Below are 88,426 nucleotides of genomic sequence, written 5' to 3' on the forward strand. Positions count from 1 at the left end.
AGGGCTTCGATCCCGAGACCAACGAATGGCTCGAGGGTTCGGACAAGGTCCGGGAAGAGTGGGAAGGCCGGTACGCCGAGGCCGAGCGTCGCCACAAGATGCACACCGCTCAGATGGAGAAGATGGCCGCCGATGCCGCAGCTGAGGCTGCCAACGGTGGTTCGTCGAACTACTCCTCGGAGACCGGTGCGCAGGTCGCGACCGCCACGTCTTCGTCGTCCTCTTCGTCCTCTGCCGAGCCCGCCGGTGGCTCGCTGGCGAGCGATGCGCAGCTGGCCGCACTGCGTGAGAAGCTGTCGGGCAACGCCTGATTCGCTGCTCTCGCGATAAGCGATAGCTAGAAGAGCCCCCGGGTCCGTTATGGACCCGGGGGTTTTCTGTCCGCCGAATACTCAGCGAACATACGTTCGATTTCGTACAGTGGTTACATGAATCTCACGGAATGGGCCGGGTCGCAGGGGGATGCAATCCCGGACCGCTTACTGCTGGTCTGTGGGGCAACTGTGCCGGTCGCGGCGATGCGGATGAATCAGCGTTCGGTGCTGGTCGATCCGGACGCGGTGACTAGCATGGCGGGTGGGGTGAGCTTGTGTGCCGAGTGGCGTCAGGAATGGGATGCGGTGCGTATGTTCTTGACCGCGGATGGTGAAACCGGCAAAGCCGGGGGGAACGAAACCATCCGCGTCACACCGGCAACCGGGGCAACTGCAGATCAAAGTTCCCGCTGCCCTGGCTGATCGGTTCGGAACGCACCTGAGCATTGATGCCCCGGTGGCGTTCCATCATCGGCACCAGGAGTGGCGTGATCGGATTGGCAGCAACCGTGCCGTTCGGTACGACATCGTGTACGACCCGGCCTGCCGACGCTGGTACCTGGATGCCCCCCGGGGCCTCGCGCCTGCTCCGCCCATTCCGCTCGCCGCTATCCAAACCGGACGTGTACTGGGGGTCGATCTCAACGATGGGCATCTCGCCACGTGCGTCCTGGACAAGTCCGGCAACCCGATCGGCGAACCCGCCACGAGCGCCCTGGCCGGACAAGGCTTTTCAGCGTCCCGGCGAGACGGGCACCTGCGTGCCGGGATCACCGCACTCGTGAACAAGGCCGAACACTCGGGGTGTGCAGCGATCGTGATCGAGAACCTCGACTTCGGCGACGCCCGCAGCGCAGGCCGGGAAACGATGGGACGTGGCCGGCGCGGCAAGAGGTTTCGCCGCACCGTCGCGAGTATCCCCACCGCCAAATTCCGGGAACGCCTGCGCGGCATGGCTGGACAACGCGGTATCGTCGTGGTATCAGTCGATCCGACCTGCACCAGTAAAGCCCGGAACCGATACTGGCGCACACCTTTACAGGAACAAACACAAACTTCCGGTCACACGGTCACCACCCACCACGGTGCGGCCGTAGCGATCGGTCGACGCGGACTCGGTATGAAGCTGTCGCGTCACTCGAGCGGTCCCCGTTACGCACAGAGGAGCGTCACGGGCCAACCCTCGAGCCTGGCGATAACATCGAACCGGGCTCGTGCGGCGCGTGAGAAGCCCTGCCCAACCCCAGCCCCCACGGGAGTCCTGGACCATTGGGCCGGAACGGATTTCGCCGAACCGATGCGATCGGTTTACACCGCCGCGCTGGAGTCGATCCTGTCGGCGGTGGAGGCGGTGCTCGGCTGAGTCCGGCGCAGAGCAGGCAGCCACGAGTTGCAGCGGAAGTGTTGGTGCAGTGTCGAATACGCGGCCGCGTATTCGGCACAATCAGCAATAGTCGGACGCTCAGCACCGTGCGGCGAAGCCTGGCCACGAAGTTGGCCGCTCGACCGACGCGCCGATCCGCTCGCCAGAGTGGTGGGATCCGGTCGGGTGGGTGTCGCGGATCGTGTCGTCGTTCCCTCTGAACGCCGGATACCTGAGAGTCACTTTCAGGTATTGCCGTCGGCCCATGCGGACACGCGAGGTACCTGCGAGGCGCTGTCAGGAATTCTCAGTAGTGTGATGTCCGCCTCGGCGCGGCGTGGCGCCGGAAACCGGTCGGATACCGGGGGTTTGCTGTACGGACATCATCCGAAGGTTGGATGTAGGTCAAGCGCCCAACTGGAATGATTCGGCGCGTTCAGTTTTCACACCTAGCGGAAGGCGTTGTCGGAGTATGGGCTTGTTCGCCGGTATCAATCGACGAGATTTTCTGGCGAAGGCCATGGCTGCGGGCGGTGCCGCCGGTCTGGCATCGCTGGCCGGTCCGATCATCGAGCGGGCGTACGCCGCAGATCCGGCGGGGATGGGCGGGCTCGGCGATATCGAGCACGTTGTACTGCTCATGCAGGAGAACCGCTCGTTCGACCACTACTTCGGAACCCTCTCGGGTGTGCGGGGATTCGATGATCCCTCGCCGGCATGGAACCAGTACGGGTACGCACCGGGTGTCGGCCCGACCCCGGACGGGTTCATCAATCCGTTCCGCCTGGACACCGAGCGCGGTGCGAGCCTCGACGGCGAGTGCATCAACGACCCGGACCACTCCTGGGCAGCCATGCACAAGTCCTGGAACAACGGGAAGAACGACGCCTGGATGCCGATGTCCATCGCCTCGGTCGGCGCCGGGAACGGGCCTGCGGCCATGGGGTATTACACCCGCGCCGATATTCCGGTGCACCACGATCTCGCGGACGCCTTCACCATTTGCGATAGCTACCACTGCTCGGTGCTGGGCCCCACCGATCCCAATCGGCTGTACTGGATGTCGGGGACCATCGACCCCGATGGGCTCAACGGTGGTCCGCTGCTCCAGACCCCCACGCTCATCCCGCAGAATGCGTACAGCTGGCGGACCATGCCGGAGAACCTCTCCGATGCCGGCGTGAGCTGGAAGATCTACAACAATCGTGATGTCGGCCCGCTGTCCTCTGTGATTCTCGACGGCATGCTGGGTTGCTTCAAGCAGGCCGCCGATCCGGCGTCGGAGCTGGCGCGACGCGGTAAGGTGCCGGCTTATCCGAGCGATTTCGCCGCCGATGTGGCGGCGAATCAGCTGCCCGCCGTCTCCTGGGTGATTCCGTCGCTGCTGAACTGCGAACACCCCGCGCTCCCACCGGCTTTGGGCGCGGTCGGCATTATGCAGGTGCTCGATATCCTCACCTCGAATCCGGCGGTGTGGGAGAAGACCGCGCTCATTGTCAGCTATGACGAGAACGGTGGCTTCTTCGATCACGTCACGCCGCCGACCGCGCCACCCGGCACGCCGGGGGAGTACGTCACCGTGCCGCTGGAGAGCGCCGCGAAGTCGGAAGGCATCGCGGGCCCGATCGGGCTCGGCTATCGCGTGCCCTGCTTCGTGATCTCGCCGTACAGCCGGGGCGGATTGGTCGCCTCGGAGACCTTCGACCACACCTCGCAGTTGCGCTTGCTGGAGCGTCGTTTCGGTGTGGACGTGCCGAACCTGACGGCCTGGCGGCGTGGCGTCACCGGCGATATGACATCGGCATTCGATTTCGCCTCGGGTCGCGACGCGGTCAAGCCCGCCTTCGGACCCGCAGACCGGAAGGTGAATGCCGCACTGGCGCAGTGTGGTCCGAATGTCGCGCTCGGTTACGCGAATGCAGGTATCCCGTACCCGGTGCCGCCGAACTTCATGCCCACTCAGGAACCGGGTACTCGTCGGAAGCCCAGCGGCCTCGTCTGAGGGCACTCGGCTACAGCCGTCCGGAGCACGCACGAGTGTGGCCCAGTCCCTGGTGGGGCTGGGCCACAGTCGTATTCACAGTCACATGGCGGTGGCCGGAACCCATTGAACAGTGGCTGAGGTGGAGCGTTTTCGCATGGCGGCGAAACTGTGCCGTGCGGGACTGAGCAGTGCGCTGAACCATGCGCGACGATGCTCGGCGAGCGCTGCCGCGACCGCGGGAATTTCGATGCAATGCATCGTGCCCGGCAGTCCCAGACGGTGCCGACCCGTCTGGATGTTTCTGGTGCCCAATGGTGTTCCTTCTCCTACGTGTAACCGGCCCTGGATCGCCTGCGGCGAAACCTTAGCCGAACAAAAGTGTGCGACACCGGATTTTGCACGACTTTCTCCCCGGCGTGTCGGAATGTTGCCGACAAACGGTCGGGATTGGGCTAAAAAGTTGCAAATCGGTCTCGTAAATATCACGGAATGGGAAAACTGTCGGCGCGCCGGTGGAATTGCCTGCGTAAGTGGGTAATCCAATCTTTCGGCTGGTGAGGGGTAGTGCGCGCGGGCGGGGAGCCTAATGCGAGACTGGGGAAATGTTGCGAATCGGTCTCACCGGAGGCATGGGAGCGGGTAAATCCACCGTCGCCCGCATTCTTGTCGAACGCGGCGCGGTGCTGGTGGACAGTGACGTCATCGCGCGTGAAGTGGTCGCACCCGGCACCGCGGGGCTGACGGCCCTGGTCGATGCTTTCGGCAGCGATATTCTCGCCGCCGACGGCAGCCTGGATCGACCGGCATTGGCGGCCAAGGCATTCGCCACTGACGAGGCCCGCGGCATCCTCAATGCCATCGTGCATCCGCTGGTCGGTAAGCGCACCGCCGAGCTCATCGGCTCCGCACCCGCCGACGGCATTGTCGTACAAGACATTCCACTACTGGTCGAGAACGGCCTGGCGCCGTTCATGAATCTGGTGGTGATCGTCGACGCCGCCGAGGAGACTCGGCTGCACCGGCTGGTGGAGTTCCGCGGTATCGACGAAGCCGATGCCCGCGCGCGAATCGCGGCCCAGGCCACCGACACTCAGCGTCGCGCCGTTGCCGATGTGCTGCTCGACAACAATGGCGCGAACGGCGAGATCGACGCCGCAGTGCACCGGCTGTGGGACGAGCGGCTGATCCCCTTCGAACACAATCTGCGTACCCGCACGCCCGCGCCGCAGCCCGCCGAATCGCCGGTGGTGGAGGCGAATCCGGAGTGGCCGGCGGCTGCGCGGCGGATCATCGCCCGGCTCGCGGTCGCCTGCGGGGCCGATGCGCGCAGCATCGAACATGTCGGGCCGACCGCGGTGGCAGGCAAGCCTGCGGAGGATGTGCTCGACATTCGGATAACGGTCGCCGATGCGGGCGTGGCCGACGGGCTGCGGGATCGCTTGGCGGAGATAGGTTTTCCGCGCGTCGACAGCGCTGTGCACCGTGAGCTCGGTGCGGTGGAAGTCCGGCATGCCACGGCGGACCCGGGTCGTCTCGCGAATGTGATTGTCGCCGTCGAGGCGTGAACTCGACCGTCGGCTCCGGCGTGCGCGCCGGAGCCCGCGGGAACTACTTCCAGGTCAGGGTGATATCGCGGGCCTGTAGCCAGGCCTCGAAACTATGGCCGTGCGCGGCGATTCCGTCGATGACGGTGGTGGCGGTCTCGATGGCCTGCTGGGACTCGGGCAGATCCAGATAGCCGGCGGCGTGGGCGGCGAGCAGCTCGTCCACATCGAGCAGTTCGACATCGCGATTGGTGCGCACCACCAGATCCAGGTAGTGGTCCACCGATTTCCAGCGCTTCGGTCCGACCTGTGCGTATTCTCCGATATCGATGTAGTAGTCCTGGTCGCGCAGGTGCGCGGGGGTGAAGTGGAAGACCGTGGCGCGAATGGACAGGCTCGGCAGCAGCCAGGATTCGATGTAGTGGAACTCCGGATGATCGGAGGTCCGCGCCATGTAGAGGCCGAAGGGCTCGACCTGGTAGCGCTCGACCGCGCGCACAAAGCCCTTCGGGTCGATATTGGTGAGCTCATCGACGTTGAAGTACTCCACCTTGGGCCGGTGCAGATCTACCGCGGGCGCCTGAGTCATGCCAACAGCATCTCTTGTCGGGCCGCCATCGTCCAGAGGAGTGTGGCCGAGTCGTGGCCCGAACTGGGTAAATGGTGTTTTGCAGGACTATTTTGCGGAAAATTGCAATGTGAAACACCAGTGTTCGTTACGGTGCGGCTACCCACACCTGACGTGGGTGGTACATACCAAGAGGGAAGTACACAGTATGAACGCAATGAGCGCCCGCGCTCGCCGCGCCGGAATGGGTCTGACCGCCTTCGGTGCCGCTGCCGCGACCATGGTCCTGGTAGCACCGCAGGCCAGTGCCTGGGTCAGTGATATCTCGGTCGGCGGCTCGAACCAACAGGTGGGTTGCGCCTATACGGTCACGGCCACCGTCGCGGTCGACCGCCTGCTGTCGGTGAGCTTCACCGATAACGGCACCGCGATCACCGGCAGCCCCGTCACCCCGTCGCTGCTGAGCAATTCGGTCACCATCCAGTGGACCCCGACCACCGCCGGCGCCCACACCATTCAGGCGACGCAGGACTTCATCAGCAAGTCGACTGTCGTCCAGGTTGCTGCCTCCAGCGCCTTCGGCAGTGTCGGCTGCGGCCTGAACGGCTTGTTCCCCAGCCTGTCCGGCTAAATCGGAGCGGTACGAGCAAAACGAAAGCCACCCGGGCCGAACACAAGACGGACCGGGTGGCCTTTTCGTGCCTAGCCGACCGAAGCGCCTTTACAGCCAGCTGAGCGCGAGACCCTTGGTGGCGAGCCAGCGGTCGACATCATGACCGCACGCGGCAATGCCGTCCACGACCGCCGCCGCGCGTTCGATGGCTCGATGGGTGCGAGCGGTATCGAAGTGCCCGGCGGCGTGCGCCGACAGCAGCTCGTCGATGCCGAGAAGTTCGGGCATCTGGCCGGGACGGGCCACCACGTGTAGATAGTGTCCCTCCGCGCGCCACTTCTTGGGCTCGATCCGGGCGTAATCGCCGATGTCGAGGTAGTAGGTCTGCCCGCGATCATGGCCCGGCCGTAGGTGATACACGGTCACGCGGAGCGAAAGTTCTGGCAGCAACCAGGATTCGATGTAGTGGAAGCGCGGATTGTCCACGATCCGCTCCACATACAGACCCCACGGTTGCGCGATCAGCCGCTCGACCTGATGTAAGTAACCGTGATAATCGGTCCAGGACAGCGCCGCCAGATTGAAATACTCGAGTCTGGGTCGATGCGGCGATACTGGGGGAGTGGTGTTTCCCATCCGGCGCGGGTCAGCACCGTTGGTGGAATTCCGCTGTGGCATATGCAGACCGGTCATCGCCCTGCCTCTTCTCCGACTCGTGCAAACCAGCCAGATCAGGTTACACCTGGGCCCTGGGAATCGGACGGCTGTGAGCGGAGCGGAATTTCACCCTCGCTCACCTGGAATTTCTTTGAACTTCCTTGGGGGAAACTATAATTCGGACATTTGGTACAGCTGGCTCTGTTCCGGGTGGCGCCGCGCGAAAGTAAACACTTCGAAATATCCTCAGGTCCCGACCGCGCCGCGCCGAGGCGCTCGGTTCGTTCCCGATGTGGGGTCTGGGACGCACATCCGCGGGGAAATCGGGACGGATCGGCCGGCGCGGCGCAGGCGGCGGCGCGGTCATCGCCCGCAGATGTGCGCAGCGTCACCGGCTGCTCGGGCGGGTCGGCCCCGGGTCGCGGCGCTCCCGGCTGCGACTCGTACCGCTCGGCGTGAACCTGTCGGTGGGTCGTCCTAGGGTGTGAACATGGCTTTCGCAACCGAGATCCCGGACGACCTGCCGCTGGCGCATTCCGAGTTCCGGCCTATCGGCGATATCGAGCGGGTCGAGGGCCGGTTCCAGGTGGTCAGCGAGCATGTTCCCGCCGGTGACCAGCCCGCCGCCATTGCGGAGCTGGAGCGGCGGATCAATGCGGGCGAGCGGGATGTGGTGCTGCTCGGCGCGACCGGTACCGGCAAGTCGGCCACTACGGCCTGGTTGATCGAGAAGCTGCAGCGGCCGACCCTGCTCATGGCCCCCAACAAGACCCTGGCGGCCCAGCTGGCCAATGAGCTGCGCGAGATGCTGCCCAACAATGCGGTCGAGTACTTCGTCTCGTACTACGACTACTACCAGCCCGAGGCGTACATCGCGCAGACCGATACCTATATCGAGAAGGACAGCTCCGTCAATGACGACGTGGAGCGTCTGCGCCATTCGGCCACCTCCAGCCTGTTGTCGCGCCGTGATGTCGTGGTGGTGGCCTCGGTGTCCTGCATCTACGGCCTCGGTACGCCGCAGTCCTACCTCGACCGCTCGGTCATGCTGGAGGTCGGGGAAGAGGTCGATCGCGACAAGCTGCTGCGGCTGCTGGTCGATGTGCAGTACACCCGCAACGATATGTCCTTCACCCGCGGCAGTTTCCGGGTGCGCGGCGATACCGTCGAAATCATTCCCTCCTACGAGGAATTGGCGATCCGCATCGAATTCTTCGGTGACGAGATCGAGGCGCTCTATTACCTGCACCCGCTCACCGGTGATGTGGTGCGGCAGGTGGATATGGTTCGCATTTTCCCGGCGACCCATTATGTCGCCGGTCCCGATCGGATGGAACGGGCAGTCAAAGATATCGAGGCCGAACTCGAAACGCGTCTGGCCGAATTGGATAAGCAGGGCAAGCTTCTGGAGGCGCAACGATTGCGGATGCGCACCCAATACGACTTGGAGATGATTCGTCAGGTCGGCTTCTGCTCCGGCATCGAGAATTACTCGCGCCATATCGACGGCCGCGGTGCGGGTACCGCGCCCGCAACGCTCATCGATTATTTCCCCGAGGATTTCCTGCTCGTCATCGATGAATCGCATGCGACGGTCCCACAAATCGGCGCCATGTACGAGGGCGATATGTCGCGCAAGCGGAATCTGGTGGAGTTCGGCTTCCGCTTGCCGTCGGCAGTCGACAACCGGCCGCTCACCTGGGAGGAGTTCGCCGACCGCATCGGGCAGACGGTGTACCTCTCCGCCACCCCGGGAAAGTACGAATTGGGCCAGACCGGTGGCGAATTCGTCGAGCAGGTCATTCGTCCGACCGGCTTGATCGACCCGAAGGTGGTGGTGAAGCCGACCAAGGGGCAGATCGACGATCTGGTGCACGAGATCCGGCTGCGGGCCGAACGGGACGAGCGGGTGCTGGTCACCACCCTCACCAAGAAGATGTCCGAGGATCTCACCGACTATCTGCTCGGGCTCGGCGTGCGGGTGCGCTACCTGCACTCGGAGATCGACACGCTGCGGCGCGTGGAGTTGTTGCGGCAGTTGCGACTCGGCGAGTACGACGTTCTGGTCGGCATCAACCTGCTGCGCGAGGGCCTCGACCTGCCGGAGGTTTCGCTGGTCGCGATTCTGGATGCCGATAAGGAAGGCTTCCTGCGCAGCTCCACCAGCCTCATCCAGACCATCGGCCGTGCGGCGCGCAATGTCTCCGGTGAGGTCCACATGTATGCGGACAAGATCACCGACTCCATGCGGCACGCCATTGACGAGACCGATCGCCGCCGCGCCAAACAGGTCGCCTACAACGAAGAGCGCGGCCTCGATCCGCAACCCTTGCGCAAGAAGATCGCCGACATTCTCGACACGGTGTACCGCGAGGCCGAGGATACCGAGGTCGAGGTGGGCGGATCCGGCCGCAACTCCAGTCGTGGCCGCCGCGCCCAGGGTGAACCGGGTCGCGCCGTCAGCGCCGGTGTCTACGAGGGCCGCGATATCAAGTCCATGCCGCGCGCCGAGCTCGCCGACCTGGTCAAGGAGATGACCGCGCAGATGATGAACGCCGCGCGCGAACTCCAGTTCGAGCTGGCCGGTCGCCTGCGTGACGAAATCGCCGATCTGAAGAAGGAGTTGCGCGGTATGGACGCGGCCGGTCTGCAATGAGTGACGACAACTGTTCGCGGCGCGCCGGTTCGGATCCTGTAGGAAGGCGATAGCCGCATGGCCGGTGAGGATTCGGTGCACTCGGAGTCGTCCGACCTGCTCCCGGAGGCGTATGCCCCGCGCCCGGTGCCGCCGCCGGAGACGGCGAAAGGAATTCTGCGCCCGCGGGAGCAGATCGCCGTCAGCAACCACAGTCGTTTGCCGGCCGGCGAACAGGTCAGTCGCTATGTCGAGTTCTACTGGTCGGTGCGCTGGGACCGGCGGGGTCAGCCGCCCTACATCGCCGAGGTGCTGGGTTTTCCGGTGGTCAATATGACCTTCGAGCACACGCCCGATCAGCACGGCGGCTTCGTCACCGGCGTCTGGACCACCAAGTACGTGCGTGAATTGGCCGGTGTCGGTGAGACATTCGGCGTGAAGTTCCGCCCGGGTGGCTTCGGCGCGTTCACCGGATTAGACGTCGGCTCGCTGCGCGATACCGCGCTGCCGCTGACCGAGGTGCTTCCCGAGGCCGGAGATCTGGCCGACCGGATTCTGGCCGATCCGGACGACGAGAGTCGCCGCACTCTGGTCGAGACGTTCCTCGTCGAGGCCGCCGCCCGCCGCGCGGTCGCCGATGACACCGCCTACCGCCTGGTGCTGCGCATCATGGACGCCATGGAGACCGATCGCGAACTCACCCGCGTCGACCAGGTCACCGAGCGTTTCGACACGCCGATACGTACCCTGCAGCGGCTGTTCCGCCGCTATGTCGGGGTCAGCCCGAAGTGGGTGCTGCGCCGTTTCCGGCTGCAGGACGGCGCGCAGTTGCTGGCGGAGGGCCGCACCTCCGATCTGGCCGCCCTCGCGCTGGACCTCGGCTACTTCGATCAGGCCCATTTCTCCCGCGAGTTCGCGCAGGAGATCGGGATGGCTCCGCTGGAATACGCCCGACTCTCGCTACTGTCCTGATCAGGACAAAGATCGGAAATAAGCACGCCTCATCAACGGTTGGTTGCCATATCACCTTGCGGCAACCACGCAATCGATAAGGAGCGGGCCATGGATGTTCTGGTGCTGATCGGGCGAATCCTCTTCGTACTACTATTTCTGGCCTCGGGCGTCGGGCACCTCACCCAGACCGAGGCAATGGCACAGTATGCGCAGTTCAAGGGAATCCCGGCGGCCAAGCTGTCGGTATTCGGCTCGGGTGTCCTACTGGTCCTCGGCGGTCTGAGCGTGCTGCTCGGCGTCTGGGCCGATCTGGGCGCCCTGCTGCTGCTCATTTTCCTGCTGCCGACCGCCTTCCTGATGCATGCTTTCTGGAAGGAAACCGATCCGCAGGCCAAGCAGACCGAGATGATCTCCTTCAACAAGGACATCTCGCTGGCCGGTGCGGCGCTCATGCTGTTCGCCTTCTTCGCCTACGTCGGCGGCGATCTCGGATTGACGCTGACAGGACCGCTTTTCAGCCTCTGAACCGTACTGCTGCGGCGTTTCGTGCCCAAAAGGCGAAGCACGAGATAGGCTTTGACGGGTCTGGCTGGGGGCGAAAACCAAGCCGTCGGTCAGGTAGTCAGCCGCTTTTGTGAAGCCGTCCAGGCGAGTTGCGTCGGACGTGAAAAGCTCGATGGAAACCAGGTAAGACCTGCGATTCTGTAGGCGGTGGTACTGCCACGAGCAGACCTGGGGCTGCGGTTTCAGGTCAACCCTGGTGGAGTAATCGATCAGGTCTTGAGACGTGTGGAGGCTCGCATGTTTCACGAACGGAAGAGGAACGTATGAACGTTCTGAGCGTGATTCTCGGCTGGTTCTGGGCCGACTATCACGATCTGTGAGGTAGCGGATTTGCGGCCCATCCAGTGCGTGCAAACGCGCCGGATGGGCCGATCCGTATCCCGTAGAAATCCTGTGTTGTGACGAATGTCCCAGGGGCACAATGGTGTTGGCGATTTGTGGTGTTTCACACTGCCGGTGGGGAATTCGCTGGTAGCCGGTGCCGTATGCGCAGCGTGCGGGGAATGTGTGACAGCCCCGGTGCGGCACGCAACTGTGATGTGTTGCGATATCGAAAATTTCCGCCGGTTATGCCGCTATTGTCAGGCGCAGTTGCCGCGGCGGTAACTACGGAACGTAGACACCGCGGCCCCAACCTTTGTACTTGGAGGAGAGAATGACCGCCTACCGGACGATCGTCGTCGGTACCGATGGCTCGGACTCGTCGTACGTCGCCGTCGAGCGGGCCGCTGCTCTGGCCGGCGCCGCGGGCGCGACGCTGTACATCGCCTGCGCGTACTACCCGACCGACGACCGCGACGTCGCAGCCGCCGCGGACGTACTGAAGGACGAGGCCTACCAGGTGCGCGGCTCCGCGCCGACCAGCGAGATCCTGCGCGTGGCGCGCGACAAGGCAATTGCCGCGGGCGCTACCAATGTGGTGGAGAAGGCTGTTGTCGGCGAGCCCGTCGAATCGCTGCTCACCCTGCTCAAGGAGCTCGACGCCGACCTGCTCGTGGTCGGTAACCGTGGCCTCAACACCCTCGCGGGTCGTCTGCTCGGCTCCGTGCCGTCGGACGTGGCCCGCAAGTCCCGCAGCGACGTGCTCATCGTGCACACCGTGCGTTGATAAGTGGGGGCTTCGCCCCCACACCCCCGAAAGGGGATAGGAGGGCGTCGCCCCCGAGCCCATCGACAGCAAAGCGGCCGTGGCCAATTGGTCACGGCCGCTTTGCGTCCTGTGCGCTGAACCCGCGTGGGTTGGGGTTCGGGGGCCTTGCCCCCGAACCGCTTCTCACCGCAAGCGGTGCAGGACCTCCGGCAGGTCCTCGGTGTGCGCCACCGAGAGTCGCTGCGTGGAGCGGGTCAGCGCCACGTACAGGTCGTTCATCCCGCGGGGCGATTCGTCGAGGATCTGCTGCGGTTCGACGAGGATGACCGCGTCGAACTCCAGGCCTTTGACCTCGTGCACGGTCAGCACGCGGGCCGAATCATCGGTCAGGTGCGCCAGTTTCGCGGCCGCGTCGTGCGGGACGATGACCGCGGTGGTGCCCGGATGCTCGGCCTCGGCAGCCACCAGCCGGCCTACCTCGGCGGCGAGGCCGGCGGCCGCCACACGGTGTGCGGTGGGCTGGAAGCCGGAATCGCGGATCGACCGGGGGATGGAGGCGCCCGGATCGATCTCGGCCAGCACATCGGCGGCGACCGCCATGATTTCGGCGGGCGTGCGGTAGTTGACCGTCAGCTCGGTGAGCTTCCAGCGTTTGGCCACATAGGGTTCCAGCACCTGTTGCCAGGAGGACGCGCCGGCCGGATCGCCGGTCTGGGCGACATCTCCGACGGCGGTGATCCACCGATTCGGAATGCGGCGCATGACCATTCGCCACGCCATCTCCGAAAGCTCCTGCGCCTCATCGACGATGACGTGCCCGTAGGTCCAGGTGCGGTCCCCGGCGGCGCGCTCGGCGGTGGTCTGGCTGGTGCGCACCTGCTGGCGCTCGGCGAGCTGGCCGGCGTCGATGAGGTCGTAGGCCATGAGCAGTTCGGGATCGAGGTCGTCCTCGAGGTCCTGCGGCGCGGAGCCGGTGAGGATATCGAGGGCGTCCTGGGCCTCGGCGATCTGGGCGCGCCAGCGCCGGCGGGACCGTTCGCGCTCCTCGCTGTCGTCGATGCCGAGCAGTTCGGCCAGCTCGTCCAGCAGTGGGGCATCGGCATCGCTGAATTCGCCACTGTCGGTGCGCTGCAACTCGGCTCGGTCGGCCGGGCTGAGCTGACTTGCGGCATCGGCCAGGCGCTTGGGATCGGCCCACAGTCCGCCCAGCACATCCTGCGGGGTGAGCAGCGGCCACAGCGCCGCGATGGCGCGCTGGATATCGGCGTCGGCGCGCATTTCGTCGCGAATCTCGGTGAGATCGGCCTGGCTCAACAGGTTTCGCCCACCGAGCGGGTCGGCGCCGATGAGCGCGGCCAACTGATCGGTGAGCGCGTCCACCACCCCGGCGGCGAAAATAGGCCGGGCCAGGTTGTGCGGCCGCCGCGAGGAGCGGGCGCGGCCCCGCGCCTTGGTGACAACGCGGCGGTCCAGGCTTAGTTCGCGCCCGTCGAAGTGCAGCCGCACCGGATCCTTCGGGATCTCCTGCCAGTCCCGCACCGCTCGCTTGAGCACCTCGAGCATCTCCAGCGAACCCTTGAGCTGTCCGGCCCGCAGCGAATCCTCCAGTGTGGCTTGCACTCCGGGATACAGATTGCCGACGGTGGACAGCAGCACACCGGTCTCACCGAGCGAGGGCAGCACCTGCCCGATGTAGTCGAGGAAGGTGGAGTTGGGGCCGATGATGAGCACACCGGCCTTGTCCAGCTGTTTGCGGTAGGTGTACAGCAGATAGGCGGCACGGTGCAGCGCGACCGCGGTCTTACCGGTGCCGGGACCACCCTGCACCACGAGCACGCTCTTGTGCTCGGAGCGGATGATCGCATCCTGTTCGTGCTGAATGGTTTCGACGATGTCGTTCATATGCCCGGTGCGTGCGGCATTGAGCGCGGCCAGCAGTGCGCTCTCGCTGCCCACGCCGCCGTCGCTGCTGATCACACCGTCGCGACGGGCCGTCCCGAGATCGAGGTATTCGTCATTGACCGAGGTGACTTTGCGATTGCGGGTGCGAATGTGCCGCCGCCGCGTGATGCCGTCCGGTGCGGCGGTGGTGGCCAGATAGAACGGCCGCGCCATGGGCGCACGCCAGTCCAGTAGCAGCGTCTCGTAGTCGTCGGTCTCGTCGAGGATGCCGATGCGGCCGATATAGCGCTTCTCGCCTTCGCCGGAAGCGCCGTTCCCGTTCGACGAAGCGCTGCCGTTGGACGAGGCACTGCCATTGGACGAGGCCCCGTCCGCCGGCTCGTCGCTCTCGGCCAGGTCGATGCGTCCGAAGCACAGCCCGTGCTCGGCGGCGTCGTACTTGGATAGGTCTTCGGAGTAGAGCTGGGTGAACGATTCCCGTTCACTACGAGCCTGCGGCGTGCCGCCGGTCTCCAGCAGGACGGTGCGCAGTCGGCGTTGCGCGTATTCGCGCATCCCGTCGAGCCGCTCGTAGAGCAGTGTCAGGTGCTGTTGTTCGCGTTCCAGCTCCGCCGCCGTCTTGGTGGCTTCGGACGGTGACGCGGACACAGAACGCTCCTCGGTGAGGTCGGGCAAAACGGAACTCCTTGTCACCACGCGGTGCTGGGGCGCACGGCGCGCGAACCATCGAGAACAGAGTTGTCGAGTCTAGTTCGCGTTTCCCCGGCTCGCCGTATCGGCTGGTGAAGCGTGACGAGCGGCTCAGGCTGGGCAGGTCAGGCTGGGTACATTCAAGACGCGTGCGTGCTGTCGCTACGGCGAGTCAGTGTGTTGTCCCGGTGCCCCGGCGGTTTCGCCCGATACATGGCGATATCGGCGTCGTGCAGGACGGCTTCCGGTGTGCGTGCGTCGCCGGCGTGCAGCGGCGTGATGCCGATGCTGGCATTGACCTGTATGCGATGCCCGCGCGCGATGATCGGCTCGGCCATGGTCTGGCGCAGCCGGGCGACCAGGGCTTCCAGATCCTCACCGAGGGTGCGCCCGGACAGCAGCACCAGGAATTCGTCACCGCCGATGCGCCCCACGATGTCATCGGAGCGCAGGCCGCGCTGCAGCCGCTGCGCCACGATCTGCAGGACCGTATCGCCGATGGCATGCCCGAGCGTGTCATTGATGATCTTGAAACCGTCCAGGTCGATGAACAGCACCGTGGAGACCGGCAGATCCTCACTGGTGCCCAGCGCACCTGCCAAGCGGGACAAAACAAGCGCCCGATTGGCCAGCCCGGTCAGCGGATCATGGGTGGCCTGGTACTCCAATTGCCTTCGGCTGGCCCGGAATTCGGTGATGTCATTGAACGATGACACCGCGGGGGAGTTGGGGTCCTCCGGATTCAGCAGGCGGCTGCTGGCCGAGAGCCAGCGCCGCTGCCCGTCGGGACGATCCACCCCGAAGACGAAGCGCGTGACCGTTTCTCCGGTGGCGAGGGTGCGGATGACCGGCGTCCAGGTCGGCGGCATCGGCTGGGCATTGGCATCGAGTAGGCACAGCGGGAGATCGTCGAGGCGAGTGCCGATCAGATCGTCGGCGTCATAACCGAATATGCGGCGCGCCGCCGGATTCGCCGATTCGATATGCCCCTCCCGGTCGATGACCACCACGCCCTCCTCCAATTGCGAGACCACGGTGGTGAAGAACTGCTCGGCCCGCGCCTGCGCGGCCTCGGCGCGGCGCTGCGGGGTCAGATCGTGCACCACCACCTGATAGGCGAGCCGGTTCTGCCACGCGGTGAGCACCGATACGGTCTCCGCGTCCAAGGTGCTGCCGTCACAGCGCACCAGCGCCAATTCGGCGGGCTCGGAAGCGGTTCCGGCAATCGTGAGGCGCCGTATGCGCTCCAGCATGCCGGGAATGTCGCGTGCCTCCACAAAATCGGCGACGGGTGCTCCGACGACATCGTCGACGGAGGTGGCGCCGAGCAGCCGCAGCATGGCCGGATTGGCGTAAACGATGGTGCCGCGTTCGTGGACCACTACCCCGTCGGGGCTGTGCTCCACCAGCGTGCGGTACCGCTGGGCCAGCTGTTCGGCATCGGTCGGGGTATTTGCCCGATCGTTACCAACCACCTCAAGCACCCCCTGATCGTCGGTGAAACGCGTCGCTGGAGCTCGGCACTATTGTGTGATCGGCGAGGTTTGCTGGAGACCGCACCAACCGCTATTGGATCAATCACAGTTCCGCACAGCATCGGCCTGCTACTGGCGATCATTACAGGCACCGGCTCCGGGAAGGAACGATGCAATGCCTGGCACCACCCCCATCCCGCACACTGCGGAACAGCACCAAGATCATATGACTATTGCCGGAATCGGTGCCGTCACCGGGTACGGCTGGGGTCGAGAAACCCTCTGGGAGGGTTTGCTGAGTGGTAAGCCCGCAGCCCGGCTCCATTCAGGGTACGGCCCCGAACGCGATAGACACGGCTGGGTTGCCCGCGTGCCGGAAGGTGGCGATCCGAGTGTCGGCCCGAGCCGGTATGTCCGGGCTGTCCAGGAATCGGTGCGCGAGGCCGTCGCGGATGCGACCGCGCGCGGCTGGCGGCCCGGTCACACCGTGGGTCTGCTGCACGCCATCGTGCTCGGCAATGTGTACGAGTGGCGCGATTTCTATGTCGAGGATCACGGCCACCGGCGCGCCCGCGATTATCTGCGACTACTGCCGTCCACGCCGATTTCGAACCTGATGCAGGAGTTCGGCTTTCACGGTCCCGCGATGAACGTCACCGCGGCGTGCTCGTCGGCCAATGCCGGACTGCTCACCGCGCAGCTGTGGCTGGCACAGGGTTTTGCCGACGATGTAGTGGTCGTCGCGACCGATCTGTCCGGAACGCCCGATATGGTCGATCACTTCGAGGCCCTGGGCGCGGCCGTCACCGATGTCGAACCCTTGACGGCGTGCCGCCCGTTCCAGACCGGCAGCCGCGGCTTCAGCTGGGGTGAGGCCTCCACGGCCTTCGTGGTGACCCGCGAGGCGGACCGCCCGTACGCGGCGATCCTGGGCGGGGCCATGACCAATGACGGCTATCACGTGATCTCGGTGGATCCCTCGCACGAGCAGATTTTCGAATGCGTGCGCCGCGCGCTGGCCAGCGCCGATGTGCGGCCCGAGGAGATCGCCTACCTCAACTCGCACGGCTCCGGCACCCAGCAGTGCGACGATGCCGAAACCGCGCTGCTGTCCCAGCTTTTCGACAATCGCCCGCTGGTATGCGCGACCAAACCGCTGACCGGGCACTGCCAGGCGGCGTCGGCCGGTGTCGAGGTGGCATCGATCGCACTCGGCTACGAACGCGGGGTGGTGGTGTCGGCGCCGATTGTCGCGCCCGCGCATGCGCGCCTGGTGGACGGTGTGATGGCCGGCGGAGACGGGCTCACCGTGAAGACCGCGCTGGGCATGGGCGGCAACAACTCCGCACTGGTACTCGGTCCCGTCAATTGACAGCGCCCGTCGTCCCACCGAGCTGCTCCGTCATCCCGGCGAGCTTTTGGCCGGGATCCGCACATCTCCTCAGTGCAGGGGCACGGACCAGTGCAGTTTGGTGCCGGTTTCCTTGATCTCGGTATCGGACTCGTCGCGGCGCGGGTAGACGGCGAGCCGGCCACCGGATTGTTCGGCGCGGTGGGCGAGATTGGTGAGCCCGCTGGGTGTGATGCCCTCCGGAATGCCGCAGCCATTGTCGGCGACCACGATGGTGAGGTCGTCGGCCACCCCGATATCGATGGTGATGGTATCGGCTCCGGAATGCCGCACCGCATTGCTGACCGCTTCGCGCACAACGGCTTCGGCATGATCGGCGAGAGCGGGCTCGACCACCGACAGCGGCCCGGTGACATGCATGAGCGCCCGGATCTCGGTGGTCGCGGTCTGCTGTTTGATGGCGCGTTCGATGCGCTGCCGCAGCCGGGTGCTGTGCCCGTCGCCGCCGTGCAGATCGAAGATGGAGGTGCGGATCTCCTCCACCACGTCCTGCAGATCATTGATGGTGTCGTTGAGTCGTTGCCGCACTTCGGGAACGCGGGTGCGGGGCACCGTGCCCTGCAGTGACAGGCCGATGGCGAAGAGCCGCTGGATGACGTGGTCGTGCAGATCGCGGGCAATGCGATCGCGATCGGTGAGGATGTCCAGTTCACGCATGCGCCGCTGCGCGACCGCCAATTGCATTGCCAGCGCGGCCTGATCGGTGAAGGCGGCGATCAACTCCACCAATTCGTCCGTATACGGCGCGGATTCGGCGGAGCGCACCGTGATCAGCACGCCCAGTGTGGAATCGGGGGTGTGCAGCGGCAGCACCAGCGCCGGCCCGATATCGGCGATGGCGGCGCCCAGATCGACCTGGCGAGCATCGTCGAAACGCAGCGGGGTCCGGGTGGTCAGGGCCTGGCCGACGGCGGTGCCGATGGCGCGCACGGTCGCGGCCTCCGGATTGTCGCCTGGCCCGGACCACTGCGCCACCACCAGTTCGGCGACGTCCTCGGGCGGCGTATCCGGATCGGCCACCACCGCGAGCAGTGCGCGCTGGGAGGCGGTGAGCTCGCGGGCGTGCTCGACCACATGGGCCAGCACCTTGGTCGGATCGGTATCGGCCAGGAATTCGGTGGCGATATCGCGGGTGGCCTCGATCCACGCCTGCCGGGTGCGGGCCGATTCGTACAGGCGTGCATTGTCGACGGCGATACCGGCCGCGGCCGCGAGCGCCTGCATGAGCACCTCGTCATCCTCGGTGAAGGGGTGCCCGCCGGATTTCTCGGCCAGGTACAGGTTTCCGAACAGCTCACCGCGAATGCGTACCGGCACACCGAGGAAGGTGCGCATGGGCGGATGGTGCGGCGGGAATCCGACCGAAGCGGGATGGCGCGCAAGATCATCCAGCCGGATCGGCTCGGATTGCCCGAGCACCAGCCCGAGGACGCCGTGCCCCTCGGGCATGGCCCCGATGAGCACGCGGGTCTGGTCGTCGATGCCGTGGTGGATGAATTGGATGAGTTGCTGATCGTGTCCGCGCACGCCGAGCGCCCCGTAGCGGGCGTCCACCAGGCTGGCGGCGGCGCGCACGATGGTGCGCAGCGTCTGGTCCAGATCGAGGCCGGAGGTGACCGCGAGCATGGCCTCAACCAGCCCGTCGATCCGGTCGCGGGCGTCGATAATCTGCTCGACGCGGTCCTTGACCTCGGTGAGCAATTCGCGTAATCGCAACTGCGACAGCGTGTCGCGCACCGAGTAGGGCCCGGTGCGGGGTGCATCGTGCATGGTTTTCCTGGCTGTCCGTCGGATGCGACGCGGCACTCGGGATGTTACGCGCGCACTGGTTGCCGAAAGGTTGTTGCAGCGTATGCCAGTGTCACACAACCGATTTGGCCTGAGGCAACCATTCGCCAACTATTTAACGGAAAGATTTCCAAAAAATAGCCCGGCTTGGGACTTTCGACTCTGTCCGCAGCACTCTCTCGCGTGTTGACATAGGAGCGGGTTGCCGGGTTGGAAACGGGAAGTGGGTCGGTTATGGGCACGTACGACGTGTGGACGAGCGGGATCGATCCGGACTTCGTGGTGACCACACACGGACCGGTACCGCCGGCAGAGGTGACCCGCGTGGTGCGCGGCCTCGGCAGAATACTGCGCCGCCACGGGGTGGAAGGGCCGGTGCGGGCCCGCCTGCACTGGCCCGACTCCGATGAGGGGACCACCCTCGCCCAGATCTCGATCCGGACGCTGGGGAAGGCGTTCCGGGTGCAGGTCGCCGGGCCAGGTCGTTTTGCCACCACTTTCGCGCTCGAGCGCCTGGACCTGCGGCTGGGCTGCTCGCCGGAGGAGGTGTCGCGACCATGGCCGGACCCGGCTCGCCCGAGTCTGGCCATGGTCAGCGGCCCGCGGCCGATCGTGCGGCGCAAGGATTGCGGGCTGCGGGTGGCCACGGCGGGGGCCGCGGCCCGGACCCTGGACGCCATGGATTACGACGCGCATCTCTATATCGATGCCGAGACCGGTGCGGATGCGGTGGCCTGCTGGAGTGGTCAGTTCGGTGTGCGGCCGCTGCGCCAGCATCGTGATCCCGTCCCGGCGCTGCTCGAGGACGATGCCGCGGCGCGGCTGTGTATGGGCGGGGTGCCGTACCTGTTCTTCATCGATCCCGATACCCGTCGCGGGCGACTGCTCTACCGCCGCTTCGACGGCGATCTGACCCTGGTGACCGCCGCGGGCTCCGAGGATCGCCCGCGTGATCGCGGCCTGCAGCCGCGCGCCATGGTGGTGCCGTGTGTGCGCCGGCACGCACCGGAACAATCTGCCCGGGACGCGTCGTTGTCGTTCTCGGACCGACTTGTCCGGGATTGATGTAGCGCGCAATTTACCCAGTGTGACCAGCGTTTCAGTGTGCGTAGCCGAACTTGTCGGTGGGCAGGCTTAGCATGGCTTCGGGGGATTGACTTCTTGATGCCGAAACGTTGGAAGGATGGCCGGTGGCGGATCGCCTCGGGTTCACAAATATTGAAAGGGTGATCTAGTGGCGGATCGCCTGACGGTGCGCGGAGCGCGAGAGCACAACCTCAAAGGGGTCGATATCGACCTACCTCGCGACAGTCTCATCGTGTTCACCGGGTTGTCCGGGTCCGGTAAGTCGTCGCTGGCGTTCGATACCATTTTCGCCGAGGGACAGCGCCGCTATGTCGAGTCGCTGTCGGCGTATGCCCGGCAGTTCCTCGGGCAGATGGACAAGCCGGATGTGGACTTCATCGAGGGTTTGTCGCCCGCGGTCTCGATCGACCAGAAGTCGACCAACCGCAATCCGCGGTCCACAGTCGGCACGATCACTGAGGTCTACGACTACCTGCGCCTGCTCTTCGCACGCGCGGGCACGCCGCACTGCCCGACCTGTGGCCATCTCATCGAGAAGCAGTCGCCGCAGCAGATCGTGGACCAGGTGCTGGCCATGGAGGACGGCATCAAATTCCAGGTGCTCGCCCCCGTGGTGCGCACTCGCAAGGGTGAATTTGTCGATCTTTTCGAATCGCTGCACGGGCAGGGCTACTCGCGCGTGCGGGTCGACGGCGTGGTGTATCCGCTCACCGAGCCGCCGAAGCTGAAGAAGCAGGAGAAGCACGATGTCGAGGTGGTCGTCGACCGTCTCGCCGTGAAGTCCAGTTCCAAACAGCGCCTGACGGATTCGATCGAGACGGCGCTGCGGCTGGCCGACGGCATCGTGGTGCTCGATTTCGTGGATCGTGATGAGCACGCGCACGATCGGGAGCGGCGCTTCTCCGAGAAGCTGGCCTGCCCGAACGGCCATCCCCTCGATATCGAGGATCTGGAACCGCGCTCGTTCTCCTTCAACTCGCCCTACGGGGCGTGCCCGGACTGCACCGGCCTCGGTATCCGCAAGGAGGTCGACCCGGATCTTGTTGTGCCCGATACGGAGTTGAGCCTGGGCGACGGCGCCATCGCACCGTGGTCACGCGGGCAGACCGCCGAATACTTCACCCGGCTGCTGTCGGGTCTGGCCGAGGCGCTGGGCTTCTCCATGAAGACGCCCTGGGAGGACCTGCCGCTCAAGGCCCGCAAGGCCGTGCTGGAGGGCAGTTCCGAGCAGGTGCACGTCTCCTATACCAACCGGTATGGCCGGAAGCGTTCGTACTACGCCGATTTCGAGGGTGTGATGCCGTTCCTGCAGCGGCGTATGGAGAACACCGAATCGGAAACGATGAAGGACCACTACGACGGGTACATGCGCGATATTCCGTGCCCGGTGTGCAACGGTGCGCGGCTGCGGCCGGAGATTCTCGCGGTCACGCTGCGGGCGGGGGAGCAGGATCTGTCCATTGCGGACATCTCCGAGCTGTCCATCGGCGGCGCGGCCGACTTCCTGAACTCGCTGACCTTGGACGACCGGCAGGCAGCCATTGCCGCGCAGGTGGTCAAGGAGGTGCAGGCGCGACTGGGCTTCCTGCTCGATGTGGGTCTGGAATACCTGTCGCTCTCGCGCGCCGCGGCAACGCTTTCCGGTGGTGAGGCACAGCGCATCCGGCTCGCGACACAGATCGGCTCCGGTCTGGTCGGTGTGCTGTACGTGCTCGACGAACCGTCGATCGGCCTGCACCAGCGCGATAATCGCCGCCTGATCGAAACCCTCACCCGGCTCAAGAATCTCGGCAATACCCTGATCGTGGTGGAGCACGACGAGGACACCATCCACGCCTCGGACTGGGTGGTCGATATCGGCCCGCTGGCCGGTGAGCACGGTGGCCGCGTGGTGTACTCCGGGCCGTATCCGGGGCTGCTGGAGAACGAGGAATCCCTCACCGGCGCATACCTTTCCGGGCGGATGAATATCGAGATGCCGCTGCTGCGGCGGCCGGTGGACAAGAAGAAGCAGCTCACGGTGGTCGGCGCCACCGAGCACAATCTGCAGAACGTCGAGGTGAACTTCCCGCTGGGCGTGCTCACCGCGGTCACCGGTGTTTCCGGCTCGGGTAAGTCGACGCTGGTCAACGATATTCTCGCGACGGTGCTGGCCAATAAGCTGAACGGTGCGCGGCAGGTGCCGGGCCGGCACACCCGCATCAACGGTCTCGACCATCTGGACAAGCTGGTGCAGGTGGATCAGTCGCCCATCGGCCGGACCCCGCGCTCGAATGCCGCCACCTACACCGGCGTTTTCGACAAGATCCGGACGCTGTTCGCCGCGACCACCGAGGCCAAGGTGCGCGGCTATCAGCCGGGCCGGTTCTCCTTCAATGTGAAGGGCGGCCGCTGCGAAGCCTGCTCGGGCGACGGCACTTTGAAGATCGAGATGAACTTCCTGCCGGATGTGTACGTCCCGTGCGAGGTCTGCCACGGCGCGCGCTACAACCGGGAGACCCTCGAGGTTCATTACAAGGGCAAGACCATTGCCGAGGTCCTCGATATGCCCATCGAGGAGGCGTCGGAGTTCTTCGAGCCGATCTCCTCGATCCACCGCTATCTGGCAACCCTGGTCGATGTCGGCCTCGGTTATGTGCGGTTGGGCCAGCCCGCGCCGACCCTGTCGGGCGGTGAGGCGCAGCGCGTGAAACTGGCTGCGGAACTGCAGAAGCGCTCCACCGGCCGCACCATCTACATTCTCGATGAGCCGACCACCGGCCTGCACTTCGAGGACATCCGCAAACTGCTCAAGGTCATCAACGGCCTGGTCGACAAGGGCAACTCCGTCATCGTCATCGAGCACAACCTGGATGTCATCAAGACCTCCGACTGGGTGATCGATATGGGCCCCGAGGGCGGCTCCGGCGGTGGCACCGTCATTGCCGAGGGCACCCCGGAAGATATTGCGGCCGTACCGGAGAGCTACACCGGCCAGTTCCTGCAGACGGTCCTGGACGCTCAGCCCGCCACACCCGCCAAGGCGATCGCCGCCAAGAAGGCTCCGGCCAAGAAGGCGGCAGCCAAGGCCACCGCCGAGAAGACGACCGCGCAGAGCAATGGTGTGCCCGCGAAAAAGACTGCCGCCCAGAAGAAGCCCCCAGCAGATGCCGCCGCGAAGAAGGCGGCAGCAGCACGCCGCAAGGCAGCCGCCCTCCGCTGATCCACGCGCCCCGGGCCGGGATACCGGGTCCGGGGGAGGGATGCCCGGTCCGGGAGTGGAATGCCGAGCCGGGGCGAGGAGCCCAACCTGTCATCCCGGCATGCTCTTGGCCGGGATCGACGGCAACGGGGATCATCTCGCGTGTGGATTCCGGCCGAAACACGCCGGGCTTCTGTCCGAACGCTGTTGCGTCTACAGCATGGCGGAGGGTGGGACGGCAGCCAGTCCGCCGTCGATGAGCAGATCCTGCCCATTGATGTAGCTCGCCTCTTCGGAGGCGAGGAAGGCGACTGCGGCGGCGACGTCCTCGGCGGTGCCGATGCGGGCGGAGGCCACAGCCGCAATGATGTCGGCATGCGCTGTGGCCGCGACATTCTCGCGGAACATGGGTGTCTCGATATAGCCGGGGCTCACGGAATTGACCCGAATCCGCCTGGGCGCCAGGTCGGCAGCAAAGGTGTGCGCCAGATTGTGCACGGCCGCTTTGGTTGCCGAGTACACGGAGGCGCCAGGTATCCCGCGATGCAGCGTCACGGAGGCATTGATCACGATCGCGGAGCCGTCGGCCAGGAGCGGAAGTGCCTGCTGGATGGTGAAGTACACACCCTTGAAGTTGATGTCCACCACCCGGTCGAACTCGTCCGCGGTGACGCCGCCCACCGGCTGGAACGAGGCGGCGCCCGCATTGGCGAAGACCACGTCCAGCCGCCCGTAGCTGGTCCGGATCGTATCGGTCAGAACCTCCAGATCGGCAGGGTCGGCCACATCGCCGCACACCACCAGAATACGTTCCGTCGCAGCCGCTTTCCCGAGGCTCTGGCCGAGTTCTGCGGCAGCGGAGTCGAGCCGGGTCTTGTCGCGCCCGGTAATGATCACGTTCGCGCTCTCGGAAAGCAGCCGGTGCGCGGTGGCCAGCCCCATACCGCTGCTACCGCCGGTGATGAGTGCGATCTTGTCCTGGAATCGAGAACTGTTGTACGTCATGGAGTTCAGCATCCCGAGCGTGTGCGACGGCAAACAGTGCGTAGTAAACCCGGGTCTGTCACCACCAGGCTAGGAGGGAATGCCTGCCCGCAGCAGTTCTTCGAGTCGTTCCTGCGTTGTGGTCCCGGGCTGCGGGTTGTACAGCTCCAGATACCAGCACGGGTGGTCGATGACAGCGAGCGTGGTGGTGTCGAAGTACATCGCACCGGCCTCGGGATGGTTCACGGCCTTCACCGCTCGAGTGGGGGAGGCCACATCGTGGCGGGTCCACAGCTCCGCGAATTCCGTACTCACCGCACTGAGTTCGGCGATGACCCGATCGAATTCGGGGTCGCCGGGCAGGTGTGCCGCCTCGGCGCGGAAGGCGGCCACGACCGAAGGCGCGACCTGTGCCCACTGCGCATGGCAGCCGCGATATCGAGTATTGGTGAAGAAGGAGACCAGGCAATTGTGATCGTCGTCGTCATACCCGAACGCCGCCCGCGTCGCGCTATTGATGGCGAGGATATTCCAGTAGCGGTCCCGCAGTAGCGCCGGTCGGGGTGCCCACGCGTCGATCAGTCTGCGCAGTTCCGGGCTGACCTCCGTGGCCCGAACCGAGTGTGCCGGTGGCGGATTGAGACCGGCCAGCACGAACAGGTGCGCCCGCTCCGGTTCGCTGAGCTGCAGTGCCCGGCCGATGGCCTCCAATACCTCGGCGGACACATTGATATCCCGCCCCTGTTCGAGCCAGGTGTACCAGGACACGCCGACGCCGGCGAGCAGCGCGACCTCCTCCCGGCGCAATCCGGGGGTGCGTCGTGTACCGACCGACACCACCCCGACGGCGCCAGGCGTCAGTGACGCCCGGCGCGTGCGCAGAAAATCCCGGAGCTGTTCCCGTCGAAGCTGTTTCGTTGCCGGTTCGCTGATCATATGTCGGGCAACAACGACGGGTTCGCGCTTACTCCGTGCCGATACCAGTCCTGCCGTCACGCGGGCCGAGGTGAGGTGGCCGCCGCGGAGCGCTACCTGCTCAGCGGTACCGGGCAGACGGGACGGTGACGCGACAGCAGTTCGCCGGCGGTCAGTCGTGTAGGTCGAAATACGATTTCAGCGCCGACCGTACGGAAGCCAGTGAATCCGGCGGTAGGACACCCTGGCGGCGGGTGAACCATGCGGCCGGGAACGCCACCATGTTGTACACCGCCACCACATCTGATGTACCGGGTATCGCCACGGTGAGGAGCCGCCGTTTCTCCAGGATCTCTCGACCCGGTTTCACCATCGCGACCGTCACCGGCCCATCCTGGAGAATTACGGCGGCCGTGGTGAGCACGACCACGGTGTGTTCGCGCTCGATATTGGCGACTTTGGCTGTGACAGTCCAGATTTCGCCTTGGCCCGCGGGTCCTTCACTCACCGGCAGCCCACATTTCCGCAGCTGCGGCCGCCGCGTCCTCGAAGAATGCGACCTCTTCCGGAGTGCGCGGCGTCGCGGCGATCTCAGCAACTTCGTCCCGAAGCATCTGATTTCGCACGGCGCGGTCGATATAGCTCGAGGCACGGCCGTGGCCGAGGGACCTCACGTGCGCGCCGGTGTCGTCGGACAGGCTCACGGATAGCTTCATCGTCATACCACCAACGGTAGCACCGACAGTAGGACCGCAGCGGATATGCGCTCATATCCGCAGCTAGGAGACGCCGAACCGACTGCTCCGGGCGTCAATGACGCCCGGAGCAGTCGGTTCACGCTTATTCCGTGCGCGATGCCAGCCCTGCTGTCGCGGTGGCTTCGGTGAGTTTGCCGAAGTCGAGTTTGACGAGCTGGTCGGCCAGGTGGAAGTAGCGGTCGTCGTGGGTGATGACGATGACCGTCTTCCGGCGGGCCTTGAGGTCGGCGAGGATCTCGGTGTAGAACACGTCGCGGAACTTGGGTTCCTGATCCGCGGCCCATTCGTCGAACAGGTAGATCGACCGGTCTTCGAGCAGAGCGGTCAAGAGCGCCAGCCGCTTTCGCTGACCCTGGGACAGATCGATGGTGGACAGTCGCCCGTCCTGCACGGTCACCTTGTGCGCGATCTGCAACTCTTCGAGGTAGTGCTGCACCTCGGCGTCGATGCCGGGACGATCGAAGCCCAGATAGTCCTCGAAGAGATGGAAATCAGTGAAGATGGCCGACGCGTTCTGCCGGAACCACTCGACATTCTCGTGATCGATCCGCTCGCCATTGAGCGACAGCGCGCCGGTGCGCGGCACATACAGTCCGGTGATCAGCTTGGCCAGCGTCGATTTGCCGCTGCCGTTGCCGCCCACGATGAAGGTGATCTGCCCGGGCTCGAAGGTGAGATCGATAGGCCCGAGCGCGAATCCGGCCGCGGCTTCGCTCGCATCGTCCGGCAGTGCGCCCATCGGCACCGGCCGCCCGTCGTGCCCGCCATGATCGACCCAGCGATGACCGTTCACATCCGGACCGGTGGGATGCCCGCCCCGCCGTGGCGGCGGTGGCATACCGGGGCGGTGTGCGCCGACACCTCCGGGATGCGATCCCGGTCCGCCGGGACCCCCGGGTGGGGGACCGTCGGGGTGCGCCCCCGGCCGGCCTGATCGTGCGCCGGGCCGTCCGGGATGCGATCCCGGGCCGTCGGGATGCCCGTTCGGACCCGCCGGGGGAGCGCCCTCGGGGTGTTCGCCCGGCTGTCCGGGATGCGAACCCGGTGCCTCGGGTGGTCCGTTCGGACCGGTCGGGGAAGCACCCTCAGGGTGTGCCCCAGGCCGATTCGGCTGTGCGCCGGGCTTTCCCGCACGCGCGCCCGGCTTGCCCGGCCCCGGATGCGGACCGCTTCCCGGAGTGGGACTTCCGGGCCCCTCCGGGAACGGTGACGGCGCTTCGAACCGGTACGTGTAGCCGACATTCGTCAGTTCCAGCCGGGCTTCGGTCACCGCGGGCCGCTCTGTGAAAGGCAGGTCACTCTCGTTGTGCACGGCCTCCATGGACAGGTTCATGCCGCGAATCTTCGCCAGCGCCACATCACCGCGCAGCAGGTCCGGAATCCGGTTCATGAAGTTCTGCATGGGCATGGCCAGGAAGGTCGTCACCAGGACGTAGCCGAACATCACATCGCCGGGCAGCTTGAGCGCCTTGGCGATCACGAACAGGATGAGTGCCATGGTGGCGAGCTGCAGCACCTGCCCGAAGCCTTGTGCCACAGCGAATTTGGACCCGGCTTCAACATTCTGCGCCCGCAGTTTCTCGGCCGAGCCGAGCAGGTGCCGGTCCATGAAGTCCTGGCGCCGGCCGCGGTGCAGCTTGAGCTCCTTGATGCCGAGCGTCACGGCCGTGAAGGCGCGCAGCAGGGCGTCGTCGTTCTCCCGCGCCTCGCGGTACAACCCGCGCACCCGCTTGAGAATCGTTTCGACACAGGCGATTCCGAGCAGGGTGCCCGCCACGGTGATCATGAACAGCGGCCCGGACAGAATCGACAGGTACACCAGGCAGCCGAGGATGGTGGTCACATCGATGCAGATGCTCGGGATGGCCGTCACCGCCTGCGACAGCGACCGCACATCCTCGGTCAGCGTCGCCATCAGGCGGTGCATGCCGAGTCGTTCCAGGTGTTCCAGTGGCGCCGAGACGATTCCGGAACTCAGGTCCGCCCGCAGCCGGTAGATGGCTTCCTGCGCGAGCCGGATCAGCAGCACCTGCGAGATGACACCGCTGACCAGGATGACCACCGCCGTGAGGGCGAAGTGCCCGAGCGTGGCGTCCGGATGCGGTCCGGGCGAGACGACGCCGCGGATCAGGGTCACCAGGTAGGTATTGGCGACACCACAGACGAGGCCGGCTGCGATTACGGCCGCGATCCGCATCCAGGAGATCGAGATGAGGAATCTGATGAGTTGCATTGGCTGCTGATTTCTTTGAATAGGGCTGTGCGCGTGGACTACTGGCGAACGATGTCGAAGACGATGCCCTCGAGGGTCACCCCGGGCGCGAAGGAGAACGCCACACCGGTCGAGATGGGCTTGCCGCTGCCGGCCTGCCGGATCATCTCCTCCAGCACGAAGATCAGCGAGACGCTGAGCATATTGCCGTAGCGCGCCAGCACATCCCAGCTCACCGCGGCCTGCTCGACCGGAATGCCCAGTGACTGCGCCGACTGCTCGATGATCTTGGGTCCACCCGGGTGGATGGCCCACAGGTCGATATCGGATTTCTGCAATCCATTGCGGTGCAGTACCTCCGAGACGACGGGGTCGACGCCCCGCAGGATGTACTGCGGCAGATCCTCCGATAGCTCGCAGGTGATGCCGTTGTCGTTGACGCCGAGCACGATGCCGTCCTCCGCATCGTCGAACAGGTAGCTGAAACTGTCCCGAATGACGATCTTGCCCGGCGCCAGCGGCTGCTGCACCTGGCCCGCGCCGATGACGACCGCACCGCAGCCGTCGCCGAACAGGCTGTGGATAATGACGTCGTTGATATTGTCGTCGAAGACGGCGTTGACCGAGCTGAGCTCGAGGCAGATGACCATCGCCTTCTTATCCGGGTGTGCCCGAACGTAATCCACGGCGGTACGCATACCGTTCATGGCGGCCGCGCAGCCCATGAAGTTCACCACGACCCGGCCGACCGACTTGGCCAGTCCGAGCTGCTTGACCACGGCCACATCCACGCCGGGCGCGATGAATCCGGTGCTGGTCACGAAGACCAGCAGCCCGATCTGGGTGGCCGGATCCGCCAGCCCGGCGATGGCCCGCCCGGCCACGTCCACGGCCAGCGGCACCGCGTGGTCGTAGAACAGGTTCATGCGCTCCCGGATGGTGGCCGGGCGCGAGCTGAACGGCAGGAACTCGGGATCGAGCGGATCGATTGCGAGCCTGCGGGTCTGGATCCGGGTCTTCTGGTAGATCCGCGGAATCCGCACCTGCTGTGCAGGATCGGAGAACCGCTCGGCGACTCGCGCTGCGGCCTCGGCCTGATCATGGATCCCGAGTGGCGAACCCGTTGCGATGCTTTCGATTACGCCGACCGTGGTCGGCGGCGCCGGCGGCAGCATGCGCTCGCCCGATCCGTAACCTTGCTCGTCCCCCGACGTGCGCAGAGCGGTCACGGTGGGCTGGGCCCCCGCCTCGCCAATGGTGATAGTCACGAAATTACTCCCCTTCTTTCGGTAAAAATATGCGCGTCGATCAGCGGAATCGGTTCACACCGTGCCGATTCCGGTGAATCCCTGAATCGTGTAGACAGCACAGGTCTTCAAGGCCGACGGCGCGAAATGCTCGCGGAAGAAACCCCAGTTCTGTTCCTTCGCATCGTCCGAGCGCGCCAACAGGTACGTCTGGATCTGCTTCGGGAAGCGGTCGGTGAAGAAGCTCTTCGCGGGCAGCCATTCGACATCGAATTTGGCTGCCTCCTCGCGCAATACGTCCTCGGTGGCGATATTGGCGAAGCCACTGCGCTGGTACGGCAGTACGTGGTGCACCCGGTGCGAGCTGAGCCCGGCGGACAGGAAGCAGTCCACGTAGCGGTTGCCGACCACCTTCAGGTCGTATGCCTGTTCCAGCTGATTGATACCCCAGTCCTCGGTATTGCTCTCCAGTTCCTCGGTGTCCACCTCGAAGTCGTGGCTGGCCACCACCAGGAAGGTGCTGATCCACAGCGAGATCACGAATTGCAGTGCCCAGGCCCAGAAGTCGCCCATCACGGTGAAGGCGATGAACTCGCCGAGCAGCAGGAACCGCACGCCGAACGACCCGATGAAGTGCGGCAGCGCGCCACCCCAGGTCCCGTACATATCCTTGATGCCCACCTTGCGGGTGAGGCGGCAGACGTCGAGCAGTCGGATGGTCATGCCGGTGAGCGTGTGCCCGAACTTGTGGATGGTGTGGATCGGCACCCGGTAGAGCCGGGGGATGCGCGTCATCATGGTGAAGACGTTCTTCTTGATGTCGACTTCACTCTGCGTGTGCGGGTGGTGCAGTAGCGCGTGACCGTCCGCGGTGACGAAAGCCAGTGCGACGTAATTGAAGTCGAAGGCATTCGTATAGATCTTGTTCATGCCCTTCTGGGCACGGTGGATCGCATAGTGGCCGAAGCCGGCCAGCGAACTGCGCAGCAGCACCATGGCGATCACGAAGACCGGCAACGGCATCCAGCTGCGCTCGAACAGGCGCACGCCCTGCACCGCGAAATACGCGATGGCCAGCAGTGCCACAACGATATTGAACGCCTTGTCCATCCGCTTGATGCGGGCGGCGAGCTCCGGCTCCTTGAGCCGCTTCTTCACCTGATGGAGCAGATCGTCCTTATTGTCGAAGCGGTACTGGGGCGTATCGCGCCAGCTGTCGAAGCCTTCCTTGAACAGGAAGTCCGGCGCATTGGCCTTCGGATGGATATCCTCCGGCACCGCCACGCGGTCGAGCGCGTACCGCTCGATCAGCTTCCCGATCCCCTCCGGGTTCTTGTGGTACGAACCGATAATCGATGTGATGTCACGGTTTTTCGTTCGCCCGATGAAGAACTCGCCGCCCGGATGCTTGGAAATCCAGTCGCTCAGGTCGTAGGCTTTGCCGTTGTAGACCCAGACGTTGGAAACCGGAGGTGGACCCGACGGCGGGGGTGGACGGAGATCCCGCTCCTCGGTGTCCGCGTGTTCGGTTGTCATCTCATTCCTCCGTGTCTGATCAGCCCTGCGCTCCGCTGATCAGGTTTCATAGCTACCCCGAAGCCATACGCACCCACAGCGTTCGAGCGATGCCTCGTTATCGTGCGTGCGGGGCCTTGTATTTCACCAATCAATTTCTTAAGCCCTCGACCAAACTGGACGGTCACGCGCATAGTCACACCACGAAATGCGGTCCGGGACTGCGGAAGACGGCAAAGTTGCCGCGTTCCGCGTTCCCGGACCGTTCCGTGTTCGGATGCCAGGCAGGCGCCTGATTAACCCGTCGGCTTGACGACCGTGACGGGCTTACCCCAGGCGGACAGCGTCAGATTCACATTGCCGGCGTCCTTGGTGACCACCGCGCGCACGAGATTCGGGCCGGTGCCGGGCGAAGCGGCCGAGGACGGCAGCGCCGAAGCGGAGGTCGTCGGCGGCGCCACATCCGCGATCCACAGCGTGATGGGCAGGACGCCCGCGGTCTGGCCGATACGCGGCACGACCGGGTCGATGACCGCGGTGTCGATGGTGCCGGTGACCTTGACGGTGTTCACGCCGTTGATGGTCTCGCGGGCCTCGGCCTTCGGGTTCTGCACCTCGGCGATGACGTGGGCCAGGCCCTTGTCCTTGTCCAGGATGACGCCCGGATCGTAGATCTTCTCGGCCGGGCCGACGGGTGCGTACTTGGTGCCGTCACCGGCGTACAGGGTCTTGTCGACGACCAGGAACTTGGTCTCGGTCCAGGTCGGGTCGTTCTCCTTGACGCGGACCTTGGCCTCGCCGAGGGCCTGGCCGGACCCCTGCGGCTGGTTGGTGATGTCGGCCTTGACGTAATCGACCGGCAGGTTCGGAATATCGGTGACCTGCAGGTCCAGGTGCACCGACTGCAGGGTCTGCGTGGTGCGTGAGGACTCGGCGATCAGTTGCGCGCCGTCCGGCAGTGGACCGGTGGCCGGTGCGCCGGCGGATGTGGTCGAGGTGGAACCGGAGTCGGACGAGGAGCAACCTGTCACCAGTGCGCCCATGAGGGCCGCCGCGGCCACCACGGCCGGGACGAGCCGGCGGCGGCGGTGCGAGGTCTGCGCACGCGCAGGGCTCTGCTCGAAAATGGAATCAATCATGTACAACCCCCGAAGGTTTCGTTCGCTGTATGCGGGCAGCTGCCGCTCCCCGCGTCGTAGTATGCAGCACTTCCACGACGCCCCGCTTGCTCGGACGCTACTCGAGCATCCAACCAGCACCACGTCCGCGTCGCCAAGGCTTTCCGTCCGGATATTCGCGAAAGCTGTTTCATTCGAGAAGTTTTCATGGCGTGACTACGGGGAAAGCAACCGCGGGGCAACAGGCTTTCGCGAAACGAGTTGATCAGCGTCCCTCCGCATCGACGCCCGGGGCGGCTCGAGCCCGGCGCACTCCGCAACGCCCGTGCTACCGCCGAAATCCTCGTGCGATAGATCTGCGGGTGATCGATCCGCGCGGCCGTCTCTTGATTGACCGATTCCGCCGGATCTTTATGAACGTACGTTCATGAACGAGCGTTCATAAAGGAGCGGGCTGTGACCGAGATCGTCAATACCGCACAGTCCGAGGCATGGAACGGCTACGAGGGTGAGCACTGGGCCGGTCATTACGACCGCTACGACGCCGTGAACGGTGGTTTCAACGCACCGCTGCTGGCGGCGGCCGGGATTGGCGAGACCGACCGGGTGCTCGATATCGGTTGCGGCAACGGGCAATTGACCCGTCTGGCGGCCCGCCGCGCGTCCGCCGGTGCGGCCACGGGCTATCGCGCGGGCGCTGCGGCCCGGCGGCCGCCTGGCCGTCCTCACCGTGCAGCCCCGGCCGGGCACCGATATCGGCAGTGTATTCGGTGCTGCCGCAACACAATTGGCGGGTATGGAGATCGGTCACGCCAGCGGTCCGTTCGCTGATCCGGACCGGATCAGCGCACTGCTGACCGTGGCCGGATTCACCGATATCGGCATCCGTCATATCGAGGCCGACGGCATCTGGGGACGCGATATTGCCGATACCGCCGAATTCGTCATGGGCTGGGGTCCGGTCCGCTCTCATCGCATGCTCGCCGACTTCGCCAATGACGGTCAGGTGCGGTCGGCCATTGCCGGGGCGCTCGAACCCTTCGCCACCCCGGGCGGTGTCCGCCTGCGCGGTACCGCCTGGTTGGTCACGGCGACCACGCCGCTACCGTAGGCCGCTATGTCACCGAGAAAGGCAGCGGCGCTGCGTGATAGCGACGACGATCGCGGCCTGCGCGACCACCTTGTCGCCACCGCCCAGCCCACGTCGACGCGCAGCACCGCGCTCTCGGGTCCACTGCCGCCCGCCGGTACCGCGACCGTCGCGGAAAATCTGGAGTCCTATCTACACGCGGGCCTGGCCCTGCACCGCGCAGTCGTCCCGGTCTTCGCCGGCCTACTGGCCACCCCCGCCGTCCTCACTCGCTTCGCCGAATCCGAAGAGCACGACCAGAATTGGCGCAATCTACTGGCGCGCTACCTCTCCGCCGAACGCGACCTCTGCCGCCTGGCCCCTGCCGTCGACCTCGACGCGGCCCTCGCCGTACTCGTCGGCATCTGCCACGACCAGGCCCTGACCGCCCTGCTCCCCGGCACCCCGCACACCCCGACCGACGTTCCCGCCGTCGTTACCACCCTGCTCACCGGAATCGGTACCGCCTGACGCGCCTCCCCGTCATCCCGGCATGCTTTTGGCCGCGATCCACAGCATCGGCGAACGAATTCGGCCCGGCACGACCGCAATCGGTCGTGCCGGGCCGAATCGGATTCGCGTATAGCTCAGTAGACGGGACCGGTGTACTTCTCGCCCGGGCCCGTACCGGGGGCGTCCGGATGCGAGGACGCTTCGCGGAAGGCGCGCTGCAGCGACTGCAGTCCGTCACGGATGGGACCGGCGTGCGGTCCGAGGTACTCGACGGACGCGGTGACCAGACCGGCGAGCGCGGTAATAACGCGCCGCGCCTCGTCCAGGTCCAGGTGCGGGCTGGCGGACGGATCCGGCTCGCCCAGGCCGAGCTTCTCGGCAGCCGAACTCATCAGCATGACGGCGGCCCGGCTGATAACCTCGACCGCCGGGATCTCGGCCAGCTCGCGTACGACTTCACCGTCGATGAGAGCCGATTCCTGCTCGTTCAAAGTCGCCTCACTCATGGGTAGAGCATCGCACCGACCAGGTTGTCCCTGGTCGAGGGGGCAGCCGATTCGGAGCTGCGGCGCACTGATGTTAGACTTTTCCGCGACGACCGCCCCAGACAGGTTCCTGTAACCGGCTTGGGGCATCAAGTGGAGCCCGACTCCCACCGTCTGCCGGTCTCGTACCAGGCTTGGCGGTCCGGTCGCCCATCCTTTACCGGGTGGGTACCTGTATGGGTTTAACCCAGATCAGGTGCGATGCGAGTTGTTTGCGTCGTAGATCGGTCGACTCGGGCCCCGTGTTGGAGAAATACCAACGCGGGGCTTTCGTGTTGAAATTGGGGTTGCAGTTACTGCTTGCGGTCGTTGACGAACCGCTTGACCTAGGAGGCCCCATCAGCACTGAGACTCGCATCAACGATCGCATCCGCGTACCCGAGGTCCGCCTCATCGGACCGGGTGGTGAGCAGGTCGGGATCGTGCGTGTTGAAGATGCATTACGCGTCGCCCTCGAGGCCGACCTCGACCTGGTCGAGGTCGCACCGGACGCGCGTCCGCCGGTATGCAAGATCATGGACTACGGCAAGTTCAAGTACGAGACCGCGCAGAAGGCGCGTGAGTCCCGGAAGAACCAGGTCCAGACCGTGATCAAGGAGCAGAAGCTCCGCCCGAAGATCGATGATCACGACTACGAGACCAAGAAGCGCAACGTTGTTCGCTTCCTGGACGCCGGGTCGAAGGTCAAGGTCACGATCATGTTCCGTGGTCGTGAGCAGTCGCGTCCGGAGCTCGGGTTCCGGTTGTTGCAGCGATTGGCCTCCGACGTCGCGGACCTCGGGTTCGTCGAAACCTCGGCCAAGCAGGACGGCCGGAACATGACCATGGTCCTCGCGCCCCACAAGGGTGCGAAGACGCGGGTGAAGGCACAGAACGAAGCGAGCTCGACGCCGCAGCGCAACAGTGCGCCCGCGGCAGCGGCTCCGGCTGCAGCCCCGGCTGCCGAAATTGCTGCCCCGGCAGCCGAACCGGCAGCTCCGGCTGTCGCGCCGGCAGCTGAGGCGCAGGCGGCCACCCCGCAGCAGTAATAACGATCATCCGGCGGCGCGCCCTGGTACGCCGCCGGCACGAGACAGATTGAGGAATCCATGCCGAAGATGAAGAAGCACAGCGGTGCCTCGAAGCGATTCAAGGTGACCGGCACGGGCAAGCTCATGCGTGAGCAGGCCAACCGCCGCCACCTCCTCGAGCACAAGTCGTCGCGCCGGACTCGCCGTCTGGAAGGCACGGAGGTCGTCGCGAAGGCGGACGTTCCTCGCGTCAAGAAGCTGCTCGGCCTCTAAGGCTGCATCAGCACCTCGCGTTCTCGAACGCCAGCAACCGACCCCTCCCGGGCGCAACCGCAGCGCCCGCCGATCGATCAAGGACTGACAAGTGGCACGCGTCAAAAGGGCCGTCAACGCTCATAAGAAGCGCCGTTCCGTACTCGAGGCCTCCAAGGGCTACCGCGGGCAGCGCTCGCGGCTGTACCGCAAGGCCAAGGAGCAGCAGCTCCACTCGCTGACTTACGCCTACCGGGACCGTAAGGCGCGCAAGGGTGACTTCCGCAAGCTGTGGATTGCTCGTATCAACGCCGCCGCGCGTCTGAACGACATCACCTACAACCGCTTCATCCAGGGCCTCAAGCTCGCGGAGATCGAGGTTGACCGCAAGATCCTGGCCGAGCTGGCCGTCTCCGACGCCGAGGCGTTCGCCGCTCTCGTCGCCCTGGCGAAGGCTGCGCTGCCGGAAGACGTCAACGCTCCGGCCGCTTAAGCCGGATTGCGTGACAACACAGCAGAATTCGGAACGACCCGTAGAAGCGCTCTCCGAGCGCAATCCGCGGGTCGTTTCGGCTGTCAAACTGCATCGGGCTCCGGTGCGCCGCAAGAGTGGGCTGTTCCTGGCCGAGGGCGCCAACTCGGTGGAGTCGGCCTTCGATACCGGGCGTATCGAGGAGCTGTTCTACTCCGCCAAGATCGCCGGCCGGGAACATCAGCTGGTGGCCGGTGCCGCCGCCTCGGGCGTGCGCACCACACTGGTGAGCGACCGGGCCGCGGAAATGCTGGGGGAGACCGTGACTCCGGCCGGCCTCTTCGCCGTGTGCCGTTCCGTGGATGTGCCGCTGCACGAGGTGCTCAGCGCTGCGCCGACCCTGCTGGCCGTGCCGGTGGAGATCGCCGATCCCGGTAATGCGGGCACCCTCATTCGTGTCGCCGATGCGGTGGGTGTGAACGGTATTGTGCTGGCCGGTGATTCGGTCGATCCGCACAATGGCAAATGCGTGCGGGCCGCCGCGGGCAGTCTCTTCCATGTCCCGCTCGCTCGCGAGCGCGACACCGAGAAGGTGCTGTCCTCCCTCGAACAGGCGGGCATCACCATCCTGGCGACAGCGGCGAAGGGCGAGGTCGACCTCGACGACGCCGATGAACTGCTGCGCGGACCGGTCGCCTGGTTGTTCGGCAATGAGGCACACGGCCTGGACCGTGCCATCGCCGACCGCGCCACCCACCGCGTGCGCATTCCCATCCACGGCCGCGCCGAAAGCCTGAATCTGGCTGCGGCGGCGTCGATCTGCCTGTACGCCAGCGCGCGCGTCCAGTACGCGGCCCGCTGACTCCACGCACCGACCACACAGCCCGTGTCCCCACCGCACGACACCGATAAGGTGTGTCCGGTAGGGACACGGGCTGTGTGGTCTGAATGGGTCGGTGCAGCCGCGTTCGATCGGGCGGCGCGAAACCGAATTCCCGGTTTGCTCAAGGGATTTCGGCTCGCGGGATAATCCGCCATTCGGCCCCGGATGTGGGCGGGGGCGAACGACAATGGGTGGGTTCTCATTTCGTCGGCATCGCTGCTGGGGGCGGCTGGTGCGACTGTGGGCGACCTCTTTCGGCGATCGGTTGGAAGAGGTTCGCCATGTCAGATTCGGATACCTCGGCCTTGCTCAAGGCTGATCGCATCTTCTTCAACGGCTCGATCGTGACGATGAGCGAGGGGGAGGCCGCGCCGCCCGAGGCGGTGGCCGTTCGCGGCGAAAAGATCGTCTTCGTAGGCGATCTCGCGGAGGCCGAGGCGCAGTGGAAGGGGAACTCCACCCGCATGCAGGATCTGCGGGGCGAGTGCCTGCTGCCGGGATTCATCGATGCCCACGGTCATATGGGTGGTGTCGGCCTGCAGGCGATGCTGGCGAATCTGCTCGCGGAACCCGACGGGAGAGTGGCATCCGTCGGCGATGTGGTCAGCACGCTGAAGGCGTGGGCGAAAACGGATGTCGGCAAGCGGTCGAAGTGGATTGTCGGTATGGGATACGACGATTCGCTCATCGGCGGTCACCCCACTCTCGACGATCTCGAAAAGGTGTCCGACGAGGACGGAGAGAACCGGCCGGTGCTCGCGGTGCACCAGTCCGCGCATCTGGGGGTGGTCAATAGAGAGGGACTGCGGTTGCTCGGCTACGACCTCGACACACCACAGCCGCTGGAGGAGACGGTGTTCGATCCGGCCTTCGATCTGGCCGTGAGCGGGCTGAACCCGCTCGACAGCGCCGGTCTCTACGCGGCGGGGCGTAAGGAGTACAGCAGATTCGGGTTCACCACCGCGCAGGACGGCGGGGTCAAGCGCCCGATACTGGATTATCTTCGGGGGCTGCAGAATTCCACCGGCCTTCTGATCGACCTCGCCGTGTATTTCAAGGCCTCGGAGCTGGAGACCGAAGCGGATTGGGATCGACTGGAGGTCAAGGACGGCTACTTCCGGGGTATGCGCCTCGCCGGAGTGAAGCTGGTGCTGGACGGTTCACCGCAGGGGCGGACAGCATGGCTCACGCAGCCGTATTTCCAGCCGGTGCCCGGAAAGCCGAAGGGCTACCGCGGCTATCCGATCCTCAGCGACGAGGACGCGAACGACAAGGTCTACCAGGCCTTCCGGCGCAATATTCAGGTCATCGCGCATGTCAATGGCGATGCGGCTATCGACCAGTTCATCGCGGCGGTCGAGTCGGCCTGTCAGCGGCTGGGGGAGCCGAATGCCGTGCACCGCAGACCCGTCGCGATTCACGCGCAAACGGCTCGACGGGATCAGATCGAGGCGTTCGCCCGGCTCGGCATCATCCCGTCGTTCTTCACCATGCACACCTTCTACTGGGGTGAGTGGTACCGGAGCACGGTGCTGGGAGGCGAACGCGCCGAGAATATTTCGCCGACCGCGTGGGCGCTGGAGAACGGTCTGCGCTATACCGCCCATCACGATGCGCCTGTCGCCCTGGCGAATTCGATCGCCATTCTGTCCAGTCAGGTCACCCGGGTGACTCGGACGACTTCGGCAGGTGGTGGGACTGTCATCGGCGCCGGCCAGCGGGTGTCGGTGCGGGATGCGCTCAGATCATTGACGAGCAATGCCGCGTACCAGTACTTCGAGGAGAAGACGAAGGGCACCATCGAAACCGGCAAATTGGCCGATCTTGTTGTGCTCAGCGTCGATCCGCTCGCGCTGGCCGAACCCGAGAACCTCAAATCCTGGGAGGACGTGCGGGTGGTGGAGACCATCCGGCGTGGCACGACGCGCTTCGGGTCGGGCACCCTGAAGGAAGCTGAGACCGGTCCGGAGGTCGCGAATCTGGGTGCGCTGGTGCAGTACCACTGCTGAGGGCCCGCGCCGGGAAGAGCCGGGAAGATCTGCCCTCAGGCCTCGCCGTAGTCGCCGATCAGCTCGGCGGCCCACGGCATTTCGATGGCGTCTGGTCCGACCAGCTGCATGGCGGTCATATCGGTGAGCAGCATGCCCATGGCCATGAACATGCGGACCTCTTCCACCGACGCGCCGGTCAGCTCGCGCACTATCTGGTAGATGCCGCCGAAGCGGGTGCGCACTGCGGTTCCGATCGTCGGATCGGCGCTTGCTGCGAAGCCGTGCAGCAGTATCAGAGGTAGTTCGCGTTCATTCAGGAAGTTCGTGTAGCTGGGGCCGATGGCGGCCAGTCGCTCCTCCGGCGTGGCGTCTGCGTGGACGCGGGAGGCGGCGACCCGGAAGTTCTCTTCGATCCGATCGCAGCTGTGGTTCACAGCCGCCAGGAACAGCTGCTGTTTGGTGCCGAAGAGGCGGATGACATACGGCTGCGAGACACCCGCCAGGCGCGCGATCTCATCGGTTTTTGTTGCGGCATAACCGGATTGGGCGAAAGCGACAACGGCAGCCTGAAGCACTTCCTCGCCGCGCTCACTGGCGGTCATGCGGGTTCTCGTCACGGCTTCGGCCTCCTCGTCATTGGGGAATCATAGTCACCATTGACATGTTATCAGTCGATGCATACTCTCTAGTTATCAGTCGATACCAACTAGGGATATGACATGACTGGAACACTCGAAACCTCCTCTGACGCAACGGGGGCGAGCGCGTCGCGCAAGCCGCCGCTGGCCGCCGTCCTGGCCGCAGTGGGCATCCCCATGTTCATGGCGACACTCGACAATCTGGTGGTCGCCAACGCGCTTCCGGTGATCAAGCACGATCTGGGCGCCTCCCTCTCCGACCTGCAGTGGTTTGTGAACGCTTACACCCTCGCGTTCGCATCGCTGCTGCTCACCGCCTCGGCGCTCGGTGACCGGCTCGGTCGCCGGCGGCTGTTCATGATCGGCATCAGCGTCTTCACCGCGGCCTCGGCGGCCTGCGCCGTGGCGTCGGAGCCGTGGATGCTGATCCTGTTCCGCGCGATTCAGGGCTTCGGCGCGGCCGCCATCATGCCGCTCTCGCTCACGCTGCTGTCTGCCTCGGTCCCGGAGAAGATGCGCAGTGCCGCCATCGGCATCTGGGGTGGCATCTCCGGGCTCGGCGTGGCGCTCGGCCCGGTGGTCGGTGGCGCGGTGGTGAGCGGCCTGAGCTGGCAGTGGATCTTCTGGCTCAATGTGCCCATCGGCATTGTCGCGGTGCCGCTGGTGGCCCGGGTGCTGAGCGAATCCTTCGGTGGTGCAAGGCGATTGGACGTGGTCGGGCTACTGCTCTCGGCGGGTGGCGTGCTCGCGGTGGTGTGGGGCGTCATTCACGGCGCGGACGACGGCTGGACCTCCGCCATCGTGCTGGGCGGAATACTCGGCGGCGCAGCACTTCTCGTGGCGTTCATTGCCTGGGAGTTGCGGGTCACCGACCCCATGCTGAACCTGCGCATGTTCCGCAACCGTAGCTTCAGCGTCATCAACACGGTCGCGTTCACCTTCGCGCTCGGTGTCTTCGGCTCGATCTTCCTGCTGGTCCAGTACTTCCAGGTGGTGCAGGGCTATACACCGCTGCAAGCGGGCATTCGCACCATGCCGTGGACCATGGCCCCGATGGTGGTGGCCCCGCTGGCCGGCTTGATCGTCGACCGTGTCGGCCCCCGTGTACTGGTCGCCGCCGGTCAGGTCTTCCTGGCCGCAGCCCTGGGCTGGATGGCCATGATCACCACGGTCGATGTCTCCTACGGCTCGTTCGTCCTGCCGTTCATCCTCGGGGGCGTCGGCATGGGCCTGACCTTCGCTCCCACCGCCACCGTCGTCATGGCGAGCGCATCCCCGAAGGATCAGGGCATGGCCTCGGGCGCGAATAATACGATCCGTGAGGTCGGCGTGGCCATGGGTGTCGCGGTGCTGGCGTCCGTCTTCGCCTCGCACGGCGGCTACACGACCCCGCAGAGCTACGTCGACGGCCTGGCCCCCGCCATCGGTGTCGGCGCCGTCATCGTGGCGGTCGGCGCGGTGATCGCCCTGTTCCTCCCCGGAGGCAAAGGCCGGATCGCGGAAATCACTGCTACTCGGCCTGATTCAGAGCCCGGGCTCGTTCCACTTCATTGATATGAGTTTCGGTCCACTGCCGCAGCGCGCTGATCGGTTCAGCGAGGCTGCGGCCCAGTGGCGTCAGCTGGTACTCCACTCGCGGTGGAATGGTGGGATGCATTGTGCGGGTGAGGAATCCGTCGCCTTCCAGGCTGCGCAGGGTGTGCGTGAGCATCTTCTGGGAGACACCGCCGATGCGGCGGGACAGTTCGGTGTAGCGCATGGTGTCCTGCTGCAGCAGCGCGTCCACCACGAGGATCGTCCACTTCCCGGCAATGTGGTCGAGGACCTGACGGGTGGGGCATTTGGGGGAGTAGACGTCGGCGGGCAGACCCGAGGATTCGACGAACGTGGTCATGCGAAGGAGAGTAGCGCACTATTTAGTGCCTACTTCACAAAGGGGAGTCACTCTCCAATAGTTAGTGGTATGAACAAGATGATCTCCGTCGCCGAAGCCATTCGCACCCGCCGCACCGTCCGGCACTACCGGCCCGATCCGGTTCCGGCCGCCACCCTGGAAGCACTGCTGGAACTGGCCATGGAAGCGCCCTCCAGCTGGAATCTGCAGGACCGCTCGATCGTGGTGGTCACCGAACCGGAGGGTCGCGAGGGCCTGGCCTGGGCCACCGGTGGGCAGCCGCAACCGCAGGAGGCCCCGGTGCTGCTGGTGTTCGTCGCGGAAACGCAAGCGTGGCAAGAGGATCGGGGCGATGTGTACGACCACGCCCGCCGCAACGGCGCCTGGAACGAGCAGTTCATCGCCGGATTCTCGGCCGCGTCCACCGAGTTTCAGCAGGGCCTCGCCGAGCGCGGGCTGCTGCGCGAGTACGCGGTGAAGGACGCCATGATCGCCGCCGCCTACATCATGCTGGCCGCCACCGAGCTCGGGCTGGCCACTTCGCCGATGAACGGCTGGGAAGAAGACAAGGTGAAAAAGGTGATCGGCATCGAGGATCGCCCGGATCTGTCCATCGCCCTGCTCATGTCGATCGGCTATTCGGCCGAGCAGCGCAGGCACCCCGGCCGGCGGGCCGTCGAGCGCACTGTTTTCCGCGAGACCTACCCGGTCGCGTGACCGGGTGCGGGCCGCGCGCACCACGCCGGGAGGGTGCGCGCGGCCTGCGATAAAAGCGGATGAACCGGGCTGATTACAACGACTACGATTCGACCAGCAAGAATGGGGCAGGAAATTCCGCCCGACCCGTACCAGCCAGGGGAGTGACGAACCATCGTGGCCGACGACATCGACCGTGCCGAGCAGACTGCGGCGCTGACCGAGGAATCCCTCGCCGCCGCCGCGGAGGCCGCTGAGAAGGCGTTCGCCGCTGCCGCCGACCTGGACGCGCTCGCGAGTGCGAAAACCGAGTACATGGGCGGAAAGTCGCCGATCGCGCTGGCGCAGCGCTCGCTGGGCACGCTGCCCAAGGAAGAGAAGTCCGAGGCGGGCAAGCGCGTCAATGTGGCCCGGCAGCGGGTGACCCAGGCGTACGAGGCCCGCAATACCGAACTGCTCGCCGAGCGTGATGCCGCGGTGCTGGTGGCCGAGGCCATCGATGTGACCCTGCCCGCGCGTCGCGGTGCGGTGGGCGCGCGGCACCCCATCAATGCCCTGTCCGAGCGGGTCGGTGATGTGTTCGTGGCCATGGGCTGGGAGATCGCCGAAGGTCCCGAGGTCGAGACCGAGCACTTCAATTTCGACGCCCTGAACTTCCTGCCGGATCATCCGGCACGCACCATGCAGGACACCTTCCACATCGCGCCCGAGGGTTCGCGGCAGGTGCTGCGCACGCACACCTCGCCGGTGCAGGTGCGCTCCATGCTTTCTCGTGAGCTGCCCATCTATGTGGTGTGCCCCGGTCGCACCTTCCGCACCGATGAGCTCGATGCCACGCACACCCCGGTCTTCTCGCAGGTGGAGGGTCTGGCCATCGACAAGGGCCTGACCATGGCGCATCTGAAGGGCACCCTGGACGCGTTCGCGCGCTCGCTCTTCGGCCCGAACACCACCACGCGCATGCGGCCCAGCTTCTTCCCCTTCACCGAACCGTCCGCCGAGGTGGACGTGTGGTTCGAGGACAAGAAGGGCGGTCCGGGCTGGGTCGAATGGGGCGGCTGCGGCATGGTGAACCCGAAGGTGCTCATTGCCAGCGGGATCGATCCCGAGGTGTACAGCGGTTTCGCCTTCGGTATGGGTTTGGAGCGGACTCTGCAGTTCCGCAACGGCCTGCCCGATATGCGCGACATCGTCGAGGGCGACGTGCGCTTCACGCTGCCCTTCGGCATCCAATCCTGAGTCCACCCCGCCTGAGCCCATCCCACTAATCGAGGAAGCGAAACGTCAAGTGCGAGTAGCGCAGTCCTGGCTGACGGAAATCCTGCAGCGCACCACCCCCGGGTGGTCGGTGACGCCGGAGGAGCTCGACGCGGGGTTCGTCCGGGTCGGCCTGGAGGTCGAAGAGGTCCAGCAGCTGCAGCGGGTGGGCGGCGAGATCGACCATCCGCTGGTTGTCGGCCGGGTCGCCGAGATCACCGAGCTGACCGAGTTCAAGAAGCCCATCCGATTCTGCAAGGTCGAGATCGGCCAGCCCGAGCTGCAGGAGATCGTCTGCGGCGCACGGAATTTCGTCGTCGGTGACCTGGTGGTCGTGGTGCTGCCGGGTGGTGAGCTGCCGGGCGGATTCAAGATCGCCTCGCGCAAGACCTACGGGCACACCTCCAACGGCATGATCTGCTCGGTCGCGGAACTGGCCATCGGCAAGGATCACAACGGCATTCTGGTGCTCGAGCCCGGCACCGCCGAGCCGGGCACCGACGCCAATGAGCTGCTCGGCCTGGACGACACCGTCATCGAATTGGCCATCACCCCGGACCGCGGTTACGCCTTCTCGGCGCGCGGTCTGGCGCGGGAGCTGGCCTGCGGTTTCGACCTGGAGTTCCAGGATCCGGCCGTGCGCTCGCTGCCCGACGCCGATGCCGAGGCGTGGCCGGTGCGGCTCGAGCCCGAATCGCTGTGCACGCGTTTCGCGGTGCGCAAGGTCACCGGTATCGATCCGAACGCCGTGAGCCCGTGGTGGTTGCAGCGGCGACTGCTGCTGTCGGGTGTGCGCCCGATCTCCCCGGCCGTTGATGTCACCAATTACGTCATGCTCGAACTGGGCCAGCCGCTGCACGCTTTCGATGCCGCGAAGGTATCGGGCGGACTCGTGGTGCGGCGCGCCAATAAGGGCGAAACCCTGCGCACCCTCGACGAGGCCGAGCGCACCCTCGATGCCGAGGATGTGGTGATCGCCGATGACTCCGGCGTCATCTCCCTCGCAGGCATCATGGGCGGCGCGAGCACCGAGGTCGGCGGGGAATCCACCGAGATCATTCTCGAGGCAGCGACCTGGAATCCGATTGCCGTGGCGCGCACCGCACGCCGGCACAAGCTGGGCTCCGAGGCCAGCCGCCGGTTCGAGCGCATCGTCGATCCGGAGCTCAATCTGGCCGCGCTGGACCGCGCCGCCGGTCTGCTCGCCGAGATCGCCGGTGGCACAGTCGAATCCGTGCTCACCGATGTGCGGGTGCCGGTTCCGGCCACCGAGCCCATCGCCATGGATATCGATCTGGCCGATCGCATTGCGGGCGTGCACTATGCGCCCGGCGCTTCCACACGCCGCCTGCAGCAGGTCGGCTGCGCGGTCGATGTCGGCGTCAGCGAGGCCGGACACGGCCAGCTGATCGTCACTCCGCCGAGCTGGCGGCCCGATCTGACCCAGCCCGCCGATCTGGTGGAGGAGGTGCTGCGACTGGAGGGTCTGGACAAGATTCCGTCGGTGCTGCCCACCGCCCCGGCCGGTCGCGGACTGACCGCCGAGCAAAAGCGCCGCCGCGCGGTCAGCAAGGCGCTCGCGTTCGAAGGCTGCGTCGAGGTGCCGGTGCCGGTGTTCATGTCCCGCGAGGTGTTCGACACCTGGGGCCTGCCCGCCGACGATCCGCGCCGCAACACCATGCGCGTGCTCAACCCCCTCGACGCGGATCGGCCCGAACTGGCCTCGACGCTGCTGCCCGGACTGCTGGAAGTGGCTGCCCGCAATATCTCTCGCGGTGAGCGTGATCTGGCCATCTACGGGATCGCCCAGGTGGTGCGCCGGACCGAGCAGACCGCGCCGGTCGGCCCGCTGCCGGTGGATCGCCGTCCCACCGAGGACGAGATCGGCGCGCTGCTGCGCTCACTGCCCGATCAGCCGGTACATGTTGCCGCCGTGCTGACCGGCAAGCGCGAACCGCGCGGACCGTGGGGCCCCGGTCGCGCGGTCGAAGCCGCCGATGCCTTCGCGCTGGTCGATGCGGTCGCGGAGGCCGCGGGTGTGGCCATCGAGCGTCGCGCCGTGGCTTTCCTGCCGTGGCATCCGGGTCGTGGCGCGGAGCTGCTGGTCGACGGTGCGGTGGTCGGCCATGCCGGTGAATTGCATCCGGCCGTGCTGGAGCGCTCCGGCCTGCCGCCGCGCACCTGTGCGGTGGTCATCGATCTGGATGCGCTGCCGCTGCGCGAAAACCGGCCCACCCCGGTGGTTTCGCCGTTCCCGGCGGTGCTGCAGGACGTATCGGTGAGTGTCGCCAAGACGGTTCCGGCTGCCTCGGTGGAGGCCGCGCTGCGTTCGGGTGCGGGCGAGCTGCTGGACAAGATCTCACTGTTCGACGTATACGAGGGCGCGCAGGCCGGTGAGGGTCGCAAGTCCCTCACCTATGCCTTGCGTTTCCGTGCCACCGACCGCACGCTGACCGAGGACGAGGCCAGTGCGGCCCGCGACTCGGCGGTCGCGGCGGCGGCCGCTGCCGTCGGTGCGGTGCTGCGCTAGTCGGAGCATGGAGCAGCGGCTCGTCGCAGGCACTTTCGGGTGTCGCGACGAGCCGCTGTCGTATCGAAGGGTAGGAAGGGCGTTATGCGGCATCCGGCACGGCCCTTTCTCAATGCGCTGACGTATGTCCCCGATCGGCGAATCGTCATGACGCCGGAGCAGTTCGGGGTCCCCTACGAGGATCTGTCACTGACCACCACGGACGGGGTGACCGTCAATGCGTGGTTCGTGCGGGGGGCCGGTAAACCGCTGGGGCACATACTGTTCGCGCACGGCAACGGCGGCAATATCGGGGACCGGTCGCCGATACTGGCGCTATTGTCGGCGGCCGGATTCGATGTGCTGGTCTTCGACTATCGCGGATTCGGCCGCAGCGGTGGGCGACCCAGCGAGGAGGGCACCTATCTGGATGCGCGCGCGGCGCGGGATGCCTTGCTCGCACAGCCGGACATCGATCCGAATCGGGTGGTGTACCTGGGGAAGTCGCTCGGCGGCGGCGTCATGCTGGAGCTGGCGACCGCGTATCCGCCTGCGGCGCTGGTGCTCATGTCGACCTTCACCGGGCTGCGGGATGCGGCGGGGGCCGTCTATCCGTATCTGCCCAAGGTGGTGGTGCCGAACGCGTACCCGAGTCTGCGGCGGATTCGCCACCTGCGATGTCCGGTGCTGATCATGCACGGCGATGCCGATGAAATGCTGCCCGTGCGGATGGGGCGCACGCTCTACGAAGCGGCTCCGGAGCCCAAGGAGCTGGTGATCTATCCGGGTGGTGCGCACAATGATCTGGTGTTGATTCCGGGGTGGTCGGGCACGGTCGCGGCTTGGGCCGCGAAGGTGCTGCCGCCCAAGCGGCTGACCTGACGGAGAATGCTTACTTTCGAATGATATTGGCGAGGAACTCGGCATTGCTGCCGGTCCGGCGCAGACCGTCGAGCAGCAGGTCCAGGGCGCGCTGATCGTCGAGGTCGGACAGTGTCCGGCGCAGCTTGTCGACGGCCGCGTGCTCGGCGGGATCCATCAGCAGCTCATCGCGACGGGTGCTGGAGCGGGTGACGTCGACCGCGGGGAAGACGCCCCGGCTGGCCAGATTGCGGTCGAGCTTGAGCTCGGCATTGCCGGTGCCCTTGTACTCCTCGAAGATCACCGTGTCGCCGAGCGAACCGGTCTCCACGAGTGTGGTGGCGACAATGGTGAGCGAGCCGCCGTGCTCGATATTGCGGGCCGCGCCGAGGAACTTCTTGGGCGGCAGCAGTGCGGCGGAATCCACACCGCCGGAAAGGATTCGGCCGGAGGCCGGTCCGGAGGTGTTGTAGGCGCGGGCCAGTCGGGTGAGCGAATCGAGCAGCACCACGACATCGCGGCCCTGTTCGACGAGTCGCTTGGCGCGTTCGATGGCCAGTTCCGCGAGTGCGGTCTGCTGCGCCGGCGAGTGATCGAAGGTGGCGGCGACAACTTCGGCGGGAACGCCGCGCGAGAGGTCGGTGACCTCCTCGGGACGCTCGCCGACCAGCACCATCATGAGGTGTACCTCGGGATGATTCGCGGCGATGCCGTGCGCGATCGCTTGCAGCACAGAGGTTTTGCCCGCCTTGGGCGGTGCGACGATCAGGGCGCGCTGGCCCTTGCCGATCGGCATAATCAGGTCGGTGACCCGGGTGGTGAGCTTGTTCGGCTCGGTCTCCAGGCGCAGGCGCTCGTCGGGGTGGATGGGTGTCAGTTCGCTGAAGTGCGGGCGGGAAATCGCTTCGCCGGCAGGTCGGGCGTTGACGGTGTCGATACGGACCAGGGTTGCGGTCCTGCTGCCCTTGGCATTCGACTGGGCGGGGGCGCTCGGGCGCACCAGTGCGGTAACGAGATCGCCACGGCGCAAACCGAATTCGCGAACCAGTCGGGTGGGTACCGAGATATCGGCGGGGTCGGGCAGGTATCCGCTGCTGCGCAGGGTTGCCGTATTGCCGTTGATATCGAGTATTCCCGTTGCGGGCGAAAGGGTTTCGATGGTTTCGAGGACCGGCGCAGCGGCCTTCTCGGTGGTCTTGGCTGGGTTGGACTTGGCTGCGGCGGCGCGAGTACGGGCCGACCGGGTTTCGGTGGTGGTCATGAGTGTTTCTCCTGTGAAAGGCATCCGGTGACGTGCACCGGGAGTGTGTATGTGGAACGGCCGCATACGACCGGGAGCGGGACGCCGGGACGGCAGGCCGCAAGGTGATCCGAGTGCGTGTCAGCGGGTAGCTCAGAGTTACTGCTGGAAATCTGACTCGGAAAGGAAGAAAACTCGTGGGAGGGACTTCGTCTACCTACATCCACGGGATTACAACACCGCCTACCATACGCGGTGCTTGCTGTCGGCGCAATGGTGCCGTGGCAAAGCCGTCCGCTGCGTAGCCTGGTCCGTATGAGCAATGCCGAGGATCTCGTGTCGGAATTGGCGAAGCTGCCGGACGCCGAACTGGCGGCAGCCGTGGCGCAGGTGACTGCCGGCCGGGCCGGCTTGAGTGCGCTGCACGAGGTGGCCGCGGCGGTGGCGGCCACCGTCGGTCATGCACCCGACTACATCGATGTGACTCCGGACACGGACCCGGCGCCCGGCTCGCCGCCGCTCGATGTTGCTGTCACATTGGACCAGGTAGAAGGGGGTCCGTTGGTCACCGGTCTGCCGGTACCTCCGGCCGGTATACCCACCGCGCCCGGTATCGGCGGGTATACGACAGCGGGCGTCCCTACTTTCGAGTCAGTTCGCGATAAGGTCGAGCAGCGCTACGGCACCGCACAGGGGATGGACGAGCTCGATCGGCAGACACCCGCGGGTCGTAGCGTCGAGGAACAGTGGGACGCGCGGCAGAAAACCGCGCGGGAACGCCTGGAACAGATTCGAAAATCGATGCACGGCAACGATAACGACTGAACTCGGCGGTCTTTTCTTGACGATGGGTGGAACCCTATGACCGAGCCGCGCGAAATCGCCGAACGGCTGCTCGACCTGCAAGTCGACTTCATTCTTGCCGAGGTGACCGGCGATCGCTTCGCCGAGGTGATCGGCCGCGATGTGGAGGCGGTGATCGGCATTGCCGACACCATCATCTTCCGCGATGTGGTGGAGCTCGATGAGGCCAAGCAGACCGTGGCCAATATTATCAATCTGATCGGCGGCAGCCCCGTCCTGCAGGAGATGGTCGGCCAACTGTCGCTCTCGCTGTATGACGATATCGCCGCCAATAACGACTACACCCTCGGCGACGTGGTGGAGCGCGAGCCGGTGGAGCAGTTGCTGGAGAAGATCTTCGGCATGCACCAGGCGCAGGAGCGAATCCTGGAGCGGCTCACCGAGAGTCCGCTCATCGCCACCGTGGCCTCCAAGTTCGTGGACAAGCTGATCTCCGATTTCATGGAGAGCAATCGGCAGATGGCGAACAAGATTCCGGGTGTCGGATCGCTCGTATCGCTCGGCACCTCAGCGGCCAAGCAGGCGCGCAAGGCCGCCGAGAAGGCCACCGGCGACGGCACCTTCCTCGGCGAAATGGCCGGCAAGGGAGCGCAATTCGCGCTCAAGCGCACCAATAACGCCATTCGCGAAATGCTGCGTGACGCCCCGGTGCACGATGCCGCCATGGAATTCTGGGATCTGCACGCCGGTGAGCCGGTGAGCGGTCTGCGCGAGTACCTCTCGCAGCAGGATCTGCAGGATCTGGCGCTGATCATCTACCGCATCGCCCTCACCACCCGTGAGAAGGAGTACTTCGGCATCCTGGTCGATCAGGGCGTGGAGGTCTTCTTCGAGAAGTACGGCGATCACACCCTGGCCGCGCTGCTGCCCGAGCTGGGCCTGTCCGGCGAGGATATCGGCAAGGAAATCCTGCGCTACGGTCCCGCCGTGGTCGAGGCCGCCAAGCGAAACGGTGTGCTGGCCAAGCTTGTTCGCGAACGCCTGGAGCCATTCTTCGTCTCCGATCAGGTCATCGGCGTGCTGGCGGAGGCTACCAAGTAGTAATCCGGCGCCCCGGCATGCCGCTGGGGCGCCGACCCCGCTGGAGGCGATATGGATCTACCGATCACCGGTGAGCGCCTCACAGTGCTGTCGCCCGGTCCCTTCGTGCTTGTGCTGGGCGCGGGCGCCTACGAAATCCATATCGAGGGTGAGCTGGTGGTCCATCGGCCCGACGCCCCCGCGCTGCACCATGTCATCGGTGAGCCACTCGCCGAGGATCTCGCGGCCACCCTGGACGGTGTAATCGTCTCCGCCGCAGCGGATTCCAGCGGTGCGCTCCGCATCCTCCTGGACTCGAGCCTGCAGATGGTGGTGGAGTTCGACCGCTACTACGAGGCCTGGCACGTCACCGTCCCCGGCATCTACCTCGTCGTCTGCATGCCCGGCGGCGAACTCGCGATCTGGTCCGAAAAGGCATGACCCGCACCATATATGGCCTGATTCATGCCGCATGCATTCCTACCTTGTGCGCTGCGGTCGGTGTGCGTGCCCAGCACGCGCACCGACCGCAGCGTATCCACGGCGTGCCGTATGTCGGTACGGCCCGCGGTGGTCGATGCACTGCGGCACGTTCTGCGGGTCGCCCATCATCAGCGACCCGAGTTCATGCCGTCCCCTCCGAGGCATCCCGTGGTGGCCGTGCAGCGTTGAACGGCCCTGGTGAGCATCGCTAGTGAGGAGCCCGTGCGTCAATCTGGATCCCTGTCCCAATTTGTCCCACTTGCACGGGTTGCGATAGTGGCCGGATGGTCTATGGAGTGCGTGCGAAGTCAAGCGAACCGCGCGGTAGGTTTGGCTCCGGCGGAACGCAACAGCGACATCGGATATCGGATCGGCAGGAGTAGCGAGGGTGGTCGAAGCACACTCGGCAATCGCGGGTGTCGTGCGGGTACGACGGGAGGCGCTCGGTTTGTCCCGTGCGGAACTCGCACGGCGAGCGGGAGTTTCGGAGGCGGTGATCCAGAAGGTCGAGCAGGGCACCCGGCAACCCACTCCGACCGCGCTCGCCGCACTGTTCGAAGCTCTGGATGTGCCGATGCAGTACCGCGACCACGCCGCGAACGTGCTGCAGCCGGAACTGACCGATATCCCTTATGACGGTGAGATACCGGACCAGGACGAACTGGACTTCCTGAACAGCCTGCCCTATCCGGCCTGCTACCAGACGGTCCCCGGACTCGATCTCATCGCGGCCAATGACGCCTACCTCCAGACTTTTCCGGGCCTGACACCCGGTGTCAACATCATTGCGTGGATGCTGCTCGACCCGATCGCCCGCCACGTCATGGGCGACTGGGAGCGCGAGACGCACCTCATGGTGTGGGCCTTCCGGCATATGGCCCCGGGTATCACCACCCCCGAGCACATCGAACGGATCACCGGCCTGTGCCGGGATGCGCCCGACTGGCAACGCCTCTGGTCGACGGACATCCCGCCCGCCGAGATCGGCCTCCGCCCCACCCGCGTGCGTTCGCCCGAGACCGGTGAGTTCACGCATATGCAGATCCAGCTTTTCGGCTGCGAGTTACCGCGCCGGCCGTGGTGGATGTACGCCCTGGTGCCCGCGCAGGCGATTCCGGCCTGACGGTAGGTTCGAGTGCCGGTGGCACGCACGAGAGTCATCGGTATCAGGCATGAAGGAGCGGTCGGAGTGTTCGAGGCGCATGCGACAATCGCGAGTTTTCTGCGCGTGCGACGGGAGGCGGCGGGGCTGACGCGTGCCGAGCTCGCAGGACGGGCGGGGGTCTCGGAGGCCTTGATCCAGAAGATCGAACAGGGCATTCGCCAGCCCACCTCGACCGCGCTCGCCGCGCTCTTCACGGCATTGGAGGTCGAGTCTCCGTACCGCGAACGGGCCGCCAGCGCACTGCTGCCCGAACTGACCGGGCTGCACTACGGCGAGCTGGAACAGGCCGAGCTGAATTTTCTGCGGACCCTGCCGTACCCGGCTTGGTATCAGACCGTTCCCGAGCACGACATCGTTGCGGTCAACGATGCGCATCGCCGATGGTTCCCGGGTGTGGAGCCAGGTGTCAATGCCCTCGCGTGGATGCTGTTGGACCCACGGGCCCGTGCGGTTATAGGTGATTGGGAGCGCGAGGTGCGCACCATGGTGTACGCCTTCCGGCATATGGGGCCCGGCGCAGCCGCGTCCGCCCGTGGCGAGGAGATCGCCGCCGTGTGCCGGCAGTCGCCGGACTGGGAGCGACTGTGGTCGGCGGGCCTGCCACCCGAGGGGGTTCCGCACCGCAGGACCCGGGTGCGGTCGCCCGACACCGGCGAGTTGACCGTGATGAACGTTCAGCTCTTCCGCTGCGAACTTCCGCGCCGTGAGTGGTTGATGTACACCATGACGCCCGCGCGCAGCGCCGAATAGCTCGCTACAGCCCGGCGCCGCAACGCCTGCCGGACAACCGTCGATCAGTTTCCGGCCGAGCGGCTGAGCACCGCGATCGGGAAGGTCCGGGTGCTCAGCGCCCGGTAGGTGGCGAAGTCGGGGTATCCGGCGACCAGTGTGCGCCAATGGGTTTCGTACTCGGCCGGCTCGGTCACCACGCGCACATCGACGGGCCAGTTCTCGGCGCCGACCTGGACGCGGGCGGTGGGGGCGGCGGTCAGGTTCAGCCACCAGTTCGGGGTGCCGGGGTGGCCGCCGTTGGAACCGGACACCAGCAGGTCGTCACCGGAGCGGATCAGCATGAGCATGACCGGGCGTGGTTCGCCGGATTTGCGGCCCGTGACGATCAATTGGAAGACCGGCTTGCCCTGCAGTGTGGCGAGCTTGGTCCCGCCGGATCGCGTGTAGATCCAGCTGTTCACGCGCGAATAGGTGCGTGCGCTCCAGCCGAGGTAGACGCTCGAGTAGTGATTGAACCGCCCGCTCATGGTGAGGGTGCCGGTTCCCGAATTCTTGCGTGCCATCTGTATCCCAATGCTCGACGCGGTGTAACGCGGCTCACTTTACATACTGTCCAGTGAGTCGTCGGGTAGCCGGCGACTACGGTGCGATCAGCTTCTGGATGGTGGCGTAGGACGGGATGCCGGTCGGGAGGGGCCCGGAATCGGCGACGGCCTGCGCGGTGTGCACGGCGGCGGCCAGGGCGGCTCGGTAGAGCAGGGAGCCGGTGCTGATGCGGCGCACGCCCAGCGCGGCGAGATCCGCGAGGGCGGGGCCGGTGGGGGAGAACAGAACATTGAGCGGTGCGGTGAGAGTCGAAGTCAGCGCCCGGATTTCGGTGGGGTCGGTGAGGCCGGGGACGAAAATGCCGTCGGCCCCGGACTTCTCGTAGGCCCGCACCCGTGCCAGGGTCGAGCCCGGATCGATGCCGAGCCAGTACGTGTCCGTGCGCGCATTGACGAAAAGATCCGGGGTGCGGGACTTTACGGCGGCGATGAGCTCCGCGTGCGTCTGTGGATCGGCCAGCGCGTCATTGTCACGACTGTCCTCGAGATTGATGCCCGCTATGCCCGCCGCGGCGAGCTCGGCGCAGAACTCGGCTACCTCGTCGGGATCGGTGCTGAAACCACCCTCGACATCGACGGTGACCGGGACCGGAAGACGGCCGAGTCGCTGTGCGAGCGTGAGTGTTTCGGCGCGGGTGGCGGCAGCACCGTCGGGCAGCCCCGCCGCCGCGGCCACCCCGAGGCTGGTGGTGCCGATGGCGGTGAAACCCGCGTCGGCGAGCAGGGCGGCGGAACCGAAGTCCCATGCGTTCGGCAGTACCAGCGGGGCATCACGGTGGTGCAGACTGCGGAAGAGCTCGGTCTTCGTCATTGCGCTGCTCCGGTTTTCGGCGGTGGACTACACGGATCAGTTCACGCAGGGAATATCCGAGCCGATGGTCGTGGTGACCGCCTTGCCATTGTCGGGGGCGTCGGTGGTGGTGGCGGCCGCGGCGGCGACCGCCTTGGCGGTCGTCGTGGTGCCGCCGGTGGTCGAGGCCGCCGGGTCGAGGGTTTCCGGAAGCTCGAAATCGGTGCCCAGGACCAGCTTGATATGGCCCGCGGTGACATTCGAGGACGGGCTGCTGGAAATGCCGCCGAGCATATCGGTGAGCTGCTGGGCGTCGGCGTCGGCGCCGGTGCCGTAGTAGATGACGGTGGAGGTGCCGTCCGAGGAGGTGGCATTGCTCACGTCACCGGTGGGAAATCCCTTGGCTCCCAGGGACTTCTGCAGTTTGGCCGCCATGCCGGGGGTGCCGGTGGCATTCACCACGTCGAGGGTGCTGGTGGGTGTGGTGCGGGGTGCGGCGGCGACGGCCGGCTGTTCGACACCGAACGCGCCGCGCACGGTCTTCTTGATGGCGACCGGATCGATGACGTTCACGTCTTGTCCGTCGACGGTGTCGTAGCGCAGGACGGGAAGGGTATTGAATTCGACCGACGGGGAACCCGCGCGGCCCACCGTGGTGATGAAATCGGTGAGATTCCACCCGTCCGACAGCACCACGTCCTTGTGCGCCACATCCATGAGCGCCTTGAGCTTGCCCAGATTGGTGAGCGTGCCGGAGTCCTTCAGCGATTTGGCCACCGAGGTGAGGAAGGCCTGCTGCCGGTGCGTGCGGTCGAGGTCGCCATTGTCCAGGCCGTGCCGCTGGCGCACGAAGGCCAGCGCGTCGGAGCCGTCGAGATGTTGCTTGCCGGCGGGGAATTGCGCCCCGGAGTAGTAGCTGTCGTCCACCGCGTGATTGAGGCAGACATCGACGCCACCGAGCGCGGTCGCCAGATCGTAGAAGCCGGAGAGTGACACCTCGGCGAAACGGTTGATGGGTACGCCCGTGAGCGCCTTCACCGTCTGCACGATCGACGTGCGACCGGCTACCCGGCCCTGTCGCTCGAGGTCGACCTTGTCGGTGACGCCTTGTGCCTTGAGCTTCTCCTCGACCATGTACTTCTTCAGGCCGTACGACTCTTTGATCTTGGCGTGGTCGTAGCCCGTGATGCCGGATACCGGTACGTAGTCGTCGCGCGGGATGGAGAAGGCGACGATCTTCTTCATATCCTTCGGAATATGCACGAGGATCAGGGAATTGGCGTTGTAGCCGCCTTCTGTCCCGTCGCCGGCGTGCAGCTGGTCGAGGATCTCCTTGGGCAGATCGTTGCCGTTGAGGTCTTTTCGAGTATCCAGGCCGATGAGCAGGATATTGATATCGCCGTCGAGGCTCTGGTCCTCCGCGGCGATGCCACCGGATCTGGTGAAACCCTGATCGAGGCTGGTCTCCCCGTACCAGACGGCACCGGTGATGCCGATCACCCCGACGGCGACCAGCGACATGACACCGCGGCCCGCGTAGCGCAGTCGTTTCGATTGCGCGGAGGCCGGAGCTTCCGCGGCGCGGCGATGCGAATTCGGCCGGGCGCGGCGCGTGCGCCGGGGTTCGGTCGGGGGCGTCTCAGCTGACTTGCGCGCACCGCCGGTGGGGCGGTAAACGGGGAGCTGTTCAGTGTCGTCGTCGTACATGGCTATGTCGAGTCTGCCGGAGGAGGACGTCGCTGTCAGATCGGCCTCTGATTATGCCGGATTAAGCACCCTCCGGTGAATGAAATTGCATAGATGTGCATAACAATCGCATGTGCGGCTCAGTCCTCGACGATGGCGATGGCGTCGATCTCGACCAGCATTTCGGCCCGTGGCAGGCCGGTGAAGACGGTGGTGCGGCTGGGCAGCACCGCGCCGCGGGTGTGTGCGGTGACGAATTCGCCGTACGCGTCGTTCATGACGGTGAAATCCTCACGCTTGGTGAGGTAGACGCGCAGCATCACCACATCGTCGAAGCTCGCACCGCTCGCCTCGACGATCGCCTTCACATTCTCGAGGGTCCGGATCGTCTGTGCCGCGACATCACCCGGGTACAGGTACTCATTGGTGACGGGGTCGACCGGACCCTGCCCGGAGACCTGGACGAAGGGGCCCTTGCGCACGCCCTGCGAGAAAGTGTGCGCGGGCGCGGGCGCCTTGTCGGTGCGGATGGCGATCTTCTGGCTCATGGTCGGGCCTTTCAGTGGTCGGGGCTTGTGGTGCCCGGGCTCGGACTCCAGCCGAGCTCGGTGGAGGCGGCATCGGCGGCGGCGCGCACCTGCGGCAGCATGCCGAGTACCTGGTCGTGATCGAGCAGCATGTCCGGCACCGACATCGACAGCGCGGCGATGACGGCGCCGGTGCCGTCGCGAATGGGGACGGCCACACAGTTGATAAAGCTCTCGTGCTCCTCGTGGTCCTCGGCATAGCCTTGGGCCACAACGAGTTCCAGCTCCGCTAGGTACTGCTCGGGAGTGCGGATGGTGCGATCGGTGAAGGGCCGGTACTCGATACCCTCGGCAATCGCGCGCCACTGTGTGCGCGGCAGCGCGGCGACGAGCACCTTGCCGACCGCGGTGCAGTGCAGTGCGGCGGGCCGCCCGATCCGCGAGTACATGCGGACGCTGTGGGTGGCGTCCAGTTTGTCGATGTAGACCGCCTGGCCGGATTCGTAGGTGGCCAGGTGCACGGTCTGGCCGGTGGCGGCATTGAGCGCGCTCAGGTGCGGCCGCGCCGCGATACGCACGTCGCGCCCCTCCAGTGAGCGATTGGCGAGCTCGAAAAGCCGTGAGCCCAGCCGGTATCGGTGCTCGAGGTCGTGGGTGACGAAGCGCTCACCCTCCATGGTCTGCAGTAGCCGCAGCACGGTGGACTTGTGCACGCCGAGCTGGGTTGCCAACTGTTCCAGGGACTTCGGCTCCTCACCGAGTTGGGTGAGGATGGTGAGGGCGCGCAGCAGGCTCTGGCTCATGAGGGGACATTCTCGGGGATGGGCTGCGGCCGGGTGTAATTCATTTCCGCCCATTCGGAAGTACTCGCGGCGGAGCGGGATTCGAGGGTCGCCAGCGGCGGCAGCTCGGCCACGTCCCCGGTGCCGGTGAGCGCGGCGGCGGCGCACAGATGTCCGAAGCGCAGCAGCTGCTCGTGTGGGCGGTCCTGCAGCAGTGCCGCCAGATATCCGCCCGCGAAGGCGTCGCCCGCGCCGATGCGTTCGGTCACGTCGAGCTGCAGGGCGGGGACCTCGAGCCGGACCCGGTCGATGTATCCGGTCACCGAATGCTTGTCGTTCTTCACGATCAGGTGGCGCGGCTGCGGGAAGAGAGCGCGCAGCTGCTCGGCGTCGCCGACTCCGAAAACCGCTTCGGCCTCGTCCGCGCCGAGGAACACCACATCACTGCCGCGAATGTGGCGGGCCAGGACCTCCTGCGCGGATTCGCTGCGCCGCTCCCAGAGGGCCGGGCGATAGTTCAGGTCGAAGCTGATCAGGCGCTGCCCGCGCGGCTGCGCGAGCAGGGCCTGCGTGAACTCGGTGGCAGTGGGCGATAGCGCCGGGGTGATGCCGGTGAAGTGGATGACACCGGCCCCGTCGAGCAGTCGCGCGGCCGCGGTGAGATCGGCGGGGGACAGGGCGCTGGCGGCAGATCCGGTGCGGTAGTACAGCATTCGGCTGGCCCCGGCGTCCAGATCGCCCGGCCGGGAGGAGCCGCTGCCGCGCTCCTTCACGTACACGCCGGTGGGCCGGGCGGGATCGACGGTGACGGCGGAGGTGTCCACGCCACGCGCACCGAGATGCCGCACCAGATACCGGCCGAAGCCGTCGTCGCCGACGCGGGAGATCCAGGCGGTCGGGATGCCGAGCTGCGCGAGCACCGTGGCCACATTCGCCTCGGCGCCCGCCGCACCGCGTTCGAAGGTGTGCGAGTCCTCCAGCGGGCCCGGCTGCGCGATCAGTACGGCCAATCCCTCGCCGACGGTGACCGCGCGCTTAGTCGCCTGGGTCACACCAATCTCCTTAGAACGGTTGCGGCTTTCGGTCTTCGTGTGCAGAATAACCACGCATAAACACTATGTGCAACACGCGTTGCAAAATACGCAATGCTATTCGGCTCTGAATCGGACGTACGAAATCGGAAGGAATGCCGTGGCTCTCGACAATGGCGTCGTCACAGCACTGGGCGACCGGAGGCTGGGACCGCAGCACAAAGCACTGCCGCCCGCCGCCTGGGGGCTGAGCGTGCGTGAATATCTGGCCACCGCACCGCATCTGGACGATTTGCAGACGCCGGTGCTGACCGTGGACCGGGCGGCCGTCGACTCGAACCTCGCCGTCATGGCGCAGTGGACGCAGCAGGCCGGGGTCCGGCTCGCCCCGCACGGCAAGACCACCATGTCGCCGCAGCTGTGGCGCGAGCAGCTCGACGCCGGCGCATGGGGCATCACCTTGGCCACGGTGTGGCAGGTGCAGGTGGGCCGCTCGTTCGGGCTGGACCGCATCATGCTCGCGAACGCACTAGTCGATCCGGTCGGATTGCGCTGGGTCGCAGACGAATTGGCGGGCGATCCGGACTTCGAATTCTACAGCTGGGCCGATGGCCTCTCGACCGTGCACGAGATGGAACGGATCCTGGAGTTCGCGCCAGAGGGTGTGCGAGTGCCGGTGCTCGTGGAACTCGGTGGGCCGCACGGCCGTACCGGAGCCCGCACCCTGTCCGAGGCGTACGAGGTGGCCGAGGCCATCCACCACTCGCCGCGGCTGGTGCTTGCCGGTGTCGGTGGTTACGAGGGTGCGCTGGCGCACGACCGCACTCCGAAAGGGCTTGCGGCCGTCCGGCATTACCTCGACGAGGTCGGCATTCTGCACCAGGAGCTGGCGGCGCAGGGACGCTACGAGGGTCGCGCGATTCTCACTGCCGGTGGCAGCGCCTACCCGGATCTGGTGGTGGAGCGGCTCGCTGGACTCGCGGATGAAGAAGGCACACAGGGTGTTCCGACCACGGTGGTGCTGCGCTCGGGCGCGTACCTGATCCACGACGACGGCTTCTACTCCGATATCTCCCCGCTCACGGCCGGCGGTGTGGCGCTGACCGGCGACGACCGCCCGCTGCGTGCGGGCATGCACGGCTGGGCGCGCAGCGTCTCCCGGCCGGAACCGGGGCTCGCGCTGCTCGATGCGGGCAAACGTGATCTCCCGTTCGATGAGGGGCTGCCGGTCCCGCAGCGTAGTGCGGGACCGGCAGCGAAACCGCTGCCCGAGGGGGCCGTGGTGACGGCCCTCAATGACCAGCACACCTTCCTGCGACTGCCGGACGGCAGCGATGACGCGGTGCCGGTGGGTTCGGTGGTGCGACTGGGGCTTTCACATCCGTGCACGGCCTTCGACAAGTGGCGGCTCATTCCGGTGATCGACGACTCCGATGCCGAGCGGCCGCGCATCGTCGATTTCCTGCACACCTTCTTCTGAGCGGAATGTCATGGCCGACTTACTGATTCGTGATATCGAGATATTCGACGGCACCGGGGCGGACCGGTACCGGGGTGATGTGGTGGTGAACGGCGGGCGGATCGCGCAGATCGCTCCGCCCGGCACGGTGACCGAGGCTGCCCGCATTATCGACGAGGGCGAGACCCTGGTGCTGGCGCCGGGTTTCATCGATATGCACGCCCACTCGGACCTGCACCTGCTCACCGAGCCGGGGCACTTCGCCAAACTCAGCCAGGGCATCACCACGGAGGTGATCGGCCAGGACGGGCTCTCGTACGCGCCCATCGACGACGGGGCGCTGGCCGTGGTGCGTCGTCAGATCGCCGGTTGGAACGGCAATCCCGCCGATCTCGACTTCTCCTGGCGCACTGTCGCGCAATACCTGGATCGCCTGGATTCCTCGGGCATCTCGCCCAATGCCGCCTACCTGGTGCCGCAGGGCACGCTGCGGCTCATGGTGGTGGGCAGCCAGAAGCGCGCCGCCACCGCCGCCGAGCTCGACCGGATGCGGACACTGCTCGCTCAGGCCCTGGCCGAGGGTGCGGTCGGCATGTCCAGCGGACTCACCTATACGCCCGGAATGTATGCCGACACTTCGGAACTCGCGGCCCTGTGTGAGGTGGTGGCCGCAGCGGGGGGCTTCTATGCGCCGCACACCCGCTCCTACGGCGCGGGCGCGCTCGAGGCGTACGCCGAGATGATCGAGCTGTCGCGGCGCACCGGCTGCGCCCTGCATCTCACGCACGCCACCATGAACTTCGGCGTAAACCGCGGGCGCGCACCGGAATTCCTCGCCATGGTCGACGCGGCCCTGGCGGACGGCTGCGATATCAGCCTCGATACCTATCCGTATCTCCCCGGCTCCACCACGCTTTCGGCATTGCTGCCCAGCTGGGCCATGTCCGGCGGACCCGATGCGGCGCTCGAGCGCATTGCCGACCTGCCGACCCGGCTGCGCATCGTGGCCGATGTCAATGTGAACGGCTCCGACGGCTGCCATGGCGTGGCCGTGGAGTGGGAGACCATTCAGATCAGTGGCGTCGCGAATCGGGCGCTCGATGGCTATGTCGGGCGCACCGTCAGCGAGATCGCCGCCGACCGGGATATGCCGCCGGTCGAGGTGTTCTTCGACCTGCTGACCCGAGATCAGTTGGCCACCACCATACTTCAGCATGTCGGGCACGAGGAGAACGTGCGCGCCATCATGCGGCATGCGCGGCATATGGGCGGTAGTGACGCACTGCTGGTGGGGGAGCGCCCGCATCCGCGGGCCTGGGGCACCTTCCCCCGGTACCTGGGCCGCTACTCGCGGGAGCTCGGCGTATTCGGGCTCGAGGAATGCGTCCACCACCTCACCGGCCGTCCCGCGCAGCGGCTCCGGCTGCGCGAGCGCGGACTGATCCGGCCGGGTTACGCCGCCGATCTGGTGCTGTTCGACCCGCACACGGTGGCCGATACCGCCACCTTCGACAATCCCAAGCAGCAGGCGCGCGGCATTCCCTATGTACTCGTCAATGGCGAATTCGCTCTCGACGCAGGCAAACCCACCGATGTGCGGGCCGGTCGCGCCCTGCGCATGGATTCCACTCGGAAGGAGACCCGTTGACCTCCGCCATGGACGTCATTCGAGCCGATCGTGTACTGACCGTGGTGCGGGCACCGGAGATTCCCGACCCGGCGGCGCTCGCCGAAGCGCTCGCCGGATCCGGAATCCGCGCCGTGGAACTGACTTTCACGACTCCGGGCGTGCTGGACTGTCTACGCAAGGCCGCCGATGGCGGACGCGGGGTCATGGGCGCGGGCACCGTGCGCACCGCCGAGCAGGCCGCCGCGGCCATCGACAGCGGCGCGCGATTCCTGGTGACGCCCGGGCTGTGCGCGGAGGTGGCCGAGGTGGCCACCCGGCGCGGAATCCCGGTTGTCATGGGCGCTTTGACCCCCACCGAGGTCATGCGGGCCATGGATCTGGGCGCGGCGGCGGTGAAGATCTTCCCCGCCCGCGTCTTCGGCCCCGCGTACTTCAAGGACCTGCGGGGGCCTTTTCCCGAGGCGCAATTGATCCCGTCCGGCGGGGTCAACGCCGGCAATGCCGCCGACTTCCTCGCCCAGGGCGCGGTAGCGGTCACCGCCGGTACGGATGTTGTCGCACCCGCCGATGTCGCGGCGGGGCGCTGGGCTGAAATCGCCACGCGGGCAGCATTGTTCGTTCGATCTTTGAACTGAGAGGTACACCATGGGCGCCACAGTCGACTGGCTGCGCACCACCACCCCCGGACTGCTGGTGCTCTGCGGTCTGTCCATCGCAGTCCTGCTGCTGGCGATCATTCGCATCAAGCTGGAGCCGTTCATCGCGCTGCTGCTGACCAGCCTGGGCCTGGCCCTCGCGGCGGGCCTGCCGGTGTCGAAGATCGTCGGCACCCCGATGAAATCCGGCGACTCCCTGCTGGAGACGGGCTTCGGCGGCATTCTCGGGCATATTGCCGTCATTATCGGCCTGGGCACGGTGCTCGGCGCGATCCTGGAACGCTCCGGTGGCGCCGATGTGCTCACCGACCGGCTGCTGCGGGCATTCGGGGAGAAGGGCGCGCCCGTCGCCATGGGACTGCTCGGCCTCATCTTCGGCATCCCGCTCTTCTTCGATATCGGTATCTTCGTGCTCGCCCCGCTGGTCTACGTGGCCGCCAAGCGCGGTGGCGGCTCGCTGGTGCGCTATGCCATGCCCATGGTCGCGGGCCTGTCCATGACGCACGCCTTCCTGCCGCCGCATCCGGGTCCGGTATCGCTGGGCGGACTGCTCGGCGTCAGTCTAGGCTGGCTGATTTTCATGGGATTCGTCTGCGGCATACCCGGATTCATCGCCGCCGGCATCGTGTGGGGCAGCTGGATCGGTAATCGCATCAAGGTCGAGGTGCCCGAAGAGTTCCTGGTGGCGGAGCCGGTCGGCGACGGCCCCGGCACCACCACGGCCACGGCGGTGCGCCCGCCGCCGTCGGTGGCGCTCATCGGCGGCATTATCGGAATCCCGCTGGTGCTGATTCTCGGCGCGACCTTCGGCAGTCAACTGCTGCAGGCGAATTCGCAACCTCTGGAGGTGCTCACCTTCCTCGGTACGCCCGCCGTGGCCCTGCTCATCGCCGTACTGACCGCCTTCTACGTGCTGGGTCTGCGGCGCGGGCAGACCGTGCAGGAACTGAGCACCCTCACCGCCGAATCGCTCCGGCCGGTGGGCATGCTGCTCCTGGTGGTCGGCGCGGGCGCCTTCTTCGGAAAGGTCATCTCCGCCACCGGAATCGGCTCGGCCCTGGCCCAAACCATGTCCGCCGCGGGTCTTCCCGTGATCGTGCTGGCCTACATCATCAGCTGCGGCCTGCGCATTGCTCAGGGCTCGGCCACGGTGGCCATCGTCACCACCGGCGGCATCGTCGCTCCGCTCGTGGTCGACCACGGCTACTCCCAGATGGCGCTGGCCCTGATCGCCATGTCCATTGCCGCGGGCTCGATTGTGCTGAGCCATGTCAATGACGGCGGTTTCTGGATCATTTCCAAGTTCTTCAATCTGACGGTCAAACAGACGCTGCAGACCTGGACGGTGCTCGAAACGGTGCTGTCGGTGGTGAGCTTCGCGGTGGCGGCCGTGCTCTTCGCCCTCGTGGCCTGAGCTGCACGAACGGGGGTTGGGAGACCGGTGTGACCGGGGTCTGCCAGCCCCCCGCTGTGAATGAGCTTGCACAATCGTGCATAATCATCACATGGCGGATACCTCTAGTGGACCCACGCTGCGGGTCGCGGTCGCTGGTGCGAGCGGGTACGCGGGCGGCGAAGTCCTGCGACTGCTGCTCGGACACCCAGCCTATCGAAGCGGGCGTCTCGAGATCGGGGCGCTGACCGCCGGGTCCAATGCGGGCAGCCTGCTCGGGACGCTGCAACCGCACCTGCTGCCGCTGGCCGATCGGGTGCTCGGCCCGACCACCGTCGAGGAACTGGCCGGGCACGACATCGTGTTCCTGGGCCTGCCGCACGGGCAGTCCGCGGTCATTGCCAATGCGCTGCCGGAATCGACCGTCATCATCGACTGCGGGGCCGACTTCCGGCTCACCGATGGTGCGGCCTGGGAGAAGTACTACGGCACCCCGCACGCGGGCAGCTGGCCGTACGGGCTGCCGGAACTGCCGGGCGCGCGTGAGCAATTGCGCGGGGCGACCCGGATCGCGGTGCCGGGCTGCTATCCCACGGTGTCGAGTCTCGCGCTGGCCCCGGCCATCGCCGCGGGCATTGTCGAACCGAATGTGAATGTGGTTGCCGTGAGCGGCACCTCGGGCGCGGGCCGCAAACTCGATGTGGGCCTGCTGGGTTCGGAGGTGATGGGTTCGCTGCGCGCCTACAGCATTGCGGGCGCACACCGGCACACTCCTGAGATCGCTCAGAACCTCAAGGCAGCGGGCGGAATCGACGTCGCCGTGTCCTTCACCCCGGTGCTGGCGCCGCTGCCGCGTGGCATTCTCGCCACCTGCACCGCCCCGACGCGCGTGGACGCCGCCGCGGCCCGCGCCGTCTACGAAAAAGCTTATGCCGATGAACCCTTCGTGCACCTGCTGCCGGAAGGCGTACTGCCGCAGACCGGTTCGGTTCTCGGATCCAATGCCGTCACCCTGCAGGTGGCCGTGGACGAGGCCGCCGGACTGCTGGTGGTGATCGGCGCTATCGACAATCTGGCCAAGGGCACCGCGGGCGCGGCTGTCCAATCCCTGAATCTGGCTCTCGGATTCGACGAGACCGCAGGACTTTCCACCGTAGGAGTGGCACCGTGACTTCATCCACTGTCGGCAAGCTGGTCCGGACCCAGGGCGTCACCGCGCCGCTGGGGTTCCGCGCGGCCGGTATCACGGCGGGCATCAAGGTCAGCGGAAAGCCGGATCTGGCACTGGTATTCAGTGAGGGACCGGAATATTCGGCGGCCGGCGTCTTCACCCGCAACAAGGTGAAGGCCGCGCCGGTGCTGTGGTCGCAGCAGGTGCTGAAGACCGGGCGATTGCGGGCGGTCATCCTGAATTCCGGTGGGGCCAATGCCTGTACGGGTCCCGGCGGCTTCCAGGACACGCACACCACCGCCGAGGAGCTCGCGAAGGCGCTGAGCAACTGGGGCACCGAGACCGGGGCGGGCGAGATCGCGGTCTGCTCGACGGGTCTCATCGGCGACCGGCTGCCCATGGACAAGCTGCTGCCCGCAGTCACCGAGATCGTGCACGAAATGGGTGGCGGGCTCTCCGGCGGCGCGGAGGCGGCACGGGCCATCATGACCACCGATACGGTGCCGAAAGAGGTTGCGTTCCACCATCAGGACAAGTGGAACGTGGGTGGTATGGGCAAGGGCGCGGGCATGCTCGCACCGTCGCTGGCGACCATGCTCATCGTGCTGACCACCGATGCGGTCGCCACGCCCGCACAGCTGGACGCGGCGCTGCGCAAGGCCGCCGGGCTGACCTTCGACCGCCTCGATGTCGACGGCTCCTGCTCCACCAATGACACCGTGCTGCTGCTCGCCAATGGCGCGAGTGGTGTGGCGCCCAGCCAGGACGACCTCGATGCCGCCGTGTTCGCGGTCTGCGACGATCTGGCCGAACAGCTCATGGCCGATGCCGAAGGTGTGACCAAGCGGGTGCACATCACCGTGCGCGGCGCGATCAGCGAGGACGAGGCGCTCATCGGCGCGCGTGCCCTCGCCCGCGACAGCCTGGTCAAGACGGCGTTCTTCGGTTCCGACCCCAACTGGGGCCGGGTGCTGGCGAGCATCGGCATCGCACCGATCGAGCTGGAGGCGGACAAGATTTCGGTGTCCTTCAACGGATATCCGGTGTGCGTCAACGGCATGGGCGCCCCCGGCGCACGCGAGGTGGATCTGTCCGGCGCCGATATCCAGGTGCTGGTCGACCTCGGACTCGGCGACGGTGAGGCCACCATCCGCACCACCGACCTCTCACACGGATACGTCGAAGAGAATTCGGCCTACAGCTCATGAGTTCGGTGCGCGAACAGCTTTCGGCGCTGGACAAGGCGCATGTCCTCGCCGATGCGCTGCCGTGGCTGCAGAAGTTCCGCGACAAGGTGGTGGTCGTCAAATACGGTGGTAATGCCATGGTCGACGACGAGCTCAAGCGGGCCTTCGCCGCCGATATGGCATTCCTGCGCACTGTCGGCGTGCATCCGGTAGTCGTCCACGGCGGTGGCCCGCAGATCAGCGCCATGCTGAAAAAGCTGGGCCTGCAAGGGGAATTCCGGGGCGGCTTCCGCGTCACCACACCCGAGGTGATGGATGTGGTGCGCATGGTGCTCTTCGGCCAGGTGGGCCGCGAGCTCGTCGGGCTCATCAATGCGCACGGGCCCTATGCGGTCGGCATCTCCGGTGAGGACGCGCGACTGTTCACCGCCACCCGGCGCACCGTCGACGTCGATGGCGCGCCCACCGATATAGGCCTGGTCGGTGACGTCACCGAGGTGAATCCCGACGCGGTGCTGGATCTCATTGCGGCGGGCCGCATTCCGGTGGTCTCCACCATCGCCCCCGATGCGGACGGCGTGGTGCACAACATCAATGCCGATACCGCCGCGGCCGCGCTGGCGCAGGGCATCGGCGCGGAAAAACTGGTCATCCTCACCGATGTGGAAGGCCTGTACACCGACTGGCCGGACCGGTCCTCGCTGACCACGCGCATCGATACCGACGAGCTGGCCAAGTTGCTGCCCAGCCTCGATGCGGGCATGGTGCCGAAGATGGAAGCCTGCCTGCGTGCCGTCGAAGGTGGTGTCCCGACCGCGCACGTCATCGACGGCCGGGTACCGCATTCGGTACTGCTGGAGCTGTTCACCGGGGAGGGGATCGGCACCATGGTGACCCCCGCGGGCGGCGAGAGTTCGAACGGAGTGAAGTCATGAGCACAGCCGATATTCAGCAGCGGTGGAACTCCGCACTGATGAACAACTACGGCACCCCGAAGATCGCGCTGGTGCGCGGCGCCGGCGCGGTCGTCTACGACGCCGACGGCAAGCGCTACCTCGACTTCCTCGGTGGTATCGCGGTCAACAGCCTCGGGCACGCGCATCCGGCGATTCTGGAGGCGGTCACCAATCAGCTGGGCACCCTCGGCCATGTGTCGAATCTGTATGCCAGCGAACCGGTCATCGAGCTCGCGGAACGGCTGCTCGCGCACTTCGGCGACGGGGACGGGAAGGCGTTCTTCTGCAATTCCGGCACCGAGGCCAATGAGGCCGCGTTCAAGATGGCGCGACTGACCGGTAAGACCAAGATCGTCGCGTGTGAGGAGGCGTTCCACGGGCGGACCATGGGCGCGCTGGCCCTGACCGGGCAGGCGTCCAAGCGCACGCCGTTCGAGCCCATGCCCGCCGGCGTTGTGCATGTGCCCTACGGTGACGCGCTGGCGCTCGCGGCCGCAGTCGACACCGATACTGCCGCAGTGTTTCTCGAACCCATTTTGGGGGAGAGCGGCGTGGTCATTCCGCCTGCCGACTACCTGGCCAAAGCGCGCGCCATCACCAAACAGCAAGGCGCGCTGCTGATTCTGGACGAGGTGCAGACCGGTATCGGCCGCACCGGTGCGTTCTACGCCCATCAGGCGGCGGGCATCGTGCCGGATGTGATCACCCTGGCCAAGGGCCTCGGCGGCGGCCTGCCCATCGGCGCGGTGCTCGCGCAGGGTCCGGCGGCCGAGCTGCTGCAGCCCGGTATGCACGGCACTACCTTCGGTGGCAATCCGGTCTGTGCCGCAGCGGCTTTGGCGGTGCTGCGCACCATCGACGACCAGGGTCTGCTCGCGCATGTGGAGAAGGTCGGCAAGATTCTCCTCGACGGCATCGACGATCTCGACCACCCGCTCATCGATCATGTGCGCGGTGCGGGTCTGCTCATCGGCATCCAGCTCACCGCCGACGTCTCGGCTCAGGTGGAGACGGCCGCCCGGGAGACGGGCTATCTCATCAATCCCGCCAAGCCCAATGTGATCCGGCTGGCTCCGCCGCTGGTGCTCACCGAAACCCAGGCCGACAATTTCCTGAACGACCTCCCCGGCATTCTCGACGCCGCGCAGGCCCAGGCGGAGAAGGAGAACCAGAAGTGACCATTCGCCATTTCCTGCGCGACGATGATGTGAGCCCGGCCGAACAGGCCGAAATCCTCACCATCGCAGCGGAACTGAAGAAGGCTCCGCTCTCCCTGCGTCCCCTCGACGGTCCTCGCGGCGTCGCGGTCATGTTCGAGAAGAACTCCACCCGCACCCGCTTCTCCTTCGAAATGGGCATTGCCCAGCTCGGCGGGCACGCCGTGGTCGTGGACGGTCGCGATACCCAGCTGGGTCGTGAGGAGACGCTCGCCGACACCGGCCGTGTGCTCTCGCGGTATGTCGACGCCATCGTCTGGCGCACCTTCGAGCAGACCCGTCTCGACGAAATGGCGGGCGCCGCAACCGTTCCCGTCGTGAACGCGCTCTCCAACGAGTTCCACCCCTGTCAGATCCTCGCCGATCTGCAGACGCTGCAGGAGCGCAAGGGCGACCTCGCCGGGCGCAAGCTCACCTACCTCGGTGACGGCGCGAACAATATGGCGCACTCGCTGCTGCTCGGCGGCGTCACCGCGGGGTTGAACGTAACCATCGCCGCCCCTGCGGGTTTCGAGCCGCTGCCGTGGATCGTGGAGCTCGCCCAGAAGCGCGCCGCCGAAACCGGCGCCACCATCACCTTCACCGCGGACCCGATCGCGGCCGCCGAAGGCGCCGACGCGCTCGTGACCGACACCTGGATGTCCATGGGTCAGGAGAACGACGGCCTCGACCGCGTCGCCCCCTTCCGCCCCTTCCAGGTGAACGCGGCCATGCTGGCCCACGCCGCCCCCGATGTGACCGTGCTGCACTGCCTCCCGGCGCACCGCGGCGAAGAAATCACCGACGATGTCCTCGACGGCCCGCACAGCGCGGTCTGGGACGAAGCCGAAAACCGCCTACACGCCCAGAAAGCCCTCCTGGTCTGGCTGCTCGCCAAACAGGGCGGTGCCCAGTGAGCGGTGAGCGTCGCTCGGCCGCAACAGCTCCCGTCAGATCGGGTGCGGCAATCGCCCGCACCCGAGCCGGCCGCCAGGCCCGCATCGTCGCCATCCTCTCCCAGCACGAGGTCCGCAGCCAATCCGAGCTGGCCGTCCTCCTTTCCGGCGAAGGCATCGACACCACCCAGGCCACCCTCTCCCGCGACCTGGACGAACTCGGCGCAGTGAAACTCCGCGCAGCCGACGGCGGCGCAGGCGTCTATGTCGTCCCCGAGGACGGCAGCCCCGTCAGGGGCGTAACCGGCGGCACCGAACGCCTCTCGAAGCTCCTCGGCGACCTCCTGGTCTCCACCGACTCCAGCGGCAATATCGCAGTCCTCCGCACCCCACCCGGCGCCGCCCACTTCCTGGCCAGCGCCCTGGACCGAGCGGCTCTGCCGGAGATCGTCGGCACCATAGCCGGTGACGACACCATCGCCGTCATAGCCCGCGAACCCACCACCGGCGCCGAACTAGCCACCAAAATCGAACTCCTCGCCTGAGCCAGCTTGGCTCTGGCCAGGTCTTTTCTGTTCGAAGACCCCCAGTTATGAATGGGATTGCATCATCGTGCATAATCATTTGTAGGACGCCGGGGGAACCGACCTACACGTACTAATCGAGGAGCACACGGACTATGACCAAGCGCGTCGTACTCGCCTACTCCGGCGGGCTGGACACTTCAGTCGCGATCAGCTGGATCGCCAAGGAGACCGGGGCCGAGGTGGTCGCGGTCGCGATCGACCTGGGCCAGGGCGGCGAGGACATGAACGATGTGCGCCAGCGCGCGCTCGACTGCGGAGCGGTCGAATCCATCGTGGTGGATGCGCGCGACGAGTTCGCCAATGAGTACTGCCTGCCGACCATCCAGGCGAACGCCATGTACATGGGCCGCTACCCGCTGGTCTCGGCCATCTCCCGGCCGCTGATCGTCAAGCACCTGGTCGAGGCCGCCGAATACCACGGCGCCGATACCGTCTCGCACGGTTGCACCGGCAAGGGCAACGATCAGGTCCGCTTCGAGGTCGGCATCGGCGCGCTCGCGCCCGAGCTGAAGGTCATCGCCCCGGTCCGCGACTACGCCTGGACCCGCGAGAAGGCCATCGAGTTCGCCGGCGAGAACAACCTGCCGATCAATGTCTCCAAGAAGTCGCCGTTCTCCGTCGACCAGAACCTGTGGGGCCGCGCGGTGGAAACCGGCTTCCTCGAGGATCTCTGGAATGCCCCGACCAAGGACGTCTACGACTACACCGTCGATCCGACCGTCAACTTCGAGGCGCCCGACGAGCTCATCGTCACCTTCGACAAGGGTGTTCCGGTCGCCATCGACGGCCGCCCGGTCTCCATGCTCGAGGCCATCACCGAGCTGAACCAGCGCGCCGGACGCCAGGGCGTCGGCCGTCTGGACATGGTCGAGGACCGTCTTGTCGGCATCAAGAGCCGTGAGATCTACGAGGCACCGGGCGCCATCGCCCTCATCACCGCGCACCAGGAGATGGAAGCGGTCACCGTCGAGCGCGAGCTCGGCCGCTACAAGCGTCAGGTCGAGCAGCGCTGGGGCGAGCTGGTGTACGACGGCCTGTGGTACTCGCCGCTCAAGCGTGCGCTGGACGCCTTCGTACAGGACACCCAGCAGCACGTCACCGGCGAGGTCCGCATGGTCCTGCACGGCGGCAGCGTCATCGTGAACGGCCGTCGCTCGGACGAGTCGCTCTACGACTTCAACCTGGCCACCTACGACGCCGGGGACACCTTCGACCAGTCGCTGGCCAAGGGCTTCGTGCAGATCCACGGCCTGTCCTCCAAGGTTGCGGCGCGTCGGGATCTCAGCAAGAAGTAGTAGCCTGCGACCGGGTATCCACCGGCCTGAGGAGGCGTCCATGCGAACCGATGACGACAGCTGGGACATCACGGAGAGTGTGGGCGCCACCGCCATCGGTGTCGCCGCCATGCGGGCCCACGAAACCCGGCGTGACGATGCGGTCTTCAGCGATCCGTACGCGGCGAAGCTGGTGGCCGCGGTCGGTTCGGACGGCTGGAACACGATCATGGGCGCCGGGCGGGGCGGTGGCGGCCAGACCGGCAGCAGCTTTATCAACGGCGTCATGGGTAACTTCCTGGTTGCCCGGACGCTGTATTTCGACGATTACTTCGCCAAGGCGATCACCGTCGGCATCCGGCAGTTCGTCATCCTGGCCTCCGGCTTGGATGCGCGCGCATATCGGGTGCAATGGCCCTCCGGCAGTACGGTTTTCGAACTGGATCAGCCGAAGGTGCTGGATTTCAAGTCGAAGGCGCTCGCCGACGACGTGCCTGCGGTAGATCGCCGTGAGGTGCCCATCGACCTGCGGCGGGACTGGCCGAAAGCCTTGCTCGACAAGGGTTTCGATCCCGATCAGCCGACCGCCTGGCTCGCCGAGGGCCTGCTGCGCTACCTCCCCGGCGAGGCGCAGGACCGGCTGCTCGAGAACGTGGTCGCACTGAGCGCACCCGGCAGCCGGATGGCGCTGAATATCGGCACCGGAAATCGCGCGCTGTCGAAGGAAATGCGCGAACGCCGCCGGGAAGCCTTGGCCAAGGCCGGGATTCGAGTCGATCTCGAAGAGCTCTGGTACCCGTGGGAGGGCCGCACCGACCCGCGCAGCTGGTTCGCCATGCAGCAGTGGCTGGTGCGGGAGGGCGATCCGGCGGCCCTGCTGGCGGACCACGGCCGTGTCGTCCCCGAGGCGGCGCTGCCCGATATGAGTACACACATCCTGATGACCGCGATACGACCGCGAGGAGACGACACGCTATGACCCAGGGCGGCAGCACCAATGAGGGCGCGCTGTGGGGCGGACGATTCGCGTCCGGCCCGGCCGCGGCAATGGCCGCGCTGAGCAAGTCGACCCACTTCGACTGGGTGCTGGCGCCCTACGACGTCCGCGCTTCCAAAGCCCATGCGCGCGTGCTGCACAAGGCCGGGCTGCTGTCCGAGGGTGATCTGGCCGCGATGTTGACCGGACTCGATCAGCTCGCCGCCGACGTGGCTTCGGGCGCCTACGCCCCCGCCGAATCCGATGAGGACGTGCACGGCGCCCTGGAGCGCGGTCTGATCGAACGTGTCGGCACCGAACTCGGTGGCCGCCTGCGTGCCGGTCGTTCGCGAAACGATCAGGTGGCCACGCTCTTCCGCATGTGGCTGCGCGATGCCGTGCGCCGGGTGGCCGAGGGTGTCCTCGAGGTGGTCGACGCCCTGGTCGCCCAGGCAGCCGCGCATCCGGACGCCGTCATGCCGGGCAAGACGCACCTGCAGGCCGCGCAGCCGGTCTTGCTCGCGCATCACCTGCTGGCGCACGCGCATCCGCTGCTGCGCGATATCGATCGCCTGCGCGACTTCGACAAGCGTGCCGCCATCTCCCCGTACGGTTCGGGCGCGCTCGCCGGTTCCTCGCTGGGCCTGGATCCGGAGGCGATCGCCGCCGACCTGGATTTCGATGCGGCAGCGGCCAATTCGATCGACGCCACCTCCTCGCGCGATTTCGCCGCCGAGGCGGCCTTCGTGCTGGCCATGACCGCCGTCGACCTCTCCCGCATGGCGGAGGAGGTAATCATCTGGAGCACACCGGAATTCGGCTACATCACGCTCGCCGACGCCTGGTCCACCGGCTCCTCGATCATGCCGCAGAAGAAGAACCCGGACGTCTCCGAGCTCACCCGCGGTAAGGCCGGCCGCCTCATCGGCAACCTCACCGGCCTGCTCGCCACGCTGAAGGCCCAGCCCCTCGCCTACAACCGTGACCTGCAGGAAGACAAGGAGCCGCTGTTCGATTCGGTGGCTCAGCTGGAGCTGCTGCTCCCCGCCATCGCCGGCCTGGTCTCCACCCTGACCTTCCACACCGACCGCATGGCCGAGCTGGCCCCCGCCGGTTTCACCCTCGCCACCGATATTGCCGAATGGCTTGTCCGCCAGGGTGTTCCGTTCCGCGTCGCGCACGAGGCCGCCGGCGGCTGCGTCCGCGCCGCCGAAGCTCGCGGCGTCGGCCTCGACGAACTCACCGATGCCGAATTCGCCGCCGTCGACCCGAACCTGACCCCCCGGGTCCGTGACGTCCTCACCGTCGAAGGCTCCATCGCCTCCCGCAACGCCCGCGGCGGCACCGCCGGGGTCCAGGTGGCCAAGCAACTCGAGGAAGTCCGCAGCACCGCCGCCGACCACCGCACCTGGCTGCGCTGAACCCGGCGAAAACCCGTAGCCATCGCCGGATGCGACGGCTACGGTTCGCTGGTGTCCAAGCGGGAAGCACGGCTACAGGCCGAGATCCAGCCGTTCCTGAAGCAGTACGGTCGTGTGTCGCGGCGGTGCTACGGCGGTGACCCGAACGACCGGCACTACGACCGGGCTTTCGAGGCGGAGCTCAAACGGCTCGACCCACGTGAATTGGACCGGCTGATGAACGGTACAGACGAAGACGGTCGCTGATCATCCTGTACGAACGACGAATGCCCGCCGCAAGAAGCGGCGGGCATTCGTGATTCGAGGTGCGGGCTGGGGTCAGCCTTTGACGAAATTCAGGCGCTTGTTGGCGGGGATGGCGTTGCGGTCCGGGGCGCGGACCGGGCCGGTGTCGGACTGCTTGCGGGCGGGCTTGCCCCGGCGTTCGCGGCGCGACATCGGCCGGTCGGCGGCGGGGGTCTCGGAATCGACTGCTTGCGGTTCCGGGCTTGCGGTTTGGTCAGACACGAGGTCCTCCTGAGGGAGTGTGACCGATTCACCGGGGGTGGCCGGTCGAGATCGGAGTGCCGCGTAGCGGCGGGAAATCGGCGTTCGGAGCCGGAAAGGTGCGAAGGCTCAGCGGAAGCGCTGACAATTCGGCACGAGTGCGCTCTCTGTGGTTCAGCGCTGAGGCGGCTCAGAAGTGCGGTGGCATCCACATGCCGTCTACGGTAACCATACGGCGTCGTGGCAGGCTTCTCATTTCGGGCCCTGCGCGCCCGATATTCTGCCGGCATGACCTTGTTGTTTCTGGGAATGGCCATAGCCTTCGAGGTGACGGCCACGGTGTCGCTGAAGATCTCCGACGGATTCAGCAAACTGGTGCCGTCGATCATTGTGGTGATCGGCTACGCGGCGGCATTCGTCTTCCTGTCGCAGGCGCTCAAACGGGGGATGGCGATCGGGGTCGCGTACGGCATCTGGTCGGCCGTGGGTGTGGTGGCGGTGGCGACCATCGGTGCGCTGTTCCTGGATGAGCGCCTGACGCTGGTGCAGGTCGGCGGGATCGGGCTGGTGATCGTGGGGGTGCTCGCGCTGGAACTCGGTGGGGCGCACTGAGTCTCTTCAATGCGCACTGATCAATGCGCACTGAGTTCCAGCGTGCTCAATCCTGTACGCGCAGTGTGTATCCCGCATCCGCGAGTGCGGTGAGCACCTCGTCGCGATGGGCGGGCCCGCGGGTTTCCAAGGTCAGCAGTACCTCGACCTCGTCGATGGCAAGCCAGGTGTCGGTGCGCGAATGGACCACATCGAGCACGCTCGCGCCGGTACGGCCGAGCTCGGCGAGCAGTCCGCCGAGACTGCCGGGGCGGTCGGAGATGGTGACGCGGGCGGCGAGATAGCGGCCCGCGGCGCTCAACCCGTGGCCGATCACCCGGGTCAGCAGCAGCGGGTCGATATTGCCACCGGAGAGAATCGCGCACACCGGACCCTGCAGATCGAGCTCGTCCAGATCGCAGGCCATGAGCGCGGCGACCGCAGCGGCTCCCGCCGGTTCGACAATGAGTTTGGCGCGTTCCATACACAGCAGCAGCGCCCGGGACAGCGCATCCTCGTCGACGGTCAGGATGGTCGGCGCGCATTCGACAATGTGCCCGAACGGCACCTCACCGGGCTGCCCCACGGCAATACCGTCGGCCATGGTGACCATGTGCGCCAATCGAATCGGCTTCCCGGCCTCCAGCGATCCGGGCCAGGCCGCCGCACCCGAAGCCTGCACGCCGATCACCCGCACCTGCGGAGCCAGCTGCTGCAGCGCCCCAGCGACGCCCGCGAGCAATCCGCCGCCGCCGGTGGGAACGATGACCGTGCCGACCTCCGGGAGCTGCTCCAGGATTTCCAGCGCCACCGTCCCCTGTCCGGCCACGATATCGGGATGGTCGAACGGATGGACCAGTGTCGCCCCGGTCTGCTCGGCGAATTCCCGTGCTGCCATGAGTGATTCGTCGATGGTATCGCCGACCTGATGCACCGTGGCTCCATATGCCTTGGTGGCCACCAGTTTCGGCAGAGCCGCACCGACCGGCATGAACACCGTCGACTCGATGCCCAATGACGTTGCCGCCCAGGCCACTCCCTGTGCGTGATTGCCCGCGCTGGCCGCCACCACGCCCCGCCGCCGTTCGGCCTCCGGCAGGTTGGCAATGCGGTTGTAGGCCCCGCGCGGTTTGAACGACCCGGTCCGCTGCAGGTTCTCGCATTTGAGCCAGACCTCGTGCCCGGTGCGCTCCGCCATTACCCGCGATGCCACCATCGGGGTCCGGCGGATGACCGGTGCCAAGAGGTTTGCCGCCGCGTCGATCCGTGCGATCAGGTCCATGGCGCCATGCTGCCAGGTGTCAACCGGCCTGTCTCGTCCCCGCCCGCCCGCGCCGCGCCACGCGTATGGACCCGGCGACGCCGCGCAATCCCGGGCCGAGACCACCTCCCGAGCTATCTTCTGACCGATCGAGCTCCTGCCCGATTTCGCGCTGACCTGCTCTGATGCTCCGCTCGACCACCGGGAGAGGGAAGCTGTGCCGAATGCAGTGAAGATCGTGACCGCACTCGCCGTTGCCACCGCTTTGAGCACGGTCCCGATCGCGACGTCCGATGCCGCGGTGGTCCCGACCATCGGCAGCTGTTCCGGCGGCGATTTCCGCTGGACCGCCGTGGACGGCGCGATCGGCATGTCACCCCGGCAGCTCACCTTCACCTCGGTCGGCAGGCTGTGGGATTGCCTCGGCGTCCCGGGCATTACCGGCGGCACCTTCACCGGAGTTCATGTGGCCGTATCGGATTGCATGCATCCGGCGGACGGTCCGCTCACCGTCGACATCCTCTGGTCGGACGGCGAGACGAGCAAATTGTGGGGCCCGTGGCCGGTAGGAATGATGCAACCCACGATCGGCCCGATGGAGGTGGTCGGCGGTCTCGGCCAGGGCGGTCGCGTCCGAGTGGTCGCCGAATACGAGATGATGACGCCCGATATGGTCATGGGCTGCATGGGCCTCGGCGTCACCACCGGCCCGGGCCGGTTGTCCGCCAGTATGTGGTGAAAACTCCCCGCAACTTTTCCTGGTTGTGACACCACCGACCGAGAAAACCAACACTGGAAACCTACCGTGGCGGTATGCCCCCACGCCGACGCTCCGCCCTGCTGGCCACCCTGGTGGTCGACCAACCGGGTCGACCGCAGATCATTCTCGGTGAATTGCGCCGGGTGATTCTGGACGGCGCAGCCCCGCCGGGCACCGTGATTCCGCTGCGTGAGATCGCGGAACTGTTCGGTGTGAGCCATATTCCGGTGCGCGAGGCGCTCAAGATCTTGATCGGGGAGGGCCTGGTCACGCACGAACAGCACGCCGGATACGCCGTCGCCCAGTTGACCGCCGCCGAACTGCGCGAAATGTATATCGTGCGGCAGACCTTGGAGGAGGCGGCGCTGAGCATGGCGGCGCTGCATGCCTCCGCCGCGGATCGGGCAGCGCTGGTGGCGGCGAACGAGTTGCTGGAGAAGGCGATTCACGATGACGATCCGGTCACCTACCATCGGCAGTCTCGGGTCTTCCATCTCGCCCTGACCCGGCCCTCGCGCCTGTTCCGCCTCATCCACATGCTCGAGGCAGCCTGGAATGTCACCGAGCCGATCCAGCCCATGGTGCACGTATCGCACGCGGACCGGGAACGCCTGCACGGCGATCACAATCTCATGCTCGATGCGTTCCTGGACCGCGATGTGGATCGGCTGCTCGCCATCGCCCGGCGGCATCACCTGCGGCTGGAGCAGGTGATCTCCACACTGCCCACCGACACCGGATTACTGATGGCCCCGGAAGATATATCGATCCCGAAATAAGGGGGCAATGGAGGTGCAATGGCGGGGCAACGGCCCGTTCCTACCTTGAGCCCACCATTGCTCTTCGGATCGGATGCGCCATGACCGATATCGCCACACCCGTCACGGCGGACACACCCCCCACGGTGACCGCCCCAGTTTACGACCCCGCGCTCACCAATGAGGACCTGGCCCCACTGCGCGAACAGCGTTGGGGCTCATACCATATCTTCGCCTTCTGGATGTCGGATGTGCACAGCGTCGGCGGCTACGTCACCGCGGGCAGTCTGTTCGCGCTCGGCCTGGCCGGCTGGCAGGTGCTCGCCGCACTGCTGGTCGGCATCACCATCGTCTACTTCCTGTGCAATCTGGTGGCCGCGCCCAGCCAGCGGACCGGTGTGCCCTATCCGGTCATGTGCCGCAGCGCCTTCGGAGTACGAGGCGCGAATATTCCGGCCATTATTCGCGGCCTGATCGCGGTGGCCTGGTACGGGATTCAGACCTACTTGGCCTCGGCGGCGCTGATTGTGGTTGCCGTCAAACTGTTCCCGAGCCTGGCGCCGTATGCCGTCTCCTCCGATTATGGGTTCCTCGGCCTGTCGCTGCTGGGCTGGTGCGCCTACCTGGTGCTCTGGGTGGTGCAGGCGGCGGTGTTCTGGCAGGGCATGGAGTCCATTCGCCGGTTCATCGACTTCTGCGGTCCCGCAGTGTATGTCGTGATGTTCGCGCTCTGCGGTTACCTGATCTACAAGGCCGGCTGGGGTTCGATCAATCTGCAACTCGGTTCGGTGAAGTACCACGGCTGGGATGCGCTGCCGGTGGTGCTGGGCGCGATCGCCCTGGTGGTGTCCTACTTCTCCGGCCCCATGCTGAATTTCGGCGACTTCTCCCGCTACGCCAAGTCCATGCCGGCGGTGCGCCGCGGCAATCTGCTCGGGCTGCCGGTCAACTTCCTGGCCTTCTCACTGCTCGTGGTGATCACCGCCTCGCTGACCATTCCGGTCTACGGCAAGCTCATCACCGATCCGGTGGAGACGGTGTCGCGCATCGATTCCACCTTCGCCATTGTGCTCGGCGCGCTGACCTTCACCATCGCGACCGTCGGCATCAATATCGTCGCCAACTTCATCTCCCCGGCCTTCGACTTCTCCCATGTCAGCCCGCAGCGCATCAGCTGGCGCATGGGCGGCATGATCGCGGCCGTCGGCTCGGTGCTCATCACCCCGTGGAATCTGTACAACAATCCCGAGGTCATCCACTACACGCTGGAGACCCTGGGCGCGTTCATCGGCCCGCTGTTCGGTGTGCTGATCGCCGATTACTACCTGATCCGCAAGCGCAAGATCGTGGTGGACGATCTGTTCACACTGTCGGAGACCGGAAGCTACTGGTACCGAAAGGGATTCAACCCGGTCGCCGTGATCGCCACGGTGGTGGGCGCGGCCGCCGCGGTCTTCCCGGTATTGGCCAAGGATGTGAGCGGTATGTACACCGCAGCCCAGTACAGCTGGTTCATCGGCTGTGTTCTGGCGTTCGCTGTCTACTACGGCCTGGCGAAGAGTTCGCGATTCGCCATGACCGTATGAGTGTGTCCGCAGCCACATAATCCGCGCCGTCAGAAGCGGCGAGCGGGAGCGGGTCACCGTCGAAGTCATTGCGCGGCAGGTGAATGCCTCCGGCAACTAGGCGACCGAGACGGTGTCCCGGCTCTGGCCGCCGGAATACGCGTAGTCAGCGACCGGAGGTGTACGCCCGGTCGGCGAGCTCGATGACCTGAGCCAGCCACGGTGTGTAACCGCCCGGTGCGGCGGCGACCGCGGTGCGCAGTTCGCCGACGGTCACCCAGGCGATATCGTCGATCTCGTCCGGATTCGGCTTCGGCGCCTGCCCGACCAGCCGCCCGATCAGCACATGATCGAACTCATGCTCGACCCGCCCGGTCCGCCCATCCGCCGCCTGATAGCTGAAGGTGCCGACCTCGGTCAGCTCGGCCGACACTCCCAGCTCCTCACCCAGCCGCACGGCGGCGGCCGCGGCCACCGCCTGCCCGGGTGCGGGATGCCCGCAGCAGGTATTGGTCCACAGCCGCGGGAAGCGGGTTTTCACCGCGGCCCGCTGCTGCAGCAGAACCCGCCCGTCCGCGTCGAACAGCAGCACCGAGAACGCTCGGTGCAGCCGGCCCGGCGCGGTGTGGGCCGCTGCCACGGCCAGCGATCCGGCCGCGCGGCCCTGCTCGTCCACGAGCTCGACGAGCAGGGCTTCACGGTCGACTGCCGGGGTGGCGTCGGAAGTGTCGAGAGTGCCGGTCACCGGCCTACCTTATCGGCGGTAATCATCAGGTACTGGAAGCTGCCCTCCCTGTACGAGGTCAGGAAGGGCTTCTCCACGCCGGTGGCCAGCTCGGAATGGGTGCGCAGTTCCCAGTACGGAATGGTCGCCGGGGTGAGGTCGGTGACCGCGACCGGCACCAGATTATTGGCGGCGAGCGCCTTGAAGTACTCGCTGCGCGGATGGATATTGCAGCCGTAGTGCGCGTCGATCCAGCTCACCGACGCCGAGCGCGCGCCGAACACATCATTGGAGCAACCGGTGATGCAGACATAGCGCCCGCCGGGCTCCAGCAGCCGGGAGAACTCGGCGAAGAGCTCGAAAAGGTCCACGTACATGGTGGTTTCATTGGTCCAGATCCCGCGCATGGACCCGGCCTCGAAGCCGGTGTCGAGCATATTCTTGAAGTGGAACTGCACCCTGTCGGTGACGCCGCGTTCGGCGGCCTGATCGTTCGCGAAGCCGGCCTGGTATTCGGAGATGGTGACGCCGTCCATCCGGCAGCCGAAACGCTGGTTGGCCATGAAGCTGGTACCGCCGCGTCCGGAGCCGCCGTCCATGAGCCGATCACCGGGGCGCACATCACCGAGCTGACCGAGCAGGACGTCGGCCTGTGCGGTTTCGAGGCGGTGCAATTCCCTGACGAGGCGCTCCTGGCGAGTGTCCTCGGCGCCCTCCAGGACCGACAGGTCCGGCTCGCCGATGCCGTAGTGGTGATGGTAGAGCCCGTCCACCTCACCGAGCACGGTGTTCACTCGATCGTCATTGGGGTTGTTGTTCCAGTACGCGGCGACCGACTTCTGATAGTCGGTGTGCAGCACGCGCTCGGATTCGGGGCGGAACGTGGTCATGGCAGATCATCCTCTCGATCGCTGAGTGCAGATGAGGAGCTGAAAAACCCTGGAGATCAGACGCTTTCGTTGTAGCGCCGACTGTCGGCATGCCAGGCGCGATTGCCGCCCATCCAGGCCCACAGGCCGCCCAGGAAACGGCGCAGTTCCGCGGAACCGCCCGCGGCGAGTGCACCCGCCTCCGCTTCGAAGCGGTGCACCAGTTCATCGTGCACCTGCGCGGTGCGCTGTACCGCTTCCCGGCGTGAGCACTTCTCCTCGGCCGCCAGGACGGTCGGCAGATTGAATTCCCTTCCACCGGAAAGGTCTTCGCGTGCCATCGAGTACAGGTCGTTCACCATCTGGCTGGCCAGTGCGGCCGTGGTCACCACCCGCCGGACTCGGGGGTCGGTGTATTCGGCGGCCGGCAATTCGTATCCGCCGACCGCATCGATGGGTGCCATACACGGCAGGAAGCTGTGCGGCTGCCGGTTGAGCAGGTACTCCCAGACCGGCGGCATCCGCCCGGCCTCCCGCCAGCCGGCCTCCGCGCACAGCGCGATGAACCAGCCGGCGATCTCCGTCCGCAGCCGGGCGACCTGGGTGGGGGAGGCGTACCGGGACAGATGTTCGAAGGAGGTGCGGAAGGCCCGCAGAATCGGATCACTCTGCATGGCCTTTTCGACCTGCGCCTGATACTGGATCGGCAGGTGCACCGGATCCATTGCGGCGGCTGCCAATTCGAGCCGGGGCCCGAGTTCCGCTGTCGCACTGGAGTGACTGCCGTCCGGTGCGATATCGCTGGCGTCCTCCTCGCAGTAGTAGTCGTCCACCGACCACTCCGATACGGCGCATTTGGCGGCTGCCAGCAGCCGGTCCGCGTCATTGCAGTCCGGATGCGCCAGCATGATCAAACGCCCGAAATCGGCCTTGCGCAGATCGTCCAATCGGCCCTCGTACAGCCCGATCTCCTGTGCCCAGGCGATGATTCCGGTATTGACCGCCGCCGCGAGCGCGGGATCGTCCCGTACCGGAGGCGGGCAGTACAGCGTCGGAATCGCCGACCCCGCCGACTGCGTCCGCAGCGCGGACGCGGTGCCGATTCCGCTGGGGCCGTGCGAAATCGGCCGCGTGCGGGTCCGCACCGCACCGTTTTCGATCGGCGGAGCCACCCCCGCCGCCGGTGCGGCAGCGGGGGCGACGAGCGGCCCGGGCCGAGTCGTGGCGAGATCCGAAGCGCTGGGTGCTGCCACTCCCGGGGTGCTCGGCACTACCGCGCCGGGCGTTTTCGCTCCCGGAGCGGGTGCTGCTCCGGCCGGTCGGCGGGCCGCCGATAATGCTCCGAGTCCCTTGGGGCCGAGCGGGATTCGCCCCGCCGCAGTGCCGGCCGCCGCCGATGAGCTTGTGGCCGTCGGCGTGTTTTTTCCCACCGGCGCGCTGGTTCGCGCCGCTGAGCCCGCTCCCGTCGGCGGGCTGGTTGCGACCCGTCCGGTGGCTTTCGGTGCCCCGGTCCGCGCCGGGACAGGTGGTGCGGGCACGGATCCCGCGCTGTTCGCCCGGGGTATCGGGCGAAGTGGTTGCCCGGCACCGGGTTTCGGTGGTGCGGGCCGCAGCGCCGGCACCGCGCCCCCGGCGGGTGCGCTCGGATGTGATGCCTGATCGGCGATCCCTGCGATCGCCTCGAGCGTGGGCAGATTCACCAGCAGGCTCGCGGACCCCAATCCCATGGGCCCGAGTAGCCGTTTGGGCGAGAGATGCGCCTCGGCGGCATCCGATTCGCCCAGTCGTGGATCATCCAGTGCGCCACCGGAATCAGGGGCCTCCGGGAGCAGGAGGGTGGACGGCGCATTCGGATCGAAGGAATTCAGCAGCGCGGCGACCGCCGCCGCCACCTCGTGGGTGGCGGGCGGCGCCGCGGCGCGTGAGAGCACCGACATGGCCGGCTCCGATCAGTCGGACTGACGGGCGATCGACACATTGTCGAGAATGCCGAGCGCGTCGGGGACCAGGACGGCGGCCGAGTAGTAGCAGCTGACGAGGTAGGAGATGATCGATTGATCGTCGATACCCTTGAATCGGACATTCAAGCTGGGCTCGTACTCGTCCGGAATTCCGGTCTGGTGCAGGCCGATGACGCCCTGATCCTTCTCGCCGGTGCGCATGGCCAGGATGGATGTCGTGGAGGTGTCGCTGACCGGGATCTTGCCGCACGGATAGATCGGCACCCCGCGCCAGGCGGGCACCCGATGGCCGTCGACCTCCACCGGGTCTGGGTAGAGGCCGCGCCTATTGCACTCCCGGCTGAAGGCGGCGATGGCTTTCGGGTGCGCCAGAAAGAGTTTGGTGCTGCGGCGCATGCTGAGCAGTTCGTCCATATCGTCCGGGGTAGGCGGGCCGGACTCGGTGTAGATGCGCTGCTTGAGGTCACAGTTGTTGAGCAGTCCGAAGTCCGGATTGTTGACGAGGTCGTATTCGCGGCGCTCGTACATGGCTTCGATGGTCAGGCGCAGTTGCTGCTCGATCTGGTCCATCGGATCGTTGAACAGATCGGCGACGCGGGTGTGCACCCGCAACACGCTCTGGCCGAGGCTGAGTTCGTATTCGCGTGGCTGCGAGTCGTAGTCGACGTAGGTGCCGTCGAGGACCGGCTCACCGTGGTGGCCGGAGGAGACCACGATCTCGGCCTCGCCGAATTTGTTCTGCGGCGCGGCAGGCACATTGGCCATCGCGGCCAGATGCTCCTGCAGTGCCGGGATATTGTCGCAGAGCTGCAGCAGCGCTGGTCGGGCCAGCACCAGAATGGTGGTGGGCGTGACGGTTTTGATGGTGACCGGCCAGATGGCGTCCGGGTCGACCAGCGTCTCGTCGCCGTAGAAGTCGCCGCCGGCGAGCATGCCGACCTTGGTGGCCTCGCCGTATTCGCCGGTGCCGATCTTGCTGAGTTTGCCGTGCACGATCAGCAGCACCTGATCCATCGGATTGCCGAATTCGGCGACCACGGTGCCGGGCGGGAGGTCGCGCTGTTCGAAGCGTGCGGCGACGGTGGCGAGCACCTCCTCGTCCTCGAAGCCCCGCAGCTGGGGGAGCTCCTGCAGTTCGAGCGGGATGACCCGAGCGTTCGGGCCGTTGATGATGTATTCGACCTCGCCATTGCCGACGGTGTGGGTGAGGCGCCGGTTGACTCGATACACACCGCCCTTCACCTGTGTCCACGGCAGATTGCGGGTCAGCCATCGGGAGCTGATGCCCTGCATCTGCGGTTCGGATTTGGTGGTGTGCGCCAGCTGGTGGGCGGCGGTGGTACTGAGGGTTTTCCGATGGCCGTTTTCAGTCTGAAGGGGCATTTCGATGGTCATGCTGCGGTCCTCACCTTCGAAGGGCCACCGCGTTCTGCGAGCGGTGGAGTCCACGGCGATACAGCAGGTCCGAACACGGACCTGCGGAGATTTAGACATGATGAGTGAAAAGATAAGCGCGACAGTGCGTTCCAGCGATACCGATGGTAGATCGCGCAATCGTGCGAGCGCAGCGAAATGCATAAACATGATGTCTGGCGTATTGCTATCGCCGTCGTGTCGGGCTTCGCGGCATCGCAGCAACGCCTCCGTAATCGTCCCGAGCGGGCGTTAGACCAGCGTGCTGACCGGCCGACCACTGTCGCGGATGGCCCCATTCGCATATTCACAGAAATAGCTGAACCGACCGGGCTGTCCTTTTGCTGGCTGCGTCGGCTTTGCGGCGCGCGGCGGTCTTCTCCGGCGTGACAGGGCCGAATGACGACATGGAACCGGTCACAGCCGCCGCGCAGTAGGGTGGCCGTATGGCAAGCTCATCTGAACGCGTCGGGGCGGATGACGCAGGTCACGAGCAGGGTAGGTCTGGGAGCAAAGCCGTGAAATTCAATACGAAGTCCGTTGTGGGGCCGCTGGCGCGCCTCGTGGCAACCGCACAGAACGGGCTCGAGGTGATCCGGTTCGGAGGACTGGTTCACGACATCGAATCGTCGCCGTACGAGATCGTCGAGCGCAAGCGCACCTACCGGCTGCGGCACTACTTCCCCGATGCCACTGCGGCATCCGCGGCGAGCGCCCCTTCGGACCGACCGGTCGCACTGCTGGTGCCCCCACTCATGGTCACCGCCGAGATCTGGGATGTGAACGGCTCCGACGGAGCGGTCGGCATTCTGAACGAGGGCGGAATCGACTGCTGGGTGGTCGATTTCGGCTCACCCACCACCGAGGAGGGCGGCTGGGACCGCGACCTCGCCGACCATGTGCTGGCCGTCAACAGCGCCATCGAGACCGTGAACGAATTGACCGGCCGCGGTGTGCATCTCATGGGCTACTCGCAGGGCGGCATGTTCGCCTATCAGACCGCGGCCTATCGCCTCGGCAAAGGCGTGGAGTCCATCGTCACCTTCGGCAGTCCCGTGGACGCGGTGGCGGGCATGCCCTTCGGTATTCCTTACGGACTCGCGCAAGGTGCGGCCGACTTCCTCGCCGATCATGTGCTCAACCGGCTGCCGATCACCGATTCCATGGTGCGCCTGGGCTTTCAGGCCCTGGACCCGGTCAAGACGGTCAAGGCCCGGCTGGACTTCCTGCGCCAGCTGCACGACCGGGAGGCCCTGCTGCCCCGGGAACGGCAGCGCCGCTTCCTGGAGGCCGACGGCTGGCTCGGTTATCCGGGCCCCGCGCTCACCGATCTGCTGACGCAGTTCATCAAGCACAATCGAATGATGCTGGGCGGTTTCGTCATTCGCGATCAGCCCATCTCGCTCGCCGATTTGAAATGCCCGATTCTGGCGGTGGTCGGCGAGGTCGACGATATCGGCCAGCCCGCCGCCGTCCGCGGTATCGTGCGCGCGGCGCCCAATGCCGACGTCTACGAATCCAGTGTGGTGGCAGGACATTTCGGTCTCGTCTCCGGCTCCACCGCCACCAAGCAGACCTGGCCGCAGGTGCGGGACTGGGTGAATTGGCTCAGCGGTCGCAGCGAACTGCCCGAGCAGATCCAGCCCATGAGCCACGAGGTGGCCCGCAAGGGTCCGGCCACCGGACTCACCCGTGCGGTGCACGTCGTCGGCAGTCTCGCCGAGGCCGGAGCCGAACTCGGCAAGGCCATCGAGGGCGTGGCCGGGCAGACACTGCGCGGCACCGTCGAGCTCTCCGGTGAGGCGGCGCGTGCGCTGCCGCGGCTCACCCGCCTGGGCATGATCCAGCCGCACACCCGAGTTTCGCTGGGCCGCTTGTTGTCCGAGCAGGCGCGCCGTGGTCCGTCGCGGGAAGCCTTCCTCTTCGAGGACCGGGTGCATACGCATGCCGCGGTCAATCAGCGCATCGACAATGTGGTGCGTGGCCTCGTCTCCGTCGGTGTGCGCCCGGCCACCCGGGTCGGTGTGGTCATGGAGACCCGGCCCAGCGCCCTCGTCGCCATTGCCGCGCTGTCTCGGCTCGGCGCGGTCGCGGTGCTGCTCGCCCCCGGCAGTGAACTGTCGAAGATCGTCGAATTGACCGGCGCCAAACTGATTGTCGCCGATCCGGAGAACCTGGGCGCCGCGGCGGCGACCGGCCGCCGGGTCCTGGTGCTGGGCGGCGGCGATGCCCGCGCCCTCGATATTCCGCAGGACTGCGTGGTCACCGATCTGGAACAGATCGATCCGGCGAAGGTGACGCTGCCCTCGTGGTATCAGCCGAATCCGGGCCTGGCGCGCGAGCTGGCCTTCATTCTGGTCACCGGCACCGGCGACCGCTTCGATATCAAGTACGTGACCAACCACCGCTGGGCGCTGTCCGCGTTCGGCACCGCGTCCGCCGCCGATTTGGGCCGCGAGGACACCATCTACTGCCTTGCGCCACTGCACCATTCGTCCGGTTTACTGGTGAGCCTGGGCGGCGCGGTGGCCGGCGGCAGTCGCATCGCACTGGCCCGCTCGCTGGATCCGGAGCAGTTCGCGGCCGAGGTGCACCGCTACGGCGTCACCGTGGTCACCTACACCTGGACCATGCTGCGCGATATTCTCGACGCCGACACCTTCCCCAACGGTCATCCGCATCCGATCCGCCTGTTCATCGGCTCCGGTATGCCCGCCGGGCTGTGGCGGCGGGCGCAGGACCGGTTCGCCCCGGCTCGGGTGCTCGAGTTCTACGCCTCCATTGAGGGTGATGTGGTGCTGGCCAATGTGTCCGGCGCGAAGATCGGCAGCAAGGGCCGTCCGGTCCCCGGCACCGCCAAGGTCGAACTCATCGCCTACGACCCGCTCGCCGACGAAATCATCGTCGAGGACTCGGGTTTCGCCCGCCGCTGCGCCGACAACGAGGTGGGCCTGCTCATCGGCACCGTCTCCGACACCGTCGACCTGTCGGCCGGCGGCCTGCGCGGCGTCTTCACCCCCGGCGACGCCTGGATGCCCACGGAGAACCTCTTCCGCCGCGACAGCGACGGCGACTACTGGTTGATGGACCGCAGCGACACGGTGATTCGCACACCGCGCGGCCCCGTCTACACCCAGCCGATCGTCGACGCCCTCAATGACATCACAGCCGTGGATCTGGAAGTCGCCTACGGCCTCCCCGCAGGCAACCGCACCCTGGCCGTCGCCGCCATCAGCATTCGCGAGGGCCATCGCCTGACCCCCAAGGATGTCACCGAGGCCCTCCTGCACCTGGCCCCCGACCAGCGCCCCGACCTCATCTACGTGGTAGACGACATCCCCCGCAGCTCCACCTACCGCCCCTCCACCCGCGCCGTCCAAGCCGCAGGCCGCCCCCACCCCGGCGACCGAACCTGGTGGTACAACCGCGAATCCGAAACCTACGAAATCCTCACCCAGGACCTCGCAGACCGCCTGTTCGCCTAGTTCGAACCGCTTCGTCGCATCACCGAAGCCGAGAGACCGCCCTTGCCGATAAGCCCGGCAGGGGCGGTCTTTGCTCCCGGCTTTCGGGCATAGCCGCCGGTACGATCGGTGAGATGAATCCCCTTGCAGCGCGCGTGATGTCCACTGTTGCCGGTCAGCTCGGTAATCCGCACGGATTGCTCGGGAAAGGGACCGCCGTGATGCTCAATCGCGTCAATCGGTTTCTGATCGATGAAGCGGTACAGGCGGCGGCTGCCAGGGTAGGCGAGACCGTTGCTGACATCGGGTTCGGCGGAGGTGTGGGAATCTCGCTGCTGCTCGAGCAGGTGGGGCCGACGGGGAACGTGGTCGGGATCGAGATTTCCCCGGATATGCTGACGCGAGCCAGGTCAGGCTTCTCGACTCAGATCGCGGCAGGACGACTGCGGGTGGAAGAAGGCTCCCTGACCGCGCTCCCGCTGGACGACGCAAGCCTGGACGCCGCAATCACAGTCAACACCATCTACTTCGTCCCCGAACTGGACCAGATCTGCGCGGAATTCGCCCGAGTACTGCGCCCCCAGGGCAAGGTCGTAATAGGCATCGGCGACCCAGCAGGAATGGCCCGAATGCCCTTCACCCAGTACGGATTCCGCATCCGCCCAGTCGCAGACGTAATCGCCGCACTAGAGGCAGCCGGCCTAGTCGTAGAAGACCGACTCATCGACCACAAACCAATCCCCGGCCACCTCCTGATCGCCCGCCCCAAGAACTGACCACCCCGACCCCTATTCGCGCTCTTCATCTTTGGTCTTTGAGTCTTCGTCTTTTCGTGTCTTGTTCTCGAGAACGGAACCACATCCTCTCTGTAAATCGGGTACCTCTCCCGACGTGCCAGTGACGGCCATCTCGAGCTCTGCTCGCACCGGGGGCGCAAAACCGCTCGGGATGCAAGAAACCCAGGTGCACCGACCGTTTCGGCATAGAAACCGTCGGCTACCGGGGACGGCACAGCGGGTCTCTGCGCGGCGCAACGGTTATCAGGTCTGTGCGGCGCGGACACGGGCTGTGCGGTCAAGGAGAAGGGCTGTGTGGTGCCCGCTTCGGGGGGATTCGAGGCCGCGAGAAGTCGGTGCACTGGGTTTCTTGCGTCGAAAGAGGGTGTTGGGTTTGCGGGTGCGAGCAGGGCTCGAGATGGCCGTGCTGGTGACGTCGGGAGGGGTACCCCATTTACCTTCCGCAGTACCGAAGTAGCTGCGGTACCGGCCGGAAGACCGGCTGTGGTCCCGTTTCAGAGCATCACAACGCAAAAAGACAAAACAAACAAGACGAAAGACGCCCGGACATAAAGAACGAAAAGATCAAGAACCCGAAAGGCCAAGCCGGGCAACGGCTTGTAGCACCGACGGGACGAAACCTGTCGGTGGCACCCGGGGACGGGGAATCCTCTTGTCGCAGCCGGAGATTACGGTCCGGCGGGCCGAACCAATTCCGTCGGGGCGAACCGGTCCCGCAGGGGTGCGGTGAGAGGGAAGAACCAAGTCGGGCAACGGCCTGTGCCGCCGACGGGGTGAACTTGTCGGTGGCACCCGGGGTGGGGAATCCTCTTGTCGTGGTGGGGGTATTGCGGTCCGGCGGGGCGAACCAGTCCTGCAGGGGTGCGGTGAGAGGGAAGAACCGAGCCGGGCA

Annotated in this window: 78 protein-coding genes and 2 pseudogenes; 50 read left to right on the forward strand and 30 right to left on the reverse strand. The window is 66.1% G+C overall.

Translation table 11 applies throughout. The annotated features are described in order from the left end of the window. From rpsA to JWN03_RS01385, 4 genes and pseudogenes are all read left to right on the forward strand, one after another. Nucleotides 1-311: pseudogene (gene rpsA / locus JWN03_RS01370) on the forward strand (30S ribosomal protein S1); the annotation flags it as partial. A gap of 117 nt (nucleotides 312-428) precedes the next feature. Beyond that, nucleotides 429-737, forward strand: a complete 309-nt coding sequence (locus tag JWN03_RS01375; RefSeq protein ID WP_297608427.1) for a hypothetical protein — start codon at nucleotides 429-431, stop codon at nucleotides 735-737. Nucleotides 738-771: 34 nt separating this feature from the next. Next, nucleotides 772-1,677 (forward strand): hypothetical protein, encoded by a 906-nt coding sequence (locus JWN03_RS01380; protein ID WP_297608429.1) that lies wholly within the window; start codon nucleotides 772-774, stop codon nucleotides 1,675-1,677. Nucleotides 1,678-2,149: 472 nt separating this feature from the next. Beyond that, nucleotides 2,150-3,679: a phospholipase C gene (locus tag JWN03_RS01385; RefSeq protein ID WP_297608432.1), complete on the forward strand. Its 1,530-nt coding sequence runs from the start codon at nucleotides 2,150-2,152 to the stop codon at nucleotides 3,677-3,679. Between the two features lie 81 nt (nucleotides 3,680-3,760). On the opposite strand, the gene JWN03_RS01390 is transcribed toward JWN03_RS01385, so the two are convergent. Further along, nucleotides 3,761-3,973, reverse strand: a complete 213-nt coding sequence (locus tag JWN03_RS01390) for a hypothetical protein (RefSeq protein WP_297608639.1) — start codon at nucleotides 3,971-3,973, stop codon at nucleotides 3,761-3,763. A 290-nt stretch (nucleotides 3,974-4,263) separates the two neighbouring features. Here JWN03_RS01390 and coaE point away from each other — a divergent pair, with 290 nt between their 5' ends. After that, entirely contained in the window at nucleotides 4,264-5,226 is a 963-nt protein-coding gene (gene coaE / locus JWN03_RS01395; RefSeq protein WP_297608435.1) for a dephospho-CoA kinase, read from the forward strand. Nucleotides 5,227-5,269: 43 nt separating this feature from the next. Here the strand turns inward: coaE and JWN03_RS01400 are convergent, their stop codons facing one another. Continuing rightward, the gene (locus JWN03_RS01400) at nucleotides 5,270-5,794 is read right to left on the reverse strand and encodes a DUF402 domain-containing protein (protein ID WP_297608439.1); all 525 of its coding nucleotides are present in this window, start codon (nucleotides 5,792-5,794) and stop codon (nucleotides 5,270-5,272) included. A 187-nt stretch (nucleotides 5,795-5,981) separates the two neighbouring features. On the opposite strand from JWN03_RS01400, the gene JWN03_RS01405 reads away from it, so the two are divergent. After that, nucleotides 5,982-6,404, forward strand: a complete 423-nt coding sequence (locus JWN03_RS01405; RefSeq protein ID WP_297608442.1) for a hypothetical protein — start codon at nucleotides 5,982-5,984, stop codon at nucleotides 6,402-6,404. 90 nt (nucleotides 6,405-6,494) lie between these two features. Here JWN03_RS01405 and JWN03_RS01410 read toward each other — a convergent pair whose 3' ends face one another. Beyond that, nucleotides 6,495-7,079 (reverse strand): DUF402 domain-containing protein, encoded by a 585-nt coding sequence (locus JWN03_RS01410; protein ID WP_297608445.1) that lies wholly within the window; start codon nucleotides 7,077-7,079, stop codon nucleotides 6,495-6,497. A gap of 454 nt (nucleotides 7,080-7,533) precedes the next feature. On the opposite strand from JWN03_RS01410, the gene uvrB reads away from it, so the two are divergent. The 4 genes from uvrB (at nucleotide 7,534) to JWN03_RS01430 (ending at nucleotide 12,304) form a co-directional block, all read left to right on the forward strand. After that, complete coding sequence (gene uvrB / locus JWN03_RS01415) at nucleotides 7,534-9,699, forward strand: excinuclease ABC subunit UvrB (protein ID WP_297608447.1); 2,166 nt, start codon at nucleotides 7,534-7,536, stop codon at nucleotides 9,697-9,699. Nucleotides 9,700-9,756: 57 nt separating this feature from the next. After that, complete coding sequence (locus JWN03_RS01420) at nucleotides 9,757-10,650, forward strand: AraC family transcriptional regulator (RefSeq protein ID WP_297608450.1); 894 nt, start codon at nucleotides 9,757-9,759, stop codon at nucleotides 10,648-10,650. Nucleotides 10,651-10,740: 90 nt separating this feature from the next. Continuing rightward, nucleotides 10,741-11,157: a DoxX family membrane protein gene (locus tag JWN03_RS01425; protein ID WP_297608452.1), complete on the forward strand. Its 417-nt coding sequence runs from the start codon at nucleotides 10,741-10,743 to the stop codon at nucleotides 11,155-11,157. A 694-nt stretch (nucleotides 11,158-11,851) separates the two neighbouring features. Further along, on the forward strand, nucleotides 11,852-12,304 hold the full coding sequence (locus tag JWN03_RS01430) for a universal stress protein (protein ID WP_297608627.1): 453 nt from the start codon (nucleotides 11,852-11,854) through the stop codon (nucleotides 12,302-12,304). A 165-nt stretch (nucleotides 12,305-12,469) separates the two neighbouring features. On the opposite strand, the gene JWN03_RS01435 is transcribed toward JWN03_RS01430, so the two are convergent. Beyond that, complete coding sequence (locus tag JWN03_RS01435) at nucleotides 12,470-14,836, reverse strand: HelD family protein (RefSeq protein WP_297608454.1); 2,367 nt, start codon at nucleotides 14,834-14,836, stop codon at nucleotides 12,470-12,472. A 182-nt stretch (nucleotides 14,837-15,018) separates the two neighbouring features. Next, on the reverse strand, nucleotides 15,019-16,353 hold the full coding sequence (locus tag JWN03_RS01440) for a diguanylate cyclase domain-containing protein (RefSeq protein WP_297608456.1): 1,335 nt from the start codon (nucleotides 16,351-16,353) through the stop codon (nucleotides 15,019-15,021). A gap of 175 nt (nucleotides 16,354-16,528) precedes the next feature. Here JWN03_RS01440 and JWN03_RS01445 point away from each other — a divergent pair, with 175 nt between their 5' ends. Beyond that, the gene (locus JWN03_RS01445; protein WP_297608458.1) at nucleotides 16,529-17,725 is read left to right on the forward strand and encodes a beta-ketoacyl synthase N-terminal-like domain-containing protein; all 1,197 of its coding nucleotides are present in this window, start codon (nucleotides 16,529-16,531) and stop codon (nucleotides 17,723-17,725) included. Between the two features lie 69 nt (nucleotides 17,726-17,794). On the opposite strand, the gene JWN03_RS01450 is transcribed toward JWN03_RS01445, so the two are convergent. Beyond that, a complete protein-coding gene (locus tag JWN03_RS01450) occupies nucleotides 17,795-19,534 on the reverse strand; it encodes a sensor histidine kinase (protein ID WP_297608460.1) in 1,740 nt (579 codons plus the stop codon). Between the two features lie 252 nt (nucleotides 19,535-19,786). Here JWN03_RS01450 and JWN03_RS01455 point away from each other — a divergent pair, with 252 nt between their 5' ends. After that, nucleotides 19,787-20,617, forward strand: a complete 831-nt coding sequence (locus tag JWN03_RS01455; protein ID WP_297608462.1) for a hypothetical protein — start codon at nucleotides 19,787-19,789, stop codon at nucleotides 20,615-20,617. Nucleotides 20,618-20,786: 169 nt separating this feature from the next. After that, the gene (gene uvrA, locus JWN03_RS01460; RefSeq protein WP_297608465.1) at nucleotides 20,787-23,840 is read left to right on the forward strand and encodes an excinuclease ABC subunit UvrA; all 3,054 of its coding nucleotides are present in this window, start codon (nucleotides 20,787-20,789) and stop codon (nucleotides 23,838-23,840) included. 192 nt (nucleotides 23,841-24,032) lie between these two features. Here uvrA and JWN03_RS01465 read toward each other — a convergent pair whose 3' ends face one another. The 8 genes from JWN03_RS01465 to JWN03_RS01500 form a co-directional block, all read right to left on the reverse strand. Further along, entirely contained in the window at nucleotides 24,033-24,824 is a 792-nt protein-coding gene (locus JWN03_RS01465) for an SDR family NAD(P)-dependent oxidoreductase (protein ID WP_297608468.1), read from the reverse strand. A gap of 69 nt (nucleotides 24,825-24,893) precedes the next feature. Next, nucleotides 24,894-25,739: a helix-turn-helix transcriptional regulator gene (locus JWN03_RS01470; protein ID WP_297608471.1), complete on the reverse strand. Its 846-nt coding sequence runs from the start codon at nucleotides 25,737-25,739 to the stop codon at nucleotides 24,894-24,896. A 151-nt stretch (nucleotides 25,740-25,890) separates the two neighbouring features. Then, entirely contained in the window at nucleotides 25,891-26,226 is a 336-nt protein-coding gene (locus JWN03_RS01475) for a hypothetical protein (RefSeq protein WP_297608474.1), read from the reverse strand. Then, nucleotides 26,219-26,440: a hypothetical protein gene (locus JWN03_RS01480; RefSeq protein WP_297608477.1), complete on the reverse strand. Its 222-nt coding sequence runs from the start codon at nucleotides 26,438-26,440 to the stop codon at nucleotides 26,219-26,221. The genes JWN03_RS01475 and JWN03_RS01480 overlap by 8 nt, the downstream gene beginning before the upstream one ends. A 118-nt stretch (nucleotides 26,441-26,558) precedes the next feature. Then, the gene (locus tag JWN03_RS01485) at nucleotides 26,559-28,709 is read right to left on the reverse strand and encodes an ATP-binding cassette domain-containing protein (protein ID WP_297608480.1); all 2,151 of its coding nucleotides are present in this window, start codon (nucleotides 28,707-28,709) and stop codon (nucleotides 26,559-26,561) included. A gap of 38 nt (nucleotides 28,710-28,747) precedes the next feature. After that, entirely contained in the window at nucleotides 28,748-29,863 is a 1,116-nt protein-coding gene (locus JWN03_RS01490; protein WP_297608630.1) for a type III polyketide synthase, read from the reverse strand. Between the two features lie 147 nt (nucleotides 29,864-30,010). After that, nucleotides 30,011-31,471, reverse strand: coding sequence for a fatty acid desaturase (locus JWN03_RS01495; protein WP_297608483.1), 1,461 nt, complete (start codon nucleotides 31,469-31,471; stop codon nucleotides 30,011-30,013). Nucleotides 31,472-31,746: 275 nt separating this feature from the next. Next, on the reverse strand, nucleotides 31,747-32,589 hold the full coding sequence (locus tag JWN03_RS01500) for an LppX_LprAFG lipoprotein (RefSeq protein ID WP_297608486.1): 843 nt from the start codon (nucleotides 32,587-32,589) through the stop codon (nucleotides 31,747-31,749). A 649-nt stretch (nucleotides 32,590-33,238) separates the two neighbouring features. Here JWN03_RS01500 and JWN03_RS01505 point away from each other — a divergent pair. After that, nucleotides 33,239-33,679, forward strand: a complete 441-nt coding sequence (locus JWN03_RS01505; RefSeq protein ID WP_297608489.1) for a hypothetical protein — start codon at nucleotides 33,239-33,241, stop codon at nucleotides 33,677-33,679. A 6-nt stretch (nucleotides 33,680-33,685) separates the two neighbouring features. Continuing rightward, on the forward strand, nucleotides 33,686-34,168 hold the full coding sequence (locus tag JWN03_RS01510) for a hypothetical protein (RefSeq protein ID WP_297608492.1): 483 nt from the start codon (nucleotides 33,686-33,688) through the stop codon (nucleotides 34,166-34,168). 116 nt (nucleotides 34,169-34,284) lie between these two features. Here JWN03_RS01510 and JWN03_RS01515 read toward each other — a convergent pair whose 3' ends face one another. Then, entirely contained in the window at nucleotides 34,285-34,656 is a 372-nt protein-coding gene (locus JWN03_RS01515; protein WP_297608495.1) for a DUF1844 domain-containing protein, read from the reverse strand. 326 nt (nucleotides 34,657-34,982) lie between these two features. Between JWN03_RS01515 and infC the strand changes: the two genes are divergently transcribed. From infC to JWN03_RS01540, 5 genes are all read left to right on the forward strand, one after another. Further along, entirely contained in the window at nucleotides 34,983-35,723 is a 741-nt protein-coding gene (gene infC, locus JWN03_RS01520; RefSeq protein ID WP_297608633.1) for a translation initiation factor IF-3, read from the forward strand. Between the two features lie 60 nt (nucleotides 35,724-35,783). Beyond that, entirely contained in the window at nucleotides 35,784-35,978 is a 195-nt protein-coding gene (gene rpmI, locus JWN03_RS01525; RefSeq protein WP_297608498.1) for a 50S ribosomal protein L35, read from the forward strand. A 91-nt stretch (nucleotides 35,979-36,069) separates the two neighbouring features. Beyond that, nucleotides 36,070-36,450: a 50S ribosomal protein L20 gene (gene rplT / locus JWN03_RS01530; RefSeq protein WP_297608502.1), complete on the forward strand. Its 381-nt coding sequence runs from the start codon at nucleotides 36,070-36,072 to the stop codon at nucleotides 36,448-36,450. Between the two features lie 10 nt (nucleotides 36,451-36,460). After that, nucleotides 36,461-37,291 carry a TrmH family RNA methyltransferase gene (locus JWN03_RS01535; protein ID WP_297608506.1) on the forward strand — a complete coding sequence of 277 codons (831 nt, stop codon included), beginning with the start codon at nucleotides 36,461-36,463 and terminating at the stop codon, nucleotides 37,289-37,291. Nucleotides 37,292-37,593: 302 nt separating this feature from the next. Next, a complete protein-coding gene (locus JWN03_RS01540) occupies nucleotides 37,594-39,321 on the forward strand; it encodes an amidohydrolase (RefSeq protein ID WP_297608510.1) in 1,728 nt (575 codons plus the stop codon). Nucleotides 39,322-39,356: 35 nt separating this feature from the next. Here JWN03_RS01540 and JWN03_RS01545 read toward each other — a convergent pair whose 3' ends face one another. Next, nucleotides 39,357-39,920: a TetR/AcrR family transcriptional regulator gene (locus JWN03_RS01545; RefSeq protein WP_297608513.1), complete on the reverse strand. Its 564-nt coding sequence runs from the start codon at nucleotides 39,918-39,920 to the stop codon at nucleotides 39,357-39,359. Between the two features lie 102 nt (nucleotides 39,921-40,022). Between JWN03_RS01545 and JWN03_RS01550 the strand changes: the two genes are divergently transcribed. Continuing rightward, a complete protein-coding gene (locus tag JWN03_RS01550; RefSeq protein ID WP_297608516.1) occupies nucleotides 40,023-41,495 on the forward strand; it encodes an MFS transporter in 1,473 nt (490 codons plus the stop codon). Here JWN03_RS01550 and JWN03_RS01555 read toward each other — a convergent pair. Next, nucleotides 41,452-41,835 (reverse strand): winged helix-turn-helix transcriptional regulator, encoded by a 384-nt coding sequence (locus JWN03_RS01555; protein WP_297608519.1) that lies wholly within the window; start codon nucleotides 41,833-41,835, stop codon nucleotides 41,452-41,454. The two genes, JWN03_RS01550 and JWN03_RS01555, sit on opposite strands and share 44 nt — an antisense overlap. Nucleotides 41,836-41,904: 69 nt before the next feature. Between JWN03_RS01555 and JWN03_RS01560 the strand changes: the two genes are divergently transcribed. From JWN03_RS01560 to JWN03_RS01575, 4 genes are all read left to right on the forward strand, one after another. Then, a complete protein-coding gene (locus JWN03_RS01560; protein ID WP_297608522.1) occupies nucleotides 41,905-42,552 on the forward strand; it encodes a nitroreductase family protein in 648 nt (215 codons plus the stop codon). Between the two features lie 156 nt (nucleotides 42,553-42,708). Continuing rightward, the gene (gene pheS, locus JWN03_RS01565; RefSeq protein ID WP_297608525.1) at nucleotides 42,709-43,770 is read left to right on the forward strand and encodes a phenylalanine--tRNA ligase subunit alpha; all 1,062 of its coding nucleotides are present in this window, start codon (nucleotides 42,709-42,711) and stop codon (nucleotides 43,768-43,770) included. A gap of 49 nt (nucleotides 43,771-43,819) precedes the next feature. Then, a complete protein-coding gene (pheT, locus tag JWN03_RS01570; protein WP_297608527.1) occupies nucleotides 43,820-46,318 on the forward strand; it encodes a phenylalanine--tRNA ligase subunit beta in 2,499 nt (832 codons plus the stop codon). Nucleotides 46,319-46,402: 84 nt separating this feature from the next. Further along, entirely contained in the window at nucleotides 46,403-47,179 is a 777-nt protein-coding gene (locus JWN03_RS01575; protein WP_297608529.1) for an alpha/beta hydrolase, read from the forward strand. Between the two features lie 10 nt (nucleotides 47,180-47,189). Here the strand turns inward: JWN03_RS01575 and rho are convergent. Next, nucleotides 47,190-48,413, reverse strand: a pseudogene (rho, locus tag JWN03_RS01580) (transcription termination factor Rho); the annotation flags it as partial. Nucleotides 48,414-48,713: 300 nt separating this feature from the next. Between rho and JWN03_RS01585 the strand changes: the two are divergent. From JWN03_RS01585 to JWN03_RS01605, 5 genes are all read left to right on the forward strand, one after another. Beyond that, nucleotides 48,714-49,223 carry a PspA/IM30 family protein gene (locus JWN03_RS01585; RefSeq protein ID WP_297608531.1) on the forward strand — a complete coding sequence of 170 codons (510 nt, stop codon included), beginning with the start codon at nucleotides 48,714-48,716 and terminating at the stop codon, nucleotides 49,221-49,223. A 36-nt stretch (nucleotides 49,224-49,259) separates the two neighbouring features. Continuing rightward, a complete protein-coding gene (locus JWN03_RS01590; RefSeq protein WP_297608533.1) occupies nucleotides 49,260-50,303 on the forward strand; it encodes a hypothetical protein in 1,044 nt (347 codons plus the stop codon). Nucleotides 50,304-50,354: 51 nt separating this feature from the next. After that, entirely contained in the window at nucleotides 50,355-50,723 is a 369-nt protein-coding gene (locus tag JWN03_RS01595; RefSeq protein ID WP_297608535.1) for a DUF6188 family protein, read from the forward strand. A 430-nt stretch (nucleotides 50,724-51,153) separates the two neighbouring features. Beyond that, nucleotides 51,154-51,888: a helix-turn-helix domain-containing protein gene (locus tag JWN03_RS01600; RefSeq protein WP_297608538.1), complete on the forward strand. Its 735-nt coding sequence runs from the start codon at nucleotides 51,154-51,156 to the stop codon at nucleotides 51,886-51,888. A 66-nt stretch (nucleotides 51,889-51,954) separates the two neighbouring features. Then, nucleotides 51,955-52,680 carry a helix-turn-helix domain-containing protein gene (locus JWN03_RS01605; protein WP_297608541.1) on the forward strand — a complete coding sequence of 242 codons (726 nt, stop codon included), beginning with the start codon at nucleotides 51,955-51,957 and terminating at the stop codon, nucleotides 52,678-52,680. Between the two features lie 44 nt (nucleotides 52,681-52,724). On the opposite strand, the gene JWN03_RS01610 is transcribed toward JWN03_RS01605, so the two are convergent. The 6 genes from JWN03_RS01610 to JWN03_RS01635 form a co-directional block, all read right to left on the reverse strand. Next, a complete protein-coding gene (locus JWN03_RS01610) occupies nucleotides 52,725-53,225 on the reverse strand; it encodes a nitroreductase/quinone reductase family protein (protein WP_297608544.1) in 501 nt (166 codons plus the stop codon). 76 nt (nucleotides 53,226-53,301) lie between these two features. Beyond that, nucleotides 53,302-54,078: an isocitrate lyase/PEP mutase family protein gene (locus JWN03_RS01615; RefSeq protein WP_297608547.1), complete on the reverse strand. Its 777-nt coding sequence runs from the start codon at nucleotides 54,076-54,078 to the stop codon at nucleotides 53,302-53,304. A 36-nt stretch (nucleotides 54,079-54,114) separates the two neighbouring features. Beyond that, nucleotides 54,115-55,764, reverse strand: coding sequence for an LCP family protein (locus JWN03_RS01620; protein WP_297608549.1), 1,650 nt, complete (start codon nucleotides 55,762-55,764; stop codon nucleotides 54,115-54,117). Between the two features lie 119 nt (nucleotides 55,765-55,883). Beyond that, on the reverse strand, nucleotides 55,884-56,291 hold the full coding sequence (locus JWN03_RS01625; protein ID WP_297608551.1) for a RidA family protein: 408 nt from the start codon (nucleotides 56,289-56,291) through the stop codon (nucleotides 55,884-55,886). Nucleotides 56,292-56,302: 11 nt separating this feature from the next. Further along, nucleotides 56,303-57,073: an IclR family transcriptional regulator gene (locus tag JWN03_RS01630; RefSeq protein WP_297608552.1), complete on the reverse strand. Its 771-nt coding sequence runs from the start codon at nucleotides 57,071-57,073 to the stop codon at nucleotides 56,303-56,305. Next, the gene (locus JWN03_RS01635; RefSeq protein ID WP_297608554.1) at nucleotides 57,070-58,104 is read right to left on the reverse strand and encodes a sugar kinase; all 1,035 of its coding nucleotides are present in this window, start codon (nucleotides 58,102-58,104) and stop codon (nucleotides 57,070-57,072) included. Before JWN03_RS01635 ends, JWN03_RS01630 begins: the two co-directional genes overlap by 4 nt. Before the next feature lie 139 nt (nucleotides 58,105-58,243). On the opposite strand from JWN03_RS01635, the gene JWN03_RS01640 reads away from it, so the two are divergent. The 14 genes from JWN03_RS01640 (at nucleotide 58,244) to JWN03_RS01705 (ending at nucleotide 73,131) form a co-directional block, all read left to right on the forward strand. Next, the gene (locus JWN03_RS01640; protein ID WP_297608558.1) at nucleotides 58,244-59,563 is read left to right on the forward strand and encodes an alanine racemase; all 1,320 of its coding nucleotides are present in this window, start codon (nucleotides 58,244-58,246) and stop codon (nucleotides 59,561-59,563) included. A 10-nt stretch (nucleotides 59,564-59,573) separates the two neighbouring features. Then, entirely contained in the window at nucleotides 59,574-61,190 is a 1,617-nt protein-coding gene (locus JWN03_RS01645) for an N-acyl-D-amino-acid deacylase family protein (protein WP_297608560.1), read from the forward strand. 8 nt (nucleotides 61,191-61,198) lie between these two features. Beyond that, nucleotides 61,199-61,807: a bifunctional 4-hydroxy-2-oxoglutarate aldolase/2-dehydro-3-deoxy-phosphogluconate aldolase gene (locus tag JWN03_RS01650; RefSeq protein WP_297608636.1), complete on the forward strand. Its 609-nt coding sequence runs from the start codon at nucleotides 61,199-61,201 to the stop codon at nucleotides 61,805-61,807. A gap of 10 nt (nucleotides 61,808-61,817) precedes the next feature. Further along, nucleotides 61,818-63,242 carry a GntP family permease gene (locus JWN03_RS01655; protein WP_297608563.1) on the forward strand — a complete coding sequence of 475 codons (1,425 nt, stop codon included), beginning with the start codon at nucleotides 61,818-61,820 and terminating at the stop codon, nucleotides 63,240-63,242. 91 nt (nucleotides 63,243-63,333) lie between these two features. Continuing rightward, nucleotides 63,334-64,392: an N-acetyl-gamma-glutamyl-phosphate reductase gene (gene argC / locus JWN03_RS01660; protein ID WP_297608565.1), complete on the forward strand. Its 1,059-nt coding sequence runs from the start codon at nucleotides 63,334-63,336 to the stop codon at nucleotides 64,390-64,392. Beyond that, nucleotides 64,347-65,600 (forward strand): bifunctional glutamate N-acetyltransferase/amino-acid acetyltransferase ArgJ, encoded by a 1,254-nt coding sequence (gene argJ, locus JWN03_RS01665; RefSeq protein ID WP_441342922.1) that lies wholly within the window; start codon nucleotides 64,347-64,349, stop codon nucleotides 65,598-65,600. The genes argC and argJ overlap by 46 nt, the downstream gene beginning before the upstream one ends. Continuing rightward, the gene (gene argB / locus JWN03_RS01670; protein ID WP_297608570.1) at nucleotides 65,597-66,514 is read left to right on the forward strand and encodes an acetylglutamate kinase; all 918 of its coding nucleotides are present in this window, start codon (nucleotides 65,597-65,599) and stop codon (nucleotides 66,512-66,514) included. The genes argJ and argB overlap by 4 nt, the downstream gene beginning before the upstream one ends. Further along, nucleotides 66,511-67,713: an acetylornithine transaminase gene (locus JWN03_RS01675; RefSeq protein ID WP_297608573.1), complete on the forward strand. Its 1,203-nt coding sequence runs from the start codon at nucleotides 66,511-66,513 to the stop codon at nucleotides 67,711-67,713. The genes argB and JWN03_RS01675 overlap by 4 nt, the downstream gene beginning before the upstream one ends. After that, nucleotides 67,710-68,648: an ornithine carbamoyltransferase gene (gene argF / locus JWN03_RS01680; protein WP_297608576.1), complete on the forward strand. Its 939-nt coding sequence runs from the start codon at nucleotides 67,710-67,712 to the stop codon at nucleotides 68,646-68,648. Before JWN03_RS01675 ends, argF begins: the two co-directional genes overlap by 4 nt. Further along, nucleotides 68,645-69,172, forward strand: coding sequence for an arginine repressor (locus JWN03_RS01685; RefSeq protein WP_297608579.1), 528 nt, complete (start codon nucleotides 68,645-68,647; stop codon nucleotides 69,170-69,172). Before argF ends, JWN03_RS01685 begins: the two co-directional genes overlap by 4 nt. A 134-nt stretch (nucleotides 69,173-69,306) precedes the next feature. After that, a complete protein-coding gene (locus tag JWN03_RS01690) occupies nucleotides 69,307-70,509 on the forward strand; it encodes an argininosuccinate synthase (RefSeq protein ID WP_297608582.1) in 1,203 nt (400 codons plus the stop codon). 40 nt (nucleotides 70,510-70,549) lie between these two features. Continuing rightward, nucleotides 70,550-71,467, forward strand: a complete 918-nt coding sequence (locus JWN03_RS01695) for an SAM-dependent methyltransferase (protein ID WP_297608584.1) — start codon at nucleotides 70,550-70,552, stop codon at nucleotides 71,465-71,467. After that, entirely contained in the window at nucleotides 71,464-72,885 is a 1,422-nt protein-coding gene (gene argH / locus JWN03_RS01700; protein WP_297608587.1) for an argininosuccinate lyase, read from the forward strand. The genes JWN03_RS01695 and argH overlap by 4 nt, the downstream gene beginning before the upstream one ends. A 51-nt stretch (nucleotides 72,886-72,936) precedes the next feature. Further along, nucleotides 72,937-73,131 carry a hypothetical protein gene (locus tag JWN03_RS01705; protein ID WP_297608589.1) on the forward strand — a complete coding sequence of 65 codons (195 nt, stop codon included), beginning with the start codon at nucleotides 72,937-72,939 and terminating at the stop codon, nucleotides 73,129-73,131. A 72-nt stretch (nucleotides 73,132-73,203) separates the two neighbouring features. Here JWN03_RS01705 and JWN03_RS01710 read toward each other — a convergent pair whose 3' ends face one another. Next, a complete protein-coding gene (locus tag JWN03_RS01710; protein WP_297608592.1) occupies nucleotides 73,204-73,392 on the reverse strand; it encodes a hypothetical protein in 189 nt (62 codons plus the stop codon). A gap of 267 nt (nucleotides 73,393-73,659) precedes the next feature. Between JWN03_RS01710 and JWN03_RS01715 the strand changes: the two genes are divergently transcribed. Beyond that, nucleotides 73,660-73,983 (forward strand): DMT family transporter, encoded by a 324-nt coding sequence (locus JWN03_RS01715; protein ID WP_297608594.1) that lies wholly within the window; start codon nucleotides 73,660-73,662, stop codon nucleotides 73,981-73,983. A gap of 46 nt (nucleotides 73,984-74,029) precedes the next feature. On the opposite strand, the gene ilvA is transcribed toward JWN03_RS01715, so the two are convergent. Then, nucleotides 74,030-75,244 carry a threonine ammonia-lyase gene (gene ilvA, locus JWN03_RS01720; protein ID WP_297608596.1) on the reverse strand — a complete coding sequence of 405 codons (1,215 nt, stop codon included), beginning with the start codon at nucleotides 75,242-75,244 and terminating at the stop codon, nucleotides 74,030-74,032. 196 nt (nucleotides 75,245-75,440) lie between these two features. Between ilvA and JWN03_RS01725 the strand changes: the two genes are divergently transcribed. The 3 genes from JWN03_RS01725 (at nucleotide 75,441) to JWN03_RS01735 (ending at nucleotide 78,327) form a co-directional block, all read left to right on the forward strand. Then, nucleotides 75,441-75,962, forward strand: a complete 522-nt coding sequence (locus tag JWN03_RS01725; RefSeq protein WP_297608599.1) for a hypothetical protein — start codon at nucleotides 75,441-75,443, stop codon at nucleotides 75,960-75,962. Nucleotides 75,963-76,036: 74 nt separating this feature from the next. After that, on the forward strand, nucleotides 76,037-76,762 hold the full coding sequence (locus JWN03_RS01730) for a GntR family transcriptional regulator (protein WP_297608602.1): 726 nt from the start codon (nucleotides 76,037-76,039) through the stop codon (nucleotides 76,760-76,762). 80 nt (nucleotides 76,763-76,842) lie between these two features. Beyond that, on the forward strand, nucleotides 76,843-78,327 hold the full coding sequence (locus JWN03_RS01735; protein WP_297608605.1) for an NCS1 family nucleobase:cation symporter-1: 1,485 nt from the start codon (nucleotides 76,843-76,845) through the stop codon (nucleotides 78,325-78,327). A gap of 145 nt (nucleotides 78,328-78,472) precedes the next feature. Here JWN03_RS01735 and idi read toward each other — a convergent pair whose 3' ends face one another. Genes idi through JWN03_RS01755 form a run of 4 tightly spaced genes read right to left on the reverse strand, consistent with a single transcriptional unit; the run spans nucleotide 78,473 to nucleotide 83,255 of the window. Beyond that, the gene (gene idi, locus JWN03_RS01740; protein WP_297608608.1) at nucleotides 78,473-79,051 is read right to left on the reverse strand and encodes an isopentenyl-diphosphate Delta-isomerase; all 579 of its coding nucleotides are present in this window, start codon (nucleotides 79,049-79,051) and stop codon (nucleotides 78,473-78,475) included. Continuing rightward, the gene (locus JWN03_RS01745) at nucleotides 79,048-79,920 is read right to left on the reverse strand and encodes a geranyl diphosphate 2-C-methyltransferase (protein WP_297608611.1); all 873 of its coding nucleotides are present in this window, start codon (nucleotides 79,918-79,920) and stop codon (nucleotides 79,048-79,050) included. Before JWN03_RS01745 ends, idi begins: the two co-directional genes overlap by 4 nt. A 56-nt stretch (nucleotides 79,921-79,976) precedes the next feature. Next, nucleotides 79,977-81,836, reverse strand: a complete 1,860-nt coding sequence (locus JWN03_RS01750) for a family 2 encapsulin nanocompartment cargo protein terpene cyclase (RefSeq protein ID WP_297608615.1) — start codon at nucleotides 81,834-81,836, stop codon at nucleotides 79,977-79,979. A 12-nt stretch (nucleotides 81,837-81,848) separates the two neighbouring features. Further along, on the reverse strand, nucleotides 81,849-83,255 hold the full coding sequence (locus JWN03_RS01755; RefSeq protein WP_297608618.1) for a family 2B encapsulin nanocompartment shell protein: 1,407 nt from the start codon (nucleotides 83,253-83,255) through the stop codon (nucleotides 81,849-81,851). A gap of 536 nt (nucleotides 83,256-83,791) precedes the next feature. Between JWN03_RS01755 and JWN03_RS01760 the strand changes: the two genes are divergently transcribed. Both JWN03_RS01760 and JWN03_RS01765 read left to right on the forward strand, forming a co-directional pair. Further along, complete coding sequence (locus JWN03_RS01760) at nucleotides 83,792-86,758, forward strand: AMP-binding protein (protein WP_297608621.1); 2,967 nt, start codon at nucleotides 83,792-83,794, stop codon at nucleotides 86,756-86,758. A 113-nt stretch (nucleotides 86,759-86,871) separates the two neighbouring features. Beyond that, nucleotides 86,872-87,513, forward strand: coding sequence for a class I SAM-dependent methyltransferase (locus JWN03_RS01765; RefSeq protein WP_297608624.1), 642 nt, complete (start codon nucleotides 86,872-86,874; stop codon nucleotides 87,511-87,513). Nucleotides 87,514-88,426 lie beyond the last annotated feature (913 nt).

The organism is Nocardia sp., assembly GCF_025465275.1.
Lineage (GTDB): Bacteria > Actinomycetota > Actinomycetes > Mycobacteriales > Mycobacteriaceae > Nocardia.

What these genes read in the sequence shown, in the direction of transcription:
- JWN03_RS01375 (WP_297608427.1), top strand. Translation starts at nt 429, where the DNA reads ATGAATCTCACGGAATGGGCCGGGTCGCAGGGGGATGCAATCCCGGAC.
- JWN03_RS01385 (WP_297608432.1), top strand. Translation starts at nt 2,150, where the DNA reads ATGGGCTTGTTCGCCGGTATCAATCGACGAGATTTTCTGGCGAAGGCC.
- coaE (WP_297608435.1), top strand. Translation starts at nt 4,264, where the DNA reads ATGTTGCGAATCGGTCTCACCGGAGGCATGGGAGCGGGTAAATCCACC.
- JWN03_RS01400 (WP_297608439.1), bottom strand. Translation starts at nt 5,794, where the DNA reads ATGACTCAGGCGCCCGCGGTAGATCTGCACCGGCCCAAGGTGGAGTAC.
- JWN03_RS01405 (WP_297608442.1), top strand. Translation starts at nt 5,982, where the DNA reads ATGAACGCAATGAGCGCCCGCGCTCGCCGCGCCGGAATGGGTCTGACC.
- JWN03_RS01410 (WP_297608445.1), bottom strand. Translation starts at nt 7,079, where the DNA reads ATGACCGGTCTGCATATGCCACAGCGGAATTCCACCAACGGTGCTGAC.
- uvrB (WP_297608447.1), top strand. Translation starts at nt 7,534, where the DNA reads ATGGCTTTCGCAACCGAGATCCCGGACGACCTGCCGCTGGCGCATTCC.
- JWN03_RS01420 (WP_297608450.1), top strand. Translation starts at nt 9,757, where the DNA reads ATGGCCGGTGAGGATTCGGTGCACTCGGAGTCGTCCGACCTGCTCCCG.
- JWN03_RS01425 (WP_297608452.1), top strand. Translation starts at nt 10,741, where the DNA reads ATGGATGTTCTGGTGCTGATCGGGCGAATCCTCTTCGTACTACTATTT.
- JWN03_RS01430 (WP_297608627.1), top strand. Translation starts at nt 11,852, where the DNA reads ATGACCGCCTACCGGACGATCGTCGTCGGTACCGATGGCTCGGACTCG.
- JWN03_RS01445 (WP_297608458.1), top strand. Translation starts at nt 16,529, where the DNA reads ATGCCTGGCACCACCCCCATCCCGCACACTGCGGAACAGCACCAAGAT.
- JWN03_RS01450 (WP_297608460.1), bottom strand. Translation starts at nt 19,534, where the DNA reads ATGCACGATGCACCCCGCACCGGGCCCTACTCGGTGCGCGACACGCTG.
- JWN03_RS01455 (WP_297608462.1), top strand. Translation starts at nt 19,787, where the DNA reads ATGGGCACGTACGACGTGTGGACGAGCGGGATCGATCCGGACTTCGTG.
- JWN03_RS01465 (WP_297608468.1), bottom strand. Translation starts at nt 24,824, where the DNA reads ATGACGTACAACAGTTCTCGATTCCAGGACAAGATCGCACTCATCACC.
- JWN03_RS01470 (WP_297608471.1), bottom strand. Translation starts at nt 25,739, where the DNA reads ATGATCAGCGAACCGGCAACGAAACAGCTTCGACGGGAACAGCTCCGG.
- JWN03_RS01480 (WP_297608477.1), bottom strand. Translation starts at nt 26,440, where the DNA reads ATGACGATGAAGCTATCCGTGAGCCTGTCCGACGACACCGGCGCGCAC.
- JWN03_RS01485 (WP_297608480.1), bottom strand. Translation starts at nt 28,709, where the DNA reads ATGCAACTCATCAGATTCCTCATCTCGATCTCCTGGATGCGGATCGCG.
- JWN03_RS01490 (WP_297608630.1), bottom strand. Translation starts at nt 29,863, where the DNA reads ATGCTGCCGCCGGCGCCGCCGACCACGGTCGGCGTAATCGAAAGCATC.
- JWN03_RS01495 (WP_297608483.1), bottom strand. Translation starts at nt 31,471, where the DNA reads ATGACAACCGAACACGCGGACACCGAGGAGCGGGATCTCCGTCCACCC.
- JWN03_RS01500 (WP_297608486.1), bottom strand. Translation starts at nt 32,589, where the DNA reads ATGATTGATTCCATTTTCGAGCAGAGCCCTGCGCGTGCGCAGACCTCG.
- JWN03_RS01510 (WP_297608492.1), top strand. Translation starts at nt 33,686, where the DNA reads ATGTCACCGAGAAAGGCAGCGGCGCTGCGTGATAGCGACGACGATCGC.
- JWN03_RS01515 (WP_297608495.1), bottom strand. Translation starts at nt 34,656, where the DNA reads ATGAGTGAGGCGACTTTGAACGAGCAGGAATCGGCTCTCATCGACGGT.
- rpmI (WP_297608498.1), top strand. Translation starts at nt 35,784, where the DNA reads ATGCCGAAGATGAAGAAGCACAGCGGTGCCTCGAAGCGATTCAAGGTG.
- JWN03_RS01540 (WP_297608510.1), top strand. Translation starts at nt 37,594, where the DNA reads ATGTCAGATTCGGATACCTCGGCCTTGCTCAAGGCTGATCGCATCTTC.
- JWN03_RS01550 (WP_297608516.1), top strand. Translation starts at nt 40,023, where the DNA reads ATGACTGGAACACTCGAAACCTCCTCTGACGCAACGGGGGCGAGCGCG.
- JWN03_RS01555 (WP_297608519.1), bottom strand. Translation starts at nt 41,835, where the DNA reads ATGACCACGTTCGTCGAATCCTCGGGTCTGCCCGCCGACGTCTACTCC.
- JWN03_RS01560 (WP_297608522.1), top strand. Translation starts at nt 41,905, where the DNA reads ATGAACAAGATGATCTCCGTCGCCGAAGCCATTCGCACCCGCCGCACC.
- JWN03_RS01575 (WP_297608529.1), top strand. Translation starts at nt 46,403, where the DNA reads ATGCGGCATCCGGCACGGCCCTTTCTCAATGCGCTGACGTATGTCCCC.
- JWN03_RS01585 (WP_297608531.1), top strand. Translation starts at nt 48,714, where the DNA reads ATGAGCAATGCCGAGGATCTCGTGTCGGAATTGGCGAAGCTGCCGGAC.
- JWN03_RS01590 (WP_297608533.1), top strand. Translation starts at nt 49,260, where the DNA reads ATGACCGAGCCGCGCGAAATCGCCGAACGGCTGCTCGACCTGCAAGTC.
- JWN03_RS01595 (WP_297608535.1), top strand. Translation starts at nt 50,355, where the DNA reads ATGGATCTACCGATCACCGGTGAGCGCCTCACAGTGCTGTCGCCCGGT.
- JWN03_RS01610 (WP_297608544.1), bottom strand. Translation starts at nt 53,225, where the DNA reads ATGGCACGCAAGAATTCGGGAACCGGCACCCTCACCATGAGCGGGCGG.
- JWN03_RS01615 (WP_297608547.1), bottom strand. Translation starts at nt 54,078, where the DNA reads ATGACGAAGACCGAGCTCTTCCGCAGTCTGCACCACCGTGATGCCCCG.
- JWN03_RS01620 (WP_297608549.1), bottom strand. Translation starts at nt 55,764, where the DNA reads ATGTACGACGACGACACTGAACAGCTCCCCGTTTACCGCCCCACCGGC.
- JWN03_RS01625 (WP_297608551.1), bottom strand. Translation starts at nt 56,291, where the DNA reads ATGAGCCAGAAGATCGCCATCCGCACCGACAAGGCGCCCGCGCCCGCG.
- JWN03_RS01630 (WP_297608552.1), bottom strand. Translation starts at nt 57,073, where the DNA reads ATGAGCCAGAGCCTGCTGCGCGCCCTCACCATCCTCACCCAACTCGGT.
- JWN03_RS01645 (WP_297608560.1), top strand. Translation starts at nt 59,574, where the DNA reads ATGGCCGACTTACTGATTCGTGATATCGAGATATTCGACGGCACCGGG.
- JWN03_RS01650 (WP_297608636.1), top strand. Translation starts at nt 61,199, where the DNA reads ATGGACGTCATTCGAGCCGATCGTGTACTGACCGTGGTGCGGGCACCG.
- JWN03_RS01655 (WP_297608563.1), top strand. Translation starts at nt 61,818, where the DNA reads ATGGGCGCCACAGTCGACTGGCTGCGCACCACCACCCCCGGACTGCTG.
- argC (WP_297608565.1), top strand. Translation starts at nt 63,334, where the DNA reads ATGGCGGATACCTCTAGTGGACCCACGCTGCGGGTCGCGGTCGCTGGT.
- argB (WP_297608570.1), top strand. Translation starts at nt 65,597, where the DNA reads ATGAGTTCGGTGCGCGAACAGCTTTCGGCGCTGGACAAGGCGCATGTC.
- JWN03_RS01675 (WP_297608573.1), top strand. Translation starts at nt 66,511, where the DNA reads ATGAGCACAGCCGATATTCAGCAGCGGTGGAACTCCGCACTGATGAAC.
- JWN03_RS01690 (WP_297608582.1), top strand. Translation starts at nt 69,307, where the DNA reads ATGACCAAGCGCGTCGTACTCGCCTACTCCGGCGGGCTGGACACTTCA.
- JWN03_RS01695 (WP_297608584.1), top strand. Translation starts at nt 70,550, where the DNA reads ATGCGAACCGATGACGACAGCTGGGACATCACGGAGAGTGTGGGCGCC.
- argH (WP_297608587.1), top strand. Translation starts at nt 71,464, where the DNA reads ATGACCCAGGGCGGCAGCACCAATGAGGGCGCGCTGTGGGGCGGACGA.
- JWN03_RS01715 (WP_297608594.1), top strand. Translation starts at nt 73,660, where the DNA reads ATGACCTTGTTGTTTCTGGGAATGGCCATAGCCTTCGAGGTGACGGCC.
- ilvA (WP_297608596.1), bottom strand. Translation starts at nt 75,244, where the DNA reads ATGGACCTGATCGCACGGATCGACGCGGCGGCAAACCTCTTGGCACCG.
- JWN03_RS01730 (WP_297608602.1), top strand. Translation starts at nt 76,037, where the DNA reads ATGCCCCCACGCCGACGCTCCGCCCTGCTGGCCACCCTGGTGGTCGAC.
- JWN03_RS01735 (WP_297608605.1), top strand. Translation starts at nt 76,843, where the DNA reads ATGACCGATATCGCCACACCCGTCACGGCGGACACACCCCCCACGGTG.
- JWN03_RS01745 (WP_297608611.1), bottom strand. Translation starts at nt 79,920, where the DNA reads ATGACCACGTTCCGCCCCGAATCCGAGCGCGTGCTGCACACCGACTAT.
- JWN03_RS01750 (WP_297608615.1), bottom strand. Translation starts at nt 81,836, where the DNA reads ATGTCGGTGCTCTCACGCGCCGCGGCGCCGCCCGCCACCCACGAGGTG.
- JWN03_RS01755 (WP_297608618.1), bottom strand. Translation starts at nt 83,255, where the DNA reads ATGACCATCGAAATGCCCCTTCAGACTGAAAACGGCCATCGGAAAACC.
- JWN03_RS01765 (WP_297608624.1), top strand. Translation starts at nt 86,872, where the DNA reads ATGAATCCCCTTGCAGCGCGCGTGATGTCCACTGTTGCCGGTCAGCTC.